Source organism: Chitinophaga sp. NPDC101104, from assembly GCF_050277495.1.
GTDB lineage: Bacteria > Bacteroidota > Bacteroidia > Chitinophagales > Chitinophagaceae > Chitinophaga.
This window is the reverse complement of record NZ_JBNNSF010000002.1, coordinates 168466-283808: the sequence shown is the minus strand read 5'-3', so window position 1 is coordinate 283808 and position 115343 is coordinate 168466. Positions and strand designations below refer to the sequence as shown.

At 55.4% G+C, this 115343-nt stretch carries 92 protein-coding genes (1 of these 92 running past the window's edge); 17 read left to right on the top strand and 75 right to left on the bottom strand.

The annotated features are described in order from the left end of the window. The 19 genes from ACQKLP_RS19820 to ACQKLP_RS19730 form a co-directional block, all read right to left on the bottom strand. On the bottom strand, window positions 1-458 hold the 5' portion of the coding sequence (locus tag ACQKLP_RS19820) for a hypothetical protein (RefSeq protein ID WP_427324636.1). 301 nt of this gene lie to the left of the window's left edge; the window shows 458 of its 759 coding nt (coding positions 1-458); it begins with the start codon at window positions 456-458; its stop codon lies off the left edge, out of view. Between the two features lie 108 nt (window positions 459-566). Then, window positions 567-752, bottom strand: coding sequence for a CsbD family protein (locus tag ACQKLP_RS19815; protein WP_126246991.1), 186 nt, complete (start codon window positions 750-752; stop codon window positions 567-569). 69 nt (window positions 753-821) lie between these two features. Further along, a complete protein-coding gene (locus ACQKLP_RS19810; RefSeq protein WP_427324635.1) occupies window positions 822-1757 on the bottom strand; it encodes an aldose 1-epimerase in 936 nt (311 codons plus the stop codon). A gap of 14 nt (window positions 1758-1771) precedes the next feature. Then, entirely contained in the window at window positions 1772-3100 is a 1329-nt protein-coding gene (xylA, locus tag ACQKLP_RS19805) for a xylose isomerase (RefSeq protein WP_427324633.1), read from the bottom strand. A 10-nt stretch (window positions 3101-3110) separates the two neighbouring features. Next, entirely contained in the window at window positions 3111-4598 is a 1488-nt protein-coding gene (locus tag ACQKLP_RS19800; RefSeq protein ID WP_427324632.1) for a xylulokinase, read from the bottom strand. Between the two features lie 37 nt (window positions 4599-4635). After that, window positions 4636-6282 carry a sodium/sugar symporter gene (locus tag ACQKLP_RS19795; RefSeq protein WP_427324631.1) on the bottom strand — a complete coding sequence of 549 codons (1647 nt, stop codon included), beginning with the start codon at window positions 6280-6282 and terminating at the stop codon, window positions 4636-4638. Window positions 6283-6428: 146 nt separating this feature from the next. Continuing rightward, window positions 6429-7841 carry a RagB/SusD family nutrient uptake outer membrane protein gene (locus ACQKLP_RS19790; protein WP_427324630.1) on the bottom strand — a complete coding sequence of 471 codons (1413 nt, stop codon included), beginning with the start codon at window positions 7839-7841 and terminating at the stop codon, window positions 6429-6431. A 17-nt stretch (window positions 7842-7858) separates the two neighbouring features. After that, complete coding sequence (locus tag ACQKLP_RS19785) at window positions 7859-10882, bottom strand: SusC/RagA family TonB-linked outer membrane protein (RefSeq protein WP_427324629.1); 3024 nt, start codon at window positions 10880-10882, stop codon at window positions 7859-7861. A gap of 398 nt (window positions 10883-11280) precedes the next feature. After that, entirely contained in the window at window positions 11281-12750 is a 1470-nt protein-coding gene (locus tag ACQKLP_RS19780) for an alpha-L-fucosidase (protein WP_427324628.1), read from the bottom strand. An 18-nt stretch (window positions 12751-12768) separates the two neighbouring features. Further along, window positions 12769-15156, bottom strand: coding sequence for a glycoside hydrolase family 95 protein (locus tag ACQKLP_RS19775; RefSeq protein WP_427324627.1), 2388 nt, complete (start codon window positions 15154-15156; stop codon window positions 12769-12771). A gap of 88 nt (window positions 15157-15244) precedes the next feature. After that, window positions 15245-16354: an NAD(P)/FAD-dependent oxidoreductase gene (locus ACQKLP_RS19770; protein WP_427324626.1), complete on the bottom strand. Its 1110-nt coding sequence runs from the start codon at window positions 16352-16354 to the stop codon at window positions 15245-15247. Window positions 16355-16428: 74 nt separating this feature from the next. Beyond that, window positions 16429-17685 (bottom strand): threonine ammonia-lyase, encoded by a 1257-nt coding sequence (gene ilvA / locus ACQKLP_RS19765; RefSeq protein ID WP_427324625.1) that lies wholly within the window; start codon window positions 17683-17685, stop codon window positions 16429-16431. 136 nt (window positions 17686-17821) lie between these two features. Beyond that, the gene (ilvC, locus tag ACQKLP_RS19760; protein WP_427324624.1) at window positions 17822-18865 is read right to left on the bottom strand and encodes a ketol-acid reductoisomerase; all 1044 of its coding nucleotides are present in this window, start codon (window positions 18863-18865) and stop codon (window positions 17822-17824) included. A gap of 48 nt (window positions 18866-18913) precedes the next feature. Beyond that, the gene (gene ilvN / locus ACQKLP_RS19755) at window positions 18914-19456 is read right to left on the bottom strand and encodes an acetolactate synthase small subunit (RefSeq protein ID WP_126246979.1); all 543 of its coding nucleotides are present in this window, start codon (window positions 19454-19456) and stop codon (window positions 18914-18916) included. Between the two features lie 25 nt (window positions 19457-19481). After that, window positions 19482-21230, bottom strand: coding sequence for a biosynthetic-type acetolactate synthase large subunit (gene ilvB / locus ACQKLP_RS19750; protein WP_427324623.1), 1749 nt, complete (start codon window positions 21228-21230; stop codon window positions 19482-19484). Continuing rightward, complete coding sequence (ilvD, locus tag ACQKLP_RS19745) at window positions 21196-22875, bottom strand: dihydroxy-acid dehydratase (protein WP_427324622.1); 1680 nt, start codon at window positions 22873-22875, stop codon at window positions 21196-21198. Before ilvD ends, ilvB begins: the two co-directional genes overlap by 35 nt. Before the next feature lie 263 nt (window positions 22876-23138). After that, window positions 23139-24041 carry a branched-chain amino acid transaminase gene (locus tag ACQKLP_RS19740; protein ID WP_341840934.1) on the bottom strand — a complete coding sequence of 301 codons (903 nt, stop codon included), beginning with the start codon at window positions 24039-24041 and terminating at the stop codon, window positions 23139-23141. Window positions 24042-24475: 434 nt separating this feature from the next. Next, on the bottom strand, window positions 24476-25543 hold the full coding sequence (locus tag ACQKLP_RS19735) for a phosphotransferase enzyme family protein (protein ID WP_427324621.1): 1068 nt from the start codon (window positions 25541-25543) through the stop codon (window positions 24476-24478). Between the two features lie 5 nt (window positions 25544-25548). Then, a complete protein-coding gene (locus ACQKLP_RS19730; protein WP_423737685.1) occupies window positions 25549-26448 on the bottom strand; it encodes a sugar phosphate nucleotidyltransferase in 900 nt (299 codons plus the stop codon). Window positions 26449-26708: 260 nt separating this feature from the next. Between ACQKLP_RS19730 and ACQKLP_RS19725 the strand changes: the two genes are divergently transcribed. The 4 genes from ACQKLP_RS19725 (at window position 26709) to ACQKLP_RS19710 (ending at window position 32309) form a co-directional block, all read left to right on the top strand. Continuing rightward, window positions 26709-28043, top strand: coding sequence for an alpha-L-fucosidase (locus ACQKLP_RS19725; protein WP_427324620.1), 1335 nt, complete (start codon window positions 26709-26711; stop codon window positions 28041-28043). 39 nt (window positions 28044-28082) lie between these two features. Further along, window positions 28083-30404: a family 20 glycosylhydrolase gene (locus ACQKLP_RS19720; RefSeq protein ID WP_427324619.1), complete on the top strand. Its 2322-nt coding sequence runs from the start codon at window positions 28083-28085 to the stop codon at window positions 30402-30404. After that, entirely contained in the window at window positions 30388-31470 is a 1083-nt protein-coding gene (locus tag ACQKLP_RS19715) for a 1-aminocyclopropane-1-carboxylate deaminase/D-cysteine desulfhydrase (RefSeq protein ID WP_427324618.1), read from the top strand. The genes ACQKLP_RS19720 and ACQKLP_RS19715 overlap by 17 nt, the downstream gene beginning before the upstream one ends. 131 nt (window positions 31471-31601) lie before the next feature. After that, entirely contained in the window at window positions 31602-32309 is a 708-nt protein-coding gene (locus ACQKLP_RS19710; RefSeq protein ID WP_427324617.1) for a hypothetical protein, read from the top strand. On the opposite strand, the gene lipB is transcribed toward ACQKLP_RS19710, so the two are convergent. Next, window positions 32306-33043, bottom strand: coding sequence for a lipoyl(octanoyl) transferase LipB (lipB, locus tag ACQKLP_RS19705; protein ID WP_427324616.1), 738 nt, complete (start codon window positions 33041-33043; stop codon window positions 32306-32308). The genes ACQKLP_RS19710 and lipB overlap by 4 nt on opposite strands. 44 nt (window positions 33044-33087) lie before the next feature. Between lipB and ACQKLP_RS19700 the strand changes: the two genes are divergently transcribed. The 3 genes from ACQKLP_RS19700 to ACQKLP_RS19690 all read left to right on the top strand — a co-directional run bounded on the left by ACQKLP_RS19700 (window position 33088) and on the right by ACQKLP_RS19690 (window position 36968). Next, a complete protein-coding gene (locus ACQKLP_RS19700; protein WP_427324615.1) occupies window positions 33088-34152 on the top strand; it encodes an RluA family pseudouridine synthase in 1065 nt (354 codons plus the stop codon). A gap of 224 nt (window positions 34153-34376) precedes the next feature. Beyond that, entirely contained in the window at window positions 34377-35180 is an 804-nt protein-coding gene (locus tag ACQKLP_RS19695; protein ID WP_427324614.1) for an SDR family NAD(P)-dependent oxidoreductase, read from the top strand. Between the two features lie 126 nt (window positions 35181-35306). Then, window positions 35307-36968, top strand: a complete 1662-nt coding sequence (locus ACQKLP_RS19690) for a gliding motility-associated C-terminal domain-containing protein (protein WP_427324613.1) — start codon at window positions 35307-35309, stop codon at window positions 36966-36968. Between the two features lie 71 nt (window positions 36969-37039). Here the strand turns inward: ACQKLP_RS19690 and ACQKLP_RS19685 are convergent, their stop codons facing one another. The 7 genes from ACQKLP_RS19685 to ACQKLP_RS19655 form a co-directional block, all read right to left on the bottom strand. Continuing rightward, window positions 37040-37954 carry a hypothetical protein gene (locus ACQKLP_RS19685; RefSeq protein WP_427324612.1) on the bottom strand — a complete coding sequence of 305 codons (915 nt, stop codon included), beginning with the start codon at window positions 37952-37954 and terminating at the stop codon, window positions 37040-37042. A gap of 57 nt (window positions 37955-38011) precedes the next feature. Then, the gene (locus ACQKLP_RS19680) at window positions 38012-38869 is read right to left on the bottom strand and encodes an anti-sigma factor (protein WP_427324611.1); all 858 of its coding nucleotides are present in this window, start codon (window positions 38867-38869) and stop codon (window positions 38012-38014) included. Window positions 38870-38884: 15 nt separating this feature from the next. Beyond that, window positions 38885-39436 (bottom strand): RNA polymerase sigma factor, encoded by a 552-nt coding sequence (locus tag ACQKLP_RS19675; RefSeq protein WP_126246964.1) that lies wholly within the window; start codon window positions 39434-39436, stop codon window positions 38885-38887. Window positions 39437-39535: 99 nt separating this feature from the next. Then, window positions 39536-40114, bottom strand: a complete 579-nt coding sequence (gene def, locus ACQKLP_RS19670; RefSeq protein WP_341840948.1) for a peptide deformylase — start codon at window positions 40112-40114, stop codon at window positions 39536-39538. Between the two features lie 46 nt (window positions 40115-40160). Next, the gene (ruvX, locus tag ACQKLP_RS19665; protein WP_427324610.1) at window positions 40161-40574 is read right to left on the bottom strand and encodes a Holliday junction resolvase RuvX; all 414 of its coding nucleotides are present in this window, start codon (window positions 40572-40574) and stop codon (window positions 40161-40163) included. Between the two features lie 3 nt (window positions 40575-40577). Beyond that, complete coding sequence (locus ACQKLP_RS19660) at window positions 40578-41450, bottom strand: UbiA-like polyprenyltransferase (RefSeq protein ID WP_427324609.1); 873 nt, start codon at window positions 41448-41450, stop codon at window positions 40578-40580. 3 nt (window positions 41451-41453) lie between these two features. Continuing rightward, the gene (locus ACQKLP_RS19655; RefSeq protein ID WP_427324608.1) at window positions 41454-41987 is read right to left on the bottom strand and encodes an RNA methyltransferase; all 534 of its coding nucleotides are present in this window, start codon (window positions 41985-41987) and stop codon (window positions 41454-41456) included. A gap of 86 nt (window positions 41988-42073) precedes the next feature. Here ACQKLP_RS19655 and mutS point away from each other — a divergent pair, with 86 nt between their 5' ends. Beyond that, the gene (mutS, locus tag ACQKLP_RS19650; protein WP_427324607.1) at window positions 42074-44671 is read left to right on the top strand and encodes a DNA mismatch repair protein MutS; all 2598 of its coding nucleotides are present in this window, start codon (window positions 42074-42076) and stop codon (window positions 44669-44671) included. A gap of 153 nt (window positions 44672-44824) precedes the next feature. Here mutS and ACQKLP_RS19645 read toward each other — a convergent pair whose 3' ends face one another. From ACQKLP_RS19645 to ACQKLP_RS19620, 6 genes are all read right to left on the bottom strand, one after another. Then, complete coding sequence (locus tag ACQKLP_RS19645) at window positions 44825-46585, bottom strand: SusD/RagB family nutrient-binding outer membrane lipoprotein (RefSeq protein WP_427324606.1); 1761 nt, start codon at window positions 46583-46585, stop codon at window positions 44825-44827. A gap of 20 nt (window positions 46586-46605) precedes the next feature. Further along, window positions 46606-49872 carry a SusC/RagA family TonB-linked outer membrane protein gene (locus ACQKLP_RS19640; RefSeq protein ID WP_427325061.1) on the bottom strand — a complete coding sequence of 1089 codons (3267 nt, stop codon included), beginning with the start codon at window positions 49870-49872 and terminating at the stop codon, window positions 46606-46608. A gap of 838 nt (window positions 49873-50710) precedes the next feature. Then, on the bottom strand, window positions 50711-51913 hold the full coding sequence (locus ACQKLP_RS19635; protein WP_427324605.1) for an ROK family protein: 1203 nt from the start codon (window positions 51911-51913) through the stop codon (window positions 50711-50713). Between the two features lie 310 nt (window positions 51914-52223). Further along, entirely contained in the window at window positions 52224-53924 is a 1701-nt protein-coding gene (locus ACQKLP_RS19630) for a SusD/RagB family nutrient-binding outer membrane lipoprotein (RefSeq protein ID WP_427324604.1), read from the bottom strand. 21 nt (window positions 53925-53945) lie between these two features. After that, on the bottom strand, window positions 53946-57209 hold the full coding sequence (locus ACQKLP_RS19625) for a SusC/RagA family TonB-linked outer membrane protein (RefSeq protein WP_427324603.1): 3264 nt from the start codon (window positions 57207-57209) through the stop codon (window positions 53946-53948). A gap of 764 nt (window positions 57210-57973) precedes the next feature. Continuing rightward, on the bottom strand, window positions 57974-59011 hold the full coding sequence (locus ACQKLP_RS19620; protein ID WP_427324602.1) for a LacI family DNA-binding transcriptional regulator: 1038 nt from the start codon (window positions 59009-59011) through the stop codon (window positions 57974-57976). 200 nt (window positions 59012-59211) lie between these two features. On the opposite strand from ACQKLP_RS19620, the gene ACQKLP_RS19615 reads away from it, so the two are divergent. Next, a complete protein-coding gene (locus tag ACQKLP_RS19615) occupies window positions 59212-60090 on the top strand; it encodes an AraC family transcriptional regulator (RefSeq protein WP_126246952.1) in 879 nt (292 codons plus the stop codon). Window positions 60091-60264: 174 nt separating this feature from the next. Here the strand turns inward: ACQKLP_RS19615 and ACQKLP_RS19610 are convergent, their stop codons facing one another. The 4 genes from ACQKLP_RS19610 to ACQKLP_RS19595 form a co-directional block, all read right to left on the bottom strand. Continuing rightward, window positions 60265-61899 (bottom strand): SusD/RagB family nutrient-binding outer membrane lipoprotein, encoded by a 1635-nt coding sequence (locus ACQKLP_RS19610; protein ID WP_427324601.1) that lies wholly within the window; start codon window positions 61897-61899, stop codon window positions 60265-60267. 24 nt (window positions 61900-61923) lie between these two features. Beyond that, entirely contained in the window at window positions 61924-65367 is a 3444-nt protein-coding gene (locus ACQKLP_RS19605; RefSeq protein ID WP_427324600.1) for a SusC/RagA family TonB-linked outer membrane protein, read from the bottom strand. 4 nt (window positions 65368-65371) lie between these two features. Next, window positions 65372-66403 (bottom strand): FecR family protein, encoded by a 1032-nt coding sequence (locus ACQKLP_RS19600; RefSeq protein WP_427324599.1) that lies wholly within the window; start codon window positions 66401-66403, stop codon window positions 65372-65374. Window positions 66404-66475: 72 nt separating this feature from the next. Beyond that, a complete protein-coding gene (locus tag ACQKLP_RS19595) occupies window positions 66476-67060 on the bottom strand; it encodes an RNA polymerase sigma factor (protein ID WP_427324598.1) in 585 nt (194 codons plus the stop codon). A gap of 246 nt (window positions 67061-67306) precedes the next feature. Here ACQKLP_RS19595 and ACQKLP_RS19590 point away from each other — a divergent pair, with 246 nt between their 5' ends. The 3 genes from ACQKLP_RS19590 to ACQKLP_RS19580 all read left to right on the top strand — a co-directional run bounded on the left by ACQKLP_RS19590 (window position 67307) and on the right by ACQKLP_RS19580 (window position 69078). Next, complete coding sequence (locus tag ACQKLP_RS19590; RefSeq protein ID WP_427324596.1) at window positions 67307-68176, top strand: SPFH domain-containing protein; 870 nt, start codon at window positions 67307-67309, stop codon at window positions 68174-68176. A 3-nt stretch (window positions 68177-68179) separates the two neighbouring features. Next, a complete protein-coding gene (locus ACQKLP_RS19585; RefSeq protein ID WP_427324594.1) occupies window positions 68180-68371 on the top strand; it encodes a hypothetical protein in 192 nt (63 codons plus the stop codon). Between the two features lie 149 nt (window positions 68372-68520). Beyond that, the gene (locus ACQKLP_RS19580) at window positions 68521-69078 is read left to right on the top strand and encodes a hypothetical protein (protein ID WP_427324593.1); all 558 of its coding nucleotides are present in this window, start codon (window positions 68521-68523) and stop codon (window positions 69076-69078) included. 72 nt (window positions 69079-69150) lie between these two features. On the opposite strand, the gene ACQKLP_RS19575 is transcribed toward ACQKLP_RS19580, so the two are convergent. Both ACQKLP_RS19575 and ACQKLP_RS19570 read right to left on the bottom strand, forming a co-directional pair. Further along, entirely contained in the window at window positions 69151-71472 is a 2322-nt protein-coding gene (locus ACQKLP_RS19575; protein ID WP_427324591.1) for a M1 family metallopeptidase, read from the bottom strand. A 6-nt stretch (window positions 71473-71478) separates the two neighbouring features. Beyond that, a complete protein-coding gene (locus ACQKLP_RS19570; RefSeq protein ID WP_427324589.1) occupies window positions 71479-72069 on the bottom strand; it encodes a HupE/UreJ family protein in 591 nt (196 codons plus the stop codon). A gap of 69 nt (window positions 72070-72138) precedes the next feature. On the opposite strand from ACQKLP_RS19570, the gene ACQKLP_RS19565 reads away from it, so the two are divergent. Next, window positions 72139-72627, top strand: a complete 489-nt coding sequence (locus ACQKLP_RS19565) for a DUF6702 family protein (protein ID WP_427324587.1) — start codon at window positions 72139-72141, stop codon at window positions 72625-72627. A gap of 2 nt (window positions 72628-72629) precedes the next feature. Here the strand turns inward: ACQKLP_RS19565 and ACQKLP_RS19560 are convergent, their stop codons facing one another. The 30 genes from ACQKLP_RS19560 to ACQKLP_RS19415 all read right to left on the bottom strand — a co-directional run bounded on the left by ACQKLP_RS19560 (window position 72630) and on the right by ACQKLP_RS19415 (window position 103709). Continuing rightward, window positions 72630-73922, bottom strand: a complete 1293-nt coding sequence (locus tag ACQKLP_RS19560) for a phenylacetate--CoA ligase family protein (protein WP_427324585.1) — start codon at window positions 73920-73922, stop codon at window positions 72630-72632. Between the two features lie 10 nt (window positions 73923-73932). After that, a complete protein-coding gene (gene acpS, locus ACQKLP_RS19555) occupies window positions 73933-74295 on the bottom strand; it encodes a holo-ACP synthase (RefSeq protein ID WP_427324583.1) in 363 nt (120 codons plus the stop codon). After that, a complete protein-coding gene (locus ACQKLP_RS19550) occupies window positions 74292-75968 on the bottom strand; it encodes a C45 family autoproteolytic acyltransferase/hydolase (protein ID WP_427324581.1) in 1677 nt (558 codons plus the stop codon). Before ACQKLP_RS19550 ends, acpS begins: the two co-directional genes overlap by 4 nt. Before the next feature lie 3 nt (window positions 75969-75971). Further along, entirely contained in the window at window positions 75972-77480 is a 1509-nt protein-coding gene (locus tag ACQKLP_RS19545; protein ID WP_427324579.1) for a phytoene desaturase family protein, read from the bottom strand. After that, entirely contained in the window at window positions 77473-81348 is a 3876-nt protein-coding gene (locus ACQKLP_RS19540; protein WP_427324577.1) for a 1-acyl-sn-glycerol-3-phosphate acyltransferase, read from the bottom strand. The genes ACQKLP_RS19545 and ACQKLP_RS19540 overlap by 8 nt, the downstream gene beginning before the upstream one ends. Before the next feature lie 9 nt (window positions 81349-81357). Further along, window positions 81358-82563, bottom strand: coding sequence for a DUF2062 domain-containing protein (locus ACQKLP_RS19535; protein ID WP_427324575.1), 1206 nt, complete (start codon window positions 82561-82563; stop codon window positions 81358-81360). Window positions 82564-82565: 2 nt separating this feature from the next. Then, complete coding sequence (locus ACQKLP_RS19530; protein ID WP_427324573.1) at window positions 82566-82928, bottom strand: 3-hydroxyacyl-ACP dehydratase; 363 nt, start codon at window positions 82926-82928, stop codon at window positions 82566-82568. Further along, window positions 82928-83542, bottom strand: coding sequence for a hypothetical protein (locus tag ACQKLP_RS19525; protein ID WP_427324571.1), 615 nt, complete (start codon window positions 83540-83542; stop codon window positions 82928-82930). The genes ACQKLP_RS19530 and ACQKLP_RS19525 overlap by 1 nt, the downstream gene beginning before the upstream one ends. Further along, window positions 83529-84161: a LolA family protein gene (locus ACQKLP_RS19520; RefSeq protein WP_427324569.1), complete on the bottom strand. Its 633-nt coding sequence runs from the start codon at window positions 84159-84161 to the stop codon at window positions 83529-83531. Before ACQKLP_RS19520 ends, ACQKLP_RS19525 begins: the two co-directional genes overlap by 14 nt. Beyond that, entirely contained in the window at window positions 84154-84927 is a 774-nt protein-coding gene (locus ACQKLP_RS19515) for a polysaccharide deacetylase family protein (RefSeq protein ID WP_427324567.1), read from the bottom strand. The genes ACQKLP_RS19520 and ACQKLP_RS19515 overlap by 8 nt, the downstream gene beginning before the upstream one ends. Next, on the bottom strand, window positions 84921-85970 hold the full coding sequence (locus tag ACQKLP_RS19510; RefSeq protein ID WP_427324565.1) for a beta-ketoacyl synthase N-terminal-like domain-containing protein: 1050 nt from the start codon (window positions 85968-85970) through the stop codon (window positions 84921-84923). Before ACQKLP_RS19510 ends, ACQKLP_RS19515 begins: the two co-directional genes overlap by 7 nt. 63 nt (window positions 85971-86033) lie before the next feature. Next, window positions 86034-87230 carry a beta-ketoacyl-[acyl-carrier-protein] synthase family protein gene (locus ACQKLP_RS19505; protein ID WP_427324563.1) on the bottom strand — a complete coding sequence of 399 codons (1197 nt, stop codon included), beginning with the start codon at window positions 87228-87230 and terminating at the stop codon, window positions 86034-86036. After that, complete coding sequence (locus tag ACQKLP_RS19500; RefSeq protein ID WP_240646658.1) at window positions 87227-87490, bottom strand: phosphopantetheine-binding protein; 264 nt, start codon at window positions 87488-87490, stop codon at window positions 87227-87229. Before ACQKLP_RS19500 ends, ACQKLP_RS19505 begins: the two co-directional genes overlap by 4 nt. A 1-nt stretch (window position 87491) precedes the next feature. Beyond that, complete coding sequence (locus ACQKLP_RS19495; RefSeq protein WP_427324561.1) at window positions 87492-88106, bottom strand: beta-ketoacyl synthase N-terminal-like domain-containing protein; 615 nt, start codon at window positions 88104-88106, stop codon at window positions 87492-87494. Further along, a complete protein-coding gene (locus ACQKLP_RS19490; RefSeq protein ID WP_427324559.1) occupies window positions 88103-89350 on the bottom strand; it encodes an NAD(P)/FAD-dependent oxidoreductase in 1248 nt (415 codons plus the stop codon). The genes ACQKLP_RS19495 and ACQKLP_RS19490 overlap by 4 nt, the downstream gene beginning before the upstream one ends. Window positions 89351-89371: 21 nt before the next feature. After that, window positions 89372-90439: a class I SAM-dependent methyltransferase gene (locus ACQKLP_RS19485; RefSeq protein WP_427324557.1), complete on the bottom strand. Its 1068-nt coding sequence runs from the start codon at window positions 90437-90439 to the stop codon at window positions 89372-89374. Between the two features lie 23 nt (window positions 90440-90462). Beyond that, on the bottom strand, window positions 90463-91599 hold the full coding sequence (locus tag ACQKLP_RS19480) for a beta-ketoacyl-[acyl-carrier-protein] synthase family protein (RefSeq protein ID WP_427324555.1): 1137 nt from the start codon (window positions 91597-91599) through the stop codon (window positions 90463-90465). Then, window positions 91596-92021 (bottom strand): acyl-CoA thioesterase, encoded by a 426-nt coding sequence (locus tag ACQKLP_RS19475; RefSeq protein ID WP_427324553.1) that lies wholly within the window; start codon window positions 92019-92021, stop codon window positions 91596-91598. Before ACQKLP_RS19475 ends, ACQKLP_RS19480 begins: the two co-directional genes overlap by 4 nt. Window positions 92022-92048: 27 nt before the next feature. Next, a complete protein-coding gene (locus ACQKLP_RS19470) occupies window positions 92049-92702 on the bottom strand; it encodes a hypothetical protein (RefSeq protein ID WP_341840988.1) in 654 nt (217 codons plus the stop codon). A 13-nt stretch (window positions 92703-92715) separates the two neighbouring features. Then, window positions 92716-93135, bottom strand: a complete 420-nt coding sequence (locus tag ACQKLP_RS19465) for a 3-hydroxyacyl-ACP dehydratase (RefSeq protein WP_427324551.1) — start codon at window positions 93133-93135, stop codon at window positions 92716-92718. Window positions 93136-93148: 13 nt separating this feature from the next. Further along, window positions 93149-93877, bottom strand: a complete 729-nt coding sequence (locus tag ACQKLP_RS19460; protein WP_427324549.1) for a lipid A biosynthesis acyltransferase — start codon at window positions 93875-93877, stop codon at window positions 93149-93151. A gap of 152 nt (window positions 93878-94029) precedes the next feature. Next, a complete protein-coding gene (locus ACQKLP_RS19455) occupies window positions 94030-94287 on the bottom strand; it encodes an acyl carrier protein (protein ID WP_341840991.1) in 258 nt (85 codons plus the stop codon). 118 nt (window positions 94288-94405) lie between these two features. Next, complete coding sequence (locus ACQKLP_RS19450; RefSeq protein WP_427324547.1) at window positions 94406-95626, bottom strand: beta-ketoacyl-[acyl-carrier-protein] synthase family protein; 1221 nt, start codon at window positions 95624-95626, stop codon at window positions 94406-94408. 82 nt (window positions 95627-95708) lie between these two features. Continuing rightward, a complete protein-coding gene (gene fabG, locus ACQKLP_RS19445) occupies window positions 95709-96437 on the bottom strand; it encodes a 3-oxoacyl-ACP reductase FabG (RefSeq protein ID WP_427324545.1) in 729 nt (242 codons plus the stop codon). Between the two features lie 42 nt (window positions 96438-96479). Further along, window positions 96480-98054 (bottom strand): HAL/PAL/TAL family ammonia-lyase, encoded by a 1575-nt coding sequence (locus tag ACQKLP_RS19440; protein ID WP_427324543.1) that lies wholly within the window; start codon window positions 98052-98054, stop codon window positions 96480-96482. A 238-nt stretch (window positions 98055-98292) separates the two neighbouring features. Continuing rightward, window positions 98293-99579, bottom strand: a complete 1287-nt coding sequence (locus ACQKLP_RS19435; RefSeq protein WP_427324541.1) for a hemolysin family protein — start codon at window positions 99577-99579, stop codon at window positions 98293-98295. A gap of 26 nt (window positions 99580-99605) precedes the next feature. After that, window positions 99606-100343: a ZIP family metal transporter gene (locus ACQKLP_RS19430; RefSeq protein ID WP_427324539.1), complete on the bottom strand. Its 738-nt coding sequence runs from the start codon at window positions 100341-100343 to the stop codon at window positions 99606-99608. Further along, entirely contained in the window at window positions 100340-100921 is a 582-nt protein-coding gene (locus ACQKLP_RS19425) for a phosphatase PAP2 family protein (RefSeq protein ID WP_427324537.1), read from the bottom strand. Before ACQKLP_RS19425 ends, ACQKLP_RS19430 begins: the two co-directional genes overlap by 4 nt. Beyond that, window positions 100921-101670, bottom strand: coding sequence for a class I SAM-dependent methyltransferase (locus ACQKLP_RS19420; protein WP_427324535.1), 750 nt, complete (start codon window positions 101668-101670; stop codon window positions 100921-100923). Before ACQKLP_RS19420 ends, ACQKLP_RS19425 begins: the two co-directional genes overlap by 1 nt. Window positions 101671-101687: 17 nt before the next feature. Then, window positions 101688-103709 (bottom strand): LTA synthase family protein, encoded by a 2022-nt coding sequence (locus ACQKLP_RS19415; RefSeq protein WP_427324533.1) that lies wholly within the window; start codon window positions 103707-103709, stop codon window positions 101688-101690. A 171-nt stretch (window positions 103710-103880) separates the two neighbouring features. On the opposite strand from ACQKLP_RS19415, the gene glmM reads away from it, so the two are divergent. Beyond that, window positions 103881-105263, top strand: a complete 1383-nt coding sequence (gene glmM / locus ACQKLP_RS19410) for a phosphoglucosamine mutase (RefSeq protein ID WP_427324531.1) — start codon at window positions 103881-103883, stop codon at window positions 105261-105263. A 122-nt stretch (window positions 105264-105385) separates the two neighbouring features. Further along, the gene (locus ACQKLP_RS19405) at window positions 105386-106513 is read left to right on the top strand and encodes a cysteine desulfurase family protein (protein ID WP_427324530.1); all 1128 of its coding nucleotides are present in this window, start codon (window positions 105386-105388) and stop codon (window positions 106511-106513) included. Between the two features lie 444 nt (window positions 106514-106957). Here ACQKLP_RS19405 and ACQKLP_RS19400 read toward each other — a convergent pair whose 3' ends face one another. The 5 genes from ACQKLP_RS19400 to ACQKLP_RS19380 form a co-directional block, all read right to left on the bottom strand. Continuing rightward, entirely contained in the window at window positions 106958-107650 is a 693-nt protein-coding gene (locus ACQKLP_RS19400) for a DUF3800 domain-containing protein (RefSeq protein ID WP_427324528.1), read from the bottom strand. A gap of 100 nt (window positions 107651-107750) precedes the next feature. Beyond that, on the bottom strand, window positions 107751-108443 hold the full coding sequence (locus tag ACQKLP_RS19395; RefSeq protein WP_427324526.1) for a LytR/AlgR family response regulator transcription factor: 693 nt from the start codon (window positions 108441-108443) through the stop codon (window positions 107751-107753). Then, window positions 108418-109692 (bottom strand): sensor histidine kinase, encoded by a 1275-nt coding sequence (locus tag ACQKLP_RS19390; RefSeq protein WP_427324524.1) that lies wholly within the window; start codon window positions 109690-109692, stop codon window positions 108418-108420. The genes ACQKLP_RS19395 and ACQKLP_RS19390 overlap by 26 nt, the downstream gene beginning before the upstream one ends. A gap of 85 nt (window positions 109693-109777) precedes the next feature. Next, window positions 109778-110080 carry a DUF4907 domain-containing protein gene (locus tag ACQKLP_RS19385; protein ID WP_427324522.1) on the bottom strand — a complete coding sequence of 101 codons (303 nt, stop codon included), beginning with the start codon at window positions 110078-110080 and terminating at the stop codon, window positions 109778-109780. After that, window positions 110073-111095: a Kelch repeat-containing protein gene (locus ACQKLP_RS19380; protein WP_427324521.1), complete on the bottom strand. Its 1023-nt coding sequence runs from the start codon at window positions 111093-111095 to the stop codon at window positions 110073-110075. Before ACQKLP_RS19380 ends, ACQKLP_RS19385 begins: the two co-directional genes overlap by 8 nt. A 259-nt stretch (window positions 111096-111354) precedes the next feature. On the opposite strand from ACQKLP_RS19380, the gene ACQKLP_RS19375 reads away from it, so the two are divergent. Next, window positions 111355-112653 (top strand): DUF4270 family protein, encoded by a 1299-nt coding sequence (locus tag ACQKLP_RS19375; RefSeq protein WP_427324520.1) that lies wholly within the window; start codon window positions 111355-111357, stop codon window positions 112651-112653. Further along, on the top strand, window positions 112650-113876 hold the full coding sequence (locus ACQKLP_RS19370; RefSeq protein WP_427324518.1) for a hypothetical protein: 1227 nt from the start codon (window positions 112650-112652) through the stop codon (window positions 113874-113876). The genes ACQKLP_RS19375 and ACQKLP_RS19370 overlap by 4 nt, the downstream gene beginning before the upstream one ends. A gap of 71 nt (window positions 113877-113947) precedes the next feature. Here ACQKLP_RS19370 and ACQKLP_RS19365 read toward each other — a convergent pair whose 3' ends face one another. Beyond that, the gene (locus ACQKLP_RS19365) at window positions 113948-115312 is read right to left on the bottom strand and encodes a GH1 family beta-glucosidase (protein ID WP_427324516.1); all 1365 of its coding nucleotides are present in this window, start codon (window positions 115310-115312) and stop codon (window positions 113948-113950) included. Window positions 115313-115343: the final 31 nt, after the last annotated feature.

The following is a 115343-nucleotide window of genomic DNA, read 5'->3' as shown; positions in this document are numbered from 1 at the left end:
CCGCCCTGGCTACGCTTTTCGGTGTTGACGAGCGTTTGTTCCTTCGCTTCGAGGAAGGGCTTGAACTCTTCGTACCGCGCCAGCGAATCGAGCTGATAGGCGTTCCATTTGCCAGATACTTCCACCTGGGGCAGGAACCTTTCGCGGGCATTGAGGCGGATATTGGCGACCTGGGTGCCGGCGAGGTTGATGACCTTCACACTGTCAGACACATAACCGATGAAAGATACTACGATCTCGTCACCCTGCCGGGCCGAAATCCGGTAATAGCCTCCCTGGTCGGAAAAAACGCGTGCGCCGGTATTTTTGTTCCGGATCGTGGCGGGATATAAGACGAGCTTGCCGTCGAAACTGGTGACCTGTCCGCGGAGGGTAACGGGCGTTTCGGTCTGCGCCATTGCCGCCCCGCCCATCAGGGTCAGGAGCAAGGTTACCAGGTACAATCTAATGGGTTTCATATTATTCTAACATTTGCGTCCGGAAAATAGTTAAGACACGAAAGTAGTTAAAAAAGCAATTCCCGGAGGAATCGCTTCCCCGGGAATTACCGTTTTTCGTTCGTCTTATTACAGGGACCGGATCAGCGAGATCACTTCGTCCCTGGATATACCGAGTCTTATTTGTATCTGGCGGATGAGGCGGTCATCTTTCCCCTGCTCATAGGTAAGATCCGTCTCCGTCAAATCGGCGAAAAGTTGTTTCAGCTTCGATCTGATCTCATTCCACCGGTCCTTGATCATCAGGATGTCCATGACATGACAATTTATGGGTGAATAAAGAGGGGTTACCCCATAAATCCAAAGTCTGTGCCAAAACAACCGTCAGAACCCGGTTACCTGCAAGCCCGTCCGGAAAATCGCGCTGTGGCCGGGTGCTACCGTCACCAGCCCGATGCCGTTATTGAAAGCATTGGGGGCGCCGGTCAGGTTTTCGATCGCGATGCTGTTCCGGTGCGGCGGCGTATATACCTGCAACACGGGATAGCTCTTCTCCGGGAAGAAAGCAATGCGGACCCTTTTTTCGGGATCGGTGAGGGTGCACACCGGCTGGGCCGCTTCAAAATCCACTAAAAATGAATTATCGAGCGATACGCCGTCCATGCTTTTCCCGGCGTTGAACTCCGTAAAGGGCAGCGTTTTGCCCGTGGGAATGAGTTTTTCGTCGAACTCCACGATGGCGGTGCTGCTGAACTGCAGCTCCAGCCTGTCTACCGGCGTGCCCGTCGAGAAGTACGGATGCCAGCCGTCCATCATGGGGATGGGCGCGTTGTGGAGGTTGAAAACCGCGGTGGTGATCTGCAGTTGCTGATCGGCCAGCAGGCGGTACTGTACCTCGCAGCGGTAAGGGAACGGGTATCCGGGATCGTCGCCGGCGTAATGATGTTCCAGCGAGATTTCGGCGAAACTGTCGGCCGCTTCTTCCTTGATGAGGGAGAAAGGCTGATCGTAGAGCAGCCCGTGGATGGGGGATTTCCGGATCGAGTACTCCGTCCCTTCCCAGCTGTACGCCGCATCCTTGATCCGGCAGGCGAACGGGCTCAGCTTCACGCTTTTGAAACTGTTCGTCACGCCCGCGTTCAGATCGTCGGCGCTGCTATAACTGTCTATCACATTGATGTTTGTGCCTCCCTGCGGTATGATGAATGCGTGCAGGAGGGCGCCGTAACCGGGTATGATCTGCACTTCCGCGCCTGCGTCGTCTTGCAGCGCGATGATGGAAAAGCCGTTCTCTTCTTTATGCGTGATACTGAATGCCATGCTTTGATTTTGCCCTAAATATACTGATTGATGATGTTTTCCAGCCATTCCTGCCGGCCGCTGGTCTGTTTCGGCTCACCATTGGCCACGGCGAAAGCGCGGAGGTCTTCGAGGGAGAGCTTGCCCTGCTCGAATTCCTGGCCTTTGCCGGTGTCGAAGGAAGCGTAGCGGTCTTTGCGGAACTGGCGGTAGGGCGATTCGCGGAGCATGCGGTCGGCCACGAAAGCCGCGCGGGCGAAGGCGTCCATCCCGCCGATATGGGCGTGGAAAATATCTTCGAGGTCGGTGGAATTGCGGCGCGCTTTTGCGTCGAAGTTCACGCCGCCGCCGGCGAACCCGCCGGCTTCGAGGATCACCAGCATGGTTTCCACGAGCTCGTTGAGGTTCATGGGGAACTGGTCGGTATCCCAGCCGTTCTGGTAATCGCCGCGGTTGGCGTCTATGCTGCCCAGCATGCCCGCGTCTGCCGCTACCTGCAGCTCGTGCTGGAAGGTATGGCCGGCCAGGGTGGCGTGGTTCACTTCGATATTGAGCTTGAAATCCTTGTCGAGGCCGTATTGGCGGAGGAACCCGATCACCGTGGCGCTATCGTAATCGTACTGGTGCTTGGTGGGCTCGCAGGGTTTGGGCTCGATGAAGAACGTACCCTTGAAACCCTGTTTCCGTGCGTAATCGCGGGCCATGGTCAGGAAGCGGCCGAGATGGTCGAGCTCCCGTTTCATATCGGTGTTCAGCAGCGTCATGTAGCCTTCGCGGCCGCCCCAGAACACGTAATTTTCGCCGCCCAGGGCGATCGTTGCGTCGAGGGAATTCTTCACCTGCGTTCCGGCATAGGCCACCACGGAAAAGTCCGGGTTGGTGGATGCGCCGTTCATGTAGCGCGGGTTGCTGAACACGTTGGCGGTGCCCCAGAGGAGCTTCACGCCGGAGGCTTTTTGTTTTTCTTTCGCGTAGTCTACGATCGACTGCATCCTTTTTTCGTATTCGGCGATCGAGGCGCCTTCGTCGATGAGGTCGATGTCGTGGAAGCAGTAATATGGCACGCCGAGCTTGGTGATGAACTCGAAAGCTGCGTCCATTTTATCTTTTGCCGACTGGATGGGGTCGGAGGAAGTGAGCCATGGAAAGTCTTTGGTGCCGGGGCCGAAGGGGTCTCCGCCCGTTCCGCAGAAGGTGTGCCAGTAGCTCACTGCGAATTTGAAGAGCTCTCTCAGCGTTTTGCCGTTAATGGTCGCGTTTTCGTTGTACCATTTATACGCAAAAGGATTGTCGGATTTCGGGCCTTCGTATTTGATGGCGCCCACTGTGGGGAAGTACGTTTTGTTTCCTGTTATGATCTGCATTTGAAATGATTTATCGGTTCGACAATATTTGCTGGAGTTTGATTTTCCAATCTGCGTACGCGTTTTGGTAGGCGGTTTGTTTTTCGTCGGGCGAAATGGTGGCGAGGCAGTCCATTCCCCGGAAAGCTTCCCCGAAAGAGGCGAACACGCCCGCTCCTACCCCGGCTCCGCGTGCAGCGCCCTGGGCGCCGTCAGTATTATACAATTCTATTTCGGCGCCGGTGGCGTTGGCGAAAGCTTCACGGAAGAGGGGGCTGAGGAACATATTCGCTTTTCCGGCGCGGACGCGGTTGATGCGCAGGCCCATGTCGCGCATGATGTCCATCCCGTACGCCAATGCGAATACGATGCCTTCCTGTCCGGCGCGGAGCAGGTGCCCCTGGCTGTGGATACCGAAGTCGAGCCCATGCACGCTGGCGCCGGGGAGCCTGTTTCCGAGAATCCTTTCGGCACCGTTCCCGAAGGGAAAAATGCGAAGCCCTTCCGCCCCGGGAGGCGCTTTTTCCGCCAGCCCGTTCATCGTGTCATAGGAAATCCCTCCGGAAACCTGCCGCAGCCAGCTGTTGAGGATGCCGGTCCCATTGAGGCACATCAGTACCCCGTTGCGGACTTCTTCCTCCGAATTATTGACATGTATAAAGGTATTGACACGGCTTTGCGCGTCGAACGCAGGCTGGTCGTGCACGGCGTACACCACACCCGAGGTACCCGCTGTAGTGGCGGCTTCTCCGGGCTGGAGCACATTGAGGGAAAACGCGTTGTTGGGCTGGTCGCCGGCGCGATAGGTCACGGGCGTGCCTTCCTGCAGGCCGAGCAATTCCGCCGCCGCCTTCGACACGCGGCCCTGTTCGCCGAACGTGGGTACCACGGGCGCCAGGAGCGATGCATCGATGTCATATAATTCCAGCAGCCGGCCCGACACTTTCCTTTCCTTGAAATCCCAGAAAATACCTTCCGAAAGGCCGGAATTCGTAGTGGCGGGAATGCCGGTGAGGCGCATGGCGATGAAATCGCCCGGCAGCATGATATGCCGGATTTTTGCATACAGCTCCGGCTCATTCTGCCGGACCCAGCGGAGTTTGGAGGCCGTGAAATTGCCTGGCGAATTGAGGAGATGCGGCAGCGTGTAGTCGTGCCCGAGTTGCTGCGCGGCTTCGTCGCCGGTTTGTACGGCGCGGCTATCGCACCAAATTATCGATGGACGTAAAACTTCCAGCTTTTCATCCACACACACCAGCCCGTGCATCTGGTAAGCGATGCCGATCCCTTTCACGGCCGAGGCGTCGAAAGGGAATTGTTGTTGCAGGCGGCGGGTGGCTTTTTGGACTTCTTCCCACCACATTTCCGGGTCCTGTTCCGCGAATCCCGGTTTGGGAACGCGGATGCGCAGCTCTTCGTCGGAGCCGGTGGCGGAAGCAAGGCAGCGCCCGCTCTCAACGTCGAGCAGGGCTGCCTTGATGGAAGAAGATCCGATATCGTAACCTAATAAAAATGACATGATCGTAGACGTGGGAAAAAGATGCTATCAAAAAAAACTACCAGAAAATAGTGTAAAGCGCTGTCAGGATACCGCAAATGATGATGGCGCCCACGGCGAATCCTGGAGCCAGTTTGAACATGCCGGTATCGATCTGGAGCGCTTTCGGATTGTCTTTGCTTTTCGGGTCCATGAGGCTGATGATCACCATCAGTGCCACGATGATCACAAATACCCAGCCCATGCGGTTGATGAACGGCAGGCCGGGGAAGATGAGCATGAGGGCAACAGACAGCGGGATGGCCAGCGCGGCGCCAACCAGTGCGGCGGCCGAGGTGGTGCGTTTCCAGAAAAAGCCCATGATGAAAATGGCGAACACGCCCGGAGAAATGAAGCCGGTGTATTCCTGGATGAACTGGAACGCCTGGTCGAGGTTCCCCAGTGCAGGCGCCACCAGCGCGGCGATGATGCAGGAAACGACGATGGCGATACGGCCTATGTTCACCTGTTCGGCGTCTGTGGCTTCTTTCTTGAAGTGTTTCTTGTAAATATCCAGCGTGAAGATGGTGGCGATGCTGTTGGCCTTTCCGGCGAGGGATGCCACGATGGCGGCGGTGAGCGCGGCGAACGACAAGCCTTTCAAGCCGGCGGGGAGCAGGTTGAGGAGGATGGGATACGCGCGGTCGGGTTTTACCTGTTTCACACCGTCTACCACGCCCTGCATTTCATCGGCGAACATACCGTTTTTCCACAGTACGTAGGTGGCGATGCCGGGCAGTACAACGATGATGGGCATAAGCAGTTTGAGGAAACCGGCGAAAAGGAGGCCGTTGCGCGCGGTTTTGAGATCGGCGCCCAGTGCGCGTTGCGTGATGTATTGGTTGCAGCCCCAGTAATTGAGGTTCACGATCCACATCCCGCCGATGAGCACGGCCAGGCCGGGCAGTTCTTTATAATTGGCGTTGCTTTTGTCGAAGATCATGTGGAAATGCTCGGGGGCCTTTTGCCGGAGGAGCCCCAGCCCGTCCCACATGCCATTCATCGTATTGGCCGCCGTTCCGGTAGACCCGCCGAAATGGTGGGACACCAGGTTCAGCGCCAGGTAAGTGGTAGCCAGGCCGCCGAGGATGAGGAAGAAAACCTGGATCACGTCCGTGAACCCGATCACCTTCATCCCGCCCAGCGTAATGATAATGGCAAATACTGCGAGGCCGATCATGCAGGCCGTGAAACTGAAGCCCGAGATCGTGGAAACCGCCAGCGCACCCAGGTAGAGGATGGAAGTGAGGTTCACGAAAACGTACAGCAGCAGCCAGAAAACCGCCATGATGGTGGCCACCGTTCCGTTGTAGCGTTGGCTCAGGAACTGCGGCATGGTGTAAATCTTGTTCTTCAGATAGATGGGCAAAAAGAAGATCGCGACCACGAGCAAGGTGGCGGCCGCCATCCATTCATAGGTAGAAATGGCCAGGCCCATCTTGAAGCCGGAACCGCTCATGCCGATGAACTGCTCCGCAGAAATGTTGGACGCGATGAGCGACGCGCCGATGGCCCACCAGGTGAGGGAACCTTCGGCGAGGAAAAAATCTTTCGTGTCGGCGCTGGCCTTTCTTTTCCTGTTGTAAATGTAATAACCGTATCCGGCTACGATCACGAAGTAAATCGCGAACACGATGTAGTCGGATGTTACAAGTTGATGGTTCATGAGTATCAGTATAACGTGAAGTGGATTAGTGTGTCAAGATAACAACAAATTTTTAATTGTTAAATCTACAGTTAAAAAAATGGGCAAAAAAAAGCCGGGCGTAGTAGCGCCCGGCTTAAACAATTCATTATCAAAATATTACATCCTTATTGCAACCATTTCGGATGTTGTGCGATATTCTCGTTGGCGAAGATTTCCGCCTGCGGAATGGGCAGCCAGTATTCCCGGTCGGCTTGCGTCAGGTTTACGGCTCCCTGTGCCAGGGCAACGTCTTTCGGGCCGCGGTTGATCTGGCGGTTATTCCTCCGCAAGTCCACATAACGGGCCGATTCAAAAGCCAGCTCCTTGAAACGCTCCAGGAGCACGGCGTCGAGCAAAGCGGCCGCGGTGGGGAAGATTTCGGGGATATACCCGTTGATGCGTGCCGCGCGCAGCGCGTTGAGGTCTGCCGCTCCGGCCAATACGTTGGGAGTGGCTTTGCGCGCATTCGCTTCTGCACGGATCAGGTACATTTCAGCGGTACGGAACAACTTGGCGTCTGCCAGGTTTACCAGGGCCGCTTGCCCGCCCACGAATTTTATGGCCGTCCACCGGGGAGCGTCTGCCGTTCCCAGGTTTCTGAAATAGCTGGCGAAGCGGATATCGTTTACCGGATCGAACGACTCCATCAATTTAAATGAAGGCGCCCAGATGATGCGGCCGGTATTATCGCGGTAGTTGACGCCAAGGCGCTCTTCGCCGTTATCGCGTTTCAGTTTCCAGATCACTTCGGAGGTGGAAAGGTCTGTCCAGATATTGGGGAAAGCGGCAGCGGAAGCCAACGCGCGGTTATCGATCACCTGGGTGGCGAAGGTGATGGCCGCATCATAGTTCTTTTGCAGCAGGGAGGCGCGGGCCTGGATGGCCGTTACTACCAGCGGATCGATGCGCTGGCGGTTCGATACGGCGTAGTTGGCGGGGAAAAGGCTTTTTGCGGCCACCAGGTCTGCATTGATCTGCTGGTAAACTTTCGATACTGCGTCGCGGGGAGGCTTGCTCAGTTTGGACTCGGTCATGACCGGTACGCCGGGCGATGCCGGTTCATAGTCCACGCTGTAATAGCTCAGCAATTCCAGGTGGCTGAAGGCACGGAGGGCCAGCAGCTCGGCTTTCAGCCGGTTGCGGGTGATCAGGTCTTCGCCTGTGGCGGGAACCTGATCGATGACGGCGAGCACGCGGTTGGCGCGGTCGATCACATCGTAATATGCGCCCCAGGCTGCAGCGGGCTCAGCAGAAGTGCCGGGGTCGTACTGCCAGCGCCAGGGGATCACGCCGCGGCCGGTATTGTTCTCGCGCGGCATGGTGGCCTCGTCTGTGAGCAATGTGGTGATGTATTGCGTGGCACCATAGTTAAGGCCGGCATAAACGCCCAATACACCGGTGTTCAGCGCGGTTACGTTATTGAACGCGCCTTGCTGCGGAATGCGGTCCTGGGGCTTGATCCCGAGATCTCCCAGGCAGCCCGTGCCCAGTAAAGCGACAGCGAGCAAAATATATGCGAGTTGATATGTTCTTTTCATGATGTAAGTGCTTGAGATCAGAAATTCAGTCGGAGACCGGCGGTGTACGTACGTGCGGCCGGATATTCAAACAGGCTGATGTTGTTATTGTCTTCCGGGTCGAAACCTTTCCAGCTGGTGATGGTCAGGATATTCTGCGCCTGAACGTACACCTGTACCTTGCTGAAGATCCGGGTGCGCTCCAGCAGGCTGGCAGGCAGATCGTAAGACATGTTCAGGTTACGGAACCGCAGGTAGGAAGCGTCCTGGATATCTTTGGAATTGAAGCGGCGCGGATCGGAAGTGGAGGGAACATCGGTGATATCACCCGGTTTCCGCCAGCGGCGCAGCCAGTCTGTGCCCTGGTTGGATGTAGCGAACGAGGGATTGACGTTGAAGAAGTCTTCGTTGTTGAAGCGTTTGAAGCCCTGTGCGAAGGAGAACAGCGCCTCCACCGACAACCCTTTCCAGCGGGCGCCCAGGTGGAAGCCTCCGGTGAACGGCGGGTTGAAGGTGCCGAATTCGGCCACGCTCATAGTCGAAGCATTGTATTGCGCATTCGGCACGATCTTGCCTTCGCGGTCGTAATACTGGCTGCGGCCGGTTTCCGGGTCCACGCCAGCCCATTTCACCATGTAGTGCGAGCCCAACGGCAGGCCTACGCGGATGATGGAAGTACCCTGTTCAAATTCGTTCACCGCACCCAGGTTGGTCACTTCATTCTTGTTATAGTTGAAGTTGGCGCCTGCATACAGCGTGAAGTTGCGGGTACGTACGATATCGCCGCTCAGGTCTACATCGATACCACGGTTGCGGACGCTGCCGGCATTAATGCGGCGAACGGAGAAACCGGTGGTACGGGATAGCTGTTCGTCCACGAACAGGTTATCGGTCACCCTGTTGTACCAGTCGAACGACAGGCTGATCCGTTTTCTGAATGCGCTCACATCGAAGCCGACGTTGAACTGCTTGGTGTATTCCCAATCGTAGTCCGGGTTGCCGATGGCGGCGGGCATAACGCCGGCGGCGCCTGCATACCTTGTGGGCGAATAGGTGGCCATGTAACCGAATGCGCCGGTGCTGCTGAATGCGAACGGTGTCGCGGAAACGCCGTAGCTGGCGCGCAGGCGGAGCACATCCAGTTTTTCGGTAGCATTGAACATGAAATCTTCTTTCAACACGTCCCAGCCAGCACCTACCGACCAGAAATTATGCCAGCGGTTATCTTTCGGAACGGTGGAAGAACCGTCGCGGCGGAACGCCAGGTTCAGCGTATACTTGTCGTCGTAGCTGTATCGTCCCATGAAGATGAAAGATGCGAGGGCCGTACCGAACTTGCCGCCACCCAGCACCGGGATGAACCCGTTGGTAGAGTTACCTGGCGTGATACCGGCGGGCGTTTCGGGGAAGAGGCCGTTGATGCCGTAGCCGGTCATGGTGGAGTTGGAAGATTTGGTACGGATGAATTCGTAGATCAGCGACGCTTCATAATCGTGCTTGTCTTTATTCTCATGGAAGGTAAGCCCGTAGTTGCCCGTGAACTGCCAGTATTTATCAAAACCTTGCTGATAGGCGCCCTGGCGGCCGGTTTGCTGGCTGCCAGTGTAGGAATCGGGGTTGATGTAGCGCGACAGGTCGTGCTGGCGGTAATCCATACCCATGGTGGTACGGGCATAGAGGTTCTTCAGCAGGTCGTACCGCAGGTTCATGCTCAAAGTCCCTTTGAGCTTGTTGGTCTGGTTCGTGGTATTGAGCGTGCGCTCCAGTGCATCCGATCCCTCGCGCAAATCGTACACGCCGCCAAAACGGTCCGCGTTGCCGGAATGTACCAGCACGCCATTGATGTAGGGCGCTTCATACGGCAGGCCATAATATGCCGCCGCGAAGGTGTTTACGACCGACGAGGAGTTTTCATTTTCGATGCCGCTGACTTCGGAATAGCCGACTGCAGCGTTTACAGCGCCGGTGAAACGTTCGCCCTTGAAGTCTACGTTGGAGCGGAAGCTATAGCGCGTCAATCCGGAACGGAGCGCGATACCTTCCTGGTTGAAGTAATTGAGGGATGTATAGAACCGGGTGTTTTCGTTCCCGCCGGAGAGGTTTACTTCGTGTTCCTGGAATTTCGCACGGTCTCGCAGGAAGATCTTGGACCAGTCGGTATTGATATGGCGGAGGCTATCGAGGATGCGTGCCCTTTCTGTTTTATCGGATACGGACGAGCCGTCGTTTTTCGGAGAGAACTCCCATCCTACCCCAAATTCTTCTTCCTCTTCGAATTGGAGGCGCTGGTCGATATTCATGATATCGAATTTCGGACGGGTGCGCTCCGACCATCCGTACTGCGTTTTGGCGCCGAGGCGGAGTTTACCGGCCTTGCCGCGGCGGGTGGTGATAACGATCACGCCGTTTGCCCCGCGGGAACCGTAGAGCGCCGTAGCCGTCGCGTCCTTGTATACGTTTACCGTCTCGAAGTCGGCTGCGTTCAAGGTCGCGAACTCACCGCCTTCCAGGGCAATACCGTCAATAATATATAACGGCGCGGTTGTACCGCTGATCGAGCCCGGGCCGCGGATCACTACGCGGTTGGCAGTACCAGGCTGGCCGCTGCCCGAAGTACTGTACAGGCCCGCAACACGGCCCTGCAGCATCTGGTCGAACGTGGCGGCGGGCACGTCCTTGATCTTTTCGCCGGAAACGGTCCCAACGGAACCCGTGAACTTGCTGCGTTGCGTGGTGCCATATCCGCTCACCACATATTCGCTCAGCTGCTTTTCGTCCGTGCTCAGCGTCATATTGATCGTGGACTGGTTGGCGATGGCCACTTCACGGGGCGTGTATCCCACAAACGAAAATACCAATGTACCATTAGCGGGCGCAGTCAACTGGTACTCGCCGCTGGCATTCGTAACAGTACCCCGCGATGTACCTTTAATGGTTACGGTCACACCGGGAAGAGGGGTTCCACCAAGACCATCGGTGACTCTGCCGGAAATGGAACGGTCTTGCGCGATGGCAGGTATACACGCCATCATCGCAAGCCATAGGGAAAGGACTTGCTTCATAATCATTCGCATTTAGATTTTGACTTTGTTAGTACATAGGGCTACATGAAGGGTGTACGGGACATACGGGTTACTAACCTTTCCTGAAGCTGAGGAGAAGAAAGGTAAAATACTGCCACGGATGAAAAGTGCGTACAATTCTTACATGCGCTGAATTAAAAAATTGGTAAAAGTTTAAAAATTGGATGAAATCTGGCTTTACTCACCGGAGACCACATTTTGGTTAATCACAATGAAAGGCTGCTATCAGCCGTCAGGGCATGGTCTCCCTCCTGTTACTCGATTTAGATTTGATACAAATGTAATGAATGTTCGTTCACAAGAAAAAAAATCCCTGCCATTAGATAAAAAAAAGCCAGCGGGCGCTGGCTTTTTCATTTTATGCGATGTGTTACCGGTTAACCGGCTTTCGTGATCTTGAACGTCCAGGCGTGTTCGCAGGGCGTTTCCTTCGCGGTGAGTTTCGGGACGGTTACGGCGATGCCTTTCGCGGTTTTCGCCCACTTCAGGTTCCCGGGCCGGCCCAGCATCTGCACGGTGGTGCCGCTGGCGGGCGTAACGCCGTTGATCTCCAGTACGCCTTCAGGCATTACCGGTGCGATGGCGTACACCACATCTCCCTTGCGGGTGAAGAACAGTTCCTTGCGGGCGTACCCCGGCGCGGGGTCTACCGTTTGCTTCAGGAGCACTTCGGCGCTCACGTATCCCTGGTGCTTGGGCTGCTCGCGGCTGCCGGCGGTCCATTGTACGGGGGTATTCCAGGCGCGGGTATCATAGATCGCTTCGCCGTTCACATCCAGCCACTTCCCGATCTGCAGCAATCTTTCCTGCATGATGGGCGGGATCTTTCCGTGCGCGTCGGGCCCGATATCGAGCAGCAGGTTGCCGCCGCTGCTCACGATGTCGAGCAGCAGGTAAATGAGCGACTGCGCGCTGTTGTAATCTTCGATATCCTCGTTACGGTTATATCCGAAAGAATACCCCATACCACGGCACTCTTCCCAGGGCTTGCTGAACGTTTTCCCTACTTCGTATTCCGTCGTGAAATATCCGCCGTGATGCTGACGGATGCCTTTGCCCCAGCGGTCGTTCACCACTACCGTGCTTTTCACCGGCGATTCGTTGTACAGCCAGGTGAGGAACTCGCGCGATTTCCAGAGCGTATCGGTCTGGTCCCATTCGCCGTCGGGCCACACGATGTCCGGCTGGTAACGGTTCACGAGGTCTTTCAGCTGGGGGATCATGTGATTGTCTACATACTCGTCGTATTTTTTGTTCGCGTACAGCGGGTTATACCATTCGTACAGCGAATAATAGAAGCCCATTTTCACAGGCGTCTTCTTCACCGCAGCGGTCAGATCCCCGAGCACATCGCGCCTGGAAGCCGCGTCCATGGCGTTCCACGGCCGGCCGAACGCTTTCGTCGCTTCCTTGCTGGGCCACAGCGCGAAGCCGTCGTGGTGTTTGGACGTGAGCACTACGTACTTGGCGCCCGATTTTTCGAAAAGTTTCGCCCAGGCATCGGGATCGAAGTCCTCGGCTTTGAAAAGATCAGCGAACTGGTAATACGAAAAATCCTTTCCGTACACGCTGTTGTGATGGTCGAGCACCGCGGTGGTGCCGTTTTGCCCATTGCCGTACGTCTTGCCCGATTGCAGCCAGTGCTGGTACCATTCGGAATACACGCCTTTAGGCGCCCATGCCGGAACGGAGTACACGCCCCAGTGAATGAATATCCCGAATTTCGCGTTCTCGAACCAGGCGGGGACCGGCCTGCTATCCAAAGATTCCCAGGTGGGCTTGTACTGCGCCATGGCGGTTGCCGGGAGCAGCGCCCATACCAGGAGCTTCAGCCATTTTCTCATCATATGTGGTTTTATTTTTTCCTAGAGTAACTGTTCTACCGGCACGTTCATCGCCTTCCCCCTTTCCATCGACAGCGGCAGCAGATGTTGCCCGTACTTCAACACGAGGTTACGGCCGGTGGTAGACCGCAGCGTGATGGCCGTCAGCTGTCCGTCTGCCCAGGCCAGGTCCACTTCAAACCCGCCCCGCACGCAAAGCCCCGTCACTTTCCCCGTTTTCCATTGCGCGGGCAATGCGGGCAACAGTTCCACGTAGGCGCCGTGGCTTTGCACGAGCGCTTCCGCGATGCCGGCCGTGCCCCCGAAATTCCCGTCTATCTGGAACGGCGGATGGTTATCGAACAAATTGGGCAGCGTGCTTTTCGACAGCAGGGCCTGCATGTGGTTGTAGACACTGTCTGCCTGCTTGAGGCGTGCGTAGAAATTGATGATCCACGCGCGGCTCCAGCCGGTGTGCCCGCCGCCTTTGCCGAGCCTGCCGGTGAGGGTGCGCATCGCGCCTTCGAAGAGCGACGGCGTTTGTTCGGTGATCTCGCTACCTGGGTACAGACCGAACAGGTGCGAGATGTGCCGGTGGCCGGGCTCCACTTCTTCATATTCGTTGATCCATTCCAGGATGCGGCCGTCTTTACCGGTGCGGGTCGGCGGCAATTGCCGGATGATGTTTTCCCAACGTACGGCGTCGGCGGAATCGGTGCGCAGCGCATGTGCCGCGGCTACACATTTGGAAAGGAATTCGCGGAGGATCTGGTTGTCCATCGTAGGCCCGTACGTCAGCCCTGTCGGCTTACCAGTAACGGGGTGCACGAACTGGTTTTCGGGAGAACTGGCAGGCGATGTCACGAGGTATCCTTCCGGGCTTTTCACGAGAAAATCTTCCACGAACTCGGCATGTTCCTTCATGATGGGATATGCTTTTTCGCGGAGGAATTTATAATCGAGCGTGAAGGCGAAGTGTTCCCAGAAATGGAGGCACATCCAGCTGGCGCCCATGGGGAAGGTTCCCCATCCTACGCCGTTCTGGACGCCGGTTTTGCCGAATGCGTCGGTGCAGTGGTGCACTACCCATCCGCGGGCATTGTACATTTTCTTTGCGGTGATGCGGCCTTCCGGGCGGATGCGGTCCATGAAATCGAACAGGGGCGCGGTGGTCAGGGAAAGATTGGTGACTTCCGCGGGCCAGTAGTTCATTTGCAGGTTGATGTTGGTATGGAAATCCGCGTTCCAGGGCGCGTCTATATGCTGGTTCCAGATACCCTGGAGATTGGCGGGCAGCACGCCCGGCCCCCGCGAGCTGCTGAGCAGCAGGTAACGGCCGTACTGGAAATACAGTTCGGTAAGGTCTGCATCTTCCCCGCCTTTCCGCACCAGGGCCAGGCGCTCGTCTGTCGGGAGGCCCGCGTTGACGGAAGTGCCGAGGTCCAGGCTCACCCGTTGCATGACAGGACTAAAATCGGCGAGATGTTTCGATTTGATAGCGGCGTACGGTTTCGCAGCAGCAGCGGTCAGCAGCCGGCGGCATTTGGCCATGGCTGCGGCTACGCCGGGATCGAGGTCCATTTTTGCGGCGTTGTAGCTCGTAGCGCCCTGGATGTAGAGCGTAACGGCGCCGGCACCCTTCACCTGTATCGTCCCGTTCTTCGCTACGGCCGTTCCGCCGGACGGCGTTACCTGCACGATGCCCGCAAAGCGCATGTGCGCGCCTTCGGGGCCTTTATTCTCTCTTTCGTTTTTATCGATGATCTGCCCGTCCATCACCAGTTGCCGGCCGATGGCCGACACCTTCGCGTCTCTGAGCTTTTGCGCCGTATCGCGCGGGTCGGGGCGGGAGATGGAAATAACAGCGTTGAGGGCGCCCGGTTTGGAGGCGGAAATATGAACGGCGATGATGTTGTCGGGGTTGGATGCGATCACTTCCTGCCGGTATTCCACACCGTTGACCGAAAAAGTAGTGAGCGCCACGCCGGTTTGCAGATCGAGGCTGCGGCGGTACCCTTCCGTTCCATCGAAACCATAATCGATGTTGACGTTCATGAGCGTCTGGTTGGAACGGAAGCTGCGGGCGGGGCGCGGCGGATTGCTGCCGTCTGTGGCGAGGAAATACTTATCTGCCAGTGCGAACGCTTCGGCGTTTTTGTTTTCGAAAATGAGTTTCCGGATGGTGTCGAGATACTGGCCGGCGTTGGCGTTCCCGTCGTTGAATTTGACGCCGGCCCAAACGCTTTCTTCATTGACCTGGAGGATTTCTTTGCCTGTGCGGCCGTAAACCATGGCGCCAAGGCGGCCGTTCCCTACGGGCAAGGCTTCTTCCCACCGGGCGGCGGGCCTGGCGTACCAGAGTGTTTGGGGTGATTGTTGCGCCAGGGCCGAATTCCCCAGCACCATCATGAGTACAAGGATCTTTTTCATAACCGTTAACGTTGCTTGAACAATATACTGCGCCACCGCGGCGATTACAAGCCACGGTGAATTAAACATCAATAATGGATATAATCTGTCATGCCGGAACGAGCCCCGCCAGCATGCGGCCCGCTTCGGAACCGATGGCGATACCCATCCCTCCCATCCTCACGGCAAGGAATATACGATCAGAATGTGCCCTTATGACGGGCTGTTTCGTTCCACCGAAAGCCATGATGCCCGACCAGCGGTGCTCCACAGTTACATCGCGGCCCGGAAGGATGATGGTCCGCAGTTTCTCTTCCAGGTCTGCCTGGATGCGCGCGTTCAGTGCCAGTTCGGTCGTCGTTTCTCCTTCGAAGTCGAGATTGCGGCCGCCGCCGAACAGCACCCGGCCCTGTAATTCCCTGAAATAGTAATAGCCTTTGTCGAAATGATATATCCCCTTGAACGGCAAGCCTTTCACGGGCTCGGTCACCAATACCTGCCCGCGGCCGGGGGAAATGTCCAGCCCCGGGACCAATGCGGGCGTGAAGGCGTTCGTGCAAACGGCCACGTAATCCGCGGTCAGGGAAAGGCCGCCTTGCAGGTGAACGGTTACGGTGCCGGGAGATTCATCGATCCCCTTCACTTCGCATCCCGTTTTTATTTCTATCCCCCGTTCGATAGCGAGATCGATGAGGGTACGCATCATTTTGCCGGTGTTCAGTTCTCCTTCGAAATTGTTCTGTACCAGGTGTTTGGCAACGATCCCCATGCCCGGGAGCTTGCCGTCGGCGATGGAAAATGCCGGCCCGGGCAAAATGCCGCCCAGGAGCTCGTTCACTTCATCGAGCCGCGCGAGGGCGGGCGCTTCGGCGTCGGAGATCAGCTCGTAACTGCCGTTCTCGCGGTAGTCCATCCGGTCGTCGCCGACACGGGAACGCAGGAGCCGGAGGCCCTTACGCCGCAGGTCCACCAGCTGCACCACCGCGTCGGGCGGCATGTGCTCCAGGTCGTCGAGGATTTCGGTGAGGCTGCCGATGCAGGCGAACCCGGCGTTGCGGGTACTGGCCCCCACGGGCAAAAGCCCCCGTTCCAGCACGGCGATCCGCCGGCGGGGGGATTTTTCCTTCAGGCTGATCGCCGTCGACAATCCTACGATCCCGCTGCCGATCACGATGCAGTCGTACGATAGAAAACTTTGCTTTTCCCAGAAACTGAGCATATGGCGAATGTAATAAAAAAAAAGCCCCGGTCCTCTCAGACCAGGGCGCTACACTACTATAGGTTGAACCAATACTAAACGAGGTAGCCGAACAAATTGTCGTCTTTATTCAGTTCGGTATAATGAATATTGTACCTGGTCAGGTTGGCGAGCAGTTTATCGTAATCTTCCCTGTACTTCAGCTCCACGCCAACGAGCGCCGGACCGGTCTCCTTGTTATGCTTCTGGATGAACTCGAACCGGGTGATATCGTCGTCGGGCCCCAGCACATGGTTCACGAATTCCTTCAGCGCGCCGGGCCGCTGCGCGAAGCGGACGATGAAATAATGCTTCAGCCCTTCGTACAGCAACGACCGTTCCTTGATTTCCTGCATCCGGTCGATGTCGTTGTTGGAACCGCTGACCACGCACACGACCGTCTTGCCTTTGATCGCTTCGGCGTAATCGTCGAGCGCGGCCATAGACAATGCGCCGGCGGGCTCTACCACGATGGCGTCTTCGTTGTACAGGCGGAGGATGGTGGAGCAGATGCGCCCTTCGGGCACGAGGCTCATTTTGTCGAGCACGTCCTGGCAGATGCGGAAGGTGAGATCGCCGACCCTTTTCACAGCGGCGCCGTCTACGAAACGGTCGATTTCCGGGAGGGTGACGGGCGCTCCGTTTTCGAGGGCGCGGAGCATGGAAGGCGCGCCTTCCGGCTCTACGCCGATGATTTTGGTGGCCGGGCTGAACGTCCTGAAATACCCGCCCACGCCGGAAGCGAGGCCGCCGCCGCCGATGGGCATGAAAATATAATCCACCTTGGGCAGGTCTTCGAGGATTTCGAGGCCCACGGTGCCCTGTCCGGCAACGATGCGGGGATCGTCGAACGGCGGGATGAACGTCATTTTATGTTCGCGGGTGAAGGCCTGGGCTTCGGCGGAGCAATCGTCGAACGTATCGCCCACGAGGCGTATTTCGATGTTTTCGCCGCCGTGCATTTTCACCTGGTTTACTTTCTGTTTGGGCGTGATGATGGGCATGAACACGACGCCTTTCACGTTGAGGCGGCGGCACGACCAGGCGAAGCCCTGCGCATGGTTGCCCGCGCTGGCGCAGGTAACGCCGTTGGCGAGGGTGGCGGGGTCGAGGGTGCTCATCATGTTGTAAGCTCCGCGGAGCTTGTAGGAACGTACTACCTGCATGTCTTCGCGTTTGAGGTAGACGTTGGCCTGGTATCTTCTGCTAAGGTTGGTGTTGTACGTGAGGGGTGTGCGGGTTACCACGCCCTTGAGGCGGGCTGCTGCTGCTAAAACTTGCTGCGTATCGATCGTATGGAGCGTTTGAGACATTGTAATGATTGGTTAAAAAATAAAAAAGAAAAGTACCGGGAAGAAAAGGGGCCTGCTTCAAATCAAGCAAACGCCGCCGCAGCCGGCTCCTTTCAATTTCCTGGTACTTTTCATATTTTATTTTTTTGTGGCTTTATTATTTGCCGGGGCGGAGCTGACGCACTGCAGCGCCTGCCTGCCACATTTCGCTGTTGCGCAGCTCTTCGAGCTCCTTGTTCAGCTTCTCGCGGTAATCGGCCTGGCTGTTGAGGTCGATGGAACGTTGTGCTTCTTTACCGGTGGCAACGGAAGCGTACAGCTCGTCGAACACGGGTTGGGTAGCGTCGCGGAACTTCTTCCACCAGTCGAGCGCACCGCGCTGAGCGGTAGTGGAGCAGTTGGCGTACATCCAGTCCATACCGTTCTCGGCAACGAGGGGCATCAGCGACTGGGTGAGCTCTTCTACGGTTTCGTTGAACGCTTCGGAGGGAGAGTGGCCGTTGTTGCGGAGGGTTTGGTACTGCGCAGCAAAGATACCCTGGATGCAACCCATGAGGGTACCACGCTCGCCGGTGAGGTCGGAGAACACTTCTTTTTTGAAGTCGGTTTCGAAGAGGTAGCCGGAACCAACGCCGATACCGAGGGCGATCACGCGTTCGCGGGCGCGGCCGGTAGCATCCTGGAAGATGGCGAAGGAAGAGTTCAGGCCCTGGCCTGCGAGGAACAGGCGGCGGAGGGAGGTGCCGGAGCCTTTGGGGGCTACCAGGATCACGTCTACATCTGCCGGGGGAATGATGTTGGTTTGCTCTTTATAGGTGATGCCGAAGCCATGGCTGAAATACAGGGCTTTACCTTTGGTGAGGAACGGCTTCAGGGTCGGCCACAGTGTGATCTGGCCGGCGTCGCTGAGCAGGTACTGGATGATGGTGCCTTTCTGGGCGGCTTCTTCGATCTCGAAGAGGGTCTCGCCGGGTACCCATCCGTCTGCAACGGCTTTGTCCCAGGTTTTGGAATTCTTGCGCTGACCGATGATCACGTTAAAACCATTGTCTTTCAGGTTGAGCGCCTGGCCGGGGCCCTGTACGCCGTAACCGATGATAGCGATCGTTTCGTTCTTCAGCACTTCTCTTGCCTTTTCCATGGGGAATTCTTCTCTGGTTACTACGTCTTCCAGAACCCCGCCAAAATTGATGGTTGCCATGTTGTGATAGTGTTGTTTAAAAGTTTTTGTGTTTTTGTTACTGATAAGTTAGTCCTTCAGGTTGTCGGCCTCTTGCAGGCTGAGGTCCTTCAGGTGTTCGTGGAATCGGCGGCTCCATTTCACGATGGCCACCCTTCCGCTTTTTGTATACTCGATGAGGCCGTATGGCTCCAGCTTTTGCAGCATGCCGATCAGTTCCTGCGCGTGGCCCGTTTTCTCCAGCACGAAATAATCGGGCGTGATGGTGAGGATGCGGGCGTTGTTGTCGCGGATGATCTTTTCGATGTCGCCGTTGTGGAGCGCCTTGGTAGAGATTTTGTAGAGCGCCAGTTCCTGGTACACCACTTCGTCTTCTTCATGCACGAACGCGCGGTGGATTTCGATCAGCCGCTCGATCTGGCCTACCACTTTCTCCAGCAGCTCGCGGTTGCTGAGTACGGTGATCACGAATTTATAAACGCCCGGCACCTCCGTTTCGGCGGTGGTAAGGCTGGTGATGTTGATGCCACGGCGGGTGAAGATCACGGTGATGCGGTTGGTGATCCCGATCCGGTCTTCCGTATACACCGTAACGGTATATTCTTTATGCATTGTTGGTCCTGTTAATGGTTATGAACTACTCGAGGCGGATATTGGAGATCGGTGCGCCTGCGGGCACCATCGGGAATACGTTGTCTTCCTGCTCCACCACCACTTCCAGCAGATAGGCGCCGGGCGTGTCGAGCATTTCCTTAACGGCCCCGGCGATCTCGCTGCGCTCGGTCACTTTCCTGCCGGGAACGTAGAACCCTTTCGCGATCTGTACGAAGTCGGGGTTGATCATTTCGGTGGATGAGTAACGCTTGTCGAAGAACAGCTGTTGCCATTGCCGTACCATGCCGAGGAAGTTGTTGTTGAGGATGACGATCTTCACGCCGATCTGCGTCTGGTAGATGGTCCCCAGTTCCTGGAGCGTCATCTGGAAGCATCCGTCGCCGATCACCGCCACTACCGTTTTATCGGGAGCGCCCACTTTGGCGCCCATGGCCGCGGGCAGCGAAAAGCCCATCGTGCCCATACCGCCGCTGGTGATGTTGGTGTTCGGGTCCTTGAAACGGTAATACCTGCTGGCGATCATCTGGTGCTGGCCTACGTCGGTAACAAGGATGGCCTTCCCTTCCGTCTGTTCGGAGATGAGGCGTACCACTTCCGCCATTTTCAGCTGGCCTTCGGTGGGGTACAGCTCGCGCTTCGTTACTTTCTCTTCTTCGGTACGGTCTGCCGCGCGGAAGGTTTCCAGCCACGCTGCGTGCTCGGCCTTGTTGATGAGGGGCAGCAAGGCGGTGAGGGCTTCCTTCGCGTCTGCATGCACCGCCACGTCGGCGTTCACGATCTTGTTGATCTCCGCTTTATCGATCTCGATGTGGATGATCTTCGCCTGGCGCGCGTAGCTCGCCACTTCACCGGTCACACGGTCGTCGAACCGCATACCGATCGCGATGATCACATCGGCTTCGTTGGTGTTGATGTTCGGCCCGTAGTTGCCGTGCATGCCCAGCATCCCTACATAGTTCGGGTGTGCGGTAGACATGGCAGAAAGTCCCAGCAACGTAGACCCCACGGGGATCTGCGCCTTTTCCGACAGTTGCACCAGCTCCTGCTCCGCTCCGGAGATCAGGATGCCGTGGCCCGCCAGGATGTAAGGCTTCTTCGCCCCGTTGATCAGTTCGGCGGCCTTCTGAACGGCCTCGATATCGAGCGTGGGAACGGGTTTGTAGCTACGGATATAATCACAGGCCTTATATTGGAAGTCGAGCTTGCTCACCTGCGCGTTCTTGGTAATGTCTACCAATACCGGGCCGGGGCGGCCGCTCCTGGCCACATAAAAAGCTTTGGCGATGGCGCCCGGAATGTCTTCCGGACGGGTCACCTGGATATTCCATTTGGTGATGGGCGTGGTGATGCCGATCACATCGGTTTCCTGGAAAGCGTCGGTGCCGAGGAGCACGGCGGCTACCTGGCCGGTGATGCAGACCATGGGAGTAGAGTCCATGTAAGCGTCTGCCAGGCCGGTCACCAGGTTGGTGGCGCCGGGGCCGGAAGTAGCGAACACTACGCCTGTTTTGCCGCCGGCGCGGGTGTAACCCTGGGCGGCATGCGTGGCGCCCTGTTCGTGGCGGACGAGTATATGGTGCACTTTATCCTGGAAATCATACAGGGCGTCATAGATGGGCATGATAGCGCCACCGGGGTAACCGAAAATGGTGTCCACGCCTTCGGCAATCAGCGACCGTATCACGGCTTCCGCGCCAGTGATGATCTGGGGCGTAGCGGCCCGATTGTCAGCGTCTTCACGCTTCATCGGTAACACATCCTTCTGTTGCATTTTTAACTTGTTTAGCGTATTTAAATAAGATTCCTTTCGTTGCTTTGAGCGGCGGTTGTTTCCAGGCCGCCTTGCGTTTTGCCAGCTCTTCGTCCGACACGTTCACTTTAATCGTATTGTTCACCGCATCGATCTCGATGATGTCATCGTCGTTCACCAGCGCGATGGTGCCGCCGTCATAGGCTTCAGGACAAATGTGCCCAACCACGAAACCGTGGGTACCGCCGGAGAAACGGCCGTCGGTGATGAGCGCAACGCTCTTGCCCAGGCCAGCGCCCATGATCGCACTGGTAGGCTTGAGCATCTCCGGCATGCCGGGTCCGCCTTTGGGGCCTACGTAGCGGATAACGACGACGTCGCCGGGTTTCACGCGACCGTTCTGTATACCTGCGATCAGTTCGAATTCACCGTCGAATACGCGGGCGGGCCCGGTGAAGGCCTCACCTTCCTTGCCGGTGATCTTGGCCACGGAGCCCAGTTCGGCGAGGTTGCCGTACAGGATCTGGATGTGGCCACTGTCTTTCAGCGGCGATTCGAGGGGGAAGATGATGGGTTGTTTTTCGAAGTCGATATCGGGTACCGATTCCAGGTTCTCCGCGATGGTTTTGCCTGTAACGGTGAGGCAATTGCCGTGGAGCAATCCTTTCTTCAGGAGATATTTCATTACCAGGGGAACACCGCCGATCTCGTGCAGGTCCTGCATCATATAACGGCCGCTGGGCTTGAGGTCAGCGATGAGCGGCGTTCTGTCGCTCAGTTCCTGGAAGTGGTCCATGGTCAGGTCCACTCCTACTGATCTGGCGATGGCGATGAGGTGAAGCACGGCGTTGGTGGAGCCGCCGAGCGCCATGATCACTACGATGGCGTTCTGGAACGCTTCGAAGGTCATGATATCGGAAGGCTTGATGTCTTTTTCCAGCAGCAGGCGGATGGCCTTGCCGGCGGCGAGGCATTCTTCCTGTTTTTCCTTGCTGGTGGCCGGGTTGGAGGAGCTGTACGGGAGGCTCATGCCCATGGCTTCGATGGCGGAGCTCATGGTATTGGCCGTGTACATGCCGCCGCAGGCGCCGGCGCCGGGGCAGCTATGTTGAATGATTTCCTTGAAATCGTCTTCTTCGAGGTTGCCCGCCAGTTTCTGCCCGAGGGCTTCGAAGGCGGAAATGATGTTGAGGTCTTGCCCTCTCCATTTGCCAGGGGCGATGGAGCCGCCGTACACCATGATGGACGGGCGGTTGAGGCGACCCATGGCCATCAGCGAGCCGGGCATGTTCTTGTCGCAGCCGGGCACGGTGATGAGGCCGTCATAATATTGTGCGCCGCAAACGGTTTCAATGGAGTCAGCAATTACATCGCGGCTCACGAGGGAGAAACGCATACCGTCGGTACCGTTGCTGATCCCGTCGCTCACGCCGATGGTGTGGAACATCAGGCCTACGAGATCGTTGGCCCATACGCCTTCCTTCACTTTTTTGGCCAGGTCGTTCAGGTGCATGTTACAGGTATTGCCGTCGTATCCCATGCTCACAATGCCTACCTGTGCCTTTTTGAGGTCACCTTCCGTCAGTCCGATCCCGTACAGCATTGCCTGTGCGGCGGGCTGCGTCGGGTCTTGCGTAATCGTTTTGCTGTATTTGTTTAACTCCATGATCAGATTATCGGTTAAATACCGTTGTCGGCTGTCTTAAAATCGAATTATTGTACAAGTTATTTCCGGTGGGCGTGAAATTCAAACCTATAATTTGGCCGCTCCCGGTCTTCAAAAGGTGGCATTGAGAGCCAAAAACCGCTATGGGTGAGGGTTGGAGGAAAAAGCGTTTACGCCTTTCAACGGCCGTATATGCTTTTTGGAGAGGGGGAAGGCCTCCCCTGCCTTCGGGGCCCCGAAGGCAGGGGGTATCTCCTTCATTATCAGGCGGGAATGGCCGCCCTGTCGAATTCTTTCTCCAGCACTTTGGCTTTGTAGGCCTGCTGAATGACTTTTCCGAGGGATTGGGCCCAGGGTTTGGCAAATCCTTTGTTGTTGAAGCTGTCCCAGCCCACCACTTCGGCGGCTGTACCGCAGTAGAACACGGCGTCTGCCTGCTCCAGCTCGGCCACGGTGATCTGTTTTTCCACCAGGGGAATACCCAGCTCATGGCAGATCTCGATCACGGTTGCACGGGTGATGCCCGGCAGGATGTTGCCCGGTGCGGGCGTATAGATAGTGCCGTCTTTTTCGTAGAACAGGTTGGCGCCGGGGCCTTCCGCCACAAAACCTTCGATATCCAGCAGCAACGCTTCGTCGAACCCTTTCGACTTCGCTTCCTGGGAAGCCAGGATGGAGTTCACGTACAGACCGGCAGATTTAGACTCGATCTTGAACGCTTTCGGGTTCGGGCGCTGGTAGGAGGAAAGCATCACGCGGAGGAGCTTCTCGCCCAGGTACGCGCCCCACTCCCATGCGCAGATCAGCACGTGGGTCTCTTCAGCCGCTTTGAGCGTCATGTTGGGAGGACAAATGGCGAGCGGACGGATGTACGCCTCAGTCATGTTGTTCAGTTCCAATACTTTGTAGCATGCTGCGATCAGTTCGTCGTTGTTGAATTCATACGGCATGTGGATCAGTTCGCAGGAGCGCTTGAAACGGTCGAAGTGCTCCTTCGCTTTAAAGATCTTCACTTCCCCGCTTTCGGTTTTATAAGCGCGGATACCTTCGAACACTGCGTAACCATAGTGCAGCGACTGGCCGTACAAATCGATTTTGGCCTCGGTGGCTTTCAGATACTCACCGTTGAAATAAAGAATCGTGTTTTCGTTGTAATAGCTATACATAATATTGGAATTTGCGTACCCAAAAAAAAAGCCTTCCTGGTGGAGGAAGGCGTTTTATTATTCGTTGTGATTATACACGCTTATCTATCCTCCAATTGGCTGGCGGGTAATAATGACAACGACGATCACGACGAGCGTAATGGCCCAGTTGAGCTGAGCTACGATGTGATTGACTGCGTTATTGTCTTTGTTTACCCACATGGAGGTGCTTGTGATTTTTATTATCAACACAAATGTATAAGTGATCAAAGTAAAAAACAACACAGTGCCCAAGATTTTGAGAAAAATCAATCCCGATCCCATTTTTTAACAAAATCGAAAAAACACTCGGCGTTTTTAAACGAATTTCAAAAATACTGCTATATACCAGTATACTATCTAAACAAAAAAGCCTCCCTGTCCGGGAGGCTTTTTGCAAAATATAATCGTTCCCGTCAGGACGCGAGGCAATTGTCGATGATCGCCTGCAGCTGCGGTTCCTTGGCGATGAGCGCCTGCAGGAGCGTCAGCTGGTTCTTCGCACGGTTGTAGTTGTGCTCCGGGTACTTGATCGGGTAGTAAACGTCGCCGTTCAGGTAATCGGTCAGGAAACGGATGCCCTGCATGTAGATCATGAATTTGCCGGCATAGAAAAGGTGTTGCTTTTCCGTTGCGGTCAGGGTACTGCCCACTTCGGAGAGGTACCCTTTCATGAGGGCTTCGTAATATTCGTCCCGCACCGTGATCTGGCTGAAATCGCGCTCTTCTTCGGATACGGGGCACACGTAGGTGCGGACCATATCGCCCAGGTCGGAGATCACCTTTCCGGGCATGAGCGTATCCAGGTCGCACACGCAGATGCCTTCGAAAGTTTCCTTGCGGAGCAGCACGTTGTTGATCTTGGTGTCGTGATGCATGAGGCGGTCGGTAAACTCGGGATTGGTCTTGAGCGATTCGAACGTTACGGCGATGTCGCTGTATTGCAGGAACTGCTCCACCAGGCTGTCGGCAAACTGCTTCCGGTCTTCCTTCGCCGTGCGGATGGCCTCCTGGAAGGAAGCATAGCGCAGGGTCAGGTTGTGGAAGTTAGGGATAGAGGCCCTGAAATCGTGCAGGTCGATGCCGTGGAACATCCTGGCCATGAGGCCGAACTGTTTCGCCGCTTCGAAAGCCTGCCGGGTATTGTCTGCCTGGTCTACCGACGTGGAATTGGGGATGAAGGGGATCATCCGCCAGAATTCTTCCCCGTGCTGGTACATCTCGGCGCCCGCGGTGGTGGGAATGGCTTTGATGAAGAGGTATTCCGGATGGTGCTTGTCGAGATAATCGCCTGCCAGCTTGAGGTTGCGGGCAATCACATCGGGTTCGCGGAATACGTAGGTATTGATCCGCTGGAGGATATAACGCTTGTCTTCGGGCCCTGTCAGCAGAAACGTGTTGTTGATGTGACCGCTCCCGAATTTTTGCATGCTGAAGTCGGCGGGCTGGAGCCCGAATGCGCTGAGAATGTCGGTATGTACCATTATGCTTATTTCCAGAGATTGTCGGGATATTCTCCGCCGTTCACGAGTGCGGACAGGGAAGCCTGCACGCCCGGAGCGTCTTCTTTATAGGTAACGCCGAACCATTGCGAGCTGGTGGGGATCACTTTTACGGAACCGGTGCCGGATGCGATGAAGGAATCTACCACGATCGGGATGAAGAATTCGGATTTCGGGTTGGAAAGGTTCTGTTCGAGGAACTGGCTGAAGAGTTTTTCGCTCACTTCGAATACGGAAGGTGCGAATCCCCAGAAGTTCATGGATACGGGCGTTTGAGGGCCGAGCTCCACTTTTTTGTCGCCGTCTTCGTACACGATCTTACCGTCTATCACTTCTATCTTGGTGCGCTCAACGATGCCGGCCAGGTTGCCTTCGGCATTCACTTCGCACACCCCGCGGGATACGGAACCGTAATCGCTCACGGTTTTGCCCAGCTGGTAGCCTACTACGCTGTAGCGGTCGGATTTGCATTCGTTGCGGAGGAATTCCGCCATTTTCTCGAATGCGTCGCGGCCGTAAAAGTCGTCGGCGTTGATCACGGCGAAAGGCTCGTTGATGGCGTCTTTCGCGCAAAGAACGGCGTGAGCGGTGCCCCAGGGCTTGGTGCGGTCTGCCGGCACTTCGAAACCGTCCGTGAATGCGTTCATATTTTGAAATACGTAAGCCGTTTCCACTTTTCCTTTGAGTTTCGGCTCGAAAATTTCCTTGAATTCTTCAGCAAAGTTTTCGCGGATGATGAATACGATTTTCCCGAACCCGGCGCGGATAGCGTCGTAGATGGAGTAATCGATGATCGTTTCACCGCTGGGGCCAAACTGCTGGATCTGTTTCAAACTTCCGTACCGGCTGGCCATTCCGGCTGCCAGGATCAATAAAGTCGGTTGCATTAGCTGATATTAGTTTAAATTTTCAAGTCGAATTAATATCGGGGGCTAAAATTAAACATTAATTTTTCCTAAACCGTGTTAATCCGTTATTTTTTCGACCAGTTATACAAAAAAGGCGCCGTTTTTATTGAATCCGTCTATTTTTGTGAATCTACCCCCCATGGGGCCACCAGCAATCGGTTGATGCCAACTGCACTTATGATAAGCAGCGGGGGATGGAAAACAGTGAACATGAATTTTTGGTTAACAAACAGCTTCAAATGAAAAAACTAGTAGTGGCATTGGCCGCGGCGATGCATTTTGTGTCTTGCGCCCATGCGCAGCAGCAAACGCGGCCCGAAGAGATCAGTGAGAAAATGCAATGGTTCGCCGACGCCAAGCTCGGCATCTTCATCCACTGGGGTATTTACTCCGTGAACGGGATCGACGAGAGCTGGAGCTTCCACAACAAAAAAATCTCTCATGCCGATTATATGGCGCAGATGAAAGGCTTCACGGCCGATAAATACGATCCCCAGGCCTGGGCAGACCTCATCGCCGAATCCGGCGCCAGATACGCCGTGATCACCACCAAGCACCACGACGGCGTTGCCCTGTGGGACACAAAGTTCAACAAACTCTCCACCGCCAAAGGCACGCCCGCCAAACGCGACGTGCTCACGCCCTTCTTCCAGGCCATCCGCCAGCGCGGCATCAAGGCTGGTGCGTATTTTTCGCTGCTCGACTGGACCAGCAACGATTATCCCGGATTCCTCAAAGACAGCAGCCGATATAAGATCAAAGACGATCCCAAACGCTGGGAACGCTTCAAGAAGTTCTACCAGGGCCAGCTTTCCGAAGTCATGACCCAATTCAACCCCGACCTCTGGTGGTTCGACGGCGATTGGGAACGCAGCGCCGAGGAATGGGAAGCCGTGAAAGTGCGCAACATGCTCACCGGCCACAATCCCAAAACCATCATCAACGGCCGCCTCATGGGCTACGGCGATTACGACACGCCCGAACAGAACTTCCCCGTGCAACGCCCCAGCTTTCATTGGTGGGAGCTGTGCATGACCATCAACAACAACTGGGGATGGCAGCCGCAAGACACCAACTGGAAAACGCCCTACGAAGTGATCACCATCTTCGCGGACGCCATCAGCAACGGCGGCAATATGCTGCTGGACATCGGCCCTAAAGCAGACGGCACCATTCCTCCCGAACAGGTGAACGTGCTGCGCGAACTGGGCAAATGGAACAAAAAACATGCGACCGCCATCTTCGGAACGCTCGGCGGCATCCCGCAGGGCCACTTCTACGGGCCTACTACTTTAAGTAAGGATTCCACATCACTTTACCTTTTCCTCCCCGGCAAAGTTTCCGGACAGATCATGGTCAAAGGGCTCGATAACCAGATCAGAGACATCACCGTTGTCGGCAACGGAACGAAGCTGCAGCACAAGATCGTCGGCAAGATCAGCTGGAGCCCCGTGCCCGGGCTCGTGTACATCACCGTACCGGAAAACGTGCAGGACGAGTACATGACCGTGATCGAACTGAAGCTGGACAAGCCCGTGAAACTGTATCGCGGCAAGGGAGGATTGCAGGGATAACCCGCAGCCAACAATTCCACCTTTCATAAAAACGCACAGATGAAAAAAACGCTCCTATCCGCTTTAGCCCTGTGCCTGACGCTCGCCTCGCAGGCGCAGCAGACGGTAAAACCCCAGGTGAACGTGGTGCCCGCTCCCGCCTCCTTAGAGGAAAGAACAGGCACGCTGACCCTGCAGGGCACATCCGCCCGGTATTTCGCCAACAGCGAAACCGCCGAACGGATGGCGAAGCTCTATGCCGCCTATCTCGACGCCAACTTCGGACTGAAATTGCAGAAAGGGACCATGCAAGACGCACAGGTGATCTTCTCCGACGACGATCAGCTGCCCAAAGAAGGTTACCAGCTCACGATCACCAACCGGAAAGCAGTGGTACAGGGGCATGAAGCGGGCCTGTTCTACGGCCTGCAAACCCTTCAGCAGGTTTCGCGCAACAAGACGAAGACGGGGCTCGTGCTGCCGGCGGTTACCATCAAAGACCAGCCGCGCTTCGGCTACCGCGGCGTTATGCTCGACGTGGGCCGGTATTACCTGCCTGTCCCCTACATCAAGCAGTACATCGACGTCATCGCATCCCTGAAGCTCAACCGCTTCCACTGGCACCTCACCGAAGACCAGGGCTGGCGCATCGAGATCAAAAAATACCCGCGCCTTACCAGCGTGGGCTCGCAGCGGAAGGAGACCTCCAAAGGCCATCTGAGCGAAAATAAATTCGACGGCAAACCGCATGGCGGATTCTATACGCAGGAAGAAGTGAAAGACATCGTGGCCTACGCCGCGGAGCGCTTCGTGACCGTGGTCCCCGAAATCGAAATGCCGGGCCACGCAACCGCCGCCCTCGCTTCATACCCCCAGCTCGGTTGCACCGGCGGGCCGTATGAAGTATCCACCAAATGGGGCGTTCATAAAGAAGTGTTCTGCGCCGGCAACGACGAAACCTTCACTTTCCTCGAAGACGTGCTCACCGAAGTGCTGCCCCTCTTCCCCAGCCAATATATCCATATCGGTGGCGACGAATGCCCGAAAGACCGCTGGAAGCAATGCCCCAAATGCCAGGCCCGCATGAAAGCGCTCGGGCTGAAAGACGAGCACGAACTGCAGAGCTATTTCATCCGCCGGATGGAAAAATTCCTCGGCAGCAAAGGCCGCAAGATCATCGGCTGGGACGAAATCCTCGAAGGCGGCCTCGCGCCCGAAGCCACAGTGATGAGCTGGCGCGGCGAAGCCGGGGGCAAGGAAGCCGCCCGCCAGCGGCACGACGTCATCATGACGCCCAACACCTACCTCTATCTCGATTATTACCAGGGCGCCCCCGGCAGCGAGCCCCTCGCTATCGGCGGATATCTCCCGCTGGACAAGGTGTATAGCTACGAGCCCCTGCCCAAAGACCTCACGCCCGAAGAACAAAAACACATCATCGGCGTGCAGGGCAACGTGTGGACGGAATACATTCCTTCCGGCCCGGTTTCCGACTATTTCACCTTCCCCCGCGCCATCGCGCTGGCGGAGATCACCTGGAGCCCGAAAGAGAAAAAGGACTATACCGACTTCCGCAAGCGCATGCGCGGCGTGCTTTACGACCTGGACAAACGCGGCGTCAACTACCGCATCCCCGAAGCGCTCGGTGCTGAAAACGCCGTGATCGTAGACCCCGTGAGCAGCGGCGGCGAAGGCGTAGGCGCTTCCGGCATTTCCACCGCAGCGCAACGCGCAGTGGTGAAACTGGAGCCACCCATGGCCGGCGCGGTGATCCGCTACACGACAGATGGTTCCGAGCCTACGGCGCAAAGCCCCGTGGCCAGCGGGCCCATCATCATCGCGCCGAAAAAGGACGAGACCATTACCCTCAAATACATCGTTACGGTACCTGAAACCGGCCGCAGCAGCGCAGTCTACAGCAATACATACACCCGCAAATCGTACAAATCCGCGGTAAACGTAACGCCCGCCGGCAAAGGCCTCAAATTCCAGGGATTCTTCAAGGAGTTCAACGCCGCAGCGAAAGTAGGCGGAACGGCTGATACCTCCGGCGTGATGACCGACGTCTCCATCCGCGCGTTCCAGCGCCACCCGGCTTTCGGGGCGGTTTTCGAAGGATTCGTGAAAGTGGAGGAAGACGGCCTGTATGAAATCGCAGCGACCTCCGACGACGGTTCCCTCGTGTTCATCGACGGCGACCTCGTGGTGGATAACGACGGCGAGCATGCGCCCGCTACCCAAACCGGCATCGTTCCCTTGCGCAAGGGGTACCACCGCATTAAAGTGCAGTACTTCGACGCAGGTGGCGGAGACATGCTGAAGATCAACATCGGCGTGAAAGGCGAACAAAGCCTTAACTTGCGGAATGCGCTTTTCAACTAAGGACTTACTGCAACCTTTCCATACAACATGGCTGCCCGGCGAGATCCAGGCAGCCATGTTGCGTTTGGACCTCGTCCATCCGCTCGTCCAGGGCAACAAATGGTTCAAGCTGAAGCGCAACCTCGAAGCCGCGGGCCCTTTGCCGGTGGCCACTTTCGGCGGGCCATGGTCTAACCACCTGCACGCGGCCGCCGCGGCCTGCAAGCTGCTGGGCAAACCCGTCACCGGGATCGTGCGGGGCGAAGCGCCGGACCCGCCTTCACGCACGCTCGCGGAAGCGGCAGCCCTGGGCATGGAGATCGTGCACGTTCCCCGGGCGGTGTACGACGCCGTTAAAAGAGGGGATTTGTCGGCCAGGGAGCTCGACTTCCCCATCGCGGCCCGCCTTCAATTCCCCGAAGGACCACAGCACCAAGGGAAAAAAAACATTGATCCCAGTGAAACGAATCCACAGACCGGAAATGCCGCCAGCGAGCCCGGCCTTCCCATCACAGCCCGCCTTCAAACTGCCGACAGCCCGCAGCCCCCGATGGAAAATACCACCCTGCGCGCCCTGCTGGGACGGGCGTTCGTTATCCCGGAAGGGGGCGGCAATGCGGAAGGGGCGGCGGGATGTGAGGAGATCCTGGATTTGGGGGATTTCCGGGCTTTCACACACATCCTTTGCGCGACCGGCACCGGTACTACGCTGGCCGGACTGATCAATGGCGCCGCGGAAAGAGGGATTAGTGCGGAGATCTGGGGGATTTCGGCGTTGAAAGGGGCTTTTTCCGTGGAACCGGAGGTCCGGGCGCTGCTTACGGAGGACCGTGGGAACTGGGGGATTTTCCACGATTTCCATGAAGGCGGCTTCGCGAAAATTTCTCCCGCGCTCATCGACGGGATGAACGATTTTTTCGACCAGACCGGTATACCTACAGACCGGGTCTACACCGGAAAACTGGTGCTCGCCTTCCGTAAAATGTGCGCCGATGGCCGCTTCCCGCCCGGTAGCCGCGTGCTCCTCATCCACACCGGCGGATTACAGGGAAATGCCTCCCTTCCACAAGGAAGTTTGCATTTTTAACGGCTGTATAAGGAATCATGGCAAGGTTATGGATGCTTTATGCGTGCCGGTAAACTTTTACAGACCGGCAGCGTATATTTGGCCTTCAGATCCTAAATTTGCCAACTTAAGAGACTAGACAGATGTACTGTATGAAGCAGATGGTTAGATGCCTGATCGTGTTGATGTTCGTTACGGGAGCCTTTTCCGCCGCCAGGGCGCAGGAAGCCGTGCCGCCCGTATTGCCTGATTTTTCGGCCCTTATCAAAACGGGGAAGATCCAGCTGGACTGGATTTCCGGTTTCCCGAACGCCGTGCAGATCGGCGTGCAGCGGTCGTTGGACAGCGTGTTGAACTTCACCACCATCGGCTACGCCAGCAATCCCACCTCCCAACGCAACGCGTATCTCGACAACAAGCCCCTTCCCGGGAAAAACTATTACCGCCTTTTCATTCTTTTCAAGAATAATACCTACCTCCATTCCAGGGTAGTGCTGGCCACAACGGATTCCACCATTGCGGCAGACACCAAGCTCGGCGCGTCAGACATCCCGACGATGACGACTACGAATGCGGAAGGAGAAAAGCAGATAATCCCCTGGAAGCCATCCAATTACATATACACCACAGCAGATGGTAACGTGAATATCAAGTTGCCGATGGCTTTGCAGAAAAAGTATTCGGTGAAATTTTACGAATCAACAGGGCAGTTCCTGTTTGAAGTGGAACACGTGGCAGAACCCTTCCTTATCCTGGAAAAGGCGATTTTCATGCATGCCGGCTGGTTCGATTTCGAAGTTTTCGAAAACGGCAAACTGCTGGAAAAATGGAACCTCTACATTCCGCTGAGCTACCGTTAACGGCCGTTTTCAGCCGCAAATAAAGCGCCTTCCACCATTTCCGCACCGAAGATACCGGCGAAATGGTGCACGATCCGGGCCCGCACTTCCTCCACCGGCAGTGTGCGCCCGGTTTCTTTTTGCATGGAAGTAACGGATTTGTCCTGGATCCCGCAGGGAATGATATTATTGAAGTAGGAAAGATCGGTGTTGACGTTGAGGGCGAAGCCGTGCATGGTGACCCACCGGCTGCAGCGCACGCCCATGGCGCAAATCTTGCGGGCGCGGCCCGGTACGCCGGGCTCCAGCCAGACGCCGGTTTCCCCCGAAGACCGCTCACCGGTCAGCCCGTAATCGCCGATAGTCCGGATGATCACCTCTTCCAGGTTCCGGAGATACCGGCCGATATCAGTGTAAAACCGCTCCAGGTCGATGATCGGGTACCCCACGATCTGGTCTGCCCCGTGAAACGTAATGTCTCCCCCACGATTGGTCTGCACATACTGGATGCCCTTGGCCGCCAGTTCCTCGTCGCTCACCAGGAGGTTTTCCGGATGGCCGCTCTTGCCGAGCGTATACACCGGCGGATGTTCGCAAAACAGCAGGTGATGCCGGGTTTGCGGCACCGTGCCCTCCCCTTCCGCCCGGGCGGCCGCCTTGGCGTCGGTATTCTCTTTCAGAAGCTTTTCCTGCAGGTCCCACGCGTCGCGGTAAGGGATCCGCCCCAGGTCATTCACGATTATCTGCTGTTTCATCGCCTGCAAAGATAACTTAAAGTATCTTTGCAAAAATTTTAGCGATGACCGATCAACTGCCGGAACTGGAAGATGAACTGGAAAACGGGGATGGAAGCGAGGAAATATACGAACGCGTAAACCTTGTCGTAGACAAAGGGCAGGAACCCCTGCGTATCGACAAATTCATCCAGGCCCGTATCGAAGGCGCCACCCGCAACAAGGTGCAGCAGTCCATCGAAAAAGGCATGGTACTCGTCAACGATAAACCCGTAAAGGCCAATTACAAGGTCCGCCCGCTGGACCGGCTCATCGTCTATTCCACTAAAAATCCCGAATCCACCGAGATAAAACCCGAAAACATCCCGCTCGATATCGTGTATGAAGACGACGATGTGATGGTGGTGAATAAACCCGCCGGTATGGTGGTGCACCCGGGATGCGGCAATTATACCGGCACCCTGGTCAACGCCCTGGCCTGGTACCTCGGCGACGAAAACGACCGTTCCGCCACCGAGCCCGAAATCCCGCGGTTCGGGCTGGTACACCGGATCGATAAAAACACGAGCGGGCTGCTGGTGGTCGCCAAGTCCGATAAAGCCATGAGCGACCTCGCCAAACAGTTCTTCGACCATACCGTGGAGCGCCGCTACATTGCCCTCGTCTGGGGCGATTTCGAGGAAGACGCGGGCACCGTGGTAGCCCACGTAGGCCGCCACCAGCGGTTCCGCAAGATCATGGACGCCTATCCCGACGGCGAGCACGGAAAGGAAGCCATCACGCATTACGAAGTGCTGGAGCGCTTCAATTACGTATCCCTGATCGCCTGCAAACTGGAAACGGGCCGTACTCACCAGATCAGGGTGCACATGCAACATATCGGGCATTCCCTCTTCAACGACGATACCTACGGCGGCGACCGCATCGTGAAGGGAACGATTTTCGCGAAATACAAACAGTTCGTCGATAATTGTTTCGAGATCATGCCCCGCCACGCGCTGCACGCACAAACGCTGGGGTTCACCCATCCGCGCACGCGCAAGCACATGCAGTTCGAATCGCCGTTGCCGGCAGATTTCACGGGCGTGCTGGAGAAATGGAGAAGGTATCGGCGGAATGGGGACGATTGATCCGCAGATAAAAGATATTTTAAAAAGAAAAGTCCGTTGCGCTACTGCAACGGACTTTTTATTTCATACCGGCCGTACCGGCACATCGCTCAGCGCATGAGAATAACCGATCCTTTTCCCACTTTCCGCGCACCCTCGGATTTGTCTCAAATCGCCCCTCAAATTGGCTTATACGCACATGTTGGTTGCGGGTTGATTTCGGTAAGTTCGATAAAACTTTTACTATGTTGTTAGCTGGAAAAACCGCGGTAGTGTACGGTGCGGGCGGATCGCTCGGAGGTGCCGTTGCCGCTGCTTTTGCGAAAGAAGGTGCGTTCGTGCATCTGACGGGCCGTAACCTGGATTCGGTGGAACGGACGGCCGATTTGATCCGGAAATCGGGCAGCCGCTGTCATACCGCTGTGGTAGACGCGCTGGATGCGGGCGCCGTTGCCCGGCACCTCGAAGAAACGGGACGGGTCGATATTTCGTTTAATGCCGTTGGGTGGGAAGACCGGCAGGACCAGCCGCTCGTGGAGATGGCCCCGGAAGACTTCCTGCGGCCCCTGCGCCGCGCGATGGAAACGGAATTCCTGACCTGCACGGCCGCGGCGCGCGCGATGATGAAGCAGCGATCGGGTGTGATATTAACGTTGACGGCTACACCGGGCGGGATCGGATATCCGCATGTGGGGGGCTTCGGGCCGGCGTGTTGCGCGGTGGAAAGCCTCACGCGCAACCTTGCTTCCGAGCTGGGGCCATATGGCGTGCGGGTGGTGAACATCCGTTCCGGCGGCTCGCCGGATTCGCGCGTGTTCCGTGAGGCGCTGGAGAATGGAGGGGATTTGGTGGCGGGATTCGTACAGAAAATCGAGTCAGACACCATGTTGAAGAAAATGCCCCTGATGGAAGATATCGCCCAGGCCGCAGTGTTCCTCGCGTCCGACAACGCCAGTAAAATCACCGGCGTTACGCTCGACGTGACATGTGGCACTACCGCTGCGTTGAATTACGCGATCCCGAAGATCCCGTTCCTCCAAAATGCGTAATCCGCCCTACCTTCAGCCCCCAGCGCCTTACAGCCCGGGGGCTAATTATTTTATTAAAAACATTCTACATATCAGAAATTCCGCTAATTTAGCGGTGTCATGGTTCCTATGTTCAACCGATCCGGGGTGCGCCTTTTTGCCCTGATCATCATATTTGTGGCCGTATCTCTTTCCGCCGCCGCGCGGCCGCGCCTCACTAACTTCACCTGGAACACCACCTGCCTCAACGACAGCGTCTCCTTCATCATTACCGACGATACCGCCGGCATCGATTCCGTGAAATGGTACTTCGTGAGCCCGCCCGTGAACCGGGAAGATTCCAGCAACCGCATCACCGGCGCAAAATACCGGTACACCACTCCCGGTACCTACTCCGTCACCCTCAAAACCTACCGCAATGGCGTGGAAGATGTGACGGTACAGCAGATCAACATCGTTGCCCCCCAAAACATCGACCTGGGGCCGCAGAACATCACCATCTGCGAAAACACCAACATCACGCTCACCGCCCCCTCCATCCCCGGCGCTACCTACACCTGGTATTACCTCGAGGATACGGTAGTGGGCACCAACACTTTCACCGCCACCGAAATCGCTACCTATCACGTGGCCATTAACGGTTGCCGCGAAATAGACTCCGTCAATCTCTTCATATCTCCCATTCCTACGTTCGACCTCGGGCCAGACCGCATCCTCTGCACAGGGGAATTGTTTACCCTCGACGCCACGGCGCAAAACGCCACCTACGTCTGGAACACGGGAGAAACCACCCCTACCGTGGTAGCTTCCGGTGCTGGCGGCACCTATCGTGTTACGGCGACGATAGACGGCTGCGGGGATTATACCGACGAGGTAAACATCACGTTCACCGGCCCGGCGTTCCCTTTCAGCCTCGGTAACGACACGCTCCTCTGCGCCGGTGAATCCGTTACGCTCGACGCCGCCCGGCCCGGCGCCACCGCCTGGGCATGGAACAACGGCTCCACCAGTCCGCGGATTACCGTCCGCAGCAACGGCACCTACGCCGTGTTCGTCAACATCAACAACGTTTGCGCTGTCGTGGATACCATCGAAGTGCGATACAGCCGCCTCCGCGATTTCAGCCTGGGGAACGATACTACGCTGTGCCGCGGCAACTTCCTCGTGCTGACGGCCGATCATGGAACGGGCAATTACCTGTGGCAGGATGGCTCCGACCAGGCTACGTACCATGTAGACTCCACCGGTTATTACAGCGTTCGCGTACAGATCGGGCGGTGCGTGGAGATGGATACCATCCGCGTGACCTTCCAGGATTCCCTGCGGGTTTACCTGGGCGAAGATACCGTGATGTGCGCCGGCGAAACCCTGTTGCTGAGGCCCATGAACGCCGGCATGCAGTACAAGTGGCAGGATAGCTCCTCCGTCAATGCATTCCCCGTTACCCAACGCGGCTGGTATGCCGTGGTGGCGGAAAATGCGTGCAACCGGTCGGTGGATTCCATCCGCGTGAACTTCGCGCCCTGCGACTGCCAGCTGTATTTCCCCACCGGCTTCTCTCCCAACGGCGATGGTTACAACGATTTCTTCCGGCCACGTTTCCGGTGCAACATCGGCCAGTACCGGCTGAGCATTTACAACCGCGTCGGAAACTTCATTTTCTTCACATCAGACCCCACCGTGGGTTGGAACGGGATGCAGAACGGCAAGAACGCCGCCGTCGGCACCTATGTCTGGATGGTGGAATATGTCGATCTCGCCGCGGCGAAATTCTACCGGAAAACCGGCACGATCACTTTGGTCAGATAACATTGCCGATAAACGAAAATCCCCTCCGGGCCTGGCCTGGAGGGGATTTTTTATATGATTGGGTGATACTGTCAGTTCCTGAATTCGGAGAAACGCGCGGTAAACACGGCGGTCTCCCGTTTTTTGAAGGGAACGTTCCAGGTGCCGTCGTACGTGATGACGGCGGGCAGCAGGAGATCATCGAGCTTGGTCATCTGTACATTCATTTTTACGTTGAAATCGAAGATGAGGGTTTTGTACGACAGGGAATACCGGCGCCCCACGATTTCCATGGTTTCCTTGCTGAACCAGGTGATGAGCTCGTCGTACACGATTTCGGCGCGGTCGATGGAACTGAGGTTTTTCTTCATCACGGCCCCGAACACATAGCAATCCGTTCCGGCGAAGTTGCCCGACGTTACGCTGAAATCGTAATAGCGCATGAGGTTGCGGTCGAACACGGCTACTTTGCTGCCGACTACCGGCACGCCGGTGATGGGTTTGCCCGGGTTGAAGATGAGTTGTTTGAGTTGGGAGCGGTGACGGGCGAGGCTCCCTTTCGCCGGCCCGCTTTCGTCGCCGCAAACCGTTCCTTTCGTGAAGAAGAGATTGGCGTAAAGTTCAGCGGTGTAATAATTGTAATCACCTTTCCGGTCGTAGAAATTGCCGGTCGTTTTTTCGCTGATGACCTGCATGCTGCGGCAGCCGTTCTGCATGTGCTGCTGGGTGCGGGAAACAAGCGAGGCGATGGTTTTGCCGCCTTTTTTATCGGTGATGCGGATGTCGTTGTCGGCCGTGAACCCTACGATGCGGAGGTTCTTGAAAGCGCGGTAAAACGTTGTGTCTTCCTCCACGCGGCGAATGAAACCATTTACGTCGAAGCCTATACGTTTGGCTTTCACGACGTGTTCGTCTAAATTGACGGTCATGCCTTTATATCGGGCGGTATCCTGTGCGGAAGCGGATATGGCGGGGATGACGAGTAGCGTCAGGAGGATTTTTCGCATTGCTCAAATGTAAGAATTTCCGGTAAGGCACCTGCAAGAATCGGGCCTGCGGGGTGATCAGCCGGCCACTTTGCCTGCGAGGTACATGGCGGTGAGGGTGGGCGTGGGAGATCCGCCTTTCTTTTCGAGGGTAACGGCGAACATCTGGGCGCCGGGAACGGCTTTCATTTTCTGGAAGCCGGTGGCGGCGCTGCCCATTTCGAACACGCCGGCGTCTACGGGCTTACCGTTGACGATGCTCCACAGTTGGTACTGCTGATCGGCGGCGGGCTCGGGGAGGTTATGAACGGTGAGGAGAACTTCCTGTGTTTTCTGGTTCCAGTACACGGTGGCGAGCAGGCCGGGCCTGGTGGGCGTAACCGTGTACATGTTCACCGCTTTCATGTTGCGGATGGTGGTGAGCATGGTCTGGCTTTCCTCCATCCGGGTTTGGAAGGTTTTGTTTTCGGCAAGCATATTTTCCTTTTCCAGGACGATCGCTTCGTACTTCGCTTTCCATTCGTTCTGCTGACCGGATTGCTGGAAGATGTAATATCCGCAACCGATGAGCCCGGCGATGGCGGCGGCGGCCACTACCCTCCATGCGGGATGCACGAGTTGCAGGGGCTTGCGCTCACGGGGGACCTCGGCCTCGTAGGCGTATGCGGGCACGGGGCCTGCGGCCATGACGTCTACCATTTCGGCAGACTGGTCATTATTGATGAGGAGGAACAATTTATCTTTTGCAGTGGCCGGCGGCGGAACGCTTTGCATTTCGACATACCGTTCCATATCGAGCTGGACCGCGTCTACGGCGGCTTTCAGCTCCGGCGACTGGGCCATGGCGCTGTGCAGGTCCCGAACCTCAGGGTCGGTGGCCAGCCCGGCGACGTAGCTTTCAATGATACCGGATGATATGTAACGTTGAACGTCCACTTTGCTATTTACTAATTACAACTGTTTTAAAATGTTACGCAACTGGATAATGGCGTTGCGCATCCGTGTCTTCACCGTTCCCAATGGAATATCCAGCAACCTGGCGATTTCTTCCTGGGTGCAGCCCTTGTAGTAGGCAAGATCAATAATCGTCCGCTGTTCTTTGCTCAGCTTTTCCAGCACCTTGGTGAGGCCAAGATGATCCACGGATGGATGAACTGCAAGCTGACTTGTTTGTAGATATACGTCATTCGTGAGTTCATGGATTTTTTGATCCAGCTTGTGGGCTTTGGAACGGAGTGTGTCTATGGCGGTATTGCGGGCTATATTGAGCATCCAGGTAAACAGACGCCCCTTCTCTGTGTCATATTTTTCTATCCCCCGCCAGATTTTCAAGAATACTTCCTGCAATACATCACTGGCTGCATTTTCATCATTGAGCACTTTCAGCACCACACCATACAGCGCAGGCGAGTAGTGATCGTACAGGTACCCGAATATCTGCTGGTCTCTCGCGCGGAGGCCTTGCACCAGTTCGATTTCGGTATATGTATTAGAGGTTCCCAAGTGTTGGATTCGGAAATAGTGGCCCTAAAATAATAAAAATAATTACAATATCAATTCATCAGGCATAAATATATTTTTTAATGCCTTTTTTGGTAGGGATTATTTGGGGAAGATCATCTTGTAATCTACCCGGATCTTTCCTTTGGAAATATCGTCGAGGCGGCTTTTGATGAGGCGCTTTTTCAGCGGTTTCAGGTAATCGATGAACAGCTTGCCTTCGATGTGGTCGTATTCATGGAAAATCACACGGGCCGTTACGCCATGGAAGGTTTGCTCGTGCGGCTGAAAGTTTTCGTCAACATACCGGAGCGTCACTTTTTCAGGACGGTACACATCTTCCCGCACTTTCGGGATGCTGAGGCATCCTTCGTTATACGCCCAATCGTCGCCATCGGTATCAACGATGTGCGCGTTGATGAACACCTGCTTCACACCCTTGTCGCCCGGGAAATCGTTCTGCTCGTCTTCCTCCAGGTTATCGATGATCTGCTTGCTGTCGATCACGAACAGGCGGATCGGCTTGTTGATCTGCGGCGCGGCCAGGCCCACCCCGTTGGAGGCGTACATGGTTTCCCACATATTATCGATCAATTGCGGCAGATTCGGGTAATCGGGCGTGATGTCCGGACAAACTTCCCGGAGCACGGCGGCTCCATAGGCTACGATTGGTAATATCATTGTTAATGCTAATCTGTTGGAAAATGCAAATTTACGAAAATTCCGGTCATCCGTTGAACTGGAGGTATTCCTGCAGCAGGATCGTGGCGCTGATCTCGTCTACCAGCCCTTTCTGCTGGCGGTCTTTCTTCTTCAACCCGCTGTCCAGCATACTCTGGAAGGCCATTTTGGAAGTGAAACGCTCATCCATCTGTTTGAGGGGCATTTCCGGGAAGTGCTTTTTCAGGATGCGGATGCACTCCTGCACCAGGGCCGTCGCGTCGGTCGCGGACCCGTCCAGGTTGCGGGGCATCCCGATGATGATCAGCTCCACCGCTTCCGCAGCGAAATACTTCTTTAAAAAAGGTATCAGCTCATGCGAAGGCACCATCCCCAACCCGGTGGCGATCATCTTCAAAGGGTCGGTCACCGCCAGTCCCGTGCGTTTCTTGCCATAATCGATGGCCATTATTCTCGGCATTCGTCAGTTTTTGAAAATGAACATATCGGCGATGGCGAACACGGCGTACACGACGCTCGCGATCCCGTTGGCAGTCATGAAAGCGATGTTCACGCGGCTCAGATCGTCGGGTTTCACCAGTTTATGCTGCGTGATCAGCATGCCGATGAAAACGGCCGCCCCGATCCAGTACACCCAGTGGAACCCGCCCATGAGCCCGATGGCGATGGCCAGCGCCGCCGTGATGACGTGCAAAACTTCCGAAAACCGCAGCGCACCGGGCTTGCCCAGCCATGCGGGAATGCTGTGCAACTGCTGCGATCGGTCGAAATCTTCATCCTGCAGGCTATATATAATGTCGAAACCGCTCACCCAGCAAAGCACCATCACGCTCAGGAGCACCGGCAGCAGGCTGAAATATCCCGTTACCGCGAGAAAAGCCCCGATAGGCGCCAGCGACAGCCCCACACCCAGTACCAGGTGGCAAAGCGGCGTGAAGCGCTTGGTATAACTGTATCCCAGCACCACGATCATGGCCACCGGGGAGAGGAAAAAGCAGAGCAGGTTGATGAACCAGGTGGTAGCCATGAACAGGACTACGTTGCCGATAACGAAATACAGCGCATTGCCGGGGCTGATGATGCCCGCGGGGATCTCGCGTTTGGCCGTCCGCGGGTTGCGGCGGTCGATTTCCGCGTCGAGCCAGCGGTTGAACGCCATGGCGGCGCTTCTCGCAAAAACCATACAAAGGACCACCAGCCCGAAGAGCTTTAGGCTGAAGGGCTCCCCTGCCCAGGTGACCGCCAGGAAAAAGCCGGTCAGCGCGAAAGGCATGGCGAAAATGGTGTGGCTGAATTTAACGAGCGACAGGTAATTCCGGATCGTGTGAGATGCCATGGTCTATTGAGCTTTGGTCAGTTTACAAAAAAGGTCCCAGATAACGATCCCCGTGCTGACGGAGATGTTGAGGGAATGTTTCATCCCGAGCTGCGGGATTTCGATACAGCCGTCGGCCAGTTGCATCACGGCCGGGTCTACCCCGCTCACTTCGTTTCCGAAAACCAGGGCCAGTGGCTTGTCTGCGGGTCGAAAACCGTCGAGCATCACGCTGCTGGCGGCCTGTTCGATGGCGATGACGGAGAAACCCTCGGCCTTGAGGGCTTCCACGGCTTCCACGGTAGTAGCAAAATACTGCCATTCTACCGTATCGGTGGCGCCCAGGGCGGTTTTCTGGATATCGCGGTGCGGGGGAACGGGCGTGTACCCGCACAGGGCGATGCCCCGGAGGAGGAACGCGTCGGCCGTCCGGAACACGGAACCTACGTTGTGCATGCTTCGTACGTTATCCAATACCACTACGAGCGGCGTCTTGTCTGCCGCCTTGAATTCCGCGACCGATTTCCGGCCAAGCTCGTCCATTTGTAACTTCCGCATGACGCAAAGATACTTCAAGGGGGCATATTGCCCTCATTTTTTCCACCGTCCATCGCCCTTCGCCTCCGGCGCCCTATATTTGCCGCATGGCTAAAAGCAAAACGGAAGAAACGCCCCTGATGCAGCAGCACAACGCCATCAAAGCCCGGTATCCGGATGCCGTGCTGCTTTTCAGGGTGGGAGATTTTTATGAAACGTTCAACCAGGACGCCGTTATCGCGTCGAAAGTACTCGGCATCGTGCTCACCAAAAGGGCCAACGGCTCCGCTTCGTTCGTGGACCTGGCCGGTTTCCCGCACCATTCGCTGGACTCCTACCTCCACAAACTCGTAAAAGCCGGGCATCGCGTGGCAGTGTGCGACCAGCTGGAAGATCCGAAAACCGTGAAAGGCATCGTCAAGCGCGGGGTTACCGAAATGGTGACGCCCGGCGTGGCCGTCAACGATAAAATCCTCGAAAACAGCCAGAACAACTTCCTGGCCGCCGTTCATTTCGGTGGAGACGTTACCGGCGTGGCTTTCCTCGATATTTCCACCGGGGAGTTCTACATCGCACAGGGCAGCCTCGAATATATCGACAAATTGCTCCAATCGTTCCGTCCCGCCGAAGTCATCTTCGCGCGGCAGCAGCAGAAGCATTTCCGGCAAACGTTCGGGTCGAGGTTTTATACCTATAACCTCGACGAGTGGATTTTCACGGGCACTTACGCCCGCGAAATTCTGCTCAAGCATTTCGAGACGCATAACCTGAAAGGGTTCGGTGTGGAGCAACTGGGCGAAGCGATCATCGCCGCAGGTGCCACCATGCATTACCTCAAAGACACCGAGCATCCCAACCTGCAGCATATCACCAGTTTGCAGCGCATCGACCAGGATGATTTCCTGTGGATGGACCGCTTTACCATCCGCAACCTCGAGCTGCTGCAAAGCACCGTGGAGCAGGGGAAATCGCTCATCGGCACGCTCGACCATACGCTTACGCCCATGGGCGCGCGCCTGCTCAAACGCTGGATCGTGTTCCCCCTTCGCGATATTCAAAAGATCAACGAAAGGCTCGATGCCGTGGAAACCCTCATCCGCGAAACCGACCTTACCCATAAATTGCAACAACACCTCCGCAATGTGGGCGACCTCGAAAGGCTGGTGTCCAAAATCCCGCTCCGCAAGATCAATCCGCGCGAAGTGATGCAGCTGGCCAGGGCGCTGAAAGAAGTGGAAGACGTTTCCTCCCTCCTCGGCGACGTGCAAGACCCCATGCTGCGGCAGTTACAGGAACAGCTCGATCCCTGCAGGCCTATCCTGGACAGGATTTTGCAGCAGATTTCCGACAACCCGCCCGTGCTGGCGAACAAAGGCGGCGTGATCCGCGAAGGGGTAGACGCTACGCTCGACGACCTCCGCGCCATCGCCTCCAGCGGCAAGGAATACCTGCTCCGCATCCAGCAGCAGGAGTCCGAGGCAACGGGGATCCCGTCCCTCAAAGTGGCGTTCAACAACGTGTTCGGGTATTACCTCGAAGTGACCAATACCCACAAGAACAAGGTGCCCGACAACTGGATCCGCAAACAAACCCTCGCCAACGCCGAGCGTTATATCACGCCGGAGCTGAAGGAATATGAAGAGAAGATCGTAGGCGCCGAAGACAAGATCATGGCGCTGGAAATACAGCTGTACGATGCGCTGATCCTCGCTTTGCAGGAATTCATCGTGCCCGTGCAGCGCAACGCACAGGCGCTCGCGCGGCTCGACTGCCTGCACTGCTTCGCGCATAACGCCGTGCAGTTCAAGTACCGCCGGCCAGTGGTGAACGACGGTTACCAGCTGAACATCACCGAAGGCCGCCACCCCGTGATCGAACAGGGATTGCCGCCGGGGGAAAGCTACGTCAGCAACGACCTTTTGCTCGATCACGAGCAGCAGCAGGTGATCATCCTCACGGGGCCCAACATGTCGGGTAAATCGGCATTGTTGCGGCAAACGGCGCTTATCACGCTCATGGCGCACATGGGCAGTTTCGTGCCGGCCAGCGCGGCGGAGATCGGGCTGACCGACAAAATATTCACCCGCGTCGGCGCGAGCGACAACCTCAGCGGCGGGGAATCGACCTTCATGGTGGAGATGAACGAAACGGCGAGCATCATCAACAACATTTCGCCACGCAGCCTCATCATCCTCGACGAGATCGGACGGGGAACGAGCACCTACGACGGGATTTCCATCGCCTGGAGCATCGTGGAATACCTGCACGATATGACGGAGCACCGTCCCAAAACCCTTTTCGCCACGCACTACCACGAGCTGAACGAGCTGGAGAACACGCATTCCCGCGTGAAAAACTTCCACATCACCAATAAAGAAGTCGGCAACAAGATCATCTTCCTCCGGAAACTGGCACCGGGCGGCAGCAGCCAAAGCTTTGGTATACACGTGGCCCGTATCGCCGGGATGCCGCCGCAGCTCATCAAGCGGGCAAATGAAATCCTCTCCCAGCTGGAAAGCCAGCACATCGAGGCGCCCATGGAGCAGATCGCCGCGCCGGTGCAGAAGATGCAGCTCAGCATTTTCGACACCCACAGCGATACGTTCAAGGCCATCCGTGAAAAGCTCAATGAGGTAGACATCAACCGCCTCACGCCCGTGCAGGCTTTGATGAAACTGAGCGAGATCAAGGACATGCTGCAATAATCCTTTTCGATCAAACGTATAAAGGGGCGACTAATTTATTAGTCGCCCCTTACTTTTTGAACGGCAGCTGTAATTATTCCGGCCGGATCTTAAAAAGGCAGGGGCCAGCTTAAAAAGCCGGCCCCTGTATGCATTGTCTACAATTCACTTTTCTTATTCGTAATTGTAATTAGACCAATATGGGTTTACGCCTCTCAGTGCGGCCGGCACCCAGAAAATCGGTGTTGTGAAGTTATCCTGGCTCTTAACGGTAGCATAATTGTCAGGATTGGTCTGCTGCTCGGAAGTAGGATATCTCAAACGTTCCGGGAGCGGCTTCATCACTTTGGCATTGAAGGTCATGGGCTCCAGTTTGGGATGGCGGGTCCTTCTCAGTTCTGCCCATAATTCGTAAGGGCACATGAGGTTCAGGTGGATATACTTCTGCTGCATGATCAATTCCATCTTATCCTCTACGTTCGCTCTGCTGTTGAACCTGGTAACGATGGAATCGGCAAAGGTACCGATATCACCTGCGGAAGGTTTAGTAGGATGCATAAACGCATTTCCTACAGCGAAGGGACTGTTCTGGTTCAGCATATACCAGAAATCCGTGGAATGGCTGATCGCGTCTTTGATATGCGCTGCGGCCGTTTTCCCGGTTGCGCCGAGATTTTTGAGGGCCACTTCCGCCAACAATAGGTCCGTTTCCGCCCTCGACATCATATACACCGGATATTTTTCATTACGGGCAAACGTTGCAAGGCTGTACATGGAACGGGAGTTCAGTCTAAGATGTTCAGCCAGGTCGCCATACGGGCCGCCGGTATAATACCTTTCGCCGGCAACATAGCCTGCTTTCTGGCCATCAGCGTTCATGTTTACGCCGCGATAGTCCAGCACGGCCGGATTGGACGTAAAATCGCTGAACTTGGTAGGCATTGCCAGCACGGGCAGCCGCGGGTCGTCGATACCCGGTTCGTAACGGGGATTGTTCCGGTTCATTCTCCGCATGATAATGTCGGGGATGAAAGTGGCGGGCCAGCCTTCGCCGATACCACGGATCCATTCACCACCGCCATTCGCCATCAGCGCATAGGGCATGGCCCATACCTGGTCAGCCGCGGGGAAGTTATTTTTGGAAATCACATCCTGGATATGCCCTTTGGCAAACGCTTCTTCAACACCTGAGATCCTTACTGCAAATTTCAGCCTGATGGCATTGATGTATTGCACCCATGCGTTTACATCGCCACGGAACGCAATGTCCTGGGTATTGAATACCGCTTTGGCAGAAGTAGACATTTTGTTGTACTCGCCGGGCAGTGCGTTGGATATTGTTTTCAGCTCTTCCAACACGCTTTTATAGATTTCCTTCGGGTCGTCGTATTTAGGGAAAAACAGCCTGTCTTTGCCCTTGAATGCTTCCGAATAAGGAATACCATTATAAAAGTCGACCGCCAGCAACGCCGCATAATCCTTCATCACGGTTGTAAGCGAGTAGTAGATCTTGTTATCGTCCAGCTCGGCGCCAGATACCGCTGCGATATTGTCTTTGATAACGGCCCAGGCGTTCACGCTGCCGTAGAAGGCGCCCAGCCTGTTCTGCCAAAGCTGGTTTTCGGAGCCGAAGGCGGTAGTGCCGGTAAGGTCATCGAAAGTCGAGAACCAGGCGTACCGGTCGGTAATATAGCGCTGGCATACCTGTGAGTAGCCGGCAACGCCCATCGAACCGGTGCCTGCCAGTTCCCACCACCATTCGCCATAATCCTGAACATACAGCTTCCAGGAATAGAGGGTTTTGGTAAACATCCCGGCAAACAGGTTACCGGTTTTGTCATAGTTTTCCGGGTTGGGGAATTCTTTTTCAAGCGACTTCTTGCAAGACGCAATCGCCATTGAAAATGCAAGTATCCCTATGATTATTTTTTTCATGATTTTCCTTTTGAAGCTTTTTAGAAACTAACATTTACACCGAAACTGAAGGACCTGATAGAGGGATAGAATGAATTCTCGATATATCCCTGTGCTCCCAATGCTCCTTCCGGATCCACGTTGGGCAAGGTCTTATACAAATAACCCAGGTTCCTTGCTGCAGCGGTCAACGAAAGTTTCTGCAATTTCAGCATGTTCGAAACTCTTTTGGGCAGTGCGTATTCGAGGGAAAGCTCGCGCAGTTTGATGTAATCGTTTTTGAACAGGCGGTCCGGAGGCCAGGAAGTGCCCAGGTCATTGATATAGGTCTGGTAGTAAGACGGAGCGCTGATGATGCGGTCGTTCTTTTCATAGGTGGTAGAACCGCCCGTAGTCACTTCCTTCATGCCATCCAGCACGATACCGTCGTGGTAAACAATACCGTCCCGAGCATTACCGGGAGCCGGTTTGTTGTGTTCCCATTTCACATTGGCGCCAGACGTATTATCTATGTAATAAGCCAAGCCACCGGATGCTTCATCCCTGCCGGCAACCGAGGCTTTGATCACGCCCGTACCCATGAGGTAGTTATTGGTGTAGGAGAAGATGGTGCCACCGAATTTATAATCGATGCCGATGTGGAAATTGAAGCCTTTAAACGAGAAGTCGCTGTACAAACCGCCAAATACTTTGGGGTTTACGTTTTTGCCGGTGTTGGTCACCTGGTCGCTCAATGCATACAATCCATTTTCGCCAACGATCTTGTTGCCATCGGGTGTGCGTTTGTAGTCGTACGCACGGATTTCCCCGATGCGCTCACCTTCTTTTGCCCAAACCTGGAACCCGGAGTTGCCGTCAATATATTTCTGGGTAATGCCGGGATACAGTTTCTTCACTTTAGAGAACTGGTTAGCAGCCGTGAACGTCAAATCCCAACGGTATTTGGAGGTAGCGAGCGGCGCTCCTTTGATCAAGAGCTCGAGGCCCCAGTTCTTCACGTTACCGGTGTTGATTTTTGCCGAAGTGTAGCCAGTTGCCGGTGTGATCGGCTGTTGTACGATCTGGTCGTACACATTATTGGTGTAGAAAGAGAAGTCGATCTCAACACGGCTTCTGTCAAACCATCTTGTATTAAAGCCCATTTCAAATTCACGCTTCCGGAAGGGTTTCAAAGGCTCCAGGAAGAGGGCCGAAGGAGGCGTTACGGAAGTAGGCCCATAACCGTAGGGAAGCTGGCCAACGCTGTATGCGTCGTTGGCAAAGTACCTGTTGCCAACAGCCGTGGTAGGCCCACCACCTACGTCTGCCCATGCGAAACGGAGCTTACCGTATTGGAGGTAGGGAACTTTAAAGTCGTTCGAGAAATTATAGGTGAGCGAAACGCCCGGGTAGAAGTAAGAGTAATTGGGTGCCTGCAGCGTGGAGTTCCAGTCGTTCCTTGCCTGCAATTCCAGGTAGAACGTTTCTCTCCAGGAAAGCGTGGCAGAGCCTAATGCGCTATACAGCGCGTCGGAACCCCTGCTCAAGCCGGTAACCTTTCCCCTGTCGCCCGAAGTAGGCCAGAACCTTGTATCTGCGTTCCCGAGAGAATACCAGTCGGGGAAAATCAAGCCCATATCGCCGGTGGATGAGTACAAATTGTTCTCGGACACTTTTTGATAAGCACCGCCACCGAAAGCGAAGAAGCTGAAATCCTTGCTGAAGTCTTTTTCATATTTCAACAGGGCCTGGTAGTTCTGTACGCTCATGTTGCGTTTGGTCCAGCTGTACTTGCCACCTACCCTTACCGGAGCCAGGCGGATGATTTTGTTTTCGGTAATGAAATCCGTATTGGTATAATCCAATGACGCCTGCGCGATCATGGATATTTGTTTTGTAAACTGGAGTGTAGACCGGATAGAGCTTACGAGGTGGAGCTTTTTGTCCTGGTCTTTATTATCGTTTTGTTCCCACATGATCCCTGCAACTGCGTTAGGCCAGTATCCGGGGCTGGAACCGGAAAGTCCCCAGGGCTCCAGGTCCCTTCTAAAGCCTTCGGCGTCGTGGTAGAACGATTTCATCCAGTTGTAGTCATAGTCCCTGTTCAGGCCCGTAGCCACAAACTGTTGGATATTGGGGCGGCGGTTTTTCGTTTGTACGCTGTACAGGTTATTCACGAATTCAAAAGTTGCGAACGGCGAAACCTTGAAATTACCGTTAAAGCTGAAGGTGTTGTTCTTCTGCGTAAAACCTGGAATTACGTCTTCATAGGTATTGCGGGTATAGGAAGCCCTCACGCTCCCCATCGCACCGCCTCCCGAAATCGCAACGTTGGTGCGGTTCGACAATGCGGTATTAAAGAAATCGATAAAGTTATTGGGATAAGCTTTGTAAGTGCCCATGGTGCTATCGTAGAGCATTACTTTGCTGTTATCGAACCTGGGCCCGAAGCTGAGGCGGCTCTTCGGGAGCACCCTTGTATTTACACCGTTGAGCACCGTGTATTGGGTATCGCGAACCGAAGCGCCCGAACCGAATTCATTTTGAAAATCAATGAAGGTAAACGGTTTGTCGACGGTAATCTGGTGGGATACCTGAATACCGAGCCCTCTTGTCTGTTTCCCGTTTTTAGTGGTGATGAGCACCACGCCATTGAGCGCCTGGCTACCATACAGCACGGTAGCTTTTGCGCCTTTGAGGATTTCGATCGATTCGATATCGTCTGAGTTGATGTCGTTCACGCCGGATCCGTAGTCGAAAGAGTTGAGCGGATCATATCCCCTGCTTTCCATCGAAGTTTTTTCATCATACAGCGGCACACCGTCCACTACGAACAACGGCCTGGTGTTCGTATTCGATTCCAGACCGGCAGCGCCGCGGATACGAACGTTCACACCGCCGGTTGGGCCCGACGACGAAATGTTGATCCCAACACCGGCCGCCTTGCCATACAGGGCGAGGAAGGGGTTCAAAGTGGCCCCGGCTTTCGTCAGGTCTTCCCCTTTGATCGTGGAAATGGCATACCCAACGGCTTTCCGTTCCCTTTTAATGCCGAGTGCGGTTACTACCACATCGTCCAGGCCCACGGCGCTCGTTTCGATCACGACATTCACATCGTTGCTCTGGCCGAGCGTAATCTCCTGGGTTTTGAAGCCGATAGAGCTAAAAACCAATACGGCATTGGGTTTATCGGTGGTAATGCTGTATCTCCCATTTGCATCGGTAGCACCACCAGTGGAGGTACCTTTCACGAGAATCGTGACCCCAGGCACGGCTTCTCCATTTACATCGGTAACCTTCCCCGAGATTGTTCGTTTTTGCTGAGCCATCGCAATGCCCACCCAAAAACAAAATAACAGGATCATTGAGATCCGCCGTTTTGCATCTTTCATGTTGCAGTTGTTTTAGATTAGAAAGTTTAATAGCGATTTGTCTATGTTTGGTTGATTAATACATCGAAGCCCGTCCGGGCCGTTCCCTTTCAAACTGATCCTGGTTGTTTCAGCTGATGCTCCAATTTGTTCACTGTCTGTATTTTGATTGATAATTCATGCATAGCGGCATCATTCGGGCCGGATTAGATCCCCCGATTGCGTCATGTGTGATGATGCGGACTTGTTCACTGTCGATAATTGATTGATAACTAATACAAAGAAGCAATTGGCAGGCCTATACGTGTTCACCGGAATGCGTTAACGCCCAACGATGCCGACCGCTGATACGATCAACACGACTGTCTGTTACTGCATCAAAACCCAATCTTCGGGATCTCCTTGTTCACTGTTGATGATTGTATAGGGGACGCCAAATCTGCCTGTTGTCAATTGTTCATCTGTACTGATTTAATGCCCATGCCTCGGGCGTGCTCCGTTCACTGATCCTGGTTGTTGGTAGCCCTGTTACTCATCAAAGCCCTTTTCCGGGCGTGCGCTGTTCACTGATTCTGGTTGTCTTTGGGATGCCAATGCTATCTGTCGTCAAATGTCCATCTGTATTTTTAGTTGCCCTGCTTCTTCCAGGCCTGTTTTCCGGCCTTTTCCTCTTTCGTCTGATTCTGGTCGTAAAAAGTATTAATATCCGTTCACTATTATTATTCGACTATATTTTGCTTCTCTACAATGCTTTCGCCGGGTGTGCTGCTTCCCGCCTGATGCTTTTCGCGGATGATCATACCAACACGCGGTCCACCTTATTTTTCACCGGTTGCCTGTCAAAATTCTCAATGACCAACGCCGCTGCACCGATCAGTTCTGCGCGTTGATGGAATGCAGATACCGTTAATTCCGATTTGGATGCCAGCCGTGGTATGCAATAATGGTTAATGGCCTGCTGAACCGGCGCCAGCCAGAGTTTGCCCGCCGAAGCCCCCCGGCCGCTCAGTACGATCAATTCGGGGTTGAGCACATGGATCAGGATGGCAATCCCTTTCCCGATGTTATAGCCGGCTTCCGAAAGCAGCTCCACAGCGAAGGTATCGCCCTGAATGGCTGCATTGATAATTGCATGGCAGGCTTCCTCAATATCTTCAGGCAAGGCTTCCATGGTGGAAACACGCCCTTTTTTCAATCCCTCTACCGCCTTTTCGATGACCACCAGCATGGATGCTTCGGTTTCCAGGCAGCCGCTTTTGCCGCAGGCGCACAATTTATTATTGACGAAAAGCGGGATATGGCTGAACTCCCCGGCAAACCCCGTGCATCCACGGAACAATATGCCATTCAAAACGAGCCCCAGGCCTATACCCCAGTTAATATTGATGACCATTACGTCGTTCCGGCCCCGGGCCGCGCCCAGCCTGAATTCCGCCAGTGCGATCAGACTGGAGTCGTTGTCTATATGGACCGGGATCCCAACCCGCTTCTCCAAAAATTCCACGATGCTGGTTTGGGTTTCAAGGAAGGAATAGTTGATCCCTTTGGAAACATCCACAAAACCAGGCATCCCGATGCCCATGCCCACGATTTTATCGCGGGCGATCGTTGAATTGTCGATGAACCGGTCCAGCTGATTGGCCAAAGCTTCCAGCACATCCGGGTTCTTGGACAACGGCAGCCCGATCTTTTCGGTGCAGATAATATCACAATTCTGCATATCGATGACGGCCATGCGGGTCACCAACTGGTCCATCGCCACTGATACCACATACATTTTGCCCGGCTTGAGGGCATATATCTGTGGCCGCCTGCCGCCGGAGGATGGCGCATATCCCTTTTCCTCCACAAGTCCTTCATTCACCAGTTCACCCAACAGGCGGACCGTCAGGGGCATGCTCTTATCTATTCGCGAACTGATCTCTGTGCCAGATAAGGCATTGCCGAAGCAGAGCTCCTTCAAAATCCTTTGTTTGTACAGGTCAGTTTTGCTTAACATCAACTTAAAGGTAAAAAGAAATGGAATAAATAACAATTGTTTAAAGAAAAATCGCAGAAGTTAATATTACTTTCTAAAAATATCATAAAGTCTAACTAGAAAAGAATAAGATGCGGGCACTTCCCTACCTATAATTATAAAGTATTGTTGCTGAAGTGACTGAAGCGGTGGTTGAACGACAGGCCGGCTGCACAACAGGATAAGCTGATGCGGGCCACACATATTAAACAAAAGCACAGTATATCATGACAAACAAAAGGGGCCGGCCAAAATAGAATGGCCAGCCCCTTATTATCAATATTAACTGTGGCTATTTTTTATCCCACCAAACACGGCCGGTGATCTCTTCCACCGAGGTGCCATATTCGCCGCCGGCGATCATTTCCTGCACGGCTGCGTTATAGTTCGGGCGGTTGAGCGTCTGCGGAACCGGGAGGGCCCAGCGGCGCGGGGTTTCACGGGTGGTACCGTCTGCCACGAACGCTTCGCGGTTCAGGATGCCGCCCACTTTGGGATACCCCAGGCGCTTCCAGCTGCCCCAGGCTTCCCAGGGTTGCTTGAAGTGGTTCAGGTATTGCTGGATGCCGATTTTCTCGAGCAGCACTTCGGTAGTACCGGTGAATGCCACGTTCGGCTTGGCGAGGTAAGCATCGATATCCGCTTCGTTGATGGCAGCGAATTCCGCGATGTTGGCGTCTTTGCCCATTTGTTCGTATGCACGGATAGACGCTTTCACACCTTTCACGTACCAGGCCTGCGCATCTTCGGTAGACAAGCCACGGACCGCCAGCTCGGAAATCAGGAAGCACATTTCGGCGTAAGAAGCGATCGGCTGCGTGTAACGGCCATCTCCACCGCCATCCGAACCGAGGTCGAACAGGCGGTTCTGGTAAGTGGAGAGCGTATCGTAGTTAACGGTTACAGAAGCGCCGTTCTCCGTGATCTGGTAGCTTTTCACACCAAACAGCTTGGCATTGGCGGGCAGTTTGGCCGCATCGGGAGAAGCGGGAACACCCACGTATTGGCGGGGGTTCCAGGTGGCGGATGCAGGGAACGCGCCGCCTGCTTTCAGCCGGTTGAACACAGACTGGGTAAAGGCGTTCTTCTTGAAGAAGAGGCCGAGGCGCGGATCGGCGTTATCGTACAGGTAATTCACGACAGCCTGGCCACCGCGGGTAGCGAAGCCCTGTGCATTCCAGTTACCGCCACGGGCGAAGTTCTGATTGCCGGAAATGAATTTCCATTCTTCCGCGTTACCGGCGAAAAGGCCTGCAGGGCTGGCCAGCACTTCGGCCACGATCTGACGGGTCTTCTGCTGGTCGCGCTCCAGGAGGCGCATGGCGATTTTGAGGCGCAGCACGTTGGCGGCTTTTGCCCATTTCGCAGCGTCTCCGCCATAGAACACGTCGGCATTACCGAAGCTGACCTGTCCGGCGGCGGGCGTAGTCAGCGCGGCGATCGCGCCTTTGAGCTCGGCATCGAACTGTGCGTACAGTGCGGCCTGGTTATCGTATTTCGGCGTGAAGTTCTGCTCGGTGCGGGCGCCCATGGCCTCGGAGTAAGGCATGCTGCCGTTCACGTCTGTCGTGCGCCAGGCGCCCCAAACCTTGTGTACGGTGGCGATAGCGGCGATGTGCGCGTAACGGGCCCTTTCTTCCCCCGCCATGGCATTTACCTGGCGCTGGATATCGGCCAGGTTGCGGCCGAAGTCGTTATAGAACGCCGAGTAAAACCCGTTCACGTTGGAAACCAGGTTGAAAATGGAAGCCGGGTTACCGTTCGGGTAAGATACGGTGAACTGCATCCAGGGCATGATGTATGAGTAGTTATCGTAGAACCACTCGAAATCGCGGTCTACCATCGTTTTTTGCGTCAGCGTGATGAGTTGCTCCGGCTTCATGTCCTTGCTGATTTCCGGGCTCGTGTTCATCTCGGCAAAGTCGCGGGTGCAGGCGGAAGCGAAAGTGGCCAGTGCCAGCGCACCCATTCCGAATTTATGCATTGCTTTCATGATAATCTTTCGTTTTTGATGTTAGAAACCAACCTGAACGGTGAACGCCATATTCCGCACGAACGGCGTACCGCCATATTCAGAGAATGCGGAGGTGGCGTTGTTACGGATGCCTTCGGGATTGATGTTGTCGGGCAGATTGTTGAACAGGTAACCGAGGTTACGGCCAACCAGCATCAAACGGAGTTTGTTCAGTTTCAGTTTGCTGGTGATGGAAGAAGGCATGTTGTAGCCAACGGAAACTTCACGGAGCGCCACATACGTTGCGTCGAACACGGAAGCCTCGCGGATACCGATACCCCAGTCGCCGATCATGGAATAATAATTAAAGGGGCTCATGGCGGTCACATATCCTTTGTTATATGCGTCGCGGTAAGTCATGCCGCTCAGGTCCACTTCATTTCCGTTCACCGTACGCTTGGTGCCGTTCTCGAACACACCATCGGGGATCATGCCATCGTTACGCTGGCGGCCCTGTGCGTCTGTCCAGGCAAGACCACCGCTGGCAGCGTCGCGGCCGGGCAGGGTGCTTTCCAGGGTACCGCGGCCGGTACCGTACTGGTGCGAAGCGGAGAAGATGTCGCCGCCGATGCGCGCCTGGATGAGGAATCCGAGGCTCCAGTTCTTGTAGGTAAAGTTATTGTTCAGGCCGAGGTTGAAATCGGGCGTGATATTACCTACGGATGCGAACCCGCGTTTGAAGGAAGTTCCGCCGTTGTTGATAATGGGCAGACCCGTTTTGGGATCGCGAACGTACGCGTAGTCCGTCACCAGTTCACCATAAGCTTTGCCTACCTGCGCGATGGCGCGGACGTCCTGGTCGCTGCTCAGCTCGTAAGTGCTGATGGCGGGGTCCAGTTTAATGATGGTGTTGATGTTGCGGCTACCGTTCAGCGTGAGGTCCCATCCGAAGTTCTTCCCTTCGATGGGGCGGGCGTTGATCGCCACCTCGATACCCCTGTTACGGAAGTGACCGGCGTTGATGATCTTGCGTTTCACACCGGATTCGTAGGGAACGTCTAGCTGGATGATCTGGTCTTTAATGTCTGCCTGGTAAACGGCAACGTCCAGGCCGAGGCGGTTGTTCAGGAAACGAACGTCTGCACCGAATTCGAAGTTACCGGCCATGGAAGGCTTCAGGTTCTGGTTCGGCAGCAGGTCGGGCTGGAAGATGTTGTTGATGGGCAGGTTGGCCTGGCCGGCACCGTTCCAGATGGAGCCGGTCACATAACCGGTGTTGTTCAGGAACGGATCGAGGTCGCCGCCCACATAAGCATAGCTCGCGCGGAGTTTACCATAAGTAACCCAGGAGGGCATGCTTTGCTTGAAAGTCTCGGTGAATTCCCATGCTGCGCTCACGGAGGGGTACAGGTAGGAATTGTCGCCGGAACCATTGGGATAGGTCAGTGCGCTGGACCAGTCGTTACGCGCCGTCACGTCCAGGAAGTAAGCGTTCTTGTAGGAAACGCTGGCAGCGGCAAACAGCGAATTGATGCGTTTGCGGCCCAGGGCGTAGTAGTTGGAATTTACCGTTCCCACGCTGTTTTTCATGTCGTAGAGACCGGGGGTACGAAGCCCGTCGCGGGTATTCATATCCCATTTATTGCCGATCCCGGAGTTCCACATTTCTGCGCCTACGTTCACGTTGGCCGTCCAGTCTTTGTTGCGGATTTTCGGGGAGATCATGGCGATACCCGTGAGGGTATACTGCGTTTTGTTCTGACCGGCGGTGGCGAACATACCGCGGGAACCGCCGAAGTTGGGGCCCCAGCCAAGCTGGCGGCGGTCGTCAGACAACTGTTCGTTGCTGAAGTTACCGCGCAGCACGAATTTCATCCAGTCGGTCGCAGTGACGTTGAAAGCGAGGTTACCCATGAAAAGGCTTTCCTTGCGTTTCCAGCTGTCTTCGTTCAGCGTCCACCAGTAGTCGATACCGGGATATTCGCCGAGCGCGTCCAGGAGGTCGCGGCCGTTCTGGGTAGGCACTTTGTAGCGGGATTTCCAGAAGTCTACGTTATAGTTACGGGGGAACACGTAAATGAATTTACGGCCCACGTTTTCGTTGGTGTAGTCGCCACCCTGGCGGGTGGGGTTCAGCGAAGTGGAAGTGGCGTAAGATGCGCCGCCTTCAACGGAGAGGTATTTGGAAACGATAGCGGACGATTTCAGGGAGAACACATCACGTTTGAAGCCATTATTGGGCATTACGCTGTTATTGTCCAGATGGGAGTACGAAGCGCGGAAGTTCGCGTTTTCGTTACCGCCTTCTACCGCCACGTTGGTGTTGTAATATTTACCGGTCTGGTAAGTATTTTTCCAGTTGTTGGGTTGTGCGCTGAAGGGGGCGAATTCGCCGTTGGGCAGTTTTACGTTCTGGCCGAGCATTTCAGGGCCGTAGCTGTAGCCGCCAACCCAGTCGATCGCCTGCACGCCGCCTGCTTCCTGGCGGAAGTAGGGGTTCTGGCCGGCGCCGTATTTGTTTTGCAGGGCGATGGGCGTCCTGTATACGCTTTCCATTTGAACGGTCTGGCTCACGTCTACACCGATCCCTTTACGGGAGGTGCCTTTCTTGGTGGTGATGAGCACAGCGCCGTTGATGGCGCGGGAGCCGTAGAGCGCTGTGGCGGCGGCGCCTTTCAGCACGGTAACGGTCTCGAAATCGTCCGGGTTGAAGTTTTTCAGGACGTTACCGAAGTTCACGGCATTGTCTGACGCATCGTTCTCGAAGATGGTACCGTCGATCACGAAGATCGGCTGGTCTTTCCCGTTGAGCGATTTGGCGCCGCGGAGCACGATACGGCTGGCAGCCTGGGGGCCGCCGGCAGCGCCGGAGATGTCTACGCCGGCTACTTTACCCTGGAGGGCGGCAACCGGGTTGATGGAATTCGTTTTGGCGATTTCGGCGCCTTTGAGCTCGGTCACTGCGTAACCGAGTTTACGCTGTTCGCGCTTGAAGCCCATGGCGGTCACCACTACTTCGTTGAGCGAGCGCTGGTCGTCTTTCAGTACGATGTTGAAAGAGGATGCGGAGGCGGGTACTTCCTGCTGGGCGTAGCCCATGAAGGTGAAAACCAGCGTGGCGGAGGGTTCTACGCTGATCTTGAAGGAACCGTCGGCCGTGGTGACGGTACCGTTGGAAGTACCTTTTTCCAGGATGGTGACGCCTGGGAGTGGCGTTCCGGTGGCATCTTTAACCGAGCCGGATACTGCTTTTTTTTGCTGCGCCCAGGCATGCGGGGCGAGGCAGCATAACAGCAACGTGGCAAGCAGAAGAATTCTTCGCATAGCTTCCTTAGATTTTAATTTGTGATACTTGAATGAAAAACATTAAAAAATAGATATCCCTTATCGTCTTGAACGAAGCGATGCGGAGGTCATAACGGGTATGCGCATCCAGGCATAGCGATCATTCATGGCAATGCAATTCCATCCGGCGTGGAAGGCCGGTCTACATACGGTTGAATCGGTGGCTGATAATAAATGGAGGGTGATGGTTTCCGTTAATTGGCTTTATATCCCCTGTTCACTGTTAATGTCTAATAAATCGTTTTAGCGGATCGCTTCAAATAAAACCTGTGCAGCCTTCCTCTCCCCTTGCCCTGTTTTCCTTATTGATAAAACGTTTTAGCGTTTTTGGCAATAAAAAAAACCTGTGGCATCCCGGGGGCACTTTTCATTTTCACGCACAGATTTGCATTCGAATTACGAACGGATGCAACTTAGTCAAAGTTGCGTTACCTCCAAAATAAAAAATTAACTTTTTTTTGACGCAGCGTTAAAATTCCCATAATGTTTATGAAAATCCCATCAACGCCCGTGAATTTGACATCACTGCCAAATACACCAGCCGTCACCGTGCGGGCCTCCGACGTTTGCACCGGCGTTGCACCGATAACGTTACCAGACCGGAATTTGCGGCCGTCCGTCAGCCGGAAGGCATCCGCCCCGCAAAAGCACAAGGGGATCTATAATTTGCGGGAACACCGCCTATATAAAAAAAGCGCGGCCCTGCAGCCGCGCTTCCGGAATAAATTTATATATATCAGCATTCAGACCGTACCCGCCTTCATGCGCTTGCCGCAGCTTTCCCGCTTCACGAGCGTTGCCGGCAACACTACCTGGTTGATCTGGTGCTGATGCTGGTTCAGCTCGTTCATCAATACCTGCACCAGGTGCTGCGCGATCTCGTGAATGGGTTGCGACACACAGGTGATGCCCGGCGTGTGCAGGCGGAAAAGGTCGTGATCGTCGAAACTGATGAGCGCCACATCTTCCCCGATTTTCCAGCCGAGGTCTTTGATGGACTCGATCCCGAACACGCCGAGGTAGTTGGTGGCGAAAAAGATGGCGTCGAGGCCGGGAACGCTTTTCATGAATTCCATGATCTGCCCTACCGCTTCTTCCTTGGTGATCGAGAAGGGGATTTTTTTGACCATTTTCCGGGGGAAGGATGCGCCATGCGCTTTCATGGCGGCCGTAAAGCCGTTCATGCGCTCCTTCATCTGGATTTGCTCGGAAGTGGTGGTCACGTAAGCGATCTTGCGGTAACCGAGGTTAAGGAGGTATTCCGCCGCGTCGTATGCGCCCTGGAAGTTGTTCACCATCACGTAGTTGGTTGGGATCTGCGGGAGATAGCGGTCCATCAGCACCATGGGCTTCCGGCTGTTCTTCAGTATCTCGATCTCCTTGTCCAGGTTCGGTGTGGGCGTGATGATATACCCGTCTACCTGCCTGTATTCCAGCACTTCCAGCAGCCCGCGCGCCTTGTTGAGGTTATCTTCCGTGCTGCCGTACAAAACCTTATACCCGAACTTGTCCGCTTCTTCCTCCACTATTTTAGCAACGTTGGCGAAGAAATGGTTGGCGATATCTTCGACGATAAGCCCTATGGTCTTGGTTTTGCCCGTCCGGAGCCCCCTTGCGAGCTGGTTCGGCTTGTATTTAAGTTTAGCAGCCAGTTTCAGGATTTTCTTGCTCACCTGTTCACTGATCCTTTTTTCCCGGCCTTTGCCGTTCAGCACAAACGACACGGTTGTAGGCGATACGCCGGCCTGTTTGGCGATATCTTTAATGGAAATCCCCTTCATGATTTGGTTGTTGCGAATGCGCTCAAACGATTTAGCATTGACAAATTACGGAAAATCCATGAAAACAAAAAAGTTCTGCGAAAATCAACTAGACTAGTATTTTTTTAACCTAATTTTCATAATTTGCCAGAATAGAAATTAAAATGGCAAAAAACCTTGCCGACTTATTCACAGGACATTAATCATATAAGGAAGCAAACATGAAACCCATTCTCATCAAAGTGGGGGCCTTTGCCGACAATCAGATCACCATCATCGAGCGGTGCGATCCCTATTTCAACACTCCCTTCCACTTCCACCCGGAATGTGAACTGGTTTACGTAACCGAAAGCCAGGGGAAGCGGATCGTAGGCGATAGCATCGAGAGCTTCGACGTGGGCGATATGGTTTTCCTCGGTCCGAATATACCGCATGTGTGGTATAACGACGAGGCGTACCATCGCAACGACGAGTCCCTCAAAGCCCGTTCCGTCGTGATCTATTTTCCCAAAGACATCTTCGGCGACAAATTCTACGGCCTTCCGGAAACCAAAGCGCTGACAGACCTCTTCCACCGTGCCCAGCGCGGCATGAAGATCATCGGTCCCACACAGGAAAAACTGAAAGACGAAATCCTCGCCCTCCCCCGTAAAGAAGGCCTGGAGCGCATCATTTCCCTGCTGGAAATCCTCAAAACGCTGTCCGAAACGAAGGACTGCTACTACCTCGCGTCTACCGGCTATTCACATGCCTATAATGTGAAAGACAACCACAAGATCGACGAGGTGTTCAAATACGTTATGAACAACTTCTCGAAGGAAATTTCCCTGCAGGACGTTGCCAGCATCACCAACCTGTCTCCCCAGTCATTTTGCCGCTTCTTCAAGAACCGGACTAAAAAATCGTTCGTGCAGTTCCTCAACGAGGTGCGCATCGGGCATGCCTGCAAAAGGCTTACGGAGGAAGACTGGTCTATCGCCGAAATCGCCTACAGCTGCGGATTCAAGAATCTGTCCAACTTCAACCGCTTTTTCAAGGAAATCGTCGGAAAAACACCAAAGGAATACAAGAACGAGCTTCGCCTGAAAGAAGCGCTCTAGGCCCAAATTCACTTAACACGCAATCCTTCCCTTACCTTCCTGCACACCGCCCCTCCGGGCGCGGGAGCCCTTTCTTTGCCCCTGAAACCCGCCTAATAAACGTTTAAGCACATAAAAAAAGCCGGCCCAAAAGGGCCGGCCGGTCATTCTTAGATGAGCTATGTCTATTTATTGCTATGGCTTGTCCCACCAGAGGCGGGTGCCGCCGTTATCGGGGCCACCTAGTAAATTGATTGCCTTCTGCACGCCCTTCGGGTTCGTTTCGTACTCCGTGCTTACGAAATTCACACGGCGGATGAACGTTCCGTTGGGGATCTTTCCACCGCTGTTGTTGATCTTCACGGGGAAAAGCTTCGGGTAACCGGTGCGGCGGAATTCCGCCCAGGCCTCCTGCCCTTCCGGGAACCCGGCGATCCATTTCTGGGTGATGATCCGCTCGCGCTTGCGCTCCTTGGTAGCGCCATCTTCCCAGGCCACGGTAATGGTGCTGAGCAGGGGATCGCCGTCGGGAATGCTGTTGGCACCATTCTTCGGGTCCACATAAGGCGCAGGTTTGTTGGTCGTATTGGCGATGTAATCGTCGTACTTCGTGGCGATGCCATGCTGGTCGAACGAGGTTTTCACGCCCATCGCGTAATTGGTTTTCGCGTCGCCGGCGCCCTGCCAGCCTTCAATTGCCGCTTCGGCTTTGAGGAACCAGGCTTCCGCGGCGGTCATCAGCAAGATTTTCTTATTGGAGAAAAGCAGTTTGCTGAGGGCGGAGAAATTCTCGTAACGCGCTTTCGTGGTCATTTCCACGCCCTGGCGGATGCCTTTGTACTGGCCCGGGTACTCTTTCGATTCTTCGAAGTAGACGTTGAGCCGGGGATCTTTCAAACCGGTCAGGTACGATTCCATGGCGGCAGACATGCGCACGTCTCCCCATCCGCTGGAAATCTCCAGCAGCGGGTGCTCAAGCGGCCGCGTGTTGATCACGAACGTTTCTTCGGCCTTCTCCAGCAGTCCCAGCGGATGTTTCAGCGCCAGCTCCCCTTCGGCCTTCGCCTTGTTGGGGTCGATCTTGCTGATCCGCAACGCCAGGCGTAAACGCAGGGTGTTGGCCATTTTGCACCACAGGCGGTAACTACCGGCGTAATCGGAAAGGTCGAATCCGGCGAAAGTGATATCCTTCCCTTCGGTCACATATTGGGTGAAAATTTTGATCGACTCGTCCAGGTCGGCGAAGAAAGCGTAATACGCATCTTTCTGCGAATCGTAATCCACACTGCCGTCTGGGTTAATGACACCGTATTTGGTGTAGATGACAGGGCCGTAAGCATCGGCCACCCGGTGCATGGTAAACACTTTCAGGACTTTCATCCAGGCGTAGTACTGCGGATAGTCGGTCTTCGTCAACTTTTCGAGGTAACGGCAAACGGGCATCACCGATTGTTCGGGCGAGCTGGCGTAGGTGCCGTAAGCGCAGCCCCAGAGCACCACGTTCCAGCCGTCTACGAGGTTGTAGGTATTGTTGTTGTTATTCAGGTTACCGAATGGATTGGGCACCGCGGTATATTGCGAAAACAGGTCGCCCATAAGGTTTTGCTGCACCTGTACCACCCACGACGGCGAGTACACGTAAATGCTGCGCTGGATTTGCCCGAGCGGTTCGCCGATGTGCATGAAGTCTTGCTTCAGCTCTTCCTCGGAAATACCGTTGGGGTTCGTATTGAGATCTTCAAAGTTCTTGGTGCAGGCGGTGGCGAGCATCGCTGCCGCAACGCCGGCCAGTACCGTTTTCCGTTTGAAGATGTATTGCAATGATTTCATCGTCTGTTGATTTTATTGGTTGAATCAAAACCCGACTTTCACACTGGCGCCGAACGTACGGGTGGCGGGCATGCCGAACACGTCTACCCCCTGCAGGCGGTTGTCGCCGCCGGCGGAAACTTCCGGATCGAAGGGCGCATCGCGTTTCAGGAAAGCGAGGTTGCGGCCGATCAGCCCAACGGTCAGGTTGCGCACGGCTTTCGATTTCAGGGGAATTTTATAGCTGAGCGAAATTTCGCGCAGGCGGATGCTGGTGGCATCGTACATATATACGTCTCCGTTACCATCCCGGCCGGCCACGTCCACATAGTACTGGTAAGGATTGTACAACGGCTGAACGGCTTTGCCTTCGTGGTTCACCGCATCCAGCCGGATCCCGCCCTGGTCGCGCAGTTTAGCGCTTTCCTCGCTCACGCCGTAGCTGTCGAGGATGGCCTGCGTCAGGCTCATCACCTTTCCACCGAAACGCCCGTCTATCAGGAATGTCAGCGTGAAATTCTTATAATCGAATTTGTTGTTCCATCCCAGGTTGAATTTCGGGTTGGGATTGCCGACGAAGAAAGTGCCCGTGGTATCCATGAGCTTGCCGTCCGCATCCAGCTGCAATCTTCCCTGCCCGTCGCGCTTCAGGATGCGGGGCACGAAAATATCGCCCCACTGCCCTCCTTCCCGGATACCGGAACCATACATATTGGAGCCGGATTCGGTGAGGCGGAAGATGGTGGCCGACGATACGCGGTCGATGTCTGACAGCGACACCACCTTGTTGCGGTTCGAGGAGAAGTTGATGTTGGACGTCCACGTGAAACCGCCCTTCTTCACGGGAACGAGCGTCAGCATGGCTTCCACGCCGGTGTTGCGGATATTCCCGAGGTTGAGGTAATAGGTGGCGTAACCGGAGCCCGTCGGCGCGGGGATCTCGATGTACTGCTGGAAGTTGTTGTTATTGTAATAGGTGACGTCGATACCGATGCGGTCGTTGAAAAAGCGCGCTTCCACACCGGTTTCGAAAGAACGGTTGTCTTCCGGCTTGATGTACTCGCCGGGATAAGGCACCCGCGAATTGAAGCTCAGCTGCTTCGCACCGCCGAGGAAACGGAGGCTATAAGTGGAAGGCCGCGTGATGTAGGCCGGCAGGTCGTTCCCCACTTTGGCGTACGAAATGCGCAGCTTCGCGAAGCTGATGGGCTCGGCCAGCTTGAACATCTCGCTCAGCACGGCCGTGAGACCGGCGGAATAATAGAAATATCCCTTGTTCATGGTCGGCGTGAACGCGAAGGTGCTCGACCAGTCGTTGCGCCCCGTCAGATCCAGGAACAGGTAATCCTTGTAACCCAGGTTGGCGCTGGCGAAGAGGGCCTGTACCTGTTTGCGCTCCAGCCCCTGCTGCACGGTGATCGACGCGGGGTCGATGTTCGCCAGCTGGAAGATGTTGGGATACAGCAATCCGTTGGCCGACCCGATGCCCGCATCGTTGAGGGTGCGGTCGCGCAGTTTGTAATCGGTAATGCTGCCGCCCACGAGGCCGGAAAGTTTCAGGTCTTTGGTGAGGTCTTTGTTGAAGTTCAGCATGAGATCGCCGTACATCTGCGTATTGAATTCGCGCTCCAGCGTATATCGGCCGCGGGCCGCAGCGATACGCGTATCGGTAGAGGCATTCGCTTTCAGCTCGAACTGGTCGTACGACCGGTCGAAGTTGCCGCGCGCCTGCACCGACAGCCAGTCTGCGATCTGGTATTTGATGGCGAGGGAGGCCATTGCGCGGGTGCGCTCTTCGTCGCGCACGTTGCGATGCAGCGTCCAGTAAGGGTTCTGGACTTCCGCTTCCCCGACTTTCCCTGCATCGGTATTGATATTCCACCAGTTCTGCGTCATCATGTTCCGCTGCACGGAAAACACTTCGAAATTGTCTTTGTAATAGTTCCAGTCCTGGCCACGGGGGAAAACATACGCCGGAATGAGCGGGTTGTAGTACAAACCGCTGCCAGGCCGGTTGCGTGCGTCTTGCTTAACGAAGGTCACGTTCGCATCGAGGCTGAGGCGGTCTTTGAGCAGCTTCAGCGTTTCGCGGAAGTTGAGGGTGTGGCGGTTGAACTTGCTGGTGGGGATAACGCCTTTGCTGTTCAGGTTGGAATAGGAAAAATAGGACTGCGCGATCTCGTTGCCGCCGCTCACGGAAATCCCGTTCGTCCAGGCGCCGCCGGTGCGGAAGAATTTATCGAGATGATCGTCGAACTGTCCTTTTTCTCCCCAGCTGGCCGGGCCGGCGTCGGGGGTTTTGGTTTGACCGTAGCGGAACTGCAGGTCGGGCGTGAGCATGACTTTCTCGAGGTTGTAATCGGAGGAGAAGTCGATGCGCATCCTGCCGGCGCGGCCGCGTTTGGTGGTGATGACGATAACGCCGTTGGCGGCCTGGCTGCCGTATTGGGCGGCGGCGGAGGCGCCTTTGAGGATGTTGATGGATTCGATATCGTCCGGGTTGATGTTGGAGATGCCGTCGCCACCGTCGCGGCCGGGGCCGGACTGTATATCGTTGGACTGGCCGAAGGCGTTTGCGGGCTGCGAGGGGGAATAGTTGGCCATGGGCACCCCGTCGATCACGTACAGCGGCTGGTTTTCGCGGGTGGATTTGTTGCCGCGCATGATCACGCGGGCAGATCCGCCGAGGCCGGAGGCGCTGCGGTTGATGGTGACGCCGGCGGCTTTACCGGCGAGGCTGTTGATGACGTTGGCGTCTTTGACGCGGGAAAGGTCGTCGTTATTGAGCTGTTGCGTGGCGTAGGTGAGCTCCTTGGCCTTGCGCTGCACGCCGAGGGCGGTCACTACGATTTCGTTGAGCGAGCGTGTATTTTCCTGTAAAACAACATCATAGGTATCGCCGCTGCCCACGGATACTTCCTGGGCGGTGAACCCGAGGAAGCGGATAACGAGCACATCGCCGGGGTTGGCGGAGAGGGAGAAGTCTCCCTGGCCGTTGGTCTGCGTGCCTTTGTTGGTGCCTTTGATCACAACGGTGACCCCGGGCAGCGGGTTACCGTTGGCGTCCTTTACCTTTCCGCGGATCTCCTTGTCCGCGCGGGCGGCATCCCCCGCTTTGTCCGTAACGGCCGTTGAGCTGCCGCCTGCGGGGGCCTCAAGGTTTACGATGATCTTATTGTTTTTTCTCGTAAATTTCAGTCCGGTTTGTTCCGTGAGCTGGGCGAGCACCTCTTCCAAAGGCAGCTTCACGCAGTTCAGGTTGATCTTCTTCTTCAGGTTCAGATCGGATTTGTCGTAATGGAAACTGAGACCTGTCTTGGCGGCAATTTCAGTAAACACCTCCTCCATGTTCTTGTTCTTGACCTGGATGGTGATACTGATGTTTCGGGGTTCCTGCGACTCGGCACGAGCACTGGCGGTGTAAGGAGCCGCCAGTGCGATGGCCATCGCAAGCCCTGCCATCAACACAAGGTGTAGGCATTTTTTCATACATCTAGTTTTTGCGGGTAAGGAAAATTGTGTCGTTCTTCAGTTCGTAGCTGATGTTTTTGATTTGACAAATTGTTTCGATAATCTCCTGCAGGCTCTCGTCCCTGAAAGAGCCGGAGTAGTTCCAGTCCATATTCCCCGATTCGTTCACCATCGTTACATTATACCTGTTCTCCAGTTCCGTGGCCACTTCGTTGTAGGAAGCGTCCCTGAAGTTGAGGATGCCGTGTTTCCAGCCCACGATATCGTCTTCCTGGTGGAAGTTGGATTTGGCAACGGCTAACGACTGGCAGTCGAAGCTGAGTTGCTCGCTCGGCAGCAGGATCACCGTTTCCTGGCGCTCTGCGTGGTCCACTTTCACCTTGCCCGTCAGCAACGCAACGGTGATGCGCTGCTCGCGGGAATATGCGCGGATGTTGAAGGATGTGCCCAGCGCGGTGGTGGCCAGGCCACGGCTGTGCACGATGAACGGATGGCGGGGATCTTCGGCCACCTTGAAGAAAGCTTCGCCCTCTTCGAGATATATGTCGCGGTTGGCACCGCTGAAACTGACAGGATAGCGCAGGCGGGAACCGGCGTTGAGGTTGACGGTAGACCCGTCTGCCAGCACGATCTTCTCCGTTGCCCCCCTGGCCGTGGTGATTTCCACGTAACCATTGCGCACCACGCGGTTGGTTTTGGCCGGTGCGTGATGCTGCGCCAGCGGCGCCGGGTTTTCCGGCCGGGCGGAGGGTGCGGGTTTATAGAGGAACGACAGGGCGATGGCGCCCGTCATGAGCGCCGCGGCGCCCGAAATGGCCCAGGTGCGCCAGCGCCGCGGGCGGAGCGGCACCACGGGCGTTTCCGACGTGGCAACGTGGTCCTGGAGGCGCATCTTCACTTCCTCCAGCTGCTCCTGCAAAAACTCCTCCTGTATCATGGCCGAACGGTGCCGGTTCACACTGGCGAACCATTGCTCGATGATACGCGCCTCCTCATCGGTGCATTTCCCCTGCGTGTACCGCTCCAGGACTTTTCGGATCTGTTCAATATCCACGGCGATTGTTTTTTAGTTGGTGATACAGGGATGTCGCACCAACAAAAAAAAAGTACTATCCGGCCGGGAATTTTATTGTAACAAGGTAAGAACGACCGCAACGGTCAGCAGATCTGTCTGCGTGTAATGTGTACGCAGTATTTTCAGGGCTTTGGAGATTTGATTCTTAACGGTTTGCTGCGATAATTCGAGCCGCGACGCGATCTGTTCGATGCTCAGGTTCTCGAACCGGCTCAACATGAAAATTTCCTTCATCTTTTCCGGCAACCGGTTGATAGCTTCGAAAACCTCTGTGGCTTTGGCTTTGTAGTCGTACGTTTCGGAGATGTTATGGGGCTGCGCGTCGAAATGCTCGATCAGTTGCTGGAGATATTTACGATAGGTAGCGTTTTTCCGGTACAGGTCGATGATCTTGTGGCGGACGCTCTGGTAGAGGTAAGACCGGAGCGAGCAGTGGATATCCAGGGCCTGGCGCTTTTCCCATAGCGTGGTAAAGAGGTCCTGCAGCACGTCTTTGCTGGTTTCCCCCCTATCCGTCTTGCTGAGGATGTAGAGGTACAACGGCCTGCTGTACCGTTCGTAGATGGCATTGAACGCCCCTGCGTCGCCATTGCGCAACAGGGATAACAATTGCTCGTCTGTAAAGCTATGGTACATAAAAGATTGTGGTTGATAAAATGCGATCGATTCTGGCCAGTCCCTGATTTCTTAGCGTGTTCCTAACGTGACAATTCCGGTTAACCTCAGGGGCAAAATAGTAAATCCTGTACAATTTCAAACTTTTTTAACACCGTAAATTTTCCAGTCCCCCTTCATGTTCTTTTTACACACTATACTGGAAATACAAAATCTTTTAACTAAATTTGATATCAAATTGATATCATTTTAAATTAACCTCGTACCATGGAAAAAGTCAACCGGCCGGTATCCGGCTACCTCGCATTCGTTGTCGCCATCTTGTTGCTCCTCGGTGCCGCCGCCTGCATCGTTATCAGCGCCAACTCGGGCAATTCCGCCACCAAAATCCTCATTCCCGTTTTCGGCATTTCTTTCATCTTCGTGTCGAAAGGCATCATGATCGTAAACCCCAACCACGCACGGGTACTCACTTTCTTCGGGAAGTACGTAGGCAGCGTAAAACAGAACGGCCTGCTGTGGATCAATCCCTTCTTCCGCTCGCAACGCATTTCACTGCGCGCCAATAACCTGAACGGACAAACGCTGAAAGTGAACGATAAAATGGGCAACCCCATCGAGATCGCCGCCGTGATCGTCTGGCAGGTAAGCGATACGTACAAAGCGATGTTCGAAGTGGAAGGGTACCAGCAATACGTGCAGATCCAGAGCGAAGCCGCGGTACGCCACCTCGCTACGAGCTGTCCTTACGATAAAATGGAAGACGAAACCGCGGAAATCACCCTCCGCGACGGTGGTGAAAGAGTGAACGACCTGCTGGAAAAGGAACTGAACGAGCGCCTCTTCGCCGCGGGCATCGTTGTCCGCGAAGCGCGCATCAGCCACCTCGCCTACGCCCCCGAGATCGCAGGCGCCATGCTCCAGCGCCAGCAAGCCACCGCCATCGTGGCCGCCCGCTCCAAAATCGTGGAAGGTGCCGTAGGCATGGTGGAAATGGCACTGGAACAACTCTCCCGCAAACAGCTCGTTACGCTCGACGAAGAGCGCAAAGCCGCCATGGTCTCCAATCTCATGGTAGTGCTCTGCGGCGAGAAATCCGCCACGCCCGTCCTTAACACCGGTTCACTTTACGCATAAATCATGGCTGGGAAAGAACAGAAGAAATCATTCGTCCTCCGCCTCGACGGCAACACCTACGAAGCCCTCGAGCGTTGGGCCGCCGATGAATTCCGGAGCGTCAACGGCCAGCTGGAATGGATCATCGCCCGCGCCCTCCGCGAAGCAGGCCGCGACAAGAAAAAACCGAAAGACAAAAAGGACGGCACCACCTGAACACCGCCTCCTTCCCATAAAAAAAGGCCCGCCGCATCCCACGGCGGGCTTCTTCGTTCCCCCCAATCCAACTTTCCTTGAAACTTTCCGCGATACCGCTCGTCTTTTTGGTGAAATCCATCCATTCCATCCTTAAAACAAACGTCAAAATGAAATCGTTCCTTCCCTTACTATGCATGCTGTTGTGCGCGTCCGCCTATGGCCAGGACAAGTACAACTACAACACTTTCAACAAATTAACGCCCCTTGCAGGTTCCGATTACGTGATCGCCAGCGTCGAAAGCGTGGGCAAAATGATGGCCAGTCACGGCGATGCGCTGCTCTTCATCAATACCCGTACCGGCGAGCAAAACCGGGTAGACCTCCCGGCAGACGCATCCATCCACCGCTGGGAACACGTGAAAATGGACAGCCTGGGCATCAATCTGATACTTTTAACCGGCCGCACCGTCAATCTCGACAATAACAAAAAAGGCATCGACTGGAACGATCCCATCCAGATCATCGCCGTGTCTACCGACGGGAAGCAGAAAACGCAACTGACGGAAGACAAATTTTTCGCGGCGCAATGGACCATCCATCCCCGCACCGGGGCGATCGTGATCACCGGATATTACGATTCCAACAACAACGGTAAATACGACAGGACCGACAAAGACGAGATCCTGGTATTCGATTTAAGGACGCTGAAACGTGTTAAAGTGTAACCCCATCGTTCACTGTATTTCATAAAAAAAAGGTGCGGTTTTCCGCACCTTTTCCTTTTGAATTCTTTGCCGTTACTGACGTGCCTGCTGCATGGGGTTGCCGCCTGTGGAAGTACCACGTGCCGCGCGTTCCGACTTGAACAGCTCGAACCGCGACGGTGTGGCCTGGCGGGGCCAGCTGTTATTGTTTTCGTCGATATCCGCCGTTTCGCGCAAGGGATCGAGTTTCATGGAAACCACCTGTTTGTCTTTTGCGAAAACTTTGGTCACTTCCTGCTCGTTGTGGCGCCAGATGTATGCGGAGATGCGGTCCGTTTCCTTCGTTCCGTCTGCAAACGTCCATTCCACGATGATGGGCATTACATTGCCGCCGATGTTGCGGAACGTTACTTCATAGAAGTTCTTTTTACTGTCGTACAGCTGCTTTTCCTCCGGCGTGAGGGATGCCTGCATTTGCTGCCATGCGGTGCTCTGGGCGGGCGTTACGGCGAACCGGTCCCATTTGCTGTAGAAGTCCTGCAGGCTGGTATCCTGTTCCACGACGGTTTTCATCCCTTTTTCCTTATTCCGTGTTTTGGCGATGTGCGTGTCTTCACGGATCGCGGCGGCTTCGGCGGCTTTGTTGGTCTCGGCCGGGTCTTTGGCGTCCATCCGGTACCACTTCACATTGTCGATGGCGATATCTACCGGTTCGATGCCGAAGAACCATCCGCGCCAGAACCAGTCGAGGTCCACGGCGGAAGCATCTTCCATCGTGCGGAAGAAATCGGTGGGGGTAGGATGTTTGAAAGCCCAGCGGCGCGCATATTCCCGGAAAGCATAATCGAACAGCTCGCGGCCCATGACGGTTTCGCGGAGGATGTTCAGCGCCGTGGCCGGTTTGGCATAAGCGTTGGGGCCGAACATGATGATGTTTTCGGAATTGCTCATCACGGGTTCCAGCTTGTCTTTCGGCATGCTCATGTATTCCACGATGTGGTGCGCGGGGCCCCTGCGCGAGGGGAAATTGGCATCCCACTCCTGCTCTGCCATGAACTGGCAGAAGGTATTGAGGCCTTCGTCCATCCACGTCCACTGCCGTTCGTCGGAGTTCACGATCATGGGGAAGAAGTTGTGGCCCACTTCGTGGATGATCACGCCGATCATGCCGTTCTTCGTGGATTCGCTATAGGTGCCGTCCGCTTCGGCGCGGCCGTAGTTGAAGCAGATCATCGGGTATTCCATCCCGTTGGCCGCTTCCACGGAAATGGCTACCGGATAGGGATACGGAATGGTATGATTGGAATAGGAGCGCAGCGTATGCCCCACAACTTTGGTGGAATAGCGGCGGTAGAGCGGATAGGCTTCGGGGCCGTAGTAGCTCATGGCCATCACGTGCTTCCCTTCGATATTCACGCCCATGGCGTCCCACACGAGGCGGCGGGAAGCTACCATGGCGAAATCGCGGACATTGGTGGCTTCGAATACCCAGGTTTTTTTGCGGTCGGATTTGCGTTTGATGGCATCCTGCGCTTCGGCGAGGGTCACGATCTCGACGGGCTCGGTGGATTTCTGCGCCTGCTGCCAGCGTTGGAACTGTGCGGGAGACAGCATTTCCTTATAGTTGCGGCATTCGCCGGTACCGCCTACCACATGGTCTGCCGGAACGGTCAATTTCACTTTGAAGTTGCCGAAGGTGAGGGCGAATTCGCCGCGGCCGGTAAACTGTTTGTTCTGCCAGCCCTGGAAGTCGGAATACACGGCGAGGCGGGGGTACCACTGCGCGATGGTGTACAGATCGTTGCCATCGGCCGCGAAATGCTCGTACCCGCCCCTTCCGCCGAGGGTCATGCGGTTGGGGACCTTGTACCACCAGTCTACCCTGAACACGATCTTTTCGCCCGGTTTGAGCGTTTGCGGCATCTCGATGCGCATCATGGTCTGGTTGATGGTATAAGGGAGCGTTTTACCGGAAGCGTCGGTCACTTTGGTGATGTTCACCCCGTGGCCCTGTTCCATGCCCAGGAGCCGGCCGATCTCGCGGCTGCTCATCCGGTCTTTCATATTGCTGCCGTCGAAGCTGTTGTTGTCCGACTTCGGGTCGTGCTCGTTTTCGTCGAGCTGCAGCCAGATGTAGGTGAGCGGATCGGGGGAATTGTTGTAGTAGGTCACGGTTTCGGAACCGGTGAGGCGGCGCTGCACTTCGTCGAGCTCCGCGGTAATGTCGTAATCCGCGCGCTGCTGCCAGTATTTCGGCCCGGGCACGCCGGAGGCGGAGCGGTACATGTTGGGATCTGCGAGCAGGTACCCCAGCTGTTCGAAGCGGTTGCCGTGGTTGGACCCCGGGTTGTTCTGCGCCATTGTTGCGAGGGGCGCAGCTACGAGGAGGCTTCCTATGATGGAACGTATGGTCATCTCGATTTATTTTTCCAGTATAATTCCGAATCTTTCAATGCTCATGACGAACGCCACCCCGAAGATAGCGGCGGAAAGGAACAGGGTCCAGTCGCGGCGGGGGGCCTTTCCCACCAGGATCACCAGCTGGGAAATCAAAAGCACGATGGTTACGATGATCAGTTGCCCGAATTCCAGGCCCAGGTTAAAGGCCAGGAGCGGTTGCAGGATATCCGTCTGCGAGCCCAGCATGCTGCGGAGGTAGTTGGAGAACCCCATCCCATGGACCAACCCGAAAAACAGCGCGAAAAAGTAATTCCATTTCACGCGGCCCGGCTCCTTCCCTCCCCTGAAAACGTTCGCCAGCGCCGTTAAGACGATGGTAACGGGGATGAGGAACTCGATGAGGTCGGTAGGTACCCGCACGATGTTGAGCACGCTCAGCGCCAAAGTCACCGAATGACCGAGCGTAAAGGCCGTCACCAGGATCAGCACCTTCTTCCAGTCTTTCAACGTATACACGGCACAAAGCGCCATGATGAACAAAATGTGGTCGTACCCTCCAAGATCTGCGATATGTTGCCAGCCCTCCTCGAAATACATGCTGAACTCCTGCATGGCATAGATTTTTGCGTAACTTCGTAATGTTAATCAGTTACCGGTAAATATAAAAATTTTTAAGGGCCAATGGGAGTAATGCTATTTAAATGGTGCCTGCCCGCGATCATGACCGCAGTGCACCCTTTCTACATGAGTGTCACGGAAATACGCTATAATGCCCCCCGCAAGTCCCTGGAAATCAGTTGCCGCATCTTTTCCGACGACCTGGAAAACGTCCTGAAGAAGGAATCGAAACAGCCGCTGGACATTATCCATCCCAAAAACCGCCCTGCCGCGGACTCCCTCGTAGCGCAATATATCCGCAGGCATTTGTTCCTCACGGCCGACGGCAAACCCGTCTCCCTCAAATACCTCGGCTACGAAATCTCCGAAGACGCCACCTGGTGCTACCTGGAATGCACGCCCATGGCCCCGTTCCGGAAGCTGGACATCAAAAACGATATCCTGTACGCGGAACATGCCACCCAAAGCCACATGGTGCATGCGATCGTGAACGGCCGCCGGCAAAGCACGAAGCTGGACAATCCCTCGTCCAACGCCACTTTCAGCTTCTAAAACTATTTCCTGTTATCGATGAATTTGACCGGTTTGCGGCTGCTTTCCGGGAACTGCATTTTGAGGATTTCCGGCATGGCGCAATAACGCACCTGCGGGATGACACGCAGTTTGGCCTGGAGGTACGATTTGATGCGGCGGTCCGTGTCTTCCGACTCCTCGCGCGGATGCAGGTGCAGCAGGATTTCGTCGGTCCCGATCTCGTTGGAGAACACTTCCACCACAAATTCCTTCACATCTTCCATATCGCTCAGCAGGTCGTACAGCGCCGGCGGATACAGCGTAGTGCCCTTGTACTTGATCATCTGCTTGCGCCTCCCGATCACGGGTGAAAGGCGGAGCGTCTGGCGGCCGCAGCTGCAGGGCGTTGCGTCGTACTGGCAAATGTCGCCCGTCTTGTAACGCAGCAGGGGCATGGCTTCCACGCCCAGCGTAGTGATGGTCACCTCGCCCGGAGCGCCCGGTGGAACGGGGCGGTCCTGCTCGTCGAGCAGCTCCACGATGAGCAGTTCGGGATGATGATGCCCCCCTTTGCCCTGGCGGCATTCGGTGAAGGCGGTCTGCATTTCGGTGGATGCGTACGTGGAAAACAGATCGATGTTCCATTTGTCCGTGATCTTCTTCCCCAGCACGTTGTACGAGAAATCGGTGTTGCGGATGTTCTCGCCGATGCAGACGGCCTTTTTCACGGAAGAAGCGTTGATATCGATCCCATGTTCCTCCGCGAAAGCGATCAGTTTGAGGATGAAGGAAGGTACGGCCACGATGACGGTAGGCTGAATGCGCTGGATGTTTTCCCATTGGAGCGACGGTACGCCCGGCCCCACGCGCAGCACGCCCGCCCCCAGCTTGCGGATGCCGTTGTAATAGGCCATCCCGGCCATGAACTGGCGGTCGAGGGTGAGCATGAGCTGGTAAATGTCTTCGTCGGTGCCGCCGGCGCAGCTGAACGAGATGAATTCGTTGTAACTGAGGCGGTCGAGGTCTTTTTCCGTGAGCGGGATAACCACGGGGCGGCCCAGCGTGCCGGAAGTGGAAGTATATTCGGCGATCTTGCTTTTGTCGACACAGAGAAAATCCCAGTTCCGCTGCTGCAGGTCTTCCTTGGTGACCGTTGGCAGGCGCTGCAGATCGTCGAGCGAACGGATGGCGTCCGTATCGATGTGGTTGGCGGCGAACCATTCGCGGTAAAAGGGCGAAAACTGGCGGAGGTAGCCGACCAGGTGCTGAAGCTCCTTGTTCTGGAACTGGCGGATGGCGGCGGGATGTTGAAGTTCTATATCCGGGATGTACATAATTCCTTGGTTATAAAATGACCACGGTAGCCATGGCCACGGTTTTCACGTGCGACAGCGACAGCAATACCTGTGTGCCTTCGGGCAGGGGCGCGGCGTTGCCGATGAGAAAAATCTCGGGTTTTCCGGAGGCGTTGTTCCGCACTTCGATCTCGTTGAATTGCATGCCGCTGCCGGCCCACCCGGTGCCGAGGGCTTTGAGGAAAGCTTCCTTGGCGGCGAAACGGGCGGCGTAACTTTCGTACTTGTTGACCTGCTTTTCGCAATACGCGATCTCGAGCGGCGAAAACACCAGCTCGCGGAAGCCCTGGCTTTTGCCGATCTTCTCCTCGATGCGGTCTACTTCCACGATATCTGTTCCGAGCCCTTTCATTTTTGTTTATCGCATTTTTCGATTTGACGGAGGATGTGCTCCTTTTCCGGGACCGTAGCGATCTCCCTGGTCAACGCCTGCTGGTAATATTTTTTCGCTTCGGCGAATTGTTTCCGTTTGAACAGGTAATCTCCGGCGATCACCCAGGCATGGTAATACGCCGGGTTGTCGGCCGTGATCTGTTGCACGTCGATCTCCTCCCCGTCCATCACGGCTTGTTTGAGCCGGCGGAAGTCCATGAATTTACGATAGTTGTCGGTAAGCAGGAAGGAATCTTTCGGGACGATGAGGCTGCTGTCGCAGATTTCGTGGTCGGAGGCGAGGCCTTTCATGGCGAAAACCTTGTTGAGGTCGTACGATACGAATTCGCCCAGTTGCCAGGGTGCGGCAGATACCCAGACGATTTTTTCTTTGGGTTTGAAGACGATGGCGTGATGGGCGATCAGCTGGTTGAGGGCTTTTTCGTTCCCCATGCCGATGTCTGCATCGTTCAGCCCGCGCTGGTCGCGGAGGATGGCGATGGTTTTGGCGACGCTGTTCTTCCCGTTCCGTTCCAGCAATTGCTGCAATCGTTCGTACCGGTAGGGCGACGCGCTTCCCGCCAGCTGTTCCCGGTTGGCCTGGGAGGCGCCCAGCTGCTGGCTCTGGAAATGGTTGGCGCAGGATATCTCGTTGCCGCGGGGATCGTACAAGGCAATACTGTCGGGCGTCTTTTCAATGATGGCGGCGCGATTGTCGGCCGCCGAACCGATGAGGAACGATTCGCTCACGAACATTTTCCGCTTCGCCGCGATGGCGTACGCTTCCTGGATGTTCCCCGCATATTGCAGTATTTCCCGCGCCACGAGCGATACCGGTGTGGCCGATCCCGAAGGGATTTCGCTCTTTGCGGCGTTGATGGTCACCGTCAGCCCCTGCATGTTCATCCCCGACACCACGCCCGTAAATCCGCCCCAGGTGATCATCATGAACGGATGCCCCTTGTCTGGCCGGTAAAATGCCACGATCTTGTCTTCCGCGAATTTATCGCCCACATAAAAATCGAAATTCCGGCCAATGATGAGGGAACTGTCTTCCGAACGGCCGTTCCACGTCCCGAACGACGTGCAGCCAACCAGCGCCAGGTTCTGCAGCGCATGGCCGATGTCGTGCGCCGCATGATAGTTCATGATGCGCTGGTAATTGGTGCCGATAAATCCGTAATTGGGCGATGCGGCAAACGATACGCCGTAAATTTCTTCCTTATATTCCTCGGGCACGTTCCTGTCCATATTCCGGTTGAACCAGCCGATGAGGTATTTCAGGAAATGCTGGTACGTTTTCGAAGGGATCATTTTGCCGATCTGTTCGGTGAAATGATCTTCCTGGCGCTGCACCAGCTCTTCGGCGAGCTTCCCGTACACGACGCCCCTTTCGAAAGGTTTTCCTTCCACATACATTTCGTACAAACCGCTCCTGCTCTTCCGGAACCAGCTGTTTCCCAGGGTATACGCCGTGGAATCGAGTTGTTTGCGCTGCCATTGGAGCGCACTTTTGTCCGCGATGTCTGGCGGCTGCATCCGCGCCACGATCCAGAGGTAGATGAACAGCCCCAATATCAGCAACACGAAAAACCCGGCGGTGTACGCCAGTATTTTCCCTATGCTCCTCCAGATGCTCTTATTCTTTGCCATTGTTTATGCTTCGGTTATCTCGTGCAATAGTTTTTCCATGTCCAGTAATTCCCCGCAGGTGAGCAGGGCCGTCATCGTAACGCCCAGGATGCCGTGCAGGTTGAGGTTCTGCCCGGTGAGGAACAGGTTGTTCAGTTTGGTGCGGGCGCTGATGAAGGTGCGCAGCGGATCGTTACAGTCTTTGAGGATGCCGTACATCGACCCGTCGTTCGTGCCGATGTAATCCCGGAATGAGAGCGGCGTGGCTACGGAGTAGCTTTGGATGCACTGGCGCATTACAGGGAAGCGGCGTTCCACGATATCGAGCAGTTTTTCGGCTTTCCGTATTTTGAACGCTTCGTAATCTTCGCCTCTCGGCCCTTCTTTGGAAACGGTGTTGAACGTATGTTTCCAGGGCTCCAGTTCGCTGATGTTCATGTACGCGAGGATGGAGCAGCTGTTGGCGAAGCGGTGGTCTTTGGGATCGGGGGTGATGAACATGGAGTAATTCAGCGGCCATGCGTCTTCCGAATAATCGTGCCCGCTCCACACATCTTCCACGTCGTGATAATAGAAATTGTAATTCATGTGGGGGAACAGCCCGGGCTTGAGCACGGCGTTGAGCATGAGGCAGCCGTTCCCGTTTTCCAGGGTGCTGATGCGGCTGCGGTAGGCCTGGCGGATGACGTCGCTTTCCAGCATGTCCAGCGTATTGGCCGGGTGGATGTTGGAAATGAAGTATTTCCCGTGATAGCGCTCCCCGTCGGCCGTTTCCACGAATTCCACATCGCGCCCCTCGGCCACGATCCTTTTGACTTCCTTATGTTTCAGCAGGGTGCCGTTGTTTTCGAGGATCACGCGGGTGAGCCATTTCCCGATCTGCGATCCCCCGTTCAGGCATTTCCACGAGCTTTCGATATAACTATTCAGCACGAGCGCATGCACGTACATGGGCGTTTTCCCGCGGACGCCGGCGTACAGCGAGCTGTTCGCCCCCAGTACCGCCGTGAGCTTTTTATTGCTGCTCAGCCCCTCGATGAAGGTAGCCGCATCCATCCCCAACACAGATTCCTTCTCCCCGTAATCCCCCATCCGCAGGTTGTACAGCGGGAATTTGCCGCAGATATGTTTTAGCATCTCGCAATATTCCCGCAGGGCTTTTTCCTCGCCGGGGAAGTCGTGCAGCAGGTTTTCGATGAACCCCTCGTACCCCTGTGCCATTTTATATTCCCGGGGATCGTCGCGGAAGGCGATGCGGTCGAAACAATCCATGTCCAGCCGCTTCAGCTTCAGTTTGTCCATGATCCCGAGGTATTTGAACACCTGGTACAGGTTCTGCCCCGGCGCCAGGCCGCCCACGTAATGCACGCCGGAATCGAAGATGGTCTTGTCGCGGCTGAACGTTTGCAGGCATCCGCCGATCTGTTTGTTTTTTTCGAGTACGAGCACGCGGTAGCCGTTCTTGCTGAGGATCGCTCCGCAAACCAGGCCGCCGAGGCCGCTGCCGGCTATGACTACGTCGTACTTATGCATGTTCGTTCGTATCTGGCTTTCTGATGATGAAAACAACATTGGATGTATATTTCGTCTGATCGATCCGCTCCATGGTGCCGCCGTGGCTTTCCACGGTCTGGCGCAGGGTGGCGGACGAAAAGAAGGACAAGGGATGTTCGGATGTTTTGTTGAAACCGAGCAGTTTGGTACTGAACAGTTCCGTGAGCTTTGTGCCGCGGTGTTTCTTTTCCATGGCCGCATCGCCGTCGCGGACGATGATGATGCCGCCGGGCCGGAGCTTGTCCATGCACCGGCGAATGAGGCTGGCCTGCTGATCCGGCTGCAGGTAATGCAGCACGTCGAGCATCACGAAAGCGTCTTTTTCAGGAATATCGAAGGTAGTGATATCCGCCGCGCGGAACTGCACCTGTTCGTTGCGGATGTAGCAATGCTGCGCCACCGCGATCTTTTCTTCGTCATGGTCCACTCCCAGCATATTCCTTCCCGGCGACACGAAGTGGAGCATATAGCTCATAAACCCGTATCCGCAGCCGATGTCCATGATATCGCCTTTTTCCGGCAGCATCCGGTGGAAATCTTCGTAATTGCGCTCCATTTTCGTCTTGATGCGCATGTACCATTCCAGCACCGGGCCTTTGTAAATATACTGATACATCAGCTGTTCGCGGTAATAAGCCGGCGTTTCGAGCGTTTCGCTCAACTTTCTGTATTCTTCCTTAAAGTACCGGCTGATGGATTTGGTGCGGGCCGCATAGCCTTCGCCCCAGGCGGGATCGCCGGCTTTGATGCGGGGGAGGATCTTCATGGTCATCGTCCCGTCTTTCAGCAGGAAATCGCCTTTGGACATGCAGTACGCCGTGCCGTGGATCACCGCGGGCACAATGTCGAGCCCCAGTTCCTCGGCCAGGAAAAACGCGCCTTTATGGAACCGCTTGATGTTTTTATCCTGGGAGCGCGTGCCTTCCGGGTACACCACTACCGAATAGCCCTGGGCAACGCGGTCGCGCAGGTGATCGATGGCAGTTTCGGCGCCGTCGGCCACGGGGTAGTAATCCGCCATCTGCACCACTTTCCCGAAAACGGGGGAATTGTACACCCAGTTGTTCGTGAGCAGCACCACGTTGGGATGCATGGCGGTAGACATAAGGATGTCGAGGAAAGACTGGTGGTTACTGATGATGACGGCCGGCTTTTTGAAATCTTCCCGGCTTTCGTTGATCGTCACTTTTTTGGTGTTGCCCATGATGTGGAGCACGCTCCAGGTACATTTCGACAACAGTTTATGGTAGATCTTCTTGCCTTTTTCCTTGTTGAAAGGGTTCAGCTTAATGAGGATGAAACCGACGCCCGTGAGTACCAGCGCGCCAAAGGCGAAGTAAATGAACGAGAACATCGATTTCGACCAGCTCCAGAGCGTCCAGGGCGGGCGACTGTTCTTCGCTACCCGGTTGGCGATGAGGAAATTGAAAAGGAAAGGGATCAAAACCTGTGAAGTGATGACCACGCACAATATCCCGATCACCGCGATCGCCGCGATGGATTTCAGGGAAGGATGCTGCGCGAAGATGAGCACGCCCAGTCCCAAAACCGTTGTGATGGCGGAAAAGAATATCGATGACTTGAAGGATGGCAGATGTTCGCTGCCGTTCTTGTATTCCTGCAAAAGCCCGTCCATCGTGAAAATGCTGTAATCATCCCCCAACCCGAAAATAAAAGTGGAAAGGATGATGTTGACGATATTGAACGGAATGCCCAGCAATCCCATAATCCCCAGAATCCACACCCAACTGATGGCCATGGGGATGAAGGTGATCAGCGCCAGCTCGATGCGGCCGTAGGTGAGCAACAGCGCGAAGAATACCAGGGCAGACGTCATCCAGGCGATGGTGTTGAATTCATCGCGGATCACGACGGCCAGGCGGTTGGCGGTGTATTGTTTATCGATCACGACCGTGCCGGGCAATGCGTCCAGGGCGGCGTAAACTTCGCTCTTCCGCGAGGGGTCTACCTTCAGGATACCCGACAGGGAAGCGTTCCCGGGCTTCAACGTCACGAAATCGCTGATGGTGGGCAAATCCATCAAGGGCGAATTTTCCGGTTTCGTGACGGAATAGTTTTGGGTGATGAGCGCCTGGAATTTGTCGAACGCTTCCGGCTTGAAACCGTATCTGGCCCCCTCCTGCCGCAAAGCCGACATAACGGCTCCGGCGCGCCCGGCCGACCAGTATTGCTTCCACCGCTCGATCCGTATTTGCTGTTCCTTTTCACTCAGCAGCAAATGCCCGGGCCCGCCGGTTTTCTTCAGCGCTCCCGTAGCCAGGAGCCGTTGCAGCGTTGAATCCGCTCCCGCCCTACGTTCCAGCGCCTCGTTGAGGCTGGCGCCTTCAGAGAGCATGTAAACGGTTTGGGCGGTATAATCGTTGAGGCGGTTAAGTTTCGCTTCGGCGTCGCGGAGTTTTTGGGGCATGTAGTTCATGCGCATCATGTCGCTTTCGAAACGCACCTTTCCGGCGGTGAAGAAAAACACGACGGTGAGCGCCAGGATGCCGTATACGAGCCATTTATTGCGTTCCGGCCGCCATTCGGAGAACCGGTCGATGATATTGTGTTTGACGGGCGCGTCTTTCGCGGGCGCCTTGCCCATGACGATGAAGTGCGGGAGCACGATGAGCGAAAACAGCGAAGCCCCCACGAGGCTGAACCCCGCGAACAGCCCCATATCCTGCAGCATGGGCGATTTTACGAATTGCAGGCAGAAGAAGCCGCCAACCGTCGTGAAGCTGCCCACGGTCATGGGCATGGCGAGGTCGCGGAGCACCTGGCGGATGTCGGGCAAATGGCGGTAATGATTGAAAACGTGCAGCGAATAGTTCACTGCAACGCCCAGCACCACACAACCCGCGCCCATGGCGATCACGGAAATGCTTCCCTGCACGAGGTACACCATGGCCAGGGAAAACAGCGCACCGAATACCACCGGCAGCATCACGAGCAATGGCGCGCGCTTGCGGCGGAAAAACAGGGCGATCAGGACGATGAGCAGCAGCACGGTGATGCCCTGCGTCAGCATCGTATCCTGCCGCAGTTGCACCGCGTTCCCCACGGCCACGGCCGTTGCGCCGAAAAAGGTGACCTGCGCCGCAGGCACCGCCGCCGCCACGGAATCGATGAGGTGATCGAGGTGCGAAAGAAAAGCTTTGTTATCGGCCGTTTTACCGGGCGCGAATTTCGGGGTGACGAGCACCAGCAGGTTACGCTCGTCTTTGCTCACCAGGTAGCCGTCGTACAAGGTCCAGGAATCGTCTGCCTGGAGCTGCTGGAGCTTCTTCATCCCGATCCACGTGATCCCGAGCGGATCTGCGGCGATGGATTTTTTGAGGACCATGCCGGCCGGGGAAACGAGCGTATTGTAATTCCCTTCCATGGCGCCGGCCACGCGGGCGGGCGATGTGAGGGTATCGAGCGTTTTGTAATCTTTTTCTTCGAGGAACAGGGGCAGGTTGGCCTGCACACGGTTGAGCAAGCTGAACAGCAGCGTGTCTTCCATTTTAGCGGTGACGGCAGACACGTAGGGCGCCACGGGGCTTGCCTGCAGGCCGGCGGAGAGTTGCTCCGCGGCGAGGATGAGACTGTCTGGCGCTGCGGGGGCCGAACTGTCTTTCTGCGAAACGATGACCGCCAGTTTGTCCGTGAACTTGGAGTTCTGGAGGAACTGGTTGAGCCGGTCGATCTTGGGATCCTGCGGCAGTACGCGCGTGATGTCTTCCTCCAGCTTCACTTTGGAGGCGAAGAAGGCGGCGGATAAAAAAAGGAAAGCCGTAAACAGCCAGAGCAGCCATTTACGGGCGTTAAAGAAATTGTAGATCGATATGAAGAATGTGCCCATGTATCGGTTTTAAGTTTGCGCCGCGGCCCGCTTTCGCCGGAAAACCGACAGCGCCAGCCACGTAACGAGGCCCGCCACGAGCCCCGCCGCCACGGCCAGCGTAATACTGCCCGTGATATACTGGAAAAGGTTTTGTTTCACGTCATCGAATGAGATGTTGCTCCCGATTTTGAAAAGCCACCATGTCGTATCTTCCTTCACGAAAAACCGCCCCATTTGCATGCTCCCCAGCAAAATGAAAGGGATCATGGGCGGAATACTGATGTTGGAAGCGATGAGCACCAAAGCCTTGTTGAGCTTCAGCAATTGCGCGATCACCACGGCGATGAGCATCTGGAACCCCCACACCGGGAAAATCCCCATGAAAACACCGAACCCGACAGACGCGGCTTTCGTTCCATTGCTCTCCCCTGCCGCCAGCAACTGCTCGCGCCAGATGTACCGCAACCCGTCTTTCGAAAAAATGAACCGCAGCAGGTTCCGCGGATGGATATACAGGAAAGCGATGGTCACCAACACGGTATTGAGCACGCTGATCCGCGAAAAATCCCGGAACGGCCGGAAGTGCGACACCCTTTCCTCTGCCGGCGGATAATACACGCCTACCGGCACCCAGCCGATGCGGATCCCTTTCCAGCTGCAGCGCACCAGTACTTCGATCTCGAATTCGTACTTGGTACAGGCGAAACGCATCCCCTTCATGGCGAACAGCGGGTACAACCGGTAGCCCGACTGCGTGTCCGGCCCTTTCAGCCCCGTTTCCACATAAAACCAGAAGTTGGAGAACTTGTTGGCGAAAGTGTTTTTGCCGGGCATGTTCTCCTGGTGCAGGTTCCGCGCGCCGATGAGGATCGCGGGGTCGCTTTTGTCGGCTTTGTCGAGGAACGTCAGCAAATCGCTGGCGTAGTGCTGCCCGTCCGCATCCATCGTAATGGCGAAATCGTAGCCCTGTTCCAACGCGTACCGGAACCCTCTGCGCAAGGCGATGCCTTTGCCGCGGTTGGGCTGGTAAGCCAGCACATTGATCTGCGGGAACCGCTCCAGCACGGCCATCGTATCATCCGTTGCGCCGTCGTTCACCACGATCACGTGCCGCGTATACGCCAACACCTGCTCCAGCACGGCCCCGAGGGTGCCGGCGTTGTTGTAGGTCGGGATCAGCACGCAAACCTTGCGCTCGCCGAACTGTGCGTCGTATGTACCCTGTTGCTCCATGATCATTTGAAACGGCCCTGGAACTTCAGGAACGTAGTGGCTTCGTGTTTGATGACGGCATTGGTCTTGTATCCCCCTTCCTCTTCCGTATAAACGATCTCCACGGTCACCTGCGGGCTCACGCGGGGGTCGATCATGTTGAGGAATTTCATGTTCGCCGCCTTTTCCACGAGCAAAGTCTTGCCCACGGCGGCCGACAACAGCTCCTGGATGGTCTGCATCATGCAAACGCCGGGAACAACGGGCTGCCCGGGAAAATGCCCTTCGAAAATGGGATGCGCGCCGTTCCAGTCGATCGTATAGTGGACCGAATTGTCAGCCGGTCGCTGTTGGGATACGACGGTAAAGAATTTTCCTGTTAACATTATTTTTCTACGCGTTGTAATGAAATATTGAATTTGACGGCATGATGGCGGATGTCTATGCTATCCGGCACACCATTCCTGTATTGCTTCAACCACACGTCTACCACAGGTTTGCGGCGCGAGCCGTTCTCCACGCGCACCAGTTGGGTACAGGCCGTGTCGGTGATATAATAAATCTTCCCCTTCGGCAGATCGAAGGCGGTGTAGCGCAGGCCGTTCCCCGTGAAGGTCTTGGCCGTGGCCGGATCGCGGCGCATGAGCACCATATCGAAATCCTTCCGCAGCGTTTTCACCACCGCCTTTTTGTCCATTTTCGGGAGCATGTAGTGTTTGATGAAGGAACCGTCTTTCGTGAACTCGAAATCGAAAAACTTCATCCCCATTTCGCTCATGAACAATACGCGCATGCTGCCGTTGTCCATGGGCCGGAAATACAATAAACCCGACAAATGGTGCTGCAGGATATCGACCTGCGTGCTGTACAGCGCGGGCGAACCGAACTTCGGCCGGAACTTTTCCAGGCACGCGGCGGCGTCCGCATCGGTGCGCTGCAGGCCTTTGTAGGCCGATCCGCAGGAAGCGAGCCCCAGCAGCAATACGCTATTTAACAGCAAACATCTCATCCGGTATGGCGGCGTTCAGCTCTTTTTTGGTGAAATTCATTTCGGTACGGTCGCCCGAAGCTTCGTGCATGACGATCTTCGCCACGCCCAGGTCTTTTTTGTCGACCAGCAGCTCGATCGAGGAGAAGAAATCCTTCATCCCCTTCGCCACTGGCGTCAACTGTAAAAGATACTGTTTATCGTTTTCCTGCACTTTGGCGGTAAAATCTTTGTTGTTCAGCACATTCCCCTGCACACAATCGGCCGTAATTCTGCTGATCTGTTCGAACAGTTTATTGCCGCCGGTGGAAATGCTCCTGTCTGTCCGGGAATCCTTGATGCGGACATTCTTCCCGTTGATGATCATGAGGTAATACGTGGGCGACGCATATTCCATCCGCACCCGGTTTTCCTTTTTGAACCAGAATTTCCCCTTGCTGGTGATTTTATCGGCCAGCAGGCTGAGGTGCTTTTCCTGGACGAAATCGCTTTTGATCGACTGCGTCTGCTGCGCCGTGCGGGCAAATTCCTGTTTAAACCGATCGAGGTCGGAAACGGGCCTGAACCCGCTCTGGGCGGCAACTTGCAGCGCAATGAAAGTCGCTGCCAACATCATGGTCCATCTACGCATAAGCCGGAATGTTTAAAAGTTCATCCAATCGTTTGATGGCGAAGCCATCGCGTTTAAGTTGCTTGATGAGCGCGGGCAAAATCCTGACGGTGGCCGCGGCGGTATCGTGAAAGAGGAAGATGTCTCCCGCTTCGATTTTCTTTGTTACGCGCTCGAACAGTTTGTCTTCGTCTTTGATGACGGTGTCGAACGAGCGGACGCTCCATCCCACGGCGATGAATTTCCCTTTCCGGATCGCGCGGGCGAGCATGGGATTGGTGACGCCGTATGGCGGGCGGAACAGTCTGGGTTGCAGTCCTGTAGCGGATTTGATGACTTGGTTCGCCCTGGCGAGGTCCGCCTTCATGGCCGCGGTGGTTTGCAGATCGAAAGTTGGGCTGTGGGAAAAGCTGTGGTTGCCGACGAGGTGCCCTTCGCCCACGATCCTTTTCATGAGCGCCGGCTCCTGCTCCGCGCGGTGGCCGATGCAGAAAAACGCCGCGCGCACGTTGAACTGCGCGAGGATGTCGAGGATCTGCGGGGTGAATTCGGTCAGCGGCCCGTCGTCGAACGACAGCGCTACCGATTTATCGGAACGTTTGCCTTTGCTGTGGGTGCGCACGAAATAGTTGGACCGCACGTTGATGGCCCCCCAGGTCGCGAATCCCGAAGCTACGAGCAAAGGTATGAGCAACTTCCAGGCAGGCGTGGCCGCCCATCCGCCGTGAAGCAGGATGATGACGCCTGCGGCTGCCGCCGCCGCTGCTATGACGAATGCCCTCAGCATTTCTCCAGCAAAATAAATGAGTGATGGGTGCCTTGATGATGGTTCCAGACGAGGATGCGCTCCGGATTCGCCGGGGCATCGCCTTTTACCATGGCTTCCTGCGGAACAGCGCCACGGTGCAGGCATCCCGCGGCCATCCACACGGCGAAGGCCGATGCGGTGGGATATTCTCCGCAGAAATGCTTGAATGCCGCTACCGGCGTGGCCCCGAAGAGCCGGACTTCTACGCTTTCGTAGTAGCGGTCGCTGTCAACATCGCCATTACGGCCGCAGAGCACGAGCGAAATATCTTCCGGCCCCAACCCGTTGCGGCGCAGGAGATCCAGCAAGTGGTCTGCCGTTTCCTGTTCGGATGCGGGGCGATACAGCATGTCTACGACGGTGAGTTGCGCGAGGGATTTGTCGTCTTTTCCCGAACCCAATACAAAAAATGCGGCGCCCTCCCCTGCCATGGTGCCCGGTGTCCCGGAACGTTGCAACGCGGCGGTGGAGGCGTTTTTATACAATCCGAAGCGGCGCAGGATGGTATGCGAATATTCGGTGATTTCGTCTGTTGCGCCGGCGAGGATTTTCCGCGAGGGGTCTTCCGCCAGCATGAGCAGGCTGTCCTGCAACGCGTTTTCCAAAGAAAATGCGGTGTGGACGAAAGTGTTGTTATACGCGTGGCATCCCAGCAGCAGGGCGATCTGGCCGGCTACGGTGTTGTGCGTGCTCTGGATGAAAGCGGTAGGCGTGAGCATGTCTTCGTGCTGGCTCACCAGTTTCTGCAGGAACACGCCCGTATCGGCGAGGCATCCGTAAGCCGTGCCCATGATGATGGCGTCGGGGGATTGGATACCCGCGGCTTCCAGGCTCATGTGCGAGGCGGCAACGCCCATTTTGATGGCGCGGCCCATCCGGCGGATCTGTTTGATATCGATCCACTGTTTGTAATCCGGGTCGGCCACGGGCAGGCGGTCGCCTTCGTAATGCCGGATCTCACCCGGAAAAACCTGGCTGTCCTGCGCCGACACGCATCCTGTTCCTTGTATGAATGCTGTCATCCGTTAATTTTTACTTTTGACATTTTTGACGGATGGAACTTCGCATTTGCTCCGTTTCATGTGTTATTCCTTTGAAAAGACCAGGCTGGAACAGTTGCCGCCGAACCCGAAGGAGTTCGACATCACGTTCCGCAGGCCGTTGCCCCGTGAAAAAGCGGTGACCGGCGAAAAGGCCAGTTCCTTCATCTGCACGGAGAAGTTGGCGTTGGGATAAATGATCCCTTCGCGCAGCGCCCACGCGGAAAATACCGCTTCGATGCCGCCGCTGGCGCCCAGCGTGTGCCCCGTGAAGCTCTTGGTGGAGCTGGCGGGCGGCACGCCGTTGACGAACAGCCGGGAAATGGCCAGGCCTTCCGAGCTGTCGTTGTTCTGGGTGCCGGTGCCGTGCAGGTTGATGTAGCCGATGTCTTCCGGCTGCAATCCCCCCATTTCCAGGGCGCCTTTCATCGCCAGGAAATTACCGGTGCCATCGGGCGATGAAGCCGTCTGGTGATAGGCGTCGTTGGCGTTGGCGAACCCAGCGAGGCGGCACCATGGCTGGATTTTCTCCGCCACGGCGTCAGACACGAGCACTACGTACCCCGCGCCCTCACCGAGGTTCAGGCCGGTCCGGGTATCGTCGAACGGGCGGCAGTTTTGCTGATCGAGGATCATGAGGGTGTTGAAGCCGTTGAGCGTGAAGCGCGTCAAAGCGTCGGTCCCCCCGGCGATCGCCACGTCCAGCATACCGGCGCGGATCATGCGGGCGCCGTACATCAGCGCGTTGGCGCCCGACGAGCAGGCGGTGCTGATGGTGGAAACGTGGTGGCGGATGCCCATGGCGTCGGCCACCAGTTCTGTTACGGCGCCGCATTCGTGGTGTACCACCTGGCGGAGTTTTCCCCTGGAAGGGTCTGCCAGGAAGGCTTCCATGAAATCTTCCGTTTTGTCCATCCCGCCAACGGTGTTTGCCGACACGAGCCCCACGCGGTAGTCGGAAATATTGCCCAGGCCCGAAGCGTCCCAGGCTTCCTGCGCGGCGATGCGGCTCAGGAGGGCGGTGCGGCTCCAGTGGGCGGGCATTCCCGCGATTGCGGCCAGTTCTTCGTTGCCTGCTTTCACTTCCACAACGGGAAAGGTTTGGGCGTGTGCGGACCGCAGGTGCTGCATGTACGCCATGCCCGGGCGCATCGCTTCAAACGAAGCCATGCACTCGCCAAGGTCCCGGCCGATGCCGGAAATGACGCCGCCTCCCGCTATCCATACATTCCCTTTCATCATGCCTGCTTCGCTTTCTCTGCGGTGATGTATTCGGCCATGGTACGAACGGAATAGAAAATGTTCGGGCCATCTTCCGGTTTGGCGATGCGGATGTTATGATGCTGCTGCAGCAACACGATCAGCTCCAGTGCATCGATGCTGTCGAGCCCCAGCCCTTCCTTGAAAAGCGGCTGGTCGTCACCGATGTCTTCAGGTTTCACTTCCTGCAAATTCAATTGTTGAATGATCTGCTCTTTCAGATCCTGCATCAACTTTTCCATATTATCTATACAATTTTTCCGCTGTTTCCGCGCTGTACGGCAAAGCCATGCCGCGCGGGGTTGTTTCCAAAAGGTAAAAAGCCGCTTCGTGCCCGGCGTGGTATTGCTCCACCCATCCGCACACCACGGCTTTCACGGCGCCGCTTTCCAGCAGTTGCGCCGCATAACCCGTTATAAATGCCGTATCGAAACGTTCCTGCACGAAGAAGGCGTTTTCGCCCTTGAACTTGTGCCGGATGCTGATCTCCCCGATCACGATGTTGGGGAGGGTGTACACGAACAGCGCCGGACTGGCGATGTCGTGCACGGTCTCGAAATATTTCTCGTCCGTATCCAGGCTGCTGCTCGCGTTGGCGAGGATCACGCCGGTATCTTCGGGGGCATACATATCCATGGGCATATCCTGCAGCAAAATCTCCGTGGCGGCCCATCCCAGCTTCGAGAGCAGATCCATCTTGTGGAACTTGGGATATTGCCCGCTGAAGCGGTCGTACAGCCCGCGGAGGAAGTCTGGCAGGTCTGCATGCCGCGCCTCGTATACGGGCTGGCCGTTTTTCTCCGCCGAATGGTGGCGGATGATGCAGGATGCGTTGATATAAATGCCTGTTTTTATCATGATAGGCTACCCAGTTTTTCCGTTAGTTCGATTTTGCGCGCGAGCCTTTTCAGTTCGGTGGCGTGCAGTTCCACGTAAGGGTTGCTCTGGTCCCACACATATCCTGCCAAAACGGAGCAGATCTGTGCTTTAACGACGGGATCGGGATTTTTGGAGAAGAAGATGGTGTCGAGGGTACCTTCGTACCAGGCCATCACGTAGGAGCGGAAAACGTTCACGCCCTGCATGGTGGGCTCCATGTATTCTTTCTCCCAGTCGATGTTTTCGCCCTGCAGCTTGCGGATCACCAGTTTGGCCGCGGTTTGTGCGGAAACGGTGGCCAGCGTTACGCCGGAGGAGAAGATGGGGTCGAGGAATTCGGTCACGTTGCCGGTGAGCACGAACCCTTCGCCGTAGAATTTATCGGTGGTGGCGCTCCAGGCTTCCAGTTTGCGCGGCTCGAAGAGGAACTCCACGTCTTTGAAACGTTCGGCCGTATAAGGTTCGGAGGCCAGCATGGCGCGGAACATTTCTTCCTGGGTGCCGGAGAATTTGTCGTGAAAAGTGTGATCGCCGACGAAACCGACGGAAGTGATGCCGGTCGAGAACGGGATGATCCAGATCCATACGCCTTTGTCGTGCACAACGGCGGTGATGCGGTTGGGCTCGTCGGCCATGGAACGGCGCACGTCGTTGGTGTGGGCGAATAATGCTTTACGGGGTTGTAAAACGGATTCTTTTTCGAGGTTGAACAGTTTGGGGATCACGCGGCCATATCCGCTGCCGTCTACGATGAACCGGGCTTCGATCTGTTTTTTGTTGCCGTGGATGTCTTCCACCGTGGTTACGGAGTCGGAACCGTTGAAGACGATCCCTGTCACGGTGGTTTCATATTCCACCGGTACGCCCATCTTTTCGACGGTTTGCGCGAGGGTATGATCGAAGTCGGCACGGGTTACCTGCCATGTCCATTGCCAGCCCGGGGTGTACTGCTCGGCAAAGGTGAAGTCGCAAATCCTGCCTTGTTTGACGAATTTTGCGCCGGCTTTTTTTTGGAAGCCTTTTTCGGAGATGGCATCGATAAAGCCAGCTTCGGTAAGCGCGTCCATGCATCGGGGTAACAGGCTCTCGCCGATCACGAATCGGGGGAACTTCAGCTTTTCAACGATCTTCACTGAATAGCCGGCCTTGTTGATTATGGATGCGGCTACCGTGCCTGAGGGGCCGGCGCCAATCACTAAAACATCCACCTTTTCAGTTGTCATATGGAAGGGTTTTTTAATTGCTTATGCTTTCACGCAACGCAGCAGGGTATAGCTCAGCCCCACGTTGTTGTTCTCCATCACCACTTCCAGCCCGGCCGCACGGATGCAGTCGTAAAACTCGTCGGTGTGGTACATCTGGCTGTTGCCGTTGGCGATGGCGGTAAAATAGAGCGACGTCTGCTGCAGGCAGAACGCGGCGGATTTGAATTGCTGTTTGTTCCAGAAAGGTTCCAGGATGAACACGCTGCCGCCATCGTTGAGCGCTTCGCGGCAACGGCGGAGAATGCTGATGATCTGCTCTTCGGAGAAGCAATCCAGGAACTGGCTCATCCAGATCACGTCGAAGCCCTGCGCAAACGGCAGGCTCTCGTCGAGGATGTTCGTCTCGAAGAAGGAAACCCGGTCCTGCAGGCCCGCTTCGTTGATGTTCTGGCGCGCTACGTTGATCTGAACGGGCAGGTCCATGATGGTCACATGCACGTCTTTATCGTATCCCGCGCAAGCCATCGACCATTTCCCGGTATTGCCGCCGATGTCCAGCAGCTTTTTGGGCTTCTGCCCGAACACGATGGGCAGTACGCCGGGGAAGGCGAGGTCGGAATAATAATGGTCGAAGTTGAACCAGCTGGTGCGGGCAGGTTCGGGAAGGATAGAAAGCCCCTGGTAGATGGTTTCCCACGGGCCCAGCTCCTGCAGCCCCGCCGGACGGTTCTCCGTCAAACTGTCCTGCAGATGGTACATGGCCTTATAGCACACATCGTGCGAAAAGTCCATATTGATGCGGGTGAGCTCGTCGTTCAGGATGAAATAACCGGTTTTCGAAAGGGTGTAGCGCTTTTCGTTCACCAGCAGCATATCCATGCCCAGGCCCGCTTCCAGCAGCACGCGCAGCGAATACCGGGAGAGGTTCACTTTGGGAAGTATCTCGTCGATGGTGGCGCCTTGCATGCCCGCGTCAGACACGGCTTTGAGGACGCCCATGTCTCTCAGCGCCTTGGAAGCCTGGAAAGCAATGGGTGCAAAAGCCAGCCAGAGGGCCTGTTCTTTCGCCTGTAATGCGGTTTTCGTTTCCTTCGTGAAAAAGTTCATGGGTGATCTGCTTTTTTAATTTTTTACAATGTCACACGGCTGAACACCATCGCCGCATTGCACCCTCCAAAACCGGAAGTGGTTTTGAGGAAATGACGGATGGTACGTTGCCCGAGTTGACTGCTCACCATCAATGGATGGCTGATTCCGGATGATTCAAAGCCGGCGGTCGGCAATACCACACCTTGTTTCATGGCATATATCCCGGCCACCGTCTCTATGAGCCCCGCCGCGCCAAGGGTATGGCCGTAGTTGCCTTTGAGACTGTTGACCGGAACATCCTGCAAACCCGACAAATGGAAAGCCTTCGCCTCCATTTCGTCGTTGTACAGCGTGGCGGTACCGTGCGCCGATACGAACCCGATATCCGCGGGCCCCAGGCGGCTCCGGTGCATCGCGGAAACAAGCGCGGAAGAAAGTTCGGCGCCCGTTCTCGACGGACCGGAAATATGATTGGCATCGTTGCTGGAAGCGCCTTCCCCGAGGAGGATGGCTTCGCCGGCCGGCAACAATGTCGTGTCCTTCGTTAAAACGACCGTAGCCGCTCCTTCCCCCAGGGTCACCCCTTTGCGCGCCGCGTCGAACGGGCGGCAGGGCTCGTCGGAAACGGCCTGGAAAGACTGGAAGCCGGACAGGACGAACCTGGTCAGTTCGTCGGCCCCGCAAACCACGGCATGGTCATATTGCCCGGCGCGGATGAGGCGCTGGGCGATGAGGATGGCGAGGAGGCCTGAGATACAGGCGTTGCTCACCACGATAGGCTGTGCGGCCGCGCCTACGGTTTTGGCAACCTGTGCGGCGGTGGCGTGCAGCAGCATGGAGGCGCCGGGCTGGCCGGCTTTCCCCTGTTCCAGCAAGGCGATGTTGCCTTTGGTGGTGGACAGGATGAAGGCGGTGCGCGGATCCCCGATGGGCACTTTCGTGCGGGAAAGCGCGTCTTTGATGCTGAGTACGGTCAGCTGCTCGAAACGGGTGTTGTCCGCCAGGCCGGCCGATGCCGCGGCGGGGCGCAGCAGTTCTTCGGGCAGGGCGGAAGCGAAAAAGCCGCCGGGTTGCCGGCGGATACCGCTTTCTCCGGCGAGGAGGCGGTCAAAGTTGGCCTGGGCCGTGAGCCCCAGGGGCGACACGATGTTTTCCGCAGCTACGTACACCTTCGTCATGACACCCCCCACTGTTTTTTCCATTCCGCGAAAAACGCCGGAACGGTAAGTTGCAGGATGTCGGCTTCCTTGTCGAGGAACACCTGCACGGAGGCGCCCGTGCAAACCACTTCGCTTGTTTCGGCGTTGTACAGGGTGTACTCGAAACGGATCTTGGCGGCTTCCGTAGGGATGTAGCGGGTTTCTACCCTTACTTTATCGCCATACCGCAAAGGCCGCTTGTAATTGCATTCCACGTTCACGACGGGCACCGTGTACCCATGCGCGAAAATGTCGAGATAACGCAACCTGTATTTCGCGCCGAAGGCTTCCCTGCCGTCTTCGAAATACCGGATATAATTGCCGTGCCACACAATGCCCAGCGGATCTGCTTCATTAAACCGGACCAGCACTTCCGCCTCTTCGCTCAATACAGGTTGCATGAATGATGTTGATGTTTTCAATTAAAATTATCCTCCGTAAGTGGATTTCCACTCTTTGTACTTGTCTTTTTCGATGTCGTCAAGGATGGATTTAACGCCGGACAGGTACATGTTGGCATACCCGAAGGCCACGCCGAACTTGCCGCCCATCTTTCCCACCATGCGCTCGGTGAACAGTACTTTTTTGGTTTTCATGTCTACCAGCGTTACGTAGGCCGACATTTCCTTCTTGGTTTTGTTGATGCCTTCCACGAACCAAACGATGCCGATACCGGTTTTGCCGTTGAAATCGAACCCTTTCACGAGGGTGGTGATGTCTTCGGGCTTGAGGTGCTGGTAATCGTCGGAGTTGTCGGACAGCAGGTTGTCCGGATCGATCTTCGCGGTCCTTTTGTTAACCGGCCCGATGTCTGTGCTCACTTCGCTGCGGCGGAAAGCTTTGGCTACGTCGAACTTCTTGTATTCGTTCACCACTTTCTGGTTTACTTCCACGAAGTTTTTTTCTACGATCTGATCGGCTTTGGCGGCGGCGTCGCCGATGAGGCGGGTTTTGGTCCAGTCGAGGCCGATCCAGGTCAGCTTGGTTTCCGTGTCGAATACGTCTTTGGCGGTCTGGGCGTTTGCGGCGGATGCGCTAAGGGCGAAAGCGATCACGGGCAAAACGAGATTTTTCAGTTTCATGGTGACTCTTGTTTTATGGTTTTTGGGCGATGAAAATTTTCATGTCGCATTGTGCCAGCGTCCGGCCGTTCAGTTGAACGGAACCTTTGACCACGGTGGCGTTGAAGAGTTCATGGGTGATAAGGATTTCTGTCTGGAGGGTGGATCCTGCGGGCGGGAGCTCCAGTACTTCGAGGTTTTGAATGGCGCCGATGAAGCCGAGGGGCACGGGCACATTGTCGCGCCTGGCGAGAAACCCGACCCTGGCCGCGGCCGTCTGCGCGATATTCTCTACGAGCCCCGGGGCCATGAGCGTTCCGTTTTCAACGAACACGTTGTCGGCCGCCACGTCGAGCTCGGTGCGGATGTTCTTTTCCCCCGCTTCGATGAGCCTGCTGATCATGACGATCGGCGGGCGCTGGGGGATATATTCGGTAATGTCTTCGTGATGCATATGATGCGTATTGTCAGTCTTTCGACCAGAAATCATAATAATTGAACCATTGCAGCGGATATTTCCGCACTTTCTCTTCCATTACGCTTACAAAATCTTCCATCGACTGGTCTAAACCACCCTGTTTGGCGCCGGGGTATACTTTGGGATCGGTGGCATAGAGGTGATAATGCGTAGCGGTTTCCTTAAAAGCAAAAACGAACGATACGGGCACCCTGAACGTGGAAGCCAGCAGGAAAGGCCCTATGGGAAAGCGTGCCGGCTCTCCCAGGAACATTTTCTCTGCCGTCTTGTTGCCGGCCAGGAACCGGTCGGCGTGCATGCACACCAGTTCCTGCTTGCCCAGCGCATCGTTGATGGCGTAAATATGCGAAAGATCGTCTTTCAGTACAATGACATTCACATTCCTTCCGCCCGTTACCCCTTCGAGGTAACTTTTTATTCTTTCGTGTTCCCCGTCGAACATCACGATGTTGATCCGGGTGTTCAACCGGGTGAACAGGTGGCCGGCCACTTCCCAGTTGCCCAGATGCGCACTGAGCAGGATGCCGCCCTTGCCGCTGCTGACCATCGCGTGGAGCCGTTCTTCACCATCGAAATCGAAGCTGAAACGATTGGGGATCCCGGCCATCACCACCACTTTGTCTATCAACGTCTGGCCGAATATATAGATATTCCGGTAAACGGACGCCATGGCGCGCCACCGGGAGTATTGTACCTTATAACGAAAAAACCGGTACATAGACCGGGCAGTGTTCCAGGAGAACAGGCAATAATAAACTGAAACGAATACCAGCAGGAAATAAGCCGGACGAATGCCTCCGTAACGCAATACACCAATGAAGATCCGGTAACCGAGCTTATTTCCTTTGGATTTACCCTGCCACGATGGCATTATACCAGTTCTTTTTGTTTAACACGTTCGATGACATAATCATAGAAGTCCTGGAAGGTAACGATGCCCTGGAAGTCTTCCGGTTTCACCTTGAACCCGAAATTGTTCTCGATGGCCACTACCAGGTCAATATAGTCCAGGCTGTCCAGTTCCAGCGTGGCCTTCAGGTCGGCCTCGGGGGTAATGCTTTCGGGTGAAACTTCGAATTCGTCCGCCAGAAAAGCATTGGTTTTTTGAATGATCTCCTTGATTTCCATAAACTTTAAGTGTTCCAGATATAGGTTAGATAGCTTTCACTTTGCATCCCATGGGTTCGCATGCAGGCTACGGGGCAAAATTATAGAAAAACCGCCCATAACCGGCCTCATGTCCGAATTATTCCCATTTCCTGACAATAAGGGAGGAGTTAGTTCCCCCAAAGCCAAAGGAATTAGACAAAAATATATTAAAATTTTTATTAATTGTATTCGTAACGATGTTCAGTTTGGCCGAATCATCGTCGGGGTTTTCGAAATTGATGTTGGGCGCCATGAACCCGTGCTGCATCATGAGCATGGAATATACGATCTCGCTGGCACCGGCCATCCAGCATTCGTGCCCTGTCATCCCTTTGGTGGAGCTGACGGGCGTGCGGCATTCGCCGAACACGGCATGGATGGCTTTGGCCTCGCTGGCGTCTCCCGCGGGGGTCGACGTGGCGTGGGCGTTGATGTAGCCGATGTCTTTGGGCGACAGGCCCGCATCGCGCAGGGCCATTTCCAGGCTGCGCGTGGGCCCTTCCACGCTGGGGTTGCTGATATGCGCCCCGTTGCTGGAGAAACCGTATCCCAGCACTTCTCCCAGGATGGGCGCGCCGCGGCGCTGTGCCGATTCCAGGCTTTCCAGGATCACCGTGGCCGCCCCGCCGGAAGGCACGAGGCCGTCGCGGTCGCGGTCGAACGGGCGGGAAGCGCGCGTGGGGTCGTTTTCACGGACGGAAAATGCGGCGATGGCGTCGAAATTGCCCATGGCGTACAGGTTGATCTCCTGTGCGCCGCCGCAGATCACCGCGTCCTGCATGCCCGAGCGGATGAAGCTATACCCCACCCCGATGGCATGCGAGCCGCTGGCACAAGCCGCGCTGATGCTGAAATTCACGCCCTTGAGCCGGAAAATGGTGGCCAGGTTCATGTTGACCGTGGAGTTCATGGTCTGGAACACCGACCCCGAGCCCACGAGCATGGTATCTTTCTTTTCGCGGATAATATCGGTAGCTTCCACGACGGGCTTGGCGGAACTGTCGTTCCCGAACAGCAGCCCTACTTCCTTCGAATCCAGGTAATCGGGGTCCATTTTAGCCACGGCCAGGGCTTCCCGGGTGCTCATATAGGCATATTCCGCCTGTTCGGGCATCATGAGCCGGGAGCGCCGGTCCAGCAAGCCTTTCAGCTCCGGACGGTCTACCCAGCCGGTCAGCCCCGAGCGGTAACCGAACGCTTTGCGATCGGCGTCCAGCACGATGCCGGAACGCCCCTGGAAAAGGGATTCCTTCACCGTCTCCAGGTCTTTCCCGAGACAGGAATATATGCCTATGCCTGTGATCACTACTCTGTTCATGCGCTGTGTTAATTATCATCGCGGGGCCATGGCCCCGTATTTTTCGTTACTGTTTTGATATGCTGCGGAAATGGCTGCCGGGTCAGGAATAAAGACCGCCGTTGATGTTGAGCACTTCTCCGGTGATGTAGGACGCGCCTCTGGACGACAGGAAGGCCACGGCTTCTGCCACTTCTTCGGCCGTTCCGAAGCGTTGCATGGGCACCATGGCGGAGAGCTCTTTTTCTGGCAGTCCGTCCGTCATGTCCGTCCGGATGAAACCCGGGGCCACGGCGTTGACGGTCACGTTGCGCTTGGCGACTTCCTGGGCGAGGGCTTTGGTGGCGCCGATGAGGCCGGCCTTGGCGGCGCTGTAGTTCACCTGGCCGGGGGTCCCCTTCAATCCGGAAAGCGACACCATGTTCACGATCCGGCCGTAGCGTTTGAGCAGCATGCCGGTAAGCACGAGCTTGGTAACGTAGAAAAACCCGTCGAGGCTCGCGTCCAGCACGCTTTTCCATTTTTCGGTCGACATCTGGAAAAGCATCATGTCTTCCCGGATGCCGGCGTTGTTGACCAGCACTTCGATCTGTTTGTCTTTATTGGCTTCGAGCCAGGCGCCGAGCACTTCGTTCACCTCGCTTTCGTTCCCTACGTCGAATTTGAGCAGGGTGCCATCGGAGCCTTTCTGGCGCACGGCTTCCAGGGTTGCTTCCGCCGCGGCCGTATTGCCTTTATAATTGATCAGGATATGGTAGCCCTGTTCCGCCAGTTTGATGCAAACCGCCCTGCCGATGCCGCGGGAACCTCCTGTTATCAATGCGCATTTCATCCGTGTAATTGTTTCTTATGCTGTTGTTTCGTTAAAATATTGCTACTGAACGGAAGATTTCTTCCGCTTCTCCACGGTCGGCTCCGCCACCACGGGCTCGTGCCGCATGAGGTAAGCCTTGATGCGCTGCACGTCTGCATAACGGGGCGCGTCGTCGATAAATTTAGGGAAAATAGCCCTGATGTCCTGATAGATCTTGTGGGTAAATGCGCCCAGGCGGTCCTGGCAGTTGAGGAAATCCACCGCCTGGAGGAGCGTCATCACCTGAACGGTCAGCACTTCGAAGGTATTTTCGATCACTTTGTACGTCAGCTGTGCCGCGTTGCAGCCCATGCTCACGATATCCTGGTTGTCGTTGTTGTTCGGGATGCTGTGCAGGTACATCGGGTAGCTGAGGGTCTGGTTTTCCGCTACGGTGGAGGTGGCGGTGAACTGCACACCCTGCATGCCGAAGTTGAAGCCCAGCTTGCCGAGGTTCATGAACGGCGGGAACTTGTGGTTCAGCTTGTCGTTCATGAGATAGTTGAGCTGGCGCTCGCTGAGCATGGAAAGCTTCGTCATGGCGATTTTCAGCTTGTCCATCTCCAGGGAGATATAATCGCCGTGGAAGTTGCCGCCGTGGAACACGTTCTGTTGCCGGTGGTCTACCACGGGGTTATCGCTCACGGAATTGAGCTCGCCGACGATGATCGTTTCGGCCTGCACGAGGATGTCGTAAATGGGGCCGAGTATCTGCGGAACGCAGCGCAGGGAGTAATATTCCTGCACTTTGTCCTTGAAAATCTCTTCTTCCAGTTCTTTGTAGAAGTGATCGGGCCGGTGGCGGATCATTTTTGACCCGGCGAGCATGCCGCGCATCATTTCCGCGACTTTATTCTGGCCGGTATGGCGTTTCACGACGTTGAGCTCGTAGCTGAGGTGATCGTCGAACGCTTCCACCACTTCGTTGATCATGGCGCTGAGGGCGCAGCTCCAGAGGAGCAGCTTGCGCGCTTCGATGAGGTTCACCAGGGCGATGCCCGTCATGGCCGAAGTGCCGTTGATGAGGGCGAGCCCTTCGCGGACGCGCACCGTGAGCGGCTGGAGGCCCAGCTGCTCGAAAACTTCCGCCGCGGGGCGGATTTCGTCCTCATACAACACGTTCCCCTCCCCGATCAGCGCATGGGCCAGGTGGGCCAGCTGAACGAGGTCGCCGCTGGCGCCAACGCCGCCGTGCTCGTAAATGCAGGGATATACGTTAAGGTTGATGAGGTCGCGGAGGAGGTACACCAAGTCGGTGTGAACGCCGGAATAGCCCTGCATGAAACTGCTGAGCCTGGCGATCATCAAAGCTTTGGTGTGGATGGGCGCCAGGCATTTGCCGGCTCCCGAACTGTGGCTGCGGATGAGGTTATACTGCAGCTGCAGCGTATCTTTTTCCGGGATCCGGTACTGCGCCATGGGGCCGAAGCCGGTGTTGATCCCGTAAATAAGCTTTTTAGCGGAAAATATCTTGAGAAACTCGAAGTTGTCATTCACTTGCTGTACGGCTGTTTCATCGAGTACCAACTCTTCCCCTTCAAACAATACCCTGTGTACTTCTTCCAAAGAAAGCACCTTACTTCCTAGTACAACCATTATTTTAAATTAAATTATTTGTTTATGTAAAAAAGCGCTCAAAATTAGTATAAAGATGTTTTTTTCCTAATATCCTTGCTTCCTATTTTTAACGGACGGTCAGGGGTTACCATACTCCTTTGGCATTCAACTAGTTACAAATTGCAGTGATAGTAGGTGGCTTCCTGTCGCGTTCAATTCCGGTCTGGCAATACATCCCGAAGTGCCGTTTTGCCGGTCATTTCGGGATGTAAATTTATTACTCTTCTTCAATATTCGCAGGGGGCGTTACCAGAATTTTGTCGATCCGGTGCGCGTCCATGTCCACGATCTCGAAGGTAAAGCGGCGCCATTCCAGCTTTTCGCCGGTTTGGGGGATATGTTCCAGGTGGTGCAGAATGAATCCGGCCAGGGTGTCGAACTCCTGTTCGAACTCGGCCATCTGGTCTTCCATATCGAATTCGGAGAGAAAATCGTAGAAAGGTATCTGTGCGTCAACGAGATAGCTTCCATCCTCCCGTTTAACCATGTTGTAATCATCCTGACCGGTTTCCGGCATATCGCCCACGATCGCTTCGAGAATATCGTTCAGGGTGATCATCCCAAGAAAAGTGCCATATTCGTCAACGATGAACGCGGCATGGATCTGCGTTTCCTTGAACTTTTCAAGCACCTGGTAAGCGGAGTTGTTTTCGGGGATGAAGAGGGGCTTCTTCATGATATCTTTCAGCACGGCCACGTTGCCGGCGGTATAGAGGTCCTTGATGGTAAGGATGCCCCGGATATTGTCGATCTGCCCTTCGCAGACGGGGTATACGGAGTGGGGTGCCTGTTTGATCTTGCGCTTGTAGCTTTCCACTTCCTCGTTCACGTCCAGCCAAACGATGTCTGTCCGGTGGGTCATGAGGGAAGTGATATTACGGTCGCCCAGGTGGAATACCCGTTCGATGATTTCCTGTTCGGTTTCCTCGATGGCGCCGGAAGAGGTGCCCTCGGAAATGATCGCCTTGATCTCTTCCTCCGTCACATTGTTATCCGACGAGCGTTTCAGCCCGAAAAGGCTCACCAGGGCCGCGGTGGAGCGGCTCAGCAGCCAAACGAAGGGGAATGTGAGGCGGGAAATGAAGTACATGGGCTTGGCCACGTTCTTCGCAATAAGCTCCGGGTTGGCCAGGCCGATCCTTTTGGGGAACAGTTCGCCGAGCACGAGGGTGAAATACGTCACGCAGATGACGATGATGGCGGTGGCGATGGCATTGGCGTAAGGCACCAGGGCCGGCATTTGCATCACGAAGCCCTTTACGTCTTCCTTCAATTGTTCGCCGGAATATAAACCGGTCAAAATGCCGATCAGCGTAATGCCGATCTGGACGGTGGACAAAAACGTGTCCGGGTTGTTGGACAGCTTCAGGGCTGCCCTGGCTTTTTCGTCCCCCTGCTTGGCTGCGCTTTCGAGGCGCGCTTTCCTTGCGGAAACCAGGGCAATCTCCGCCATAGAGAAGATGCCGTTGAGCAAAATGAGGACGAGGATAATGACGACTTCCATAATATATAAAGCCTAAAAATAATTAATTATTCAAATATCAGGGTAACAAAAGCCATTCCCAGGCCAATCGCGATGGCCAGCACCTTTCTGCCGCTCAGTTCATGATGCCTGGTGCCGGACTCGTAGAAAATGGTGGTCGAGATATGGAGGAAAGCGCCGATCACCAGCGCCACGATGTAGATCAGCGAATGGGTGACGGCTTCGGACTTGTCTCCCAGCCACCCTGCCAGCAGCGCCGAAAAAGGCGTGACGAGGGAGAAGATGACGAGGATCCTCCAGAGCCTGGCGCGGGATTGCCCGGCGTGGACCATCACGGTAATGAGCGTGAGGGATTCCGGGATCTTGTGGGCCATCACGCCCAGCATGAGCGACGGCAATGCGGATTTGTCTTCATAATGGAACCCCAGCGGGATGCCTTCCATGAACGCGTGGATGGAAAGCCCCACCAGCAGCGGTGTTACCGCGATGTGATGGTGGTGCCCGTCGGCAGCCGGCAGGTGGGTATGCCCATGCTCCATGCCGTGGCTCAGCTGCTGGAGGAACACCTGCAGGAAAAACCCGATCACGATGTAAATCCCGGCGGAATGCCCCAGCTCGTGGTACACTTCCGGCAGCAGGTGCATGATCGTGACGCCGAACAGGAACGCCCCGGTGAACGCCAGCAGGTAAATGGGCAGGCCGGGACTGATCCGCTTGAATATCATGGGGATCATGCCGCCAAAGATCGTGGCGGCCAGGATGAGTATGAGGTAAGCTATGTTCATGTTGTTTTTTCAGGTAATGGCTCCAGCCCGATACGCCTGGTAAAGAACCCTCCGCTCAGCGAGCCCGCCAGGCAGCCCAGCAGCGCCCCGCCCAGGATATCGGTCGGGTAATGCACGCCCACATACACCTGTGCGTAGCAAATAACCGCCGCCCATACGAAAAAGAGCCAGGCCCAGCCGCGGATGTACCGCCGCAGGGTTATAAATGAAAACATGGCCAGTCCGAAATGGTTGGCCGCGTGAGAAGATGTGAAACTGCCGCTTTGGGGGTAATATCCCACCATGATGCGCACATACGGGGCAATATTGGGATCGTTGCCCGGGCGCAGCCTGCCTACGGCGCCTTTGAGGAAACTGCTGGCCTGGTCGCACAGGGCAAAGGTCAGGATGAAGAAAACGATCCACCAGAAACCTTTCCAGCCCCAGTTCCAGGTCACGAAAACCATGAGGAACAGGTACAGGGGCGCCCAGAGATAGGGTTCCCGCATCCAGGGCAGCCAGCTGTCCAGGAAAGGGGTCGCCCATTTACTGTTGATGTTGAAAAACAGGACCAGGTCCCAGGTGAGCAAGGTTCCCATCAGGATGTCGGTTTTTGGGCGATAAGGATCAACCGCGGGGAATGCGCCTCATCGAAAGTGTTAAAATGATAATCCCCGAACACATCGGTGATCTCGAGCTTCTGCAACGCGAACATCTCCCGGAAATCGGCCAGGCCGAAGGCAGACACCCGCTCGGCGAAGCTCGTCCTGAACAGCTTCTTCCTGTCGAGGATACGGATCTCCTTCATAAACTTCCCCCCTTCCACCTCGCGGTGGATGTCGAACACCACATCGTCGATCTCCTTGATCTCGTTCGGCACCAGGTGCGCCGCCGCAAAAGGACTGTTCAGGTAATCCAGCACCAGCCTTCCGCCCGGCTTCAGGCTGTTGGTCAGCGTGCGCAGGGCGTTATCGTTCTCGTGCCGCGTTTCGAAATACCCGAAACTGGTGAAAAAATTGAATACGATATCGAAATAGTTGATGCGGAATGGCAGCCGCATATCGTGCTGGAAAAAGCTCAGGCGCTCGTTCTCCAGCTTCCGCGCAGCGGCGATGCTTTCTTCCGACAGGTCGATGCCGGTAACGTTGAACCCCTTGTCTGCCAGGTACCGGGCATGCCTCCCGCGGCCGCAGGCCACGTCGAGCATCAGGGCGCCGGCGTCCGGGCGCAGGTAATCTACCAGCTTGTCGATGAAGGCAGACGCTTCCCGCTCATCCCTGTTGTTGTACAGCAGGTGATAATACGGTGAATTGAACCAGTCTTTGAACCATTGTTTCGGCACTTCCATTTCGTGTCGGTCGAAAATTATTTCGGTTTTTTATTGTTAAACATCAAATATCGGGATGATTCGTAAAATCCGCGGGTTAATTTCTCCAGTTCCCCGGCAATTTGCGGCTGCGCGGCGCTCACGTCTTTCATGGGATCGCCCTCCAGGTCGTACAACCGCATCTTCCCGCTGTCCATCCCGATCTCGCAAAAATATTTTTTCCCCATGAGACCGTAATAGTTTTCGCCGCGGTTGTACACCACGAAAGCGTAGCGCTCCCCGGCGAAGGTGGTATCGAGCATATCCACGCCCATCGTGTAGTTCGTAAAGTCTACCCCGGCCATTTTCGCCACGGTGGGGTACACGTCCAGCAAACTGCTCATCCGGCTGATCCGTTGCGGCTTCGCCATTTTCGGCGCCCAGATGATGCAGGGCACGTGGTCTACGAACGTTCCCATCTCGTATTCGGGCAGGGGCATATGCTTGAACGGGTTCAACCGGGCGGAATGATCGCCGAAAAATACGAAAATCGTATTGTCGAGATACCCGGATTTTCCCGCCAGCTCCATGAGGTAGCCCACGTTGTAGTCGAGGTAGCGCATGGCGTTGAACTGGTCGATCGACAGCCAGCCGGCGGATTTGAAAGCCTGCATGTCCACCTCTTTTTCGGTCACTTTCTTAAAATCGCCCTTTCCGGAAGTGGTGGTGTAAGGTTCGTGGTTGTCGGCCGTTTGCAGGAATGCCACGAAGGGGTTGCCGGCCTGGTGGGCCCTGCGGAAGATCTCGTCCGACTCCGTGATGAGGTCGAAGTCCGAAACGCCCCACACATCGGCCTTTGGCGCTTTGAAGTAGCCTTCCTCGAAAATCTGTATGCTGTCCACGTTATTGGTAAAAACGGCGCGGATGTTGGCCCAGTTGGTGTTTCCGCCAAGGAGGTAATATTTTTCGTATCCGTTGAACTGGTCCATCACGACCCGCTGGTCCACGATGCCGGGGTGGCGGGAGGCGGTTTTGAACTTACAGATATCGGGGAGGCCGGTGGTAACGCCGAAAACGGTCCTGGCGGTGCTCATGGCCGGTACGTAGAAATGGTCGAAAAACAGGCCTTCATCTGCGAGCTTTTGCAGGTTGGGCGTGGCTTTCATGGGGTTGTTGAACATGGACGTCATGGCCGCGCCGCCCGATTCGAGCATCACGATGATGACGTTGGGCCTGCCGGCGAGGGAGTCGCCTTTCACGAAGCGGGCGTAGTTCAGGGCCGACGCGTCGGGCTTGTCGACCCCGAGATATTCCGCCACGGGCGCGTAATATTTGCGGGTGAGCGCAATATCGTAGGTATCGTCTTTCACCGAAAAGTTCGACACGAAATACAGTACGGGGTTGAGGGCGAGGGACGTGATCCCGTTGTCGCGCGTGAACATGGCCTGGCTCCACCTGAGCGGGAAATAGGCGACGTTTCCGTAAATCCCGGCGCCGAACAGCAGTACGAGGGCAACCACCCATGCCGCGAGGCCTTTGGGGCGTACGGGAACGCCTTCCTGGTTGGCGAAGTGGCGGAAGATGGAGCGGTACGACCAGATCACGAAGGCCATGAGCAAAACGAGGCCGATGGCGCCTTTGACGACGGGGTAGCTTTCCCAGAGCATCCGGGCGTTGGTGCCCCGCTCGCCGTGCGCGAGGAAGCGGGTGACGGAGGGCTCTATGCGGATACCGAGGTAGCTGTAATGCCCCAGGTCGGTCACGTAAAATAAAGTAAGGAATGCGTACAGGATGAAAAGATAGGCGAAATGCAGCCTGCGGAGCCACCCGGGGCCGAAGAGGCGGTCGCGCGTGAGCAGCGCCAGCAGGGCGATGGGGGCCATGCAGATGAGGGCCAGGCGCATGTCGAACCTCAGGCCGAGATGCCAGGCTTTGGCGATGGCACCGCTATCTTGAATGGTGGTGGTGAAAAAGAAAAAATAGAAGATCAGGCGCCACGCTACCAGGAAACCGAACAGGTACAAGGTTTGGGTGAAAATATACCGGATGTATCTGGGTATCCGTGACCAAAGCTGAATCATCTTAATAATTGGTTATTCGCTAAACTTATATTCCCGTAAAATTTTATACGTAGCGGCAAATATACACTAATTGCGCCAACATACCGGTCGGCGATTCGGCGACCTGACAAAATAGCGGGTCGGATAAATACGGAATCGATTATCTTTGCCATCCTAAAAAAATCCAATAAAGTGGCACTGATTAAATCAATTTCGGGAATTCGCGGCACCATCGGCGGCAAGCCCGGCGAAGGACTTTCCCCCCTCGATGTGGTGAAGTTCACCGCGGCTTACGGCACCTGGCTGCTGAAGCAGAACGCGGAGAACAGGAAAGTGGTGATCGGAAGAGATGGCCGGATTTCCGGGGAAATGGTCAAGCAACTGGTCATTTCCACCCTCAACGGCCTGGGCATTGACGTAGTGGACCTGGACCTCAGCACCACACCTACCGTGGAAATCGCCGTTCCCCTCGAACAGGCAGCGGGCGGCATCATTCTGACCGCCAGCCACAACCCCCGCGAATGGAACGCCCTGAAGCTCCTGAATTCCAAAGGCGAGTTCATCTCCGGCGCAGACGGCGCCGAAGTGCTCGATATCGCCGGGCGGGAAGACTTCACCTTCGCAGACGTGAACAAACTCGGATCGTACAAAAAAGACGATTCCTACCTCCAGAAGCACATCGACCTGGTGTTGAATTACCCCCTCGTAGATAAGGCAGCCATCGAAGCCGCCGGATTCAAAGTGGTGGTAGACGCCGTGAATTCTACCGGCGCCATCTTCGTGCCCGCCCTGCTGAAGGCGCTGGGCGTGAAGGAAGTGACCACCCTGTTCGACGATGTTTCCGGCAAATTCGCCCACAATCCCGAGCCCCTGCCCGAAAACCTCACCGCGCTCAGCAACGAGGTAGATAAAAGCCAGGCGGATTTCGGTATCGCCGTAGACCCGGACGTAGACCGCCTTTGCTTCGTTTGCGAAGACGGCAGCATGTTCGGCGAGGAATATACCCTGGTGGCCGTGTCCGACTACGTGCTGAAGCACCGGAAAGGCAATTCCGTGTCCAACATGAGCTCCACCCAGGCGCTGAAGGATATTACCATCAAAAATGGCGGGGAATACCATCCTTCCGCCGTTGGCGAGGTGAACGTCGTGAACAAGATGAAAGCCGTTAACGCCGTGATCGGCGGCGAAGGCAACGGCGGCATCATCGTTCCCGATTTCCATTACGGCCGCGACGCCCTCATCGGCATCGGCCTGTTCCTGAGCCACCTGGCGCAGAGCAAAAAAACGATGAAAGCGCTCCGGAACTCGTACCCGGACTATTTCATCAGCAAAAACAAGATCGAGCTGGACAAAGGCATCGACGTGAAGGAAATCTTCGAAAAGATCAAAGGAAAGTACAAAAACCAGCCTTTGAACACCGAAGACGGGCTGAAAATCGAGTTCGATAAGGACTGGGTGCACCTGCGGACGTCCAACACGGAGCCCATTATCCGGATCTATGCGGAAAGCCAGAATGAGACCACGGCAGACAATATCGCCCGTAAGATCATGCAGGATATCAAGGAATTCATATAATTCCTATAGACTTATAGATGGATGAACGGATGGCGGAATTAACTGCCATCCGTTTTTCTTTGTCGGCAATTCCTTAATTTTGTGGCACTTTTTTAATCAAAAACCACCAAACCCGCACGACCTTGGAAAGAATTTATTTCGACAATGCCGCCACCACGGCACTCGACCCGGCAGTTCTTGACACCATGCTGCCGTATATGACAGAAAAGTTCGGCAATCCGTCCTCCATTTATTCATACGGCCGCGAATCGCGGCTGGGCATCGAAAATGCGCGGAAATCCGTCGCAAAGATCCTCAACGCCCATCCCGGTGAGATCTTCTTTACCTCGGGCGGTACCGAAAGCACCAATACGGCCGTTAATGCGGCCATCCGCGACCTGGGATGCCGACATATCATCAGCTCCCCCATCGAACACCACGCCACCCTCCACACCGTTGAGCATGTCTATTGCCGCGACGAGGTGCGCCTTTCCTGGGTGAAACTGTTGCCGAACGGGCATGTGGACCTGGAAGACCTGCGCCGTCTCCTGGCCGAAAGCAAGGAACGGACGCTGGTGAGCCTCATGCATGCCAACAACGAGATCGGCAATCTGCTCGATATCCATGCCGTGGGCAACCTCTGCAAGGAATTCGACGCCATTTTCCATTCCGATACGGTGCAGACCGTGGGCCATTATCCCTTCGACCTGCGCAATACGCCGGTACATTTCATCAATGGCGCCGGCCACAAGTTCCATGGCCCCAAAGGCGTGGGCATCCTGTACATCAATGAGAACGTGAAGATCCAGCCCTACCTCATGGGCGGCTCGCAGGAGCGCAACATGCGCGCCGGCACCGAGAACCTTTACGGCATCGTAGGCTTCGCCAAAGCACTGGAAATAGCGACGGCCAATCACGAAGCGCACAGCGGTTACATCAACGATCTCCGGATGTATATGGCCCAACAGCTGGAGCAACACATCCCGGATGTGAGCTTCAACGGCGATCTGTATGGCCGCAGCCTCTACACCGTACTGAACGTTTCCTTCCCGAAAACGGAAAAAAGCGAGATGCTTCTCTTCAACCTCGACATCAACGGCATCTGCGCCTCCGGTGGCAGCGCCTGCACTTCCGGTGCAGATGCGGGCTCGCATGTGATCCGCTCCCTCAGCAGCGATCCCAACCGCATCGCCGTACGCTTCTCCTTCGCGCATACCAATACGAAAGCAGAAGTAGACGCCGTAGTAGCGAAGCTGAAAGAACTCATCTAAGACTTCAACATTTTGATATCGTGAAAAAATCCGGCGGAATTTTCCTGCCGGATTTTTTTGTGCAATGAGTGTGAGAATTTTCATTTCAATATTTTGAGTGAAATAATTTTGATGTTGATTATTGATTTATTTTTGAATGAATCTAGGAAAGTAGTTCAACTTGTATAACTCATCACGTATGGGGGTTACCTGAAAAAGGCACGGGGGTTGAGAGATTTTCCTGGCACATTGAAGCAGTTAGAAGGCCCTTCACTTGCATAACTCTTCTCATGAAGGGGGTTGCCTGAAATAGGTACGGGGGTTGAATGCGAGTCTTCTAGCTTGGTCGGCGAAGATTTTGTTCTTCGGATTAGCTAAGAATTTCAACTTGCATAACTCTTCTCATGAAGGGGGCTGTCTAAAAAACGACACGGGGGTTGAATGTTCTTAGCTATTTTTTTTATCCTAAATTCCTTCTATTACTTTGAATTTATCCCGAAGTGCATTAAAAAAGCGGGATTCGCCCTTCAACAACTTACGTTGCACCATCCACAACAAATAATCTACAATACTTAACTCAGGCATCAATCTGCTATTAACCACACTTAATTTGATTTGAATTCCGCCGGCCCTTAGCGGAGCTAACGCTTCCTCGAAAAAAGGAGCCTGAAAACTTCCATATTGAGACAAATAAATGCAATGCTCAATATCTTTTTCAAACTGCTTGTTCATGAGCAATCGCCGCAGACAATCTATATAGAACGAAGAGCGCTTGTTATCATGCTTTTCCCTAAATGCATTCAATTCTTTTCGAATAACCGAAACGTGCGCATCTATTCCGGTCAGGCTCCGCATTAGTTCGATAAAGTTAATCCTTACTTCGGGATGGTCTTGTCTTGCATGCACAAACCAGTCTTTATTATCTGCAATTGACGGAATAGAATTATACAGTACATCACTCTTCATCCTGCTAGTAAATTGCATTACAACGTCGCGCAGTGCTTTACGATCAAAAGTTTCTACCATTCCCAAAATGAAGTATGGCTGATAATCTTTTGAGTGCTCTAACGGAAGCCCCCTTTTATCATAAAAATTCGGGTCGCCAGTTTCATCAATAAAATAAAACTTCTTCCGCAACTTAACTCCTGCTGTTTCCATATTTGGTTTTCCAATTAGGGAAATAAAGTAGGCATTAAACTGACGCGATTGCTTGTTCAGTTTATCTATTCTTGAGTGCGGGTATTAATACCTTTTACATTTATGAATGCCGTGTAATCACGTCGTAAAATTTGTCGCGGTAGCCTTCGCTGATGGGGATGGACTGATTGGCGATCATCACCGTGTTGCGCTCCACGGAATTGATTTTGTTCATCGCCACGAGGTAGGAACGGTGCACGCGCATAAACTTGTCTTTCGGCAAACGCGACTCGAAAGATTTCAGGCTTTTCAGCGTGAGAATGGGCTGGCTGCCCGTGTATATTTTGATGTAATCTTTAAGGGCTTCGATGTAGAGGATGTCTTCGAGGTTCACTTTGATGATGCGGTACTCCGTTTTCACGAAAATGTAGTCCGTTTCCGGCGGGCGGGGCGATGCGATGGAACGGTACTCCTGCGCCTTGGTGACCGCTTTGATAAAACGCTCGAAAGGAATGGGCTTAAGCAGATAATCCACCACATCCAGGTTGTACCCGTCCAGCGCATATTCCTCGTAAGCGGTGGTAAAAATTACCATAGGCGGCCGTTTCAGCGATTTAATGAACTGGATCCCCGTGATGTCGGGCATCTTGATGTCCAGGAAAATCAGGTCCACCGGCTCCTGCTGCAAAAAAACCAGCGCCCGGGAGGCATTCGTAAACGCCGTCAACTCCATCTGGAAAGGCGCCTTGGCCGCGAAATCCGCGATGATCTCCAAAGCCAGCGGCTCGTCATCCAACGCAATGCACTTCATCATGTTTCAAAGCGATTTTTAAGTCTGCAATAAATTCGTCTCCCTGCTCTCTGATTGTGATCTCGTGTGCATCTTTGTACATCAGTTCGAGGCGCTTGAGCGTATTCCCCAATCCCACGCCCCCCTTTTCCGCCATGCGCCGCTCCAGCAACCGGTTCCGCACCGTCAGCCGCAACTGCCCCCCTTCCGAAATATCCAGCCCCACGCTGATCCATGCGGGCTCTTCATAACTCACGCCATGCTTGAACGCATTCTCCACGAACGGGATCAGCAGCATCGGCGCAATGCGCAGTCCCGCCGGATCGCCGGAAACGCTCATTTCGACGGGAATGCTTTTCGCCAGGCGAAGGCGCTGCATGTCGATAAAATCTTCCAGGTAGCGGATCTCGTTGGCCAGGAGCACCTGGTCTTCGTTACTCTGGTAAATCATGTAACGCAATATATTCGACAGCTTCACCAGCGCATGCTCCGTTTCCGGGCTTTGCCGGTGCGCGAGGGAATATACCGTATTCAGACTATTGAACAGAAAATGCGGATTGATCTGCGATCGCAGGAAACGTAATTCTGCATTGAGGTTCGCCACTTTCAGGGCTTCCTTCTGCTGCTCGCTCTTGAACCATTCCATCGCCACTTTGATGAACCCGCCGATAAACAGCACCAGCAAGGTAAACGTGGCCGATTTGCGGAAGATGTCGGGGAAAAGGAACATCCCGGAAATCCCCCGGTCGCGCAATCCCCTGCGGAAAACAGGCGCCGGCGGCATCGAATTGCCGCCCACGAAAACCGTTTTAGAAAACGCCGCGGCCGAATCATGCCCGAACTGCACCGTATGCCCCGGCCCCGCAGCATCCGCCCAGGCCACCGCAGGCCGCGCCTGCACCGCAAACACGCCTCCCCCGCCAAACCTTCCGGATATAACGAACGGCCGCCCGTCGCGCAAACCCAGCTGCCGGAGGAACGTATATTCCACCAGCACCTGCTGCAACCCGATCCCCGCCAGCGCCAGCAACACCAGTCCGATGTAAATGCCGATGCGCCTGCGCGTGAAGAAACGGGGGATCAATACGTAATAATTCAGATAGAACAGTCCAACGATGAACAGCGTGTTCACCCCTTCCTTCCAATAAAACAAATGATCGTCTACACGGATCCGATATACAAAAAACGGGAAGAGGAACAGCAACACCCAAACCGCGATATGCAAACTAATTACGACGAGCCGGTTACCGAATATTTTCCTCCAGAATACCATAGGTGTGATGCGGCGTAAACTTACGGCACAATAGTCTTAACCAAGTGTTAAAACAGGTTCCCGGGTTCTTAACCAAGTGTTAAAATTACCTTGTGATCTGTAAACTGTCGATCTCCTCCACGCTGAGTGCGGGCATGGCGCCGCTTTCGAGTTTGCGCAGCACGAGGGTGCCTGTCCGGCGTGCGTCTGCCTGTGAGCGGAACGGGTGAAAACCCGGTACCGCGGGAATATGCGCCTGGTAGATCATGGGGCGGCCGCGATAGGTAATGCGGTATGCCCACCCTTCTTTCGATGGCTCCGTCACCAACCGGTACGGCCGCTCCCTGCACGAAAACAGGGAGCCGGCCGCGGCCAGTGCGAGCAGTGTTGCGATGGACTGCCTAGTCATTTTCGTTGTAGGTAGCGTTCGGTTCGAAGAGATAGATATCGTCGAGCTGGAGACTGCCCGTTCTGCCGGAAGCCACGTGGCCCTTGCCTCCCAGTACGAAAGACACGGCACCGTAACGGGCGGCGCCTTCGAAATCGCGCACCTGCGTCCAACGGTCGGACACGCCGTCGTATTCCCAGGTGGCTTTGCTGACGCCGTTACCGGTACCGGTTACCACATAGGCTTTGTTGTTGACGGTGAAGGCCACGGCCTGGGTGGTCACGATGTTGTAATCGTCGTCGAACGAGTCGTCGGAAACATTGGCGATTTTATTCTTCTGTGTCCAGTTGTCGGAATCGGCGTCGTACATCCACAGGTCGTTTTTCAGTTCGCTGTTGTTGGTCCCGGTTACGATGTAGGCGTTTTTGCCGAGCACGAAAGCCACGGCTTCGGTGCGTTTGCTGCCGCCGAAACTTTGCCGTGCCGTCCATTTATCGGCCAGCGGATCGTACATCCAGACGTCTTTCGTACCGCTGCCATCGCTCCCCGTGGCCACGTACCCTTTTCCGTTGATGGTGAAGCTGACCGCGTCGCGGCGGGCGAGGTTGATGGAAGGGTCTGGCCCAACGAGCGGCGCTTTCTTTTCCCAGTAGCCTTTGTCGGGATGGTAGCTCCAGAAATCGTTGAGGCGCACTTTGCCGTCGAACCCCGTGCCCACAAACGCGTTCTTATCTATGACGAAAGCAGTGGCGCTGCTGCGTGCGGCCGCTGCTGCCGGAAGGCTCGCCGACTGGCTCCAGCCGTTGGCGGGATTGTATTTCCAGAAATCACGCAATTGCTTTTCGCCGTCGAACCCCGTGCCCACGTACGCCGTATCGCCGATAACGAATGCCACGGCTTCGGAACGGGGCGAGGCCGACATCTCCGGGAGCTCCTTCCAGTTACCGTTGTTCTCGTCTTCCGTATCGTCACTTTTTTTACATGCCGACAAAAGTACCGCCGCCAGCATCCATCCTAATAATTTTCCTTTCTGCATAGAAATAGTGTTTTAACCCGGTCAAAATTATCCGGCGAACTGTTACAGGTACTTTAAAATAGACGGAACCGCCGTGGGGCATGACCAATCCCGTGTTTTCATCTGCCAGTCAGCCGCTTTTGTCGTTCAGCCCCAAAACGCCCTTTCCCGGCTGGTTTCAGGCGTTGGACGGATAATTCCGGGGAATGATCGACAAAAAACCCCGGGCCGCATATTCCCGTCTTCCGCGTGCGCCTCCGTCTTTTATCATTGCGGCGATATGAAATGGAAACTTCTGGCGATGGCCGCGCTCACCGGTCTGGCGGCTTGTGACAAAAACGGGTTCGAATACGAGGATGCAGCCCCCGGCGGCAACGTCCATTACTCGCTCATAGATACGATCGGCATCGGGATGCGCACCATCCAGCTCGATTCCGTCCCCTCTTCCGGCACGGGATACCTGGTGGTAGGCGGATATTCCGATCCCGAAACAGGCCGTATCGATGTAGCAGCCAACTTCCGCGTGGCACGGCCCTATTCATTTCCGGAGCTGGACGAACGGGCTGTTTACGATTCCATCGAAATCATCTTCCGGCCCGACGCTTATTCCTATGGCGATACCCTGCCCGACCAGGAATGGAGCGTTTACCAATTGGCGCGGCCGCTGGAGCTGGACGATGATCAGACCCGATTCTACACACATAATATATTCCCCCATGCCGCCACGCCGCTCACCCGGGAGAGTTTTCCCATCCTTCCCCGCCGCGGCGATTCCATCCAGCTGCGCCTCCGCGATGATTTCGGGCGGGCGTTGATGGAAAAGGTCCGCACCAAATCAGAAGACGTTTCCACCGACGTGCTTTTCCTCGATTACATGAAAGGCCTACAATTGCGCGCTTCGCGCGGCTCGGCGGTGTTCCGCGTTCCCGCGGCAGACAGTGCGGTGGTGATGCGGCTGCATTATCACATCTCCACGACCGAAATCGAAAAGTATATCATTGATTTTCCGATCGGCAATCCGGAACTGCAATTCAACGAAGTGCATGTTGACAGGAGCAACACCCCGCTGGCCAGTTTGATTCCCGGGCCGGCGGGCCTCCTGAGCAGCGACGCCGGGAACCGCACCTGGGTGCAATCGCTGTCGGGCCTGGTGACGCGGCTCGATTTCCCATCGCTCACGGGGCTACCGTTGTTAGGCAAATATGGGAAGGTCATGCAGGCGACGCTGGAGCTGCGGCCCATCAGCGGCACTTATCCGCAGTACGCCCTCCCGCCGCGGATCACGCTGTGTACCGTCACCAAAGACCAGGTGGTGACCGATACGCTGTCGACCGTTTCGGGTTATCAATACGGCAACCTGGTGACCGACCTGCTGTATCCCGAAAACACGAAATACACCTACGATGTGACCACGTATTGCGCGGCCATTGCAACCGGCGGAGACGCCAACTACCAGGGGCTCCTGGCGATCCCCTCTTCCGGCGATTATTACTCGCAGCTGAACCGCCTGGTGCTGGGAGATGCCAAACATGAAGGATACCGGGCTTATTTGAAGATTTATTATCTCTTGTACAAATGATGCGTTTTTATATCACCGCCGGTTTTGTATTGTTCTTGAGTGGCAGCGCCGTTGCACAGAAGGGCGTCAATTCCCTGTATTCCGCATTCGGCATCGGCGACCTGGACGAGCGCGACTACAGCCGTAACTTCGGCGTAGGAAGCGCCGGCATCGCGCGGCCGTCCGGCCAGTTCCTCAACGAGCAGAATCCCGCGTCGTACAGTGCTTTGCCCATGCAGATGTTTTATTTCGAAGCGAGCATGGCGGGTAAATCCGTCAGCTATCAAACCGCCGGCAATACGCAATCGGCCGGCGACATTGGGTTCAAGCGTTTCGCCATCGGATTCAAGGCGCACGAACGCTGGGGGATCAGCGCGGGGCTGATGCCTTACAGCCGGATCGATTACAAACTGCTCAATACCACGCCTATCGAAGGAACTTCCGAAAACGTGCGGAACGCGATCGACGGCAGCGGCGGATTGAACCGGTTTTATATCAGTAACTCCGTGCGGATCACGAAAAACTTCAGCGCGGGGGGTTCTTCCGCCGTCATATTCGGTCCCGTCAAGACCATAGACAGTCTGGCGAACGACGAAGTGCATACTTCGCAGGACGTGTACTACCGCAACCTGAACTTCACTGCCGGATTGCAATACCAGGGCCGCATCGGCGAATGGACGATCGGGGCGGGCGCCACCTATCGCTTCGGCACCACGCTCAACGGCAGCGGAACGCTTTCCATCCGCGCGGCAGACGAAACCATTCTGTACCAGGACAAAAGCGTGGCGGCATCCTACAAACTGCCCGAGCAGCTCGGGTTCGGGCTCACGGCAACCAGCGGGAACATCACCTGGCTGGCGGATTACAAACGGCAAAACTGGGAAGGCCTGAATAAAAGCACTACCAATTTCCAATACAAAAATTCGGAGCGGTATGCCGGCGGATTGGAGTATACCTTCAAGCGGCTGGATTTTTACGGGCGGGAAGCGGAAGGCGCCGTGATCCAGCTCGGTGCGGCGTTCCATAAAAACTATATTTCCGTGAAGAACCAGCCGCTGGAGGATTTCAGCGTTTCCGCAGGGCTTTCGCTGCCCAGCAGAACGGGGCACCTGCGATATTATCTGGGCCTCGAAGGCGGCCAGCGCGGGGTTTCGGCCAAAGGGCTGGTGCAGGAAAATTATCTGAACGTTGTGTTGCATCTTTCTTTGCGCGACAACTGGTTCTATAAACGAAAAGAAATGTAATCGGTCCCGGCGGGTAATCAGTCAAACCACTCTTTAAACCTTTATACGGCGAACCCCAAAAAACCGGTTTGCTATTGCCCGCCGGGGGACCGTTCCCCATTCCCCAACAGCTCCGCGAACCACCGGCCGGAAGATTTGATCGTCCGCCGCTGGGTTTCGAAATCCACATGAACGAGCCCGAACCGGGCATTGTACCCTTCCGCCCATTCGAAATTATCGGTCAGCGTCCACGCGAAATACCCTGTGAGCGGTACGCCCGACTGCTTGGCCAGCAGTGCCGCGCGCAGGTACTCTTTATAATAAGCGATGCGTTCCGGATCGTGGACCTTCCCGTTTTCGGCAACATCGGCGAATGCGGCGCCGCCTTCGGTGATCATGATCTCTTTTACGCCGGGATAGGCGGCGAACTGCTGCAGGATGCTGTACAGGCCGTTTCCGCTGATTTCCCATCCCAGCGCCGTGGTCGGCACTTTCCGGTAACGGGCTTTTACTTCCGACGCGTTGAGGTAGGGCATGAAGGGATTGTAGCGGACTACGAGCGGGAAATAATTTTGTATGCCGATGAAATCGAAATCGAAGGGCAGCTGGTCCCAATCGCGCCAAAGTGCGTAGCGCCTTGCGATACGCGCCAGCAGTGGGAAATCGCCGTCGGGATACCCCATTCCCAGTGCGGGCTCTATAAAAAGCCGGTTGAAGAGCGCGTTGATGCGGAAGGCGGCGGCGCGATCGTTTTCGTTTTCGGTGAAGGGGATGATCTGCGAGCAGGAATAGGCGACGCCGATGCGCGCGCCGGGCACCTCCGCGCGGAGGGCCCTCCCGCCTACCGCCTGGGCCATCGCCACATGGTGAACGGCCGGCAGGAAATACGACAATCCGAACTTTCCCGGCGCGTGCACGCCCAGCATATAACCCAGCGAGGTGAAGCCGAAGGGCTCGTTGAGCACGATCCAGTTGCGCACCTTGCTCCCGAACTCCCGGCCGCAGGCGGTAGCGTACGATTCGAACGCGTGGACCGTCCCCCGGTGGCACCATCCGCCTTTTTTCTCGAGGGCGAGCGGCAAATCCCAATGGTAGAGCGTTACGTAAGGTTCCATGCCGGCGGCCAGCACGGCGTCGATGACACGATGGTAGAAAGCGATGCCCGCGGGATTGAGGGCGCCGGTGCCTTCGGGCATGATGCGGGGCCAGGAAAGGGAAAAGCGGAAAACCCCGAAGCCGAGGCTCCGGGCCAGCAGGATATCGTCGAGATAGCGGTTGTAAAAATCGGCCGTAGTGCGGGCGTGGCTGCGGTCTTTGATCTTGCCGCGCCTTTCCGTAAAAGCGTCCCAGATGCTGGGGCCCTTGCCGTCGGCATCATGAGCACCCTCGTTCTGGAAGGCCGAGATCACGACGCCCCACCGGAAATCCGGCCCGAAATCAGCGCGCGTAATAGCCATATCGGATACAAGTTACGGATAAACACCCTTC

Bases quoted from the DNA above. Each gene is read 5' to 3' on its own strand.
- ACQKLP_RS19815 (WP_126246991.1), bottom strand. From the start codon at position 752: ATGGACATCCTGATGATCAAGGACCGGTGGAATGAGATCAGATCGAAG.
- ACQKLP_RS19810 (WP_427324635.1), bottom strand. From the start codon at position 1,757: ATGGCATTCAGTATCACGCATAAAGAAGAGAACGGCTTTTCCATCATC.
- xylA (WP_427324633.1), bottom strand. From the start codon at position 3,100: ATGCAGATCATAACAGGAAACAAAACGTACTTCCCCACAGTGGGCGCC.
- ACQKLP_RS19800 (WP_427324632.1), bottom strand. From the start codon at position 4,598: ATGTCATTTTTATTAGGTTACGATATCGGATCTTCTTCCATCAAGGCA.
- ACQKLP_RS19795 (WP_427324631.1), bottom strand. From the start codon at position 6,282: ATGAACCATCAACTTGTAACATCCGACTACATCGTGTTCGCGATTTAC.
- ACQKLP_RS19790 (WP_427324630.1), bottom strand. From the start codon at position 7,841: ATGAAAAGAACATATCAACTCGCATATATTTTGCTCGCTGTCGCTTTA.
- ACQKLP_RS19785 (WP_427324629.1), bottom strand. From the start codon at position 10,882: ATGAAGCAAGTCCTTTCCCTATGGCTTGCGATGATGGCGTGTATACCT.
- ACQKLP_RS19780 (WP_427324628.1), bottom strand. From the start codon at position 12,750: ATGATGAGAAAATGGCTGAAGCTCCTGGTATGGGCGCTGCTCCCGGCA.
- ACQKLP_RS19775 (WP_427324627.1), bottom strand. From the start codon at position 15,156: ATGAAAAAGATCCTTGTACTCATGATGGTGCTGGGGAATTCGGCCCTG.
- ACQKLP_RS19770 (WP_427324626.1), bottom strand. From the start codon at position 16,354: ATGCTCAGTTTCTGGGAAAAGCAAAGTTTTCTATCGTACGACTGCATC.
- ilvA (WP_427324625.1), bottom strand. From the start codon at position 17,685: ATGTCTCAAACGCTCCATACGATCGATACGCAGCAAGTTTTAGCAGCA.
- ilvC (WP_427324624.1), bottom strand. From the start codon at position 18,865: ATGGCAACCATCAATTTTGGCGGGGTTCTGGAAGACGTAGTAACCAGA.
- ilvN (WP_126246979.1), bottom strand. From the start codon at position 19,456: ATGCATAAAGAATATACCGTTACGGTGTATACGGAAGACCGGATCGGG.
- ilvB (WP_427324623.1), bottom strand. From the start codon at position 21,230: ATGCAACAGAAGGATGTGTTACCGATGAAGCGTGAAGACGCTGACAAT.
- ilvD (WP_427324622.1), bottom strand. From the start codon at position 22,875: ATGGAGTTAAACAAATACAGCAAAACGATTACGCAAGACCCGACGCAG.
- ACQKLP_RS19740 (WP_341840934.1), bottom strand. From the start codon at position 24,041: ATGTATAGCTATTACAACGAAAACACGATTCTTTATTTCAACGGTGAG.
- ACQKLP_RS19735 (WP_427324621.1), bottom strand. From the start codon at position 25,543: ATGGTACATACCGACATTCTCAGCGCATTCGGGCTCCAGCCCGCCGAC.
- ACQKLP_RS19730 (WP_423737685.1), bottom strand. From the start codon at position 26,448: ATGCAACCGACTTTATTGATCCTGGCAGCCGGAATGGCCAGCCGGTAC.
- ACQKLP_RS19725 (WP_427324620.1), top strand. From the start codon at position 26,709: ATGAAAAAACTAGTAGTGGCATTGGCCGCGGCGATGCATTTTGTGTCT.
- ACQKLP_RS19720 (WP_427324619.1), top strand. From the start codon at position 28,083: ATGAAAAAAACGCTCCTATCCGCTTTAGCCCTGTGCCTGACGCTCGCC.
- ACQKLP_RS19715 (WP_427324618.1), top strand. From the start codon at position 30,388: ATGCGCTTTTCAACTAAGGACTTACTGCAACCTTTCCATACAACATGG.
- ACQKLP_RS19710 (WP_427324617.1), top strand. From the start codon at position 31,602: ATGAAGCAGATGGTTAGATGCCTGATCGTGTTGATGTTCGTTACGGGA.
- lipB (WP_427324616.1), bottom strand. From the start codon at position 33,043: ATGAAACAGCAGATAATCGTGAATGACCTGGGGCGGATCCCTTACCGC.
- ACQKLP_RS19700 (WP_427324615.1), top strand. From the start codon at position 33,088: ATGACCGATCAACTGCCGGAACTGGAAGATGAACTGGAAAACGGGGAT.
- ACQKLP_RS19695 (WP_427324614.1), top strand. From the start codon at position 34,377: ATGTTGTTAGCTGGAAAAACCGCGGTAGTGTACGGTGCGGGCGGATCG.
- ACQKLP_RS19685 (WP_427324612.1), bottom strand. From the start codon at position 37,954: ATGCGAAAAATCCTCCTGACGCTACTCGTCATCCCCGCCATATCCGCT.
- def (WP_341840948.1), bottom strand. From the start codon at position 40,114: ATGATATTACCAATCGTAGCCTATGGAGCCGCCGTGCTCCGGGAAGTT.
- ruvX (WP_427324610.1), bottom strand. From the start codon at position 40,574: ATGCCGAGAATAATGGCCATCGATTATGGCAAGAAACGCACGGGACTG.
- ACQKLP_RS19660 (WP_427324609.1), bottom strand. From the start codon at position 41,450: ATGGCATCTCACACGATCCGGAATTACCTGTCGCTCGTTAAATTCAGC.
- ACQKLP_RS19655 (WP_427324608.1), bottom strand. From the start codon at position 41,987: ATGCGGAAGTTACAAATGGACGAGCTTGGCCGGAAATCGGTCGCGGAA.
- mutS (WP_427324607.1), top strand. From the start codon at position 42,074: ATGGCTAAAAGCAAAACGGAAGAAACGCCCCTGATGCAGCAGCACAAC.
- ACQKLP_RS19645 (WP_427324606.1), bottom strand. From the start codon at position 46,585: ATGAAAAAAATAATCATAGGGATACTTGCATTTTCAATGGCGATTGCG.
- ACQKLP_RS19640 (WP_427325061.1), bottom strand. From the start codon at position 49,872: ATGGCTCAGCAAAAACGAACAATCTCGGGGAAGGTTACCGATGTAAAT.
- ACQKLP_RS19635 (WP_427324605.1), bottom strand. From the start codon at position 51,913: ATGTTAAGCAAAACTGACCTGTACAAACAAAGGATTTTGAAGGAGCTC.
- ACQKLP_RS19630 (WP_427324604.1), bottom strand. From the start codon at position 53,924: ATGAAAGCAATGCATAAATTCGGAATGGGTGCGCTGGCACTGGCCACT.
- ACQKLP_RS19625 (WP_427324603.1), bottom strand. From the start codon at position 57,209: ATGCGAAGAATTCTTCTGCTTGCCACGTTGCTGTTATGCTGCCTCGCC.
- ACQKLP_RS19620 (WP_427324602.1), bottom strand. From the start codon at position 59,011: ATGAAGGGGATTTCCATTAAAGATATCGCCAAACAGGCCGGCGTATCG.
- ACQKLP_RS19615 (WP_126246952.1), top strand. From the start codon at position 59,212: ATGAAACCCATTCTCATCAAAGTGGGGGCCTTTGCCGACAATCAGATC.
- ACQKLP_RS19610 (WP_427324601.1), bottom strand. From the start codon at position 61,899: ATGAAATCATTGCAATACATCTTCAAACGGAAAACGGTACTGGCCGGC.
- ACQKLP_RS19605 (WP_427324600.1), bottom strand. From the start codon at position 65,367: ATGAAAAAATGCCTACACCTTGTGTTGATGGCAGGGCTTGCGATGGCC.
- ACQKLP_RS19595 (WP_427324598.1), bottom strand. From the start codon at position 67,060: ATGTACCATAGCTTTACAGACGAGCAATTGTTATCCCTGTTGCGCAAT.
- ACQKLP_RS19590 (WP_427324596.1), top strand. From the start codon at position 67,307: ATGGAAAAAGTCAACCGGCCGGTATCCGGCTACCTCGCATTCGTTGTC.
- ACQKLP_RS19585 (WP_427324594.1), top strand. From the start codon at position 68,180: ATGGCTGGGAAAGAACAGAAGAAATCATTCGTCCTCCGCCTCGACGGC.
- ACQKLP_RS19580 (WP_427324593.1), top strand. From the start codon at position 68,521: ATGAAATCGTTCCTTCCCTTACTATGCATGCTGTTGTGCGCGTCCGCC.
- ACQKLP_RS19575 (WP_427324591.1), bottom strand. From the start codon at position 71,472: ATGACCATACGTTCCATCATAGGAAGCCTCCTCGTAGCTGCGCCCCTC.
- ACQKLP_RS19570 (WP_427324589.1), bottom strand. From the start codon at position 72,069: ATGCAGGAGTTCAGCATGTATTTCGAGGAGGGCTGGCAACATATCGCA.
- ACQKLP_RS19565 (WP_427324587.1), top strand. From the start codon at position 72,139: ATGGGAGTAATGCTATTTAAATGGTGCCTGCCCGCGATCATGACCGCA.
- ACQKLP_RS19560 (WP_427324585.1), bottom strand. From the start codon at position 73,922: ATGTACATCCCGGATATAGAACTTCAACATCCCGCCGCCATCCGCCAG.
- acpS (WP_427324583.1), bottom strand. From the start codon at position 74,295: ATGAAAGGGCTCGGAACAGATATCGTGGAAGTAGACCGCATCGAGGAG.
- ACQKLP_RS19550 (WP_427324581.1), bottom strand. From the start codon at position 75,968: ATGGCAAAGAATAAGAGCATCTGGAGGAGCATAGGGAAAATACTGGCG.
- ACQKLP_RS19545 (WP_427324579.1), bottom strand. From the start codon at position 77,480: ATGCATAAGTACGACGTAGTCATAGCCGGCAGCGGCCTCGGCGGCCTG.
- ACQKLP_RS19540 (WP_427324577.1), bottom strand. From the start codon at position 81,348: ATGGGCACATTCTTCATATCGATCTACAATTTCTTTAACGCCCGTAAA.
- ACQKLP_RS19535 (WP_427324575.1), bottom strand. From the start codon at position 82,563: ATGGAGCAACAGGGTACATACGACGCACAGTTCGGCGAGCGCAAGGTT.
- ACQKLP_RS19530 (WP_427324573.1), bottom strand. From the start codon at position 82,928: ATGTTAACAGGAAAATTCTTTACCGTCGTATCCCAACAGCGACCGGCT.
- ACQKLP_RS19520 (WP_427324569.1), bottom strand. From the start codon at position 84,161: ATGCGTAGATGGACCATGATGTTGGCAGCGACTTTCATTGCGCTGCAA.
- ACQKLP_RS19515 (WP_427324567.1), bottom strand. From the start codon at position 84,927: ATGCTGAGGGCATTCGTCATAGCAGCGGCGGCGGCAGCCGCAGGCGTC.
- ACQKLP_RS19510 (WP_427324565.1), bottom strand. From the start codon at position 85,970: ATGACAGCATTCATACAAGGAACAGGATGCGTGTCGGCGCAGGACAGC.
- ACQKLP_RS19505 (WP_427324563.1), bottom strand. From the start codon at position 87,230: ATGATGAAAGGGAATGTATGGATAGCGGGAGGCGGCGTCATTTCCGGC.
- ACQKLP_RS19500 (WP_240646658.1), bottom strand. From the start codon at position 87,490: ATGGAAAAGTTGATGCAGGATCTGAAAGAGCAGATCATTCAACAATTG.
- ACQKLP_RS19495 (WP_427324561.1), bottom strand. From the start codon at position 88,106: ATGATAAAAACAGGCATTTATATCAACGCATCCTGCATCATCCGCCAC.
- ACQKLP_RS19490 (WP_427324559.1), bottom strand. From the start codon at position 89,350: ATGACAACTGAAAAGGTGGATGTTTTAGTGATTGGCGCCGGCCCCTCA.
- ACQKLP_RS19485 (WP_427324557.1), bottom strand. From the start codon at position 90,439: ATGAACTTTTTCACGAAGGAAACGAAAACCGCATTACAGGCGAAAGAA.
- ACQKLP_RS19480 (WP_427324555.1), bottom strand. From the start codon at position 91,599: ATGACGAAGGTGTACGTAGCTGCGGAAAACATCGTGTCGCCCCTGGGG.
- ACQKLP_RS19475 (WP_427324553.1), bottom strand. From the start codon at position 92,021: ATGCAACCTGTATTGAGCGAAGAGGCGGAAGTGCTGGTCCGGTTTAAT.
- ACQKLP_RS19470 (WP_341840988.1), bottom strand. From the start codon at position 92,702: ATGAAACTGAAAAATCTCGTTTTGCCCGTGATCGCTTTCGCCCTTAGC.
- ACQKLP_RS19465 (WP_427324551.1), bottom strand. From the start codon at position 93,135: ATGCATCACGAAGACATTACCGAATATATCCCCCAGCGCCCGCCGATC.
- ACQKLP_RS19460 (WP_427324549.1), bottom strand. From the start codon at position 93,877: ATGTACCGGTTTTTTCGTTATAAGGTACAATACTCCCGGTGGCGCGCC.
- ACQKLP_RS19455 (WP_341840991.1), bottom strand. From the start codon at position 94,287: ATGGAAATCAAGGAGATCATTCAAAAAACCAATGCTTTTCTGGCGGAC.
- ACQKLP_RS19450 (WP_427324547.1), bottom strand. From the start codon at position 95,626: ATGAACAGAGTAGTGATCACAGGCATAGGCATATATTCCTGTCTCGGG.
- fabG (WP_427324545.1), bottom strand. From the start codon at position 96,437: ATGAAATGCGCATTGATAACAGGAGGTTCCCGCGGCATCGGCAGGGCG.
- ACQKLP_RS19440 (WP_427324543.1), bottom strand. From the start codon at position 98,054: ATGGTTGTACTAGGAAGTAAGGTGCTTTCTTTGGAAGAAGTACACAGG.
- ACQKLP_RS19435 (WP_427324541.1), bottom strand. From the start codon at position 99,579: ATGGAAGTCGTCATTATCCTCGTCCTCATTTTGCTCAACGGCATCTTC.
- ACQKLP_RS19430 (WP_427324539.1), bottom strand. From the start codon at position 100,343: ATGAACATAGCTTACCTCATACTCATCCTGGCCGCCACGATCTTTGGC.
- ACQKLP_RS19425 (WP_427324537.1), bottom strand. From the start codon at position 100,921: ATGGGAACCTTGCTCACCTGGGACCTGGTCCTGTTTTTCAACATCAAC.
- ACQKLP_RS19420 (WP_427324535.1), bottom strand. From the start codon at position 101,670: ATGGAAGTGCCGAAACAATGGTTCAAAGACTGGTTCAATTCACCGTAT.
- ACQKLP_RS19415 (WP_427324533.1), bottom strand. From the start codon at position 103,709: ATGATTCAGCTTTGGTCACGGATACCCAGATACATCCGGTATATTTTC.
- ACQKLP_RS19400 (WP_427324528.1), bottom strand. From the start codon at position 107,650: ATGGAAACAGCAGGAGTTAAGTTGCGGAAGAAGTTTTATTTTATTGAT.
- ACQKLP_RS19395 (WP_427324526.1), bottom strand. From the start codon at position 108,443: ATGATGAAGTGCATTGCGTTGGATGACGAGCCGCTGGCTTTGGAGATC.
- ACQKLP_RS19390 (WP_427324524.1), bottom strand. From the start codon at position 109,692: ATGGTATTCTGGAGGAAAATATTCGGTAACCGGCTCGTCGTAATTAGT.
- ACQKLP_RS19385 (WP_427324522.1), bottom strand. From the start codon at position 110,080: ATGACTAGGCAGTCCATCGCAACACTGCTCGCACTGGCCGCGGCCGGC.
- ACQKLP_RS19380 (WP_427324521.1), bottom strand. From the start codon at position 111,095: ATGCAGAAAGGAAAATTATTAGGATGGATGCTGGCGGCGGTACTTTTG.
- ACQKLP_RS19375 (WP_427324520.1), top strand. From the start codon at position 111,355: ATGAAATGGAAACTTCTGGCGATGGCCGCGCTCACCGGTCTGGCGGCT.
- ACQKLP_RS19370 (WP_427324518.1), top strand. From the start codon at position 112,650: ATGATGCGTTTTTATATCACCGCCGGTTTTGTATTGTTCTTGAGTGGC.
- ACQKLP_RS19365 (WP_427324516.1), bottom strand. From the start codon at position 115,312: ATGGCTATTACGCGCGCTGATTTCGGGCCGGATTTCCGGTGGGGCGTC.